Consider the following 115343-nt stretch of genomic DNA (forward strand, 5'->3'; position numbering starts at 1 on the left):
TTGCATGGCGACGTAGCTGGAGAAGGCGCGACCGCCTTCGTTCAGCGCCTTCATGGTCAGCAGCATGCGACGCACGTCCGGGTGCACGATGATCGGGTCGGCGGCCTTGTCCTGGGCCACTGGGCCGGTCGGCGCGCGGCTCTGGATGCGCTCGCGGGCGTATTCCACGGCGCTCTGGTAGGAACGCTCGCCAGTGGCCAGGCCCTGGATGCCAACACCCAGGCGCTCGTAGTTCATCATGGTGAACATGGCGGCCAGGCCCTTGTTCGGCGCATCGACGATCCAGCCGGTGGCGCCGTCGAAGTTCATCACGCAGGTGGCCGAGGCCTTGATGCCCATCTTGTGCTCGATGGAGCCACAGGACACGGCGTTGCGCCCGGCCAGGGAGCCATCGTCGTTGACCATCACCTTCGGCACCAGGAACAGCGAGATGCCCTTGGAGCCGGCCGGCGCGTCGGGCAGCTTGGCCAGCACCAGGTGGATGATGTTCTCGGTGAGGTCGTGCTCGCCGCCGGTGATGAAGATCTTGGTGCCGGAAATCTTGAAGCTGCCGTCGGCCTGCGGTTCGGCCTTGGTGCGGATCATGCCCAGGTCGGTGCCGGCGTGCGGTTCGGTCAGGCACATGGAGCCCGCCCAAGTGCCGGCGTACATGTTCGGCAGGAACTTGGCCTTGAGCTCTTCGCTGGCATGGTTGAGCAGCGACAGGCAGGCGCCGGCGGTGAGCATCGGGTACAGGCCGAAGGACAGGTTGGCCGAGTTGACCATTTCCTCGACCTGGGCGCCGATCACCTTGGGCATGCCCATGCCGCCGAATTCCGGCGCGCCGCCCACGCCCACCCAGCCACCTTCGGCGTAGGTGCGGTAGGCCTCGGGGAAGCCGGCCGGGGTCTTCACGCCCTCGGCGCTCCAGCTGCAGCCTTCTTCGTCGCCGCTGCGGTTCAGCGGGGCGATCACGCCCGCGGTGACCTTGCCGGCCTCTTCGAGAATCGCGCTGGCGGTCTCGGCGTCGACGGTCTCGGCCAGCGCCGGCAGTTCTGCCCAGAGCTTGGCAACCTCGAAGACCTCATTGAGGACGAATTGCATGTCACGCAGGGGAGCTTTGTAGTCAGCCATGGATAAATCCTCGAACGAAAACGACGGCTGATCAGCCAGCCAGCGGTATCAGAATAGGAGGTACGCGAAGGTACGCCGCCGGAGTTTACTCCAACAACTTTTCAGACTTTAAGCGTCATGTTGTGACCACACAGCAATATATTGGTCACGAAATGTAGCCATGACGAAAAGGCCCGCACGCGGCGGGCCTTCTCGTCTGGCGCGCGATTTACAGGGCGAACTGTTCGGCCGACAGGCGCATCAGTACGTCGGAACCGGCCTCCGCCGCCGCCAGGTGGGCCTGCGCGCGGGGCAGCAGGCGGCTGAAGTAGAACTCGGCGGTGGCCAGCTTCGCCTGGTAGTAGGCCGCCTCGCCGGCGCCCTCCTCCAGCTTCTGCTGGGCGACCAGCGCCATGCGCAGCCAGAAGTAGCCCAGGGTCACGTAGCCGGAGAACATCAGGTAATCCACCGAGGCGGCGCCGACTTCGTCCGGGTTCTTCATGGCGGCCATGCCGACCTTCTGGGTCAGCTCGCCCCACTGCTTGTTCAGTGCCGCGAGCTGGGCGACCTGCGCTTCCAACTGCGGATGCTCGGCGTGCTGCTGGCAGAGCTGGTGGACCAACTTGGTGAAGCCCATCAGCAGCTTGCCCTGGCTGCCGAGGACCTTGCGGCCCAGCAGGTCCAGCGCCTGGATGCCGTTGGTGCCCTCGTAGATCGGCGCGATGCGGCAGTCACGCACCAGCTGCTCCATGCCCCATTCGCGGATGAAGCCGTGGCCGCCGAACACCTGCATGCCGATGTTGGTGACCTCAAGGCCGGTCTCGGTCATGAAGGCCTTGCAGATCGGGGTGAGGAAGGCCAGCAGGTTGGCGGCGCGCTCGCGCTCCTCGGCGTCCTGGGAGAGGTGTTCGATGTCCAGCAGCTGCGCGGTGAAGTAGGCCAGCGCGCGGTTGCCTTCGTTGAACGCCTTCATGGTCAGCAGCATGCGGCGCACGTCCGGGTGGACGATGATCGGGTCGGCGGGTTTCTCAGGCGCCTTCGGACCGGTCAGCGAACGCATCTGCAGGCGGTCCTGGGCGTAGCGCACGGCGCCCTGGTAGCTGGTCTCGCCGAGGCAGAGGCCCTGCATGCCGGTGCCCAGGCGCGCGTGGTTCATCATGGTGAACATGCAGGCCAGCCCCTTGTTGGCCTCGCCGATGAGGAAGCCGCGGGCGCCATCGAAGTTCATCACGCAGGTGGCCGAAGCCTTGATGCCCATCTTGTGCTCGATGGAGCCGCAGGCCACGGCGTTGCGGGAGCCCACCTCGCCGTTCGCGTCGAGATTGAACTTGGGCACGATGAACAGCGAGATACCCCGGGTGCCGGCCGGCGCGTCGGGCAGCTTGGCCAGCACCAGGTGGATGATGTTCTCGCTCATGTCGTGCTCGCCGGCGGAGATGAAGATCTTGGTGCCGGTGATCGCGTAGCTGCCGTCGGCGTTGGGCACGGCGCGGGTCTTGATGATGCCCAGGTCCGTGCCGCAGTGCGGTTCGGTGAGGCACATGGTGCCGGTCCAGACGGCGCTGGTCATGCGCGGCAGGTAGGTGTTCTTCTGCTCCTCGCTGCCGTGGGCGTGGATGGCAGCCATGGCGCCTTTGGTCAGGCCGGGGTACATGCCCCAGGAGCAGTTGGACGCGCCGATCATCTCGCTGACCAGCAGGCCGAGGGACGGCGGCAGGCCCTGGCCGCCATATTCCGGATCGCTGGAAACGCCGTTCCAGCCAGCCTCGACGTACTGTGCGAAGGCTTCCTTGAAGCCCTTGGGCGTGGTCACCACGCCGTTGTCGAAGTGGCAGCCTTCCTCGTCGCCGGAGCGGTTCAGCGGGGCGATGACCTGCTCACAGAACTTCGCGCCTTCCTCGAGGATGGCGGCGAACATGTCCGGAGTGGCGTCGGTAGCGCCAAGGGCTTCGTAGCGGCCGGTGAAGTCGAAGACTTCGTCGGTGAGGAAGCGCACGTCGCGCAGGGGGGCCTTGTACTCGGGCATCGCGAATCTCCGTTCGGCTCAGGGCGCCAGAGTGGCGCGCAAACCTCGAACCTAAAGGTGCATGGCGGCCCGGACAATCACGCTGCACGCGCTGAATGCGCAGCCATAAGCAGCCATCAACTTGTGCGTACAGCGCCCCGGTGCGCCTGCCCGTGCACCGCCACGCGGTTGCGGCCGCCGCTCTTGGCCGAATACAGCGCCTGGTCGGCGCCCTTGATCACCTCTTCCGGGCTGCGCCGTTCGCCGTCGCGCTCGGCGACGCCGACGCTGATGGTCACCGAGACCGTCTGCGCTTCCCTGCCGCTGCGTCTGCTGCGGCCCTGGCGATCGTCCCTGGGCCGGTTGCCTCGATCGCGCAGCTGCATCGCGTAGCCCTCGATGGCTTGGCGCACCGCGTCCAGGTGCGGCAGACACTCTTCCACCGATTTGCCAGAGAACACCAGGGTGAACTCCTCGCCGCCGTAGCGGTACGCCTTGCCGCCCCCGCCGGTACGTCGCAACTGGCTGGCAACCATGCGCAGCACCTGGTCGCCGACGTCATGGCCGTGGCTGTCATTGAATTTCTTGAAGTGGTCCACGTCGACCATCGCCAGCACGTATTGCTGCCCTAGGCGTTCGAAGCGCTCGTTCAGCGCGCGGCGTCCGGGCAGGCCGGTGAGCTCGTCGCGAAAGGCCATCTGGTACGCCTCGTGGGCCACCGCGCCGGCCAGGTTGAGCATCACCAGGCTGGTCATCACGGTCAGCGCGTGGGGCAGGATGAACACCTTCGGCAGCATCCACAGCAGCCCCAGCAGGCCCACCAGTTGCGCGGCATGCAGCGGCCGCGGCTGGCGCAGGTAGGCGGCGAGCAGGGCGATGAAGGCGAGGATGAAGCCGAAGTAGGACAACTGCGCCAGGCTCATCCAACGCCCGTGCAGCGAAGGCCAGTAGACATCGCTGAGCAGCTCCGCCAGGCCCTGGGGGAAGCGTTGCGCCAGCGCCGTCGCGGTCGCGGCCACCGCCAGCAGCACGGCACTGCGGGCCAGCAGGTCCTGCAGCAGTTGCATGCGCTCCTGCCAGATACCGTACATCCCGTAGAGCAGCGGCAGCAGTACGCAGCACAGGTGGAACACCAGTGCCGCGTCCGGCCGCGTCGTATGGTTGGCGCGGTAGTAGTCGACCTGGGTATCGAGCAGGAAGTAGGCGATGTACACCACCCCCAGCATGAACAGTTGGCGCTGGCGGCCATAAACCATGCACAGGCCGCCACCGAGCAGCAGCAACAGGGTCGGCAGGACGTTGAACAGGGAGATGAAGAATTCGGACAGTTCGGCCAGGGAGCCGGCAGCGATGCCGGCCGGGATCAGCAGCAGGGGTATGAGGAAGTGGCTGAGCCGGTAGGGGGCCGTGGGTCGCACAGGGGGTTCCGAAGCGTTGGCGCCGGACTCGGGATCAGCGGACCGGCAAGTGGCGTAATGATGGCACTTTCCGGCGACATTTGCGTGATCACAGGCACGAAAAAGCCCGCCTTGCGGCGGGCTTCTTCCTGTTCAGCAGACGGACGGCAAAGCGTCCGCTGGCGATCAGTAACCGAGGGCGAAATCTTCCTCGGCCAGGTCCATCAGGTTGTTGGCGCCCGACAGCATGGAACCAACGTGCGCGCGGGTGCGCGGCAGGATGCGCTGGAAGTAGAAGCGCGCGGTCTTCAGCTTGGCCTGGTAGAAGGCCTCTTCGCTGGTACCGGCAGCCAGCTTCTCGGCAGCCAGGCGAGCCATGTCGGCCCAGAAGTAGGCCAGGGCTGCGTAACCGGAGTACATCAGGTAGTCCACCGAAGCGGCACCGACTTCCTCGCGGTCCTTCATGGCGGCCATGCCGACCTTCATGGTCAGTTCGCCCCACTCCTTGTTCAGCGCCGCCAGCGGGGCCACGAATTCCTTGACGGCTTCGTTGGCTTCGTTGGCTTGGCAGAACTTGTGCACGATCTTGGTGAAGCCCTTGAGCGCTTCGCCCTGGGTCATCAGGATCTTGCGACCCAGCAGGTCGAGGGCCTGAACGCCGGTGGTGCCTTCGTACAGCATGGAGATACGGCTGTCGCGGACGTTCTGTTCCATGCCGTGCTCGGCGATGAAGCCGTGGCCGCCATAGATCTGCACGCCGTGGTTGGCGGCCTCGAAGCCCACTTCGGTCATGAACGCCTTGGCGATCGGAGTGAGGAAGGCCAGCATCGCGTCAGCGGCTTTCTTCTCTTCTTCGTCCTGGCTGCGCTGCACGATGTCCACCTGCTTGGCGGCGAAGTACAGCATGGCGCGGTTGCCTTCGGCGAAGGCCTTGGCGGTCAGCAGCATGCGGCGCACGTCCGGATGCACGATGATCGGGTCGGCGGCTTTTTCCGGGGCTTTCGGGCCGGTCAGCGAACGCATCTGCAGACGCTCGCGAGCGTAGGCGATGCCACCCTGGAAACCGATCTCGGCGTGGGCCAGGCCTTGCAGCGCGGTACCCAGGCGAGCGGTGTTCATGAAGGTGAACATGCAGTTCAGGCCCTTGTTCGGCGGGCCGATCAGGAAGCCGGTAGCGGCGTCGAAGTTCATCACGCAGGTGGCGTTGCCGTGGATGCCCATCTTGTGCTCGATGGAGCCACAGGAAACGGCGTTGCGCTCGCCTACGCCGCCTTCGGCGTTGGGCAGGAACTTCGGCACGATGAACAGCGAGATGCCCTTGGTGCCCTGCGGGGCGTCGGGCAGGCGGGCCAGCACGATGTGGACGATGTTGTCGGCCATGTCGTGTTCGCCAGCGGAGATGAAGATCTTGGTGCCGGTGACCTTGTAGGTGCCGTCAGCCTGCGGCTCGGCCTTGGTGCGCAGCATGCCCAGGTCGGTGCCGCAATGCGGCTCGGTCAGGCACATGGTGCCGGTCCACTCGCCGGAAACCAGCTTGGTCAGGTAGGTGTGCTGCTGCTCCGGGGTGCCGTGGGCGTGCAGGGTGTTCATGGCGCCGTGGGACAGACCCGGGTACATGCCCCAGGACCAGTTGGCCTGGCCGACCATTTCGCTGATCGCCATGCCGAGGGATTCGGGCAAGCCCTGACCGCCGTGCTCGACGTCATGGGCCAGGCTCGGCCAGCCGCCTTCGACGAACTGCTGGTAGGCCTCCTTGAAGCCGGTCGGGGTCTTCACGCCTTCCGGGCTCCACTTGCAGCCTTCCAGGTCGCCAACGCGGTTCAGCGGAGCGATTACCTGTTCGCAGAACTTGGCACCCTCTTCGAGGATGGCATTGACCATATCCGGGGTGGCGTCTTGAGCGCCCGGCAGATTCTGGTAGTGCGCTTCGTAGCCCAGCAGCTCGTCGCGAACGAAACGGATATCACGCAAGGGGGCCTTGTAATCAGGCATAGCGATAAACCTCTACGAAGGGTTCTGGTTAATGGGCGACCGGTCGTTGCGGTCGCAGTGCGGGATCGTTCCCGGCCGCCCAGTCGGTGCGCGCACGCACCCCGACAATCAAACAGGCGTTTGAAACATACGTTTATGCCATACCCTTGTCAAGCATGCAGACCGACCGCCCGGTCACGCTCGCAGGGCTACCGCCGGTGCGCTTGCGCGCCGCCGTCCTGAGATTGATTAAAGCCCATGGCAGAGCGGCCGGCGCGTCGCGAGGACAGCCGGCGGGGCAGGAAGAAAATACGGGAGGGAAGTGAGCGTCAGGCGCGGATATCGATGAGGGTGCCGAGGGTTTCGTCGGCCGCCTGGATGACTTTGGCGCCCGCCTCGACCTCATGCTGGCCGCGGCGAAGGTCGACCAGGTGATCGGCCAGGGCGTCGCTTGCGCCGCTGCGGGCGCTGGCGATCCCGGCGCCGGCCTGGTCGACGCGCTGCTGGCCGCTCTGGACCGAGCTCAAGCCGGCGGCGAATGCATTACCGGAGATTTCCATCGGTGCGTCTCCCTGGACGAAAGCAGCCAATGGCCACCATTCAAGCAGAGTTCCGCCCGCCCGGCCAGGTGCTGTTACAGATCGAGGATGCTCAGGTCCAGGTGCGCGGCGACAGCCGAGGGCGTCGCCGGCGACAGCCGGGGCACGCGGCCGATGCAGGGTGCCGGCAGGCGTTCGGCCAGGGTCGCCAGGTTTTCCTCCAGGCGCGACGTATTGGGATCGACGATGTTCGCCACCCAGCCGGCCAACTGCAGGCCGTCGCGCTGGATCGCCTCGGCACTGAGTACCGCGTGGTTGATGCAGCCCAGGCGTACGCCGACCACCAGGATCACCGGCAGGTCGAGGGCGATCGCCAGGTCCGACAGGCTCTCCTCACCCGACAACGGCACCCGCCAGCCGCCCGCCCCTTCCACCACCGAGAAGTCGGCGCCCAGCTGCAACACCGAGCGCACGGCCGGGGCCAGCGTCTCGACCTGCAACTTCACGCCCTTCTCCCGCGCGGCGAGGTGCGGCGCGATGGCCGGCTGGAAGGCGAAGGGGTTCACCTGGTCATAGGCCAGCGGCAGGCTGCATTCGCCCAGCAGCGCCAAGGCGTCCTCGTTGCGCAAGCCCTCGGGCGTCCGCTCGCAACCGGAGGCCACCGGCTTGGCCGCCGCCGTGGACAACCCGGCCAACCGCGCCGCATGGAGCAGGCCGGCGGCGATGGTGGTCTTGCCGATTTCGGTGTCGGTGCCGGTGATGAAGTAGGCGTTGGGCATAGGTACCTCGGAAGCAGACCGTAGGAGCGGTTCTCATCCGCGATCAGCGTCGGATACGCCGGCCATTCGCGGACAGACTCCGCTCCTACTAAGAATAGATTTTGCGCAGGACGGCGTAGACCACCCGGTAGGTGGCCGGCAGTCCCTGGGGCTGGCGGAATTGTTCATAGGCGGCGATCAGCGCGCGCACCCGCTCGCGCCCGGTCAGGCCGTCGGGCCGGCCGGGATTGAGGTTGTGCGCGCCGAGCGCCTTGAGTTCATGGGTCAGGCTGCGCAGGTCGGGGAAGTGCAGGACGCGGTCCTCGGTGCGCAGCTCCAGCACCTCCAGCCCACTGTCGGTGCAATGCCGCTGGTAATCCTCGAAGGCGCGGAAGCGGTTCACATGGACGAAGCCATCCACTGCCTCCCAGGCGCTGCGCAGCTCGCCCAGGGTGCCGATGCACAGGCTGCTGAACGCCAGCACGCCGTTCGGGCGCAGTACCCGCCGTGCCTCGCTCAGCACCGACGGCAGGTCCGCACACCATTGCAGCGCCAGGCTGGAGAACAGCAGGTCGCACGCCCCGTCGCGCAGCGGCAGGTGCTCGGCGTCGCCACCGATGAAGTACTCCGCACCACCCAGCTCGCGGGCATGGCGCAGCATGCCTTCGGCGATGTCGACAGCCAGGCCCCGTGCCTGTGGATAACGCGCCGCCAGGGCGCGGGTGAAATAGCCGGTGCCGCTGCCCAGGTCGATCCAGCGCTCTGGCGCCAGCTCGCCCGGCAACTGCTGCAGGAGCTGCGAGCCGACCGCGCGTTGCAGGTCGGCCACCGCATCGTAGGTCTCTGCGGCGCGGGAGAAGGAAGCGGCGACCTGACGCTTGTCAGGCAGCGTGTTCGAACTGCTTTCAGGCATCGTCGCCCTCGTGGATGAATCTGAGGATGGCGCCGGCCACTTCGTCCGGCAGCTCCAACGGCAGCCCGTGGCTGGCGCCGGGCACCAGGCTGACCTCGACGTCCGGCAGCCATTCCAGCAGGGCGTCGGCGGCAGCGGCCGGCACCAGGGCGTCGTTGCCGGCGAACAGGTGTAGCTGCGGGCCGGGATAGCGGCCCAGGGCGGCACGGGTATCAAGCTGGCCGAGCAACTGCAGGCCGGCGGTCAGGCCGGCGGCATCCAATTGCGGCAGCGCCACCTGCAGTTGCCGCGCCAGGGTGCGCGGGTCACGGGCGCCCTGGCTGACCAGCAGGGTGAAGCGCTTGCGCACCAGCTGCGGCTCCAGCAGGAAGGCCTCGAAGAAGTCTTCGAACACTTCGATGGCCATCGCCTCGGGCCAGTCTTCGCGGCGGCGGAAACAGGGGTTGCTGGCCAGGGTGACCAGTCCACGGCAGGACTCGCCGCGCCGTGCCGCCAGCTCGGCGGCGAGCATGCCGCCCAGCGACCAGCCGGCGATCCAGGCGTCGTGGGGAACGTTGTCGTCCAGCTCGTCGAGCCAGACGCTGGGCTCGGCATCGGTCGGCAGCGGCTCGATCTGCACGTTCAGGTGCGGCGCCTGCTCCAGCAGCGCCTCGCGCAGCGGCTCCAGCGGCGCGCTGCCCAGGCCCCAGCCCGGCAGCAGGATCAGTTGGTCACGCATCGTCGCCCTCCTCGGCATCGATCTCTGCCAGAAGGCTAGACGACACCCGCTGCCAGCCATCGGCCAGCGCCACCAGCAGGCGGTCGACCTGGGCTTCGCTGTGCAGCGCGGACAACGTCACGCGCAGGCGAGCGGTGCCGGCCGGCACGGTCGGCGGACGGATGGCGCCGACCAGGATACCGTGCGCGCGCAGTTCCGCCGACAGGGCCATGGCCTGTCGGCTGCCGCCGATGAGGATCGGCTGGATCGGCGTCGGGCTGTCCATCAGGCGCAGGCCGATGGCCTGGGCGCCGGCGCGGAAGCGGGCGATCAGGGTGTTCAGGTGGTCACGGCGCCAGCTTTCGGCGCGCAGCAGCTCCAGGCTTTTCAGGGTGGCGCAGGCCACCGCCGGCGGCTGGCTGGTGGTGTAGATATAGGGGCGGGCGAACTGGATCAGCGTCTCGATCAGCTCCTCGCTGCCGGCGACGAAGGCGCCGGCGGTGCCGAAAGCCTTGCCGAGGGTGCCGACCAGCACCGGCACGTCCTCCATGCCCAGCCCGAAGTGCTCGACGATGCCGCCGCCGGTCGCTCCCAGCGGGCCGAAGCCGTGGGCGTCATCGACCATCATCCAGGCGTTCCTGCTCCGTGCCTCGGCACAGAGCGCCGGGAGGTCGGCCAGGTCGCCGTCCATGCTGAACACGCCATCGGTCACCACCAGGGTGTTGCCTTCGGCCTTGTCCAGGCGCGACGCGAGACTGGCGGCATCGTTGTGCAGGTAGCGCGTGAAGCGCGCACCGGACAGCAGCCCGGCATCCAGCAGCGAAGCGTGGTTGAGGCGGTCTTCCAGCACGCTGTCGCCCTTGCCCACCAGCGCGGTGACGGTGCCGAGGTTGGCCATGTAGCCGGTGGAAAACAGCAACGCGCGCGGACGGCCGGTGAACTCGGCCAGCGCCAGCTCCAGCTCGTGGTGCGGACCGCAGTGGCCGTTGACCAGGTGCGAAGCACCACCACCCACGCCCCAGCGCGCGGCGCCGGCACGCAGGGCGGCGATCACCTCGGGGTGATTGGCCAGGCCCAGGTAGTCGTTGGAACAGAAAGCCAGCATCGGCTGGCCGTCGATGACCACGTCCGGCCCCTGCGGGGTTTCCAGCAGTGGGCGGCGGCGGTAAAGGTCCTCCGCCTGGCGCTGGGCCAGGCGGGCGGCGAGATCGAAAGACATACGCAACCCCGAATCGGCGGCGGTCCTCCAGGTGGAGAACCTGCAGGAACGAACGCGCCCGCGATTCAGCGTGCGGAATTCGCGAGCTCGCTCCTACAAGAAAAGCAGATCAGGCCGAAGCCGCGTTGTAGAACATCTGCGAGTCGCGCTGCTCCACCAGCGCCTGCTCGATGGCGGCCTGGTGCACTTCGTCGGCGTGCTCTTCGCGTTCCTCGGGCTTGATGCCCAGGCGCGCGAACAGCTGCATGTCCTTCTCGGCCTGCGGGTTCTTGGTGGTCAGCAGCTTCTCGCCGTAGAAGATCGAGTTGGCGCCGGCCATGAATGCCAGGGCCTGCATCTGCTCGTTCATCTGCTCGCGGCCAGCGGACAGGCGCACGTGGGATTTCGGCATCAGGATGCGGGCAACGGCCAGGGTACGGATGAAGTCGAACGGATCGACGTCCTTCTCCTCCGCCAGCGGAGTGCCTTTCACCTTGACCAGCATGTTGATCGGCACCGACTCCGGGTGCTCGGGCAGGTTGGCCAGCTGGATCAGCAGGCCGGCGCGGTCGTCCACCGACTCGCCCATGCCCAGGATGCCGCCGGAGCAGATCTTCATCCCCGCCTCGCGCACGTACGCCAGGGTCTGCAGGCGCTCGCTGTAGGTGCGGGTGGTGATGATGTTGCCGTAGAACTCCGGCGAGGTATCGAGGTTATGGTTGTAGTAGTCCAGGCCGGCGTCGGCGAGGGCTTTAGTCTGTTCCTGGTCCAGGCGACCGAGGGTCATGCAGGTTTCCAGGCCGAGTTTCTTCACGCCCTTCACCATTTCCAGCACGTAGGGCATGTCCTTGGCCGACGGGTGCTTCCACGCCGCGCCCATGCAGAAGCGGGTGGAGCCGATGGCCTTGGCTTCCGCTGCGGCCTCCAGCACCTTCTGCACTTCCATCAGCTTTTCCTTGTCCAGGCCGGTGTTGTAGTGGCCGGACTGCGGGCAATATTTGCAGTCTTCCGGGCAGGCGCCGGTCTTGATCGACAGCAGGGTGGAAACCTGCACGCGGTTCGGGTCGAAGTGCGCGCGGTGCATGGTCTGCGCCTGGAACAGCAGGTCGTTGAACGGCTGTTCGAACAGGGCGCGGACTTCGGCAAGGGTCCAGTCGTGGCGGGTTACTTGGGCTGCGGTGGCACTCATGGGCAAAGTCCTTCGACGCTTGGGGGCGCCTCTTGTCTAAGGTGCCCCGGCGGCGCGCCACCGGGGAAATCAGGCTCAAGGCATCATATGTGGACCTGTGACGCTGTCAACCACTCTTGCGACACAGGTCGACAAGTGATCATTTAATGATCAAATCGATATTTCCTCTCCGTGCCCCGCTGAACCCGGAGGCCTACGGACCGATCCAACCCAACAGGACATTCAGGAGTCCCCCCCCAGATGGGAACAGAAGGATTCTTCGACAGCCTCGGCCAGATGGTCGGCAAGGCCATCCGCTTCATCGTCGATCTGCTGTCGGGCCTGCTCGGCGGCCTGTGGCGCGCCATGGACGACTTTTTCCACGGCCTGGCGCGGGCTGTCGGAATCGACGTCTCGATCTTCAGCTTCGTCCTGCTCTTCCTCGGCCTGCTGCTGCTCTACAGTGGCATCCGCGCCTTCCTGCGGCGCTCGATCTTCGGCGGGCTGATCTGGACGGTGCTGGGACTGCTGGTCCTGAGCTGGCTGATCCACTGATGGCCGCCACCCATGGAGGGGTGGAATGCGGTTCTCTCAATGGCGCCCCGTCTGGTGGCGCCCACGTGTGCAATGCCTGTTGTGCGGCGGGATGGCGGAGCAGGCCGGCCTGCCGCTCTGCCCCGGTTGCGACGACGACCTGCCCTGGCTCGCCGGGCACTGCGCGATCTGCGCCCTGCCGCTGCCAGCCGCCGGCCTCACCTGCGGACAATGCCTGCGCCGCGCCCCCGCCTTCCAGCGCGTCGAAACGCCCCTGCGCTACGGCTTCCCGGTCGACGCGCTGATCACCCGTTTCAAACACCAGGCCAACGCGCCCTTCGGCCGGTTGCTCGCGCAGTTGCTGGCGCGCCATCTGGTGCACGCCTTCGACGAGGGACTGCCACGTCCGGACCGCCTCGTGCCCGTACCGCTGTCGCGCCAACGCGAACGCCGACGCGGCTTCAACCAGGCCGCCCTGCTGGCCGGCTGGCTGACCGCACCACTGGGCCCGCCTGTGGATAACCGGCTGCTGCGGCGCATCCAGGACACCCCCGCGCAGCAGGGCCTGGACGCCGCCACGCGCAAACGCAACCTGCGCCATGCCTTCGCCCTGGCCGATGGCGCCAGAGTCGAAGGCTTGCACCTGGCGCTGGTGGACGACGTGCTGACCACCGGCGCCACCGCCCAGTTCATCGCCCGCGAACTGCGCAAGGCCGGCGCCCGTCGGGTCGATGTCTACTGCCTGGCGCGCACGCCGGCCCCGGAATAGACAACCGCTCGTCCACATTCCTGGCAACTTTCCCTTGCGTTTTGTCGGCAGGCGTCGGAGCCTCGCCGCATACCAATAAGCACTCGCGAAACCATGACCACCCTCAGCCTGCTGACCCAGCACGTCACCCGCCGCCCGCAACGCATCGCCCTGCTCGCGCAGATCGCCCAGCTCGGCTCGATCACCCACGCCGCCAAGGCGGCCGGCATGAGCTACAAGACCGCCTGGGACGCCATCGATGAACTGAACAACCTCTCCGACCGCCCGCTGGTGGAACGCAGCGTCGGCGGCAAGGGCGGCGGCGGCGCACGCCTGACCGCCGACGGCGAACGCCTGCTGGCGCTCTACCAGCGCCTGGAGGCCCTGCGCGAGCACATCGTCGAACATGTCGAACACCAGGCCGACCTGGAGCTGATCGGCCGTCTGATGATGCGCACCAGCGCCCGCAACCAGCTGCATGGGCGTATCTGCGCCATCGAACACGCCGGGCTCAACGACCTGGTGTGCATCGAGCTGCCCGGCGGCTCGCGCATTCAGGCGCGGGTCACCCGCGAAAGCACCGAGAAGCTGGAACTGCACGACGGCCAACCGGTGGTGGCACTGATGAAGGCCGGCTGGCTGTACGTCGACCTGCCGCACATTCCCTGCCCGGAAGGGCTGAACGCGCTGGAAGGACACATCGACGACATCCGCGATGCCGACGACGGCCCCAGCGAAGTGCGCATCCAGCTGCCCAGCGGGCAGATGCTCTGCGCCCTGACCGATCCCGAGCGCATCGAGATCCTGCGTCTCAAACCCGGCACCCAGGTCCGCGCGCAGTTCTCCCCCGCCCAGGTGATCCTCGGTACGCCGCTGTAGTTTCCCTGCCGTATATCAAGCCCCGCACCACCGCGCCGCGCTCCAATGACCGTCAGCGATTCCCGCCCCAAGGGGCGGGCCCTGCGGTTCAGCCACACCGGAGCCCCGCCATGCGCCGTCTGCCAAGCCTGCTCATCCTGCCCCTGCTGTTGTCCCTGCCCCTGCTCGGCCAGGCCGGCCCGGACGTGCTGCGCGTCGGCGCCAGCCAGGCGCTGATGCCGACCCTGGAGCCGCTGGTGGACCGCTACCAGATCGAGACCCGCAACAAGGTGCTGCTGATCGGTGGCGACGACGAGGCACTCGGCGAACAGGTGCACCAGGGCACGCCCTATGACCTGCTGTTCAGCGAACAACCCGCGCCGCTGACCCACCTGCACCACCAGGGCCACGGCGAGAAACCCCGTCCCGTTGGCTGCACTGCGCAGCCCATGCAGGAGCTGACCCTGGTGCGGGGCGAGCGACAGGCACTGGCCACGCACTTCCTCGACTACCTGAAACAACAGGACTGCAAGAGACACTGAGGCAAAGCGCTCGCGGGGGTACACTAGGCGGCCTGCACACTGCCTGGATCGTCGCCATGTCCCATCCCTTCTCCGACCTCACGCCCGACCTGGTTCTGGATGCAGTGGAAAGCATCGGTTTTCTCAGTGACGCCCGCGTGCTGGCGCTCAACAGCTACGAGAACCGCGTCTACCAGGTGGGCATCGAAGGCAGCGAACCGCTGATCGCCAAGTTCTACCGCCCGGGACGCTGGAGCACCGAGGCGATCCTCGAAGAACACGCCTATGCCACCGAACTCGCCGAGTGCGAAGTGCCGCTGGTGGCACCGCTGGTCCACGAGGGCAAGACCCTGTTCGAGCACGCGGGCTTTCGCTTCACGCTGTTCCCCCGCCGTGGCGGCCGCGCGCCGGAGCCCGGCAACCTCGACCAGCTCTATCGCCTGGGCCAGTTGCTCGGTCGCCTGCATGCGGTCGGCGCCAACCGCCCCTTCGAGCACCGCGAGGCGCTGACGGTGGATAACTTCGGCCACCAGTCCCTGGCGACCCTGCTGGAAGGCAACTTCATCCCCAAGAGCCTACTGCCGGCCTACGAGTCCGTGGCCCGCGACCTGCTGAAGAAGATCGACGAGCTGTACGCACGCGTGAGCTATACGCCGATCCGCATGCACGGCGACTGCCACCCCGGTAACCTGCTGTGCCGCGACGAGACCTTCCACGTCGTGGACCTCGACGACTGCCGCATGGGCCCCGCCGTGCAGGACCTGTGGATGATGCTCGCCGGCGAACGCCAGGAGCGCCTCGGGCAGCTCTCGGAACTGATCGACGGCTACCAGGAATTCCACGACTTCGACCCGCGCGAACTGCCGCTGATCGAAGGCCTGCGCGCCCTGCGCCTGATGCACTACAGCGCCTGGCTGGCACGCCGCTGGGACGACCCGGCGTTCCCGCCGAGCTTCCCCTGGTTCGGCAGCGAGCGCTACTGGGGTGACCAGGTGCTGGTGCTGCGCGAACAGTTGGCGGCGCTGGATGAGGAGCCGCTGCGGTTGTTCTGATTTTTGCCGGCCCGACGGCCGGATCGCGGACGGAGTCCACTCCGACGCAGAGATTAGACACGCGATGGCTTTTCGTAGGACCGAGGGGGACGCCTAGTCCTTGCTCGCGTACAGATTCCCCGGCAGCTACGTCGCCATGCGGTTCGCGAGCAAGCTCGCTCCTACACGCCGTAACGACAACGTTACGCGCATTCACTGCAGCCCGCGCATCGGTGCCCTTCCCGGCACAGACAAGCCACCACGCGCGCCCTAGAATTGTGCAGCCACTCATTAGCTGCCTAACCAAGGATGTTCCATGGCTACCGCCAATCCCCGCCGGGGCTATGCCCTGGGCCTGACTGCCTATGTCATCTGGGGACTCTTCCCGATCTACTTCAAGCTGCTCGAACGCATTCCCGCGCTGGAAATCATCACCCACCGCGCCATCTGGTCCGCGGTGTTCGGCGCCCTGCTCCTGCTGGTCTGGAAGCATCCAGGCTGGTGGCGCGAGCTGCGCGAGAATCCCAAGCGCATCGCCGTGCTCACCGCCAGCGGCCTGTTGATCGCCAGCAACTGGCTGGTCTACGTCTGGGCGGTGAACAACGGCCACATGATCGAGGCCAGCCTGGGCTACTACATCAACCCGCTGATCAACGTCCTGCTCGGCCTGGTGATCCTGCGCGAGCGGCTGCGCCCGCTGCAGTGGGTCGCCGTCGGCCTCGCCGCGCTGGGCGTGGCGCAGCAGTTGTGGCAACTGGGCAGCGTGCCCTGGGTATCGTTGGCGTTGGCGCTGACCTTCGGCTTCTACGGGCTGATCCGCAAGCAGGCGCCAGTCGCCGCGCTACCGGGACTGGTGGTGGAAACCTGGATCCTGCTGCCGCTGGCGATTGGTTACCTCGTGCTGTTTGCCGACGGCCCGAGCGTGCACGCGGATTTCTGGACTACCAAGGACGCCATCTGGCTGGCCGCCGCCGGTCCGATCACCCTGGTGCCGCTGGTCTGCTTCAACGCCGCCGCACGCCACCTGCCCTACGCCACCCTCGGCTTCCTGCAATACCTGGCGCCGACCCTGGTGCTGCTGCAGGCCATCTTCCTGTTCGGCGAGCATCTGGACAGCACCCGCCTGGTGTCCTTCGGCTGCATCTGGCTGGCGCTGGTGGTGTACAGCGTGGACATCTGGTATCGCCTGTCCCGCGGCAACTGATCAATCCTTGACCACATTGCTGAAAGCCCCGCCCTTCGGGGCTTTCAGCAAGCCACCACCAGACTATCCACAGCCCCATCCCGCGCCAACGGGGATAACCGCCTTGCTCAGGCCCTTATCCCCACTCCAATTCCTTCAGCGTCGGTCGGCGCATTCGTCGGCACAGCCTCCGATCATTTTTCGATCAAATCTCTGAAAGCTCTGTAATTACTGGGATACAGCCAGATTCCCAGTGTTTTTCCACAGGCTAATCCCCCTGCGCTGTGAATCTTCCGAGCAGCCTTTGCCAGCGCGTGGACAACTCCGCATAAGCCGCGTAAGCAAAGGCCTTCAGCCATCCATCAACGGGCTTTCCACAGACTCATCCAGAGGTTTTGTGCACAGCGACGGAACCGCGTGTCGTGCTCACCTGGCAGCACGGCGTGGCCGCAAATACCGCTCAGAAAACGAACAACCCCTTGCAGGCACCGCCGTTGCTCGCTTGTAGACAGTTATCAACAGAAAGCCCACGGAGCGATCCACGCGATCTGTGCACAGCGGCGATGCTGATCGTGGATAAGCGCTTAGGGGTAAGACCCAATGAAAATGGGCCCTCCGCGAATCCAATCACAGAGAGCCCACAGACTTACCCACAGATGAGACAAGGAAGGATGGCGGATCAATCCCCACTGTGGAAATTCATTTCCACCATCAGGTCGTCGGCCAGTTCCTCCAGGCGCGCCTGCAAGGTTTCCAGCGACAACGTCAGCGGCACCGCGAGCAACGCCTCGGCGTGGAACAGCGGCTCGCTGCTCATCGGCGCCGGCAGGACTTCGGTGGTCAGGCTCTCCAGGTTGACGCCATGTTCGCTGAGCAAACGCGTGATATCGCGGACGATGCCCGGACGATCGTTGCCGACCAGGTCCAGATGGATCGGCTTCCAGTTGCACGCCGGCTCAATGCCGCTTTCCGCCAGCAGCACGCGAATGCCGTGGGCCGACAAGCCCTGCAGGCCTTCAACCAGTTCGTCGTAGCCCTCGGCGGGAACCGCCACCCGCAGGATCCCGGCGAACTGCCCGGCCATGCGTGACATGCGGCTTTCCAGCCAGTTGCCGCCATGGGCGGCGATGCACTGGGCGATGCGCTCCACCAGGCCGGGCTGGTCCGGGGCGATGACCGTGAGAACGAGGTGATCCATGGTGCAGCCTCCATCAGGCGGAAAGATCCAGCCAGTAGGTGTAGAACTTCTCGTCGCGCTGGTAGCCGAGGCGCTCGTAGAGCGACTGGCCGGCGCGGTTGGTCTTGGCCGTTTCCAGCATCAGGCCGCAGGCGCCGGTGGCCTCCGCATGGGCGCGGCCGGCGTTCATCAGCGCTTCCCCATAACCGTCGCGGCGCGCGGCCGGGATCACGTAGAGGTCGCTGACCAGCCAGGCGGGCTGCAGCATCAGTGAGGCGAAGAACGGGTAGAGCTGGACGAAGCCCACGGCCAGACCGTCGATGCTGCGGGCGATGAACACGGTGGACTGGCTCTGCTCGATGCGCGCCTGGAGGAAGCCACGAATTGCCGCATGGGGCGCGGGTACTTCGTAGAAGTCGAGGTAGCCGGAGAACAGCGGCACCAGGTCGTCGAGATCGGCGGGGGTGGCAAGTGTCACGGACATGCGGGATTCTCCAGGGCGGAGAAAGCAGTATAGGCAGGGCACGCGGCGCTGGCTGCGACGGGGTGCCACAGGTACCGATTCAAACCATTCGTATACAGTTTGAAGATTTATCTGGAACAACCCATAAAAACTTTGCGAACATATTAAACGCTACGTGACTGAGATGCGTACTTTGGTCTAACCGCGACGCAAGCCCACTGATTTTTCCCATGGCATCATGTAGTATTCCGCGGCTCGGACTACAAGGCGTTTTGCCTGTGTCCAGAGCTGGTCCTGAGCAGAGTGAGGCAAGCAATGACTGAACGCGTTCAAGTCGGTGGCCTGCAGGTCGCCAAAGTCCTGTTCGACTTCGTAAACAACGAAGCCATTCCCGGCACCGGCGTCGACGCCGGCAAGTTCTGGGCAGGTGTGGAAGCCGTAATCAACGATCTGGCCCCCAAGAACAAAGCCCTGCTCGCCAAGCGCGACGACCTCCAGGCGAAGATCGACGGCTGGCATCAGGCCCGCGCCGGTCAGCCGCACGATGCGGTCGCCTACAAGGCCTTCCTGCAGGAAATCGGATACCTGCTGCCGGAAGCGGCTGACTTCCAGGCCAGCACCCAGAATGTCGACGAAGAAATCGCCCGCATGGCCGGCCCGCAGCTGGTGGTGCCGGTGATGAACGCGCGCTTCGCGCTGAACGCCTCGAACGCCCGCTGGGGCTCGCTGTACGACGCACTGTACGGCACCGATGCGATCAGCGAAGAGAACGGCGCCGAGAAGGGCAAGGGCTACAACAAGGTCCGTGGCGACAAGGTCATCGCCTTCGCCCGCGCCTTCCTCGACGAAGCCGCCGCGCTGGAATCGGGCTCCCACGTCGACGCCACCGCCTACACCGTGAAGAACGGCGCGCTGGTCGTGCCCCTGAAGAACGGTAGCGACACCGGCCTGAAGAACGCCGCCCAGTTCCTCGGCTTCCAGGGCGACGCCGCCAAGCCGCAAGCCGTGCTGCTCAAGCACAACGGCCTGCACTTCGAAATCCAGATCGACCCCACCAGCCCGATCGGCCAGACCGACGCCGCAGGCGTGAAAGACGTGCTGATGGAGTCCGCGCTGACCACCATCATGGACTGCGAAGACTCGGTCGCTGCCGTCGACGCCGACGACAAGGTCGTGGTCTACCGCAACTGGCTGGGCCTGATGAAAGGCGACCTGGCCGAGTCCGTGACCAAGGGCGGCAGCACCTTCACCCGCACCATGAACCCGGATCGCGTCTACACCAAGACCGACGGTACCGAGCTGACCCTGCACGGCCGTTCCCTGCTGTTCGTGCGCAACGTTGGCCACCTGATGACCAACCCGGCGATCCTCGACGCCCAGGGCAATGAAGTGCCCGAAGGCATCCAGGACGGCCTGTTCACCGGCCTGATCGCGCTGCACAACCTCAAGGGCAACACCACCCGCAAGAATAGCCGCACCGGCTCGATGTACGTGGTGAAGCCGAAGATGCACGGCCCGGAAGAAGTGGCCTTCGCCGCCGAGATCTTCAGCCGCGTCGAAGACGTGCTGGGCATGCCGCGCAACACCATGAAGGTCGGCATCATGGACGAAGAGCGCCGCACCACCATCAACCTGAAGTCCTGCATCAAGGCGGCCGCCGAGCGCGTGGTGTTCATCAACACCGGCTTCCTCGACCGCACCGGTGACGAGATCCACACCTCCATGGAAGCCGGCGCCATGGTGCGCAAGGGCGCCATGAAGACCGAAAAGTGGATCGGCGCCTACGAGAACAGCAACGTGGACATCGGCCTGGCCACCGGCCTGCAGGGCAAGGCACAGATCGGCAAGGGCATGTGGGCCATGCCGGACCTGATGGCTGCCATGCTCGAGCAGAAGATCGCTCACCCGCTGGCCGGCGCCAACACCGCCTGGGTTCCGTCGCCGACCGCCGCCACCCTGCACGCGCTGCACTACCACAAGGTCGACGTGTTCGCCCGCCAGGCCGAACTGGCCAAGCGCGCACCGGCCTCGGTGGACGACATCCTGACCCTGCCGCTGGCGCCGAACACCAACTGGAGCGCGGAAGAGATCAAGAACGAGCTGGACAACAATGCCCAGGGCATCCTCGGCTACGTAGTCCGCTGGATCGACCAGGGCGTCGGCTGCTCCAAGGTGCCGGACATCAACGACGTCGGCCTGATGGAAGACCGCGCCACCCTGCGCATTTCCAGCCAGCTGCTGGCCAACTGGCTGCGCCACGGCGTGGTCACCCAGGAGCAGGTACTGGAAAGCCTCAAGCGCATGGCTTCGGTGGTGGACCGCCAGAACGCCAACGACCCGCTGTACCGCCCGATGGCGCCGAACTTCGATGACAACGTGGCCTTCCAGGCTGCGCTGGAACTGGTCATCGAGGGCACCAAGCAGCCCAACGGCTACACCGAGCCGGTCCTGCACCGCCGCCGCCGCGAGTTCAAGGTCAAGAACGGTCTGTAAGAACTTCGCAGCGCGATGAAAGAACCGCCCTTCGGGGCGGTTTTTTTATGGTTTCTGAAAGGCGATCGAGGGGCGGCAGGAATCATCGCAGACGGAGTCCGCTCCTACGTCGAGTGCAAGCCTGAGTCGTTGGAGCGGACCTTGTCCGCGAATCCCTCAGGATGCGCCAATTTCGCGGAGAAGCTCCGCTCCTACGAGATCAAGAGCCCCTCACCCTCACCCTCCCCCGCAAGCGGGAGAGGGGACCGTTCGGTGCAGGATGAAACCACGACGTCAGCCGGCACGATCTGCCCCCTCTCCCTTTGGGAGAGGGCTGGGGTGAGGGCAAGCGTTGGCACAAATATCCCAGAAGAAGACAGTTGCTCCTACAAGAGCAAGGGGCATCAGAGAACCAACGGCACGAACTCGCAGGACACAGAACGCGATGTTCTCGTAGGAGCGGACTCCGTCCGCGATGCCCTTCGCCGCAGCACAGCCCCACACGTAACGTCTGTGCACAATTTTTGTGTACAAAATCCCCATTTCATACATTCATCGCACACCGAAAACCTGACCTATAAGTCAATGATAAATCTGGAAAAATAATTTCAGGACCGCTCCGGCAGCCATGAAGGCCGCACCAAATCAGGGCTCCCGCCTGATCATCCATCGAATCCAGCAAGGCATCGGGAAGCACTCGGCACGCACTGGCACGGATCTGGCTTTTGCACACAAACCCAAAAAGCCGTGCATACAAAATCCGAGTAGCCCATGACTTCCAGCCCCTCTCATCTGTCCGGCGTTTCCCCCATCCAACCTGTCGACAGCGCGGCCTCCACCAGCGGTGCCGCGCCAACCCTGAGCCCGCGCCTGTATAGCGCCGACCTCGCCCCGACCAAGGCCCAGGGCCGCAGCTGGGGGCGCTACAGCCTGTTCGCGCTGTGGACCAACGATGTGCACAACATCGCCAACTACTCCTTCGCCATCGGCCTCTTCGCCCTCGGCATGAGCGGCGCGCAGATCCTCGCCGCCTTCGCCCTCGGCGCGCTGGTGATCTACGGCCTGATGAACCTCTCCGGCTACATGGGCCAGAAGACCGGCCTGCCCTACCCGGTCATGTGCCGTATCAGCTTCGGCATTCATGGCGCACAGGTTCCGGCGCTGATCCGCGCGGTGATTGCCATCGCCTGGTTCGGCATCCAGACCTACCTGGCCTCGGTGGTCCTGCGCGTGCTGCTCACCGCCATCGCCCCGGACCTCAAGCCCTACGACCAGAACTCGATCCTCGGCCTCTCCACCCTGGGCTGGATTACCTTCCTCAGCATCTGGTGCGTGCAGCTGGCGATCTTCGCCTACGGCATGGAGATGGTGCGCCGCTACGAATCCTTCGCCGGCCCGATCATCCTGGTAGCCTTCGCCAGCCTCGCCGGCTGGATGTACTGGCGCAGCGGCCTGTCCATCTCCTGGTCCAGTGGCAACGCGCCGACCGGCCCGGCGATGTGGCTGAAGGTCTTCGGCGCCGCCGCGCTGTGGGTGTCGCTGTACGGCACCATGATCCTCAACTTCTGCGACTTCACCCGTAACTGCCCGGACCGCCGCACCATCAGCGTGGGCAACTTCTGGGGCCTGCCGGTGAACATGCTGGGCTTCGCGCTGATCGCCGTGGTGCTGGCCGGCGCGCAATTCAGCATCGACGGCAAGCTGGTGCAGGGACCGACCGAGATCGTCGCCGCCATCCCCAACACCGCCGGCCTGGTGCTGGCCTGCCTGGCCTTCCTGATCGTCACCGTGGCGGTGAACATCATGGCCAACTTCGTCGCCCCGGCCTACGTGCTCACCAACCTTGCGCCGAACCTGCTGAACTTCCGTCGCGCCGGCCTGCTCAGCGCCACCATCGCGGTGCTGATCCTGCCCTGGCACCTGTACAACAGCCCGGCGGTGATCGTGTATTTCCTCGGCGGCCTGGGCGCCCTGCTCGGCCCGCTGTACGGCATCATCGTCACCGACTACTACCTGGTGCGCCGTGGCCGGGTGAACCTGCCGGAGCTGTACAGCGAAAATCGCGAAGCCGCCTACCACTACCATGGCGGCGTCAACCTGCGCGCCGTGGCAGCGTTCATCCCGGCGGCGCTGATCGCCATCGTGCTGGCGCTGATGCCGGCGTTCGATGCGCTGTCGCAGTTCTCCTGGTTCTTCGGCGCCGGCCTCGGCGCGCTGATCCACTACGCCCTGGCCGATCGCAAGTGCGGCTATGCGGACGTATCCGGCGAACCCATCGCGGTGGATGCGGCGCATCACTGATCTGCCGATAAGACAAAGGCCGCCCGAGGGCGGCCTTTTTCATTCAGGGCGCCAGCAGGAAATCCAGCACCGCACCCTCGAACTCGCGGGGAAACTCGATGTTCGACAGGTGCACCGCCGGCAGTGTCAGCAGGCGCGCAGCAGGGATCGCTTCGGCGATCAGCTCGCTGTGGCTGGCGGCAGTGACGGTGTCGAACTGCCCGGCGATCACCAGCGTGGGCAGGCGAACCGTCCTCAGGGCGGCGCGCAGATCGGCGCCCTGCACGGCGCCAAAGGAGCCGGCCAGCCCGTGACGGTTGGTCGCCAGCAGCGTGGCGCGGAAGGGCTCCACTTCCGGCCGGCGCTGCTCCAGCCAGGCCGCCGGGAACCAGTTGGCCAGGAAGGTCGCAGCGGTGCCTTGCAGGTCCTCGGCTTCCAGCACCTCGGCGATGCGTGCATCCCACTGCTCTTGCGGCCCCAGCCAGGCCGAGGTGTTCGCCAGCACCAGCCGCTCGATGCGCTGCGGCGCATGCACGGCCAGCCACTGGCCGACGATTCCGCCGAGCGAGAGGCCAAGGAAATGCGCCCGCCGCACGCCGACCGCATCCAGCAACTCGATCACGTCCTCGCCCAACCGCGCCAGCGCATAAGGTCCCGGCGGCACGCTGGAAGCACCGTGGCCGCGTGCGTCGTAGCGCAGCACGCGGAAGTGCTCGGTCAATGCGGCGATCTGCCCATCCCACATGTGCAGGTCGGTGCCAATGGAGTTGGACAGCACCAGCAGCGGCAACTCGGCGGCGCCGTCCAGGCGGTAGGCGATGCGGGCGTTGTCGCGGGTAGTCAGGTAGTGCAGCGAGCTCATGGGAGCGTCTCCTCGAGTGAATGTGGAGACGAAGGTAGTTGCGGGGGGATTCCGAAGAAATTACAAAGATCTGAACAACTTTGTCAGGAAAGCTGACATGCACGATTTCACCCTGCACGACCTGCAATGTTTCGATGCAGTCGTCGAGTCCGGCGGCTTCCAGGCGGCGGCGCAACGATTGCACCGCTCGCACCCGGCGATCTTCGCCGCTGTTGCCCGGCTGGAGCGCCAATTGGGCTTCGAGCTGCTGGACCGCAGCGGCTATCGCGTCGGCCTGACCGCCGCCGGAGCGTCCTTCCACCGCCACGCCCAGGGCCTGCTCCGCGAGCTGGGCCAACTGCGCGACCACGCCGCCCACCTGGCGGCCGGCGAGGAAAGCGAACTGCGCGTGGTGCTCGGCGACTTCTGTCCACGCCCGACACTGCTGGAAAAGCTCGCGCGCTTCTTCGCCGAAGAACCGCAGACGCGCCTGCAACTGTATTTCGAGAGCGTCAGCGGCCCGCTGGAGCGGCTACTGGATGACGACGCCGACCTGATCCTGCACCGCGTGGACAAGGCCGACCCGCGTCTGGAATGGATAGACCTGGGCAACGTCGCTTTCGTCCCGGTGATCGCGCCGATGCTGCTCCCGGGGATGGAAAGCGTCACACCCGAGCACCTGCGCACGCTTACCCAGTGCGTCATGCGCGACAGCGCCCGGCACTCGCCGCCGGTGGACTACTTCACCCTCGATGGCGCGCCGCAATGCACGGTGCCGGACCAGGCGATGAAGAAGGAACTGGTGCTGCACGGCCTGGCCTGGGGTCACCTGCCGCGACACCTGATAGCGGAAGAGCTGGCCGCTGGGCGCCTGCGCAACCTCAGCGGTACGCAGTTGCCCGGCCGCCGCGAGGAGCTGGTCGCCGCGCGCCGCCGCGACCGCTCCCACGGGCCGGTGGCGCAGCGGCTCTGGCGCTTCCTGCAGCAAGCCTGATCAGCTGCGGCTCATCGGCCCACGCACCGGCTGCTCGCGCATGTGGCTGATAGCACTGACCGGCGCACCGGCGGCCAACAGCGCCTCGCGCTGCTGCAGGATCGGCGTGCGGGCGATTGCGCGCTCGAACTGGTTCAGCTTCTGGAACGCCGGCAGCGCAAAGGCCGCATCGAGCATCGCCGCTAGTTTCGGCCAGCGCTGGGCGTCCAGTTCATAACGGGCGAACTGTGCGTTGCGCATGAAGCAGGCGACGCTGATGTCGGCGATGGACAGCTCGCCGAACAGCCAGCCGCTGGCCGGCAACTGCGCCTCCAGGTAGTCGAACACCGCCGGCAGGTCCTGCTGGTAGGTCTTCTCCAGCATCGCCGCATCCGGCTCGCGGCCCCACACGCCACGGCCGATCACCAACTGGTCGAACAACTGCCAGATCACCACCTGGCCCATGCGGGCGTCGGCAAACTCCTCGATCCAGCGCGCGCGGGCACGCTGGGCGATGTCCGCCGGGTAGAGCGCGGGCTGTGGATAACGCTCCTCCAGGTACTGGCAGATCACCGAGGAATCGTTGAGCACCAGATCGCCGTCCACCAGCACCGGCACCTGGCGCAGCGGGCTCAGGCGCTCGAACTCGTCGTTGCCGTAGAAGGGCACGACGGAATCGACGCGGTAGTCCACGCCCTTGAGTTCGAGCATGACCAGCGCCTTGCGCACGTAGGGCGAGAGGTAGGAGCCAATGATCAGCAAGGGTTCGCGCATATCGGTTATCCGGTGGTTTGAAGTCGATCGATTGTAGAACGCCGTCGATCTTCCAGCGATTGGCCGATAAAAGCCGACGAGCGTGATTGCAGCGCTGGCGGCAACCTGCGATCATTTGCGAATAGTTCTCGTTACTAAATTAATTCCCGACTTGGGGCATGGGGAGCAAGGGGTGTCGGCCGTCCAGATTGTCAATGGCGAACGCGTGGGTGTGCTGTACCGCGATCATCGCGACTGGCTGACCGCCTGGCTCAACCGCAGCCTGGGCTGCGTGCAGCGTGCCGAAGACCTGAGCCAAGACACCTTCGTCCGCGTGCTCGGCCGCCGCGAGCTGCCGTCCCTGCGCGAACCCCGCGCCTTCCTGGTGACCATCGCCAAGGGCCTGCTGGTGGACCACTGGCGCCGCGTGGCGCTGGAACAGGCCTACCTGGAAGAGCTGCACCACCTGCCCGAGGCCGTGCAGCCTTCGGCGGAAGATCACTGCCTGATCCTTGCCGACCTGCGCGAGATCGACCGCCTGCTGGGCAGCCTGTCCACCCGTGCGCGCAGCGCCTTCCTGCTCAACCGCCTGGATGGCCTGGGCCACGCCGAGATCGCCGAACAACTCGGCGTCTCCCTACCGCGCGTGCGCCAGTACATCGCCCAGGGCCTGCGCCAGTGCTACATCGCGCTGTACGGAACGCCGACGTGAAGGGTCCGGTTTCCCTGCGCGTGCTCGACGAGGCCATCAGCTGGCAGTTGCGCCTGGGCTCCGGCGAGACCCGCCCCGATGACGAGGCGGCCTTCAGCCGCTGGCATGCCGAACACAGTGAGCACGCGCGGGCCTGGAGCCAACTGGGCATGCTCGACCGTAGCCTTGCAGGCGCCGCGCCCCTGGTTGCGCGCAACGCCCTGCTGCGCTCGCCGCGGGAGGCCCGGCAGAAGGTCCGCCGACTGGCGGGCACCGGCCTGTCGCTGCTGCTGGTCGGCGCGTTGGCGCTCGGCGTGGGCAATCGCTACCTGCCCGTGCAATACGCCTTCTCCGACCTGCTCACCGGCACCGGCCAGCAGCGCGAGCTGCGCCTGTCCGACAATACCCTGCTGCAACTGGGCAGCCGCACCGCCGTCGACGTGCACTTCGACGCCGAGCAGCGGCGCATCGTCCTGCTCAGCGGCGAGATCCTGGTGGAAACCGCCCACGGCGACAGCCGCCCCTTCATCGTCGAGACCCGCGACGGCCGCCTGCGCGCCCTTGGCACCCGCTTCCTGGTGGAGCGCGACGGCGGCGACGGCACCCTGCTCAGCGTCCTGCAATCGGCGGTTGCCGCGCGCCCCGGACAACTGGCGGAAGAAAAGGTCATCGCCCAGGGCCAGCACGTGCGCGTACGGCCCGACGGCCTCGGCCCGGTGGAGGCCAACAGCGCCACCGCCGACGCCTGGACCCACGGCATGCTGGTGGTGGACAACGTGCGCCTGGCCGACCTGGTCGAGCGCCTGTCGCGGGAAAGTCCGGGCTACCTGGGCATCGACCCGGCGGTGGCCGACCTGCGGATCACCGGCAGCTTCCCACTGCACGACATCGGCCTGGCCCTGAGCTCGCTGGAGCCGAGCCTCCCGGTGCGGATCGAGAAGCATGGTCCCTGGTGGTCGCGCGTGGCACCACGACGCTGAGGAGTGCTTCCGTAGGGCGTACAACCGTTCGCGGTTGTACGCCGATACACCGTGCCCTTCAGCAGCATCAAAGCCAAGCCCGAAGTTCCCTGACGCCGAGCCTCGCTGACGTACCACGGTGCGGTCTGCCGCGCTGGTCAAACGGCGGATAACGTCGAACGTTATCCGCCCTACGAAAAGCCACCCGGAACATCCCACGAAAAAATTTCACCCAGCCCTATCACTTTCCATTTCTCGCTCGGCAAGGAGGCATCGAGAACGTTTTCATTCAGGAGTCGTTGTCCATGCGCCGCCCGTTCGACCTTTCGCTCCGCCCCTGCCTGCTGGCCACCGCCATCCTGCTGGGCACCCCGGTTTTCGCCGCCGATGCCCAACGCGACTACCAACTGCCCGCCGGCCCGCTGTCCAGCACCCTCAACCGCATCGCCGCCGAGGGCGGCCTGAGCCTGAGCCTGGACCCGGCGCTGGCCCAGGGCCGCAACGCCCATGCGGTGCGAGGTCGCTTCGACACCGTCGGCGCGCTGCGTCAGGCGCTGCAAGGCACCGGATTGGAGCTGGTGGAAAGCGGCACGGGCAGCTACAGCCTGCGCCCGGCGCCGGACGACACCCTGTCGATGTCCGCCACCACCATCAGCGCCGCCCAGGAAGACCCGGACGGCCCGGCAGTCGGCTACGTCGCCACCCGCTCGCGCATCGGCACCAAGACCGATACGCCGATCCTGGAAACCGCCAAGTCGATCTCCGTGACGACCCGCGAGCAGATGCAGGACCGCGCGGTGCAGAACATCGACGACGCCGTGCGCTACATGCCCGGCACCGTCGCCAGCAGCTTCGGCAGCGATACCCGTTCCGACTGGCTGCTCGTGCGCGGCTTCCAGCCGACCCAGTTCCTCGACGGCCTGCCGATGGCCACCGGCATCTATGCCAACCCGAAGCTGGAAACCTGGGACCTGGAACGCGTCGCCATGCTGCGCGGCCCGGCCTCCTCGGTCTACGGCCAGACCCCGCCCGGCGGCCTGCTGGACATGAGCAGCCTGCGCCCGCAGGCCGAGCAGTCCAACACCGTCCAGCTGCAGGGTGGCAACTACAACCACAAGCAGATCAACTTCGACAGCACCGGCCCGCTGGATGACCAGGGCCGCCTGCTCTACCGCGTCAGCGGCGTGGCACGCGACAGCAACACGCCGATCGACCACATCCCGGACAAGCGCTACAACCTCGCGCCGAGCCTGACCTGGAACGCGGACGACGATACCAAGCTGACCTTCCTCAGCCAGTTCACCCGCGACGATACCGGCATCACCACCCAGTTCCTGCCGCTCAAGGGCACCAAGTACGACGCGCCCTTCGGCGACATCTCGCACCACAAGAACCTGGGCGACCCGGACTGGGAGAACTACGACCGCACCACCTACTGGCTGGGTTACAGCTTCGAGCACCGCCTGAACGACGTCTGGCAGTTCCGCCAGAACCTGCGCTACATGAAGAACGACCTGTCGTTCGACGCCCTGACCCCGGGCGGCTACCTGGAAACCGTCAGCGACGACGGCACCCTCAACCGCGTCAGCACCTCGGTGGACGAGGACGTCACCCAGTTCGTGGTGGACAACAACTTCCAGGCCGACTTCCAGACCGGTGAGCTCGCGCACACCGTGCTGCTGGGCCTGGACCACAACCGCAACAACACCAACTACCTGGCGATCTACGGCTACAACGTTCCGCCCACCAACGTGAACAACCCGATCTACGGCCAGCCCATCGTCCGTCCGCCGCGCTCCGATGCGTACTACGACTACAACCAGAAGACCTTCCAGACCGGCGCCTACGTGCAGGACCAGATCGCCCTCGACAACTGGCGCCTGACCCTTGGCGGCCGCCAGGACTGGGTACACACCGGCACCAAATTCCACAACAAGGGCGACGCGACCAGCACCGAGTCGGACAGCAAGTTCAGCGGCAACGCCGCGTTGAGCTACCTCTTCGACAATGGCGTGGCGCCGTACCTGTCCTATGCCGAGTCCTTCCAGCCGGCCAGCGGCGCCGACGTTTCCGCCACCGAGTCGTTCAAGCCCACCGAAGGCAAGCAGTGGGAACTGGGCGTGAAGTACCAGCCGCTGGGCAGCGACACCCTGCTGACCGCCGCCGTCTACGACCTGCGGCAGAAGAACGTGAGCGTGACCGAAAACGTCGGCGGCGTCGCCGTCACCAGCCAGACCGGCGAAGTGAAGGTCACCGGCCTTGAGCTGGAAGCCAACTCCAACCTGAGCGAAAACCTCAAGCTGATCGGCAGCTACAGCTACACCGACACCGAGGTGAAGAAAGGCATCTATGCCGGCAACCGCCTGCAGCGGGTGCCGCGCAACCAGGCCGCGCTGTGGGCCGACTACACCTGGCACGCCGGCACCCTCGACGGCTTCGGCGTCGGCTATGGCGTGCGCTACGTCGGCGACACCTACGGCGACCAGGCCAACACCTACGACGGCTACACGGGTTCCTACACCCTGTACGACGCCGCGGTGCACTACGACCTGGGCAAACTCTCCAGCGGCCTCGATGGCGCCTCGGTACAGGTCAACGCCACCAACCTGTTCAACAAGGACTACCTCTCCACCTGCGACGGCTACTACTGCTACTACGGCGACCAGCGCAAGGTCGTGGCGAGCCTGACCTACAAGTGGTGATGAGCGGGCGGACTCGATTGCCGGATAAATCCGGCGCGCGGTTCGCCCTTTCTCTTCAGGGAGAAGCCGGGGCGCGGAACCCTGGCTCTTGTAGGATGGCGTAGAGCGAAGCGAAACCCATCAATGCCGTGCATCTACATTGCTTTCTGGGTCCCCGCGTTCGCGGGGATGACGGAGGCGGAGTGCGTGCACAACTCCGTCACTCCCGCGAACGCGGGAGCCCAGAAGATAGTTGCTCCTACGCAATTTCCATCCCGCCGTGCTACCGGGCAACACTCAGCGGCGCACTTCCCCCCAGACCACGCTGGCATCGTCATGGATCTTCAGGCGCGGATGTTCCAGCGCCTGGCCATCGGCGGACTCCAGCGCGCGCAGCTCATCGATCAGCGCCTCCACTCCGCGCTCGGGCAGCACCGCGAACAGAGCCTCCAGATCGTAGCGGCGAAACTCCAGCAGACGGTCGAAGCCATCGGTCACCAGCATGAACGCCTTCAGCTGCGCGGGATCGAGCACCCGCCGCTGCACCTGCGCCAGCCAGCGATCGGTCGGGTCGAGCACCCAGTAGCCCTGCGCCGTGTTGGCCAGTGCCCGGTTGCGCCGTACCCACTCGCGGCTGGCCTGGAACAGCTGGGAGTGACTCCAGTCCGGATGCCTCTCGCGCAGCGCCAGCAGGCGCTCTACCGATTGCCGGTCCAGCTCCTCCAGCGGCGTATCGCCGAAGCTCTCCACGCGGCCATCGTCCCAGGCCAGGTGGATGCGGCTGTCGCACAGGTTGAGCAATTCCAGCGCGCCGTCATCCAGCACCCGCAGCAGGCTCAGACAGGCCGTGGGCAGGTCCAGATCCGGAGTGGCAGCGACACCCGCGCCACGCTGGAAGTCCTCGGCGATGCCCTGCTGCAAGGCCCGCAGCAACGCCTCGGTGGGCAACCCCGGCTGGTCCTCCAGCAGGCGCTGCAGGTGACCATTGGCGCACTGCGCCAGCCAGCGCGCATCGCTTTGCGCATCCACCAGCCCCGGCCCCAGGCTGGTGGCGCCGTCGAGCACCCAGGCGGCGTTCGCGGTGTAACCGATGGCATCGTCATTGACCGGCGAACCCTGGCGGCACGCCGCCCCCAGTAGTTGTATCGTTTTCACGCGCGTCACTCCTCCATATCGCCGAACGCTACGCTCGGCGTACAGTCTCAGCCAAATCCGGACCCGCCAAGGAGAGCCCCATGTCCACCACCCAGCGCGCCCTGCCCCTGCTACTCGCCGGCCTATTGCTGGCTGGCGGCGCCGACGCCGCCAGCGTGAAGTACTTCGACCTGCCCAAGGGCTCCGGCCCGCACGACGTCGCACCCACCGCGGACGGCAAGGTCTGGTACACCGCGCAGCATGCCCACGCGCTCGGCCGGCTCGACCCGCAGACCGGCGCCACCGAGCAGGTCGACCTGGGCAAGAACTCCGCGCCCCACGGAGTGGTCGCCGGCCCCGATGGCGATGCCTGGATCACCGACGGCGGGCTCAACGCCATTGTCCGCGTCGACAGCGAACGCCTGGGCGTGGAAGTCATACCGCTGCCAAAGGAGGCGGCCAAGGCCAACCTCAATACCGGTGTATTCGATGACGATGGCATTCTGTGGTTCACCGGCCAGAACGGATTCTACGGTCGCCTCGACCCTACGACCCGCGAACTCAAGGTCTGGTCGGCGCCCAAGGGCAAAGGGCCGTATGGCATCGCCGTGACGCCCGACGGCGAACTCTGGTACGCCTCGCTGGCCGGCGACTACATCGGCCACATCGACCCGGTCGGCGACAAGGTCACCCGCATCGACACGCCCAACGCCAACAGCGGCCCGCGCCGGCTGTGGTCCGACTCGGTCGGGCGACTGTGGATCAGCCAGTGGAGCGACGGCCAGCTGGCGCGCTTCGATCCGGACAACAACCAGTGGAAAACCTGGAAGCTGCCGGGCGATCATCCGCAGCCCTATGCCCTCTATGTCGACGCCATGGACCAGGTGTGGCTGAGCGACTTCGCCAGCAACGCCATCCTCCGCTTCGACCCGCAGAGCGAACGATTCACCACCTATCCGAGCGACCGCGAGCACGCCAACGTGCGCCAGTTGCTGGGCCGCCCGGGCGAAGTCTGGGGCGCCGAATCCGGCACCGACCGCCTGGTGGTCATCCACGAATGAACGCCGAGGAGAACCCATGAGCGTCCGTCCCATCCTGTTCCACGCCGCTGCCTCGCCCTTCGTGCGCAAGGTCATGGTCCTGCTGCACGAGACCGGCCAGCTCGACCAGGTCGAACTCTACGCCGCCGTACACACCCCCATCGCGCCGGACGCCGGCGTGCTGCGGGACAACCCCGCCGGCAAGATTCCCGCGCTGCGCCTGGCCGACGGCCAGGACCTGCACGACAGCCGGGTGATCTTCGAATACCTCGACCAGCAGCACAGCGGCGAGCCGCTGATCCCCCGCGAAGGCCCGGCCCGCTGGCGGCGCCTGACCTTGGCCTCGCTGGCCGACGCGGTGCTGGATGCCGCCGTGCTGATCCGCTACGAGACCGCCATGCGTCCGCCGGAAAAGCACTGGGACACCTGGCTCGACAACCAGCAGCTGAAGATCGTCCGCACCCTCGCCTACTTCGACGGCCCGGCCCACGCCGAACTGGCCGAGCACTTCGACGTCGCCGCCATCGGCGTGGCCTGCGCCCTGGGCTACCTGGACTTCCGCCAGCCGCACTGGGACTGGCGCGCCGAGTTCCCGCAGTTGGCCAAGTGGTTCGCCGAGGTCAGCCAGCGGCCGTCGCTGCAGGCCACCGTTCCGGCCTGATGCCCATTACGCAATGCCACCGGAGGAGCGAGCCGGCGAACTCCAGACCCGCCATCCGGCACCGCCCAGCCCCCTCTCCCTCTGGGAGAGGGTTGGGGTGAGGGGCAAGGCCCAGTGCCCAAAGTCACGAGCAACGCCGGTTCGACGCACCACCCGCCGCTGAAACCGCTCATCCCGCACCACTCGCGCACCCTTCACCTCCCAGAACAACCCGGCAATCCGTCGTGCCAGCCGTCCTCCGACATCGCGTTCCTCGCGCAGCCCACGCCAGGCACTCATGACTTCTTCCCCAGTCGGTAGATCGGCAGCGCCAGCAGCAAGCCTATCTGCGCAACGCCCATGCACATCTCCAGGAAGGAGCGCACATGGGGATTGTGCGCCGCATCCTCCACCCCGGTGAGCTGCTCCCACAGCCCGCCCGGCAACAGCACGGCCAGGTGAGCCAGCGGCTTGCCGCTGGCCATCAGCAGGGCGATCCAGTCGAAGCGACCCATCAACATCAACAGCGGCAGGCACAGTCCGCTGATCAGCAGGCCAGCGAACAGGCACAGGGAAAAACGCATCAGGTTCGGCATCTCGATTCTCCTCAGCGCTGCACGCGCACCTCGTCCAGGGAAAACTCCAGATCATCGCCGCGCACCGGCTTGCCGATGCCGTACCAGTCCAGCCGCCGGGTCAGCACCATCACGCCACCGAGCACGCCGAACAGCAGCAGCGAGCCCATCAGCAAGGCGTAGTCCTCGGCACTGAGCAGCGCATAGAGCATCCCGTAGAGCCCGGCGAGCCCGGCACTGAAGCCCGCGCCGCGCCACAGGCTGTGCAGCACGTGGCAGAGGTAGAAACCGATCAGGCCGACGCAGGCGCCGGCGGAAATCAGGTAGGCCAGCTCGAAGCCCAGGTGCTCGGACAGCGACAGCAACAGCAGGTAGAACAGCGCCAGCGCCATGCCCACCAGGGCGTACTGGATGGGGTGCACCGACAGGCGTTTGAGTACCTCGAAGAGGAAGAAGCCGGCGAAGGTGAGGACGATGAACAGCAGCGCGTACTTCACCGCTCGGTCGGTCTTCAGGTACTGGTCCACCGGGTCCACCAGTGCCACGCCGAAGCGGTGCTGGCCGAACTCGCTGCACACCGCCGGCGCGGCGCGTGCCAGGTCCGGGTCGTCGGCCGTCACCGCACGGGCGGCATCGGCCTGGGCTGGCGACGTGCAGGCTTTGAGCTGGTCCTCCAGGTTGGTGGCAAAGAAGCTGGTGCGCCAGCGCGCACTGAAGCCCTGGTCGCTGGTGCTGCGCTCGGTGGGCAGGAACTCGCCGCCGAAGCTCGGGTGCGGCCAGTCGGAAACCAGGTTGACCTGGCTGTCGCGGCCCACCGGGGTGATGTCCAGGCGACTACTGCCCAGCAGCGACAGCTCGAAGGCATAGTCGAAACGTTGCTCGCGGTCGCTGACCTTGAACGGCAGGACGGCATGCACGCCATTGCCGAGGAACTGGCTCTGGGTGCCGGGCTGGAAGTCGCGCAGTTCGCCTTCGACCTTCAGTTTCGGCGCATTCTCGATGCCGCGCACATCGCTGATGCCCACCGCCAGCAGGGGGGCGTCGAAGCGATAGCTGTCCAGGTCACTGCCGATGCCGTAGTTGGCCGGCAGCACGAAGCCGCCGCTGATCTTGCTGTCGGCGTGGTACAGGCGCGCCTCGTAGATGCCGCGATGGCGCACTTCGGTGCGCATCTGCCCGTCGAGCAGGAAGGTCTCCGGCAGGAAGAACAGGCGACCACGCTCCTCGCGCTCCTGCAGCACGCGCTGCTGGCTGGCCTTGTCGATGCGCCAGACCCGGACGATACGGGTGTAGGGCACGATCACCAGCGGCCCGGTGAGTTGCTGGCTGTAGCTGGCGCTGCGGGCGATGTCCTGCAGGACCTCGTCGCGATAGTTCTGACGCTCGTCGACCAGGCCGTCGATCATCAGCAGGGGGATCAGCAGGAGGACGATCAGCAAGGCAATGGCGCCGAGCTTGATGCCGAGTTGGCGATTCATGGGGAGGGCTCTCCGTGGGTGGCGATGGGGAGAGCCTGAGGGGCCGGCGTGGTGTTGCCGGGGAGCGAATGTGGAGACTGTGTGGGATTTGTGTGGAAGCTTCGGAGCTCCCGTAGGAGCGGACTCCGTCCGCGATTGGCCCAGCACCAGGTCTATCGCGGACAGAGTCCGCTCCTACAAGGGCGTTGAGCCTGCAGCGTAGGGCGTACAACCGTTCGCGGTTGTACGCCGTTACACCTCGCCTCGTCATCGGCTCCAGGATCAGCTTCGGAGCACCCTGGCACCGTGGTGAATCGGCGTATAACGCGGAGCGTTATACGCCCTACGTGGGGATCGACAGACTCGCCCGCACCCCGCCCTCGGCGTTTTCGACGCTCAGCTCACCGCCATGCAGCGCCGCCACCTCGGCCACGAAGTTGAGCCCGAGCCCGGTGCTCTTGCGCCCGCTGGAGGGACGCGGCAAGGAGTAGAAACGCTCGGTCAGGCGCGGCAGGGCGAAGTCGGGAATCGCCTCGCCCTGGTTGAACAGCTTGACGCGCCAGCCGTCACCTTCCGGCTGCGCGTCGAAACGGATGGCGCCGCCCGGCGGGGTGAAATCCAGCGCATTGTCCAGCAGGTTGCCCAGCGCCTGGCGCAACAGGAAACGCTCGCCCAGCACACTCGCCTCAGGCGGAATATCGTTCGCCAGCTGCACAGCCTGAACCCGCGCGAGGCGCTCGGCGATCAAGTCATCGGCCAGCTCGTGCAGGGCCACCGGCACCCGTTCTTCCAGGCCCTGGCGCTGTTCTACCTGGGCCAGGTTCAGCAGGCGCTCGATCAACTGCTGCAAGCGCTCGCTTTCCCCGGCGATGTTGCCGACGAAGCGCGCCCGCTGCTCGGCCGACATCTCGCCTTCGAGCAACTCCGCCGCGCCACGGATCGCCGCCAGCGGGCTCTTCAACTCATGGGTCAGGGTGTGCACGTAGCGCTCGACGTAGGCCTTGCCTTCCAGCTGCACACGCATGCGCTCCACCGCGTCGGCCAATTGCGCCATCTCGCCGCCCCGGTAGTGCGGCAGCTCCGCGCGCTGTCCTTCGCTGACCGCCTGGGCGTAGCGGGTCAGGCGCTCCAGCGAGCGGCTGAGCCACCAGGACAGCAGCGCGCCGACCAGCAGGCCGAGGACGATCAGGCCGGCGCCGAGCCAGGCGAGGCGGCGCTGCGAGCGGTCGATGTAGGGTTGCAGGGTGCGGTTGGGCTTGGAGACCGAGACCACGCCGATGATCTTCTCGCCATCGCGGATCGGCGCGGCGACGTACATCACCGAGGACTCCGGATCGTCCGCCGATTCGCGGCTGGAGCGAGCCCCGTACTGCCCGCGCAGGGTCAGGTAGACGTCGTTCCAGCGCGAGTAGTCCTGGCCGACGGCCTGGCCGAGGGAATCCAGCAGGACGATGCCGCGCGCATCGGTGACGTAGATGCGGTGGTTCACCGCCGTCTTGTTCACTCCCCAGATGTCCGCCTGCGGGCTGCGTGCGCCATAGGCGCGGAGCATCTCGGGCAGCCGGCTCTGGTCGAGGGTGCCGTTCTTCACGTCGGCCTGGAGCACCTCGGCCAGCAGGTTGGCGGTATCCACCAGGGTCTCTTCGCTGGACTGGCGCACGCCGGGGCGGATCTCGTCCATCACCGTGCGCAGGACGAACCAGCCGGTCAGCCCGACGAACAGGAAGTAGACCAGGAAGATCCGCAGCGACAGGCGCATCAGCTCTTGTCCGGCGCGTAGCTGTAGCCCAGGCCGCGATGGGTCTGGATAGGCTCGGCGGTGGCGGCGACCTGGCGCAGCTTGGCGCGCAGGCTCTTGATGTGGCTGTCGACGTTGCGCTCGTAGCCGGCGTCGGCGGCCACGCCGAGCGCGTCGAGCAACTGCTCGCGGCTGAACACCCGCTCCGGGCGCGCCAGCAGGGTCTGCAGCAGGCGGAATTCATGGCGGGTCAGCGCCAGCGCATGGCCGTAGTAGCGGATCAGCACCCGCTCCTCGTCCACCTCGAACGGACCGTTATCGCCAGCGGCGATGGCGGGCGCCTCGCGCGGCGCGGTGCGCTTGAGAATGGCCTTCACCCGCGCGGCGACTTCGCGCGGGCTGAACGGTTTGACCACATAGTCGTCGGCGCCGATCTCCAGCCCCACCACCCGGTCGATCTCGGCGTCGCGGGCGGTGAGGAAGATCACCGGCACCTCGGAGAAGCGCCGCAACCGCTTGCAGGCTTCGAAGCCGCTGATGTCGGGCAGGCCAACGTCGAGGATGACCAGGTCGAAGGCCTCGCGCTGCAGCCGCTCCAGCGCCGCGCCGGCCAGGTTCAGCCAGGTGGTCTCGAAGCCCTCGGCCTGCAGCGCGTAGAGCAGCGTATCGGCGATGGCGGCTTCATCTTCGACGATGAGGATGTGCGGCATAAGGTTCCGGCTCCGTGGAAACTGCCGGCACGGTGCCGCAAGCCCGGCACCGCGTCAATCGGGGCCTCAGCCGCCGGAGCAGTTCGGTTTGCCGGCGGTGAAGCGCTCGCCGGGATCGACCGCGACGTGGAATTTGCGCAGGCCCTTGGTGCCCATCAGGAAGGGGTAGTTGAAGTGGCTGCGGTCGGTGAGGTTGACCTCGATGGTGCGCTGGTCGCCGCCCAGGCACACCGGCAGCTCGATCACCGGGCGCTGGCTCAGGCCGGGGTTGCTGTCGTCCTCTTCGTCCTCGGCGGCGCCTTCGGCGCGGTTCTTGATCTTGGAGATGCGCAGCAGCTTGTGCTCGTACACCGAGTCGCCGCCATCCTTGGTGGCCAGCTTGAAGCGCACCCACTCCTCGCCGTCGCGCTGGAACATCTGGATGTCCTTGGCCGACAGCGACGAGGTGTACGCGCCGGTGTCCATCTTTGCCTGCAGCGTCTGGTTGAGCTCGGGCAGGCTGACCCATTCGTAGCGGCCGTAGAGCTTGGGTTGGGCGGCCAGCACCAGGCTGGGCAATGCGAGCAGGGAAAGCAGGACGAGGGCGCGTTTCACGCAGAATCTCCGGGGTGGGGCATGTGCGCATAGGACTAGCACGACGGCCCTTGGTTCGCCACACCCTCCCCGCTTGGGCCGCGGGAATTGTCTGCGTATCATGGCCGCGCCACCGTCGCACAAGGAATCGGATCTCCATGCGGGCACTCTCAACGCGAGCACGGGCCATGCAGGCATTGACCGGCGTTATCGCCAGCCTCCTGTTGCTGCTCAACACCCTGATCCTGATCGGCCCGATGCTGCTGATCGCCCTGCTCAAGCTGGTCCTCCCCGGTCAGACGGCCAAGGACGCCTGCTCACGCGGGGTGATGTGGGTCGCCGAGACCTGGGCGGAAATCGACAAGGCCATCTTCGCCCTGATGACCCCGACCCGTTGGGACATTCGCGGCGGCGACAACCTGCGCGGCGACACCTCGTATCTCGTGATCAGCAACCACCAGTCCTGGGTCGATATCCCGGCGCTGGTGCAGGCGTTCAACCGCAAGACGCCCTACTTCAAGTTCTTCCTGAAAAAGGAACTGATCTGGGTGCCCTTCCTCGGCCTGGCCTTCTGGGCGCTCGACTACCCCTTCATGAAGCGCTACAGCAAAGCCTTCCTGGAGAAGCACCCGGAACTCAAGGGCAAGGACCTGGAGATCACCAGGGCCGCCTGCGAGAAGTTCAAACGCATGCCGGTAACCGTGGTGAACTACCTCGAAGGCACCCGCTTCACTCCGGCCAAGCAGGCCCAGCAGCAGTCGCCCTACCAGCATCTGCTGCGCCCCAAGGCTGGCGGCGTGGCCTTCGTGCTGGCGGCCCTCGGCGAGCAGCTGGACACCCTGCTGGACGTCACCCTGGTCTACCCGAAAGGCCCGCGCCCGGGCTTCTGGGACCTGCTGTGCGGGCGGGTGCCACGGGTGATCGTGGATATCCAGGCGCGCGAGATCGACCCTGCGCTGTGGCAGGGCGATTACGAGAATGATCCGGAGTTCCGCCAGTACGTGCAGGCCTGGGTATCACGCCTGTGGGATGAGAAGGACGCGCGTATCGAGGTGCTGCGCCGGGAGTTCTGAACCCAGGGCGACGGGTTATACCCCGCGCCCGGCAACCGGTGTAGCCGGTCGCACCGGCGAGGCCGGAGAGATTGGAGAGCTCGGCGAGATCGGAGTCCCCCAGAGGCCGCCGAGCGTGCCGAGCAACGTGCTGCTCAGCCCTTGCTCGGTGAAGTAGTCGAGGATCACCCCGGCGAAGCGGCCGATCATCGACTGGTCCATGCCCAGCACGCCGAAGATCTGGTCGACGTCCTGCAGGTTGTTGATCCCGCCGAGCAGCGCCGCGGCTCCGCCCAGGCCACCCAGCATACCGCCCAGATCGCCCATGGAACCGCTGCCGGCAAGTTGCTGCATATTCGGCATGGCTTTCTGCAACTGGGTGCTGTCGTTTTCCTTCAGGGTATTGAGCGCCAATCCCAGCAAGGCGCCGGTGCCACCGATGGCCTGCTGTTCGCTGACGCCCAGTTGATGGGTCAGGTTGGTCAACAGGGCGTTGGCCGTCTGCGCGGACGCTTCAGCCGCAGGCGCCGGGTCGGCGGTCTCGGTGAAGGTGGCGGCGAACACGGGGGATACGGCCAGCCAGGCGGCGGCCAGGACAACGGCGGATTTGGCGAACATCGACGGCTCCGGAGAGGATGCCAGGCCCCGAACAGGGACCGGGTCGTCGATATGACAAAGCGGGCCGCCGGCGGTTCCGCGCCGTCCGACGGCCAGTGACTCAGAGCCTGCTCACGACCTCGCGAGCTAGAGCAGAACAAGGCAAAAACAGGCGAGGACGCGGAGTTTACGTGTTGTAAATGAGCAGTCCTCGCCTGTTTTTAACGCAGTTATGCCGACGCGCAGCAGGTCGTGAGCCGGCTCTCAGGCGCCTGCGCCCCAGAGCCCACTCAGGCTGCTCAACAGCTGGCTGTTCACGCCCTGCTTGCCGAAGTAGTCCAGCAGCACACCGGCGAACTTGCCGGTCATGCTCTGGTCCATGCCCAGCGCGCCGAACGCCTTGTTCACATCACCCAGGCTGCCGACATTGCCCAGCAGACCGCTGGACGCGCTGTTGCCAAGCTGGCCACCCAGGCCGCTCAGCGCGTTGGCGCCGGACAGCTTGTCGAGACCAGGAACGGCCTTGAGCAGCTGCGAGTAGTCGCCGCCGCTGAGCTTGTTCTTCGCCAGGCCCAGCAGTGCACCGGTACCGCCCACGGCCTGTTCTTCGTTGACCCCGAGCTGGCCGGTCAGGGCACTGAGCAGGCCGCTGGCCTGCGGCGTGGTGGCGACCTGCGCGGTGCCGCCACCGGTGGCGCCGGACACTGCCTTGGCGGCGTCGCCGAGGTTGAAGGCGAATGCGGAAGATGTCGCCAGCAGGGCGGCAAGGGCGAGGGTGGCACTGGGTTTGACGGACATCGCTGTCTCCTCTGGGAATTCCGGCAAGCGACCGGACGCCATATCGACCGGTCGGCAGTGACATCGTTCCGCCATGTCCGGCGCCTGAGGTAAAACCCGGCAGTCCATCACAACGGCGGAAAAAGATGACCGATAAAGGTCTAGCACAGGCATTTCCAATGCACGCCGGGAGTCCCGCCAAAGGGTGGCCGGGGAGCCTGCGCGAAGCATCACAGCGGGCGGGCAAAGCACTGCACCACATTCGATTTTCCCCGTCGATGCCGAACATTCCCTAAGCTAGAGCCATCCCTGGCCGACGGATCGATCATGAGCGAACCCTTCACCCTGACGCCCCGCGTCGCGCGCCTGCTGCCGTGGCTGGTGGCCATCGCCTTCTTCATGCAGGCCCTGGACGGCACCATCCTCAACACCGCGCTGCCGAGCATGGCCCGCTCGCTCAACGAGGACCCGCTGCGCATGCAGGGCGTGGTGATCGCCTACCTGCTCACGGTGGCGCTGCTGATCCCGTCCTCCGGGTGGATATCCGATCGTTTCGGCACGCGCCGGGTATTCCTCTTCGCGATCTTCCTGTTCAGCCTCGGTTCACTGCTTTGCGCGCTGTCGCCGACCCTCGGCATCCTGGTCGGCGCCCGCGTGGTGCAGGGTATCGGCGGGGCGCTGATGATGCCGGTGGGGCGCCTGGTGATACTGCGGGTCTACCCGCGCAGCGAGCTGGTGCGGATTCTCAGCTTCGTCACCATCCCCGGCCTGCTCGGCCCGCTGGCCGGCCCGACCATGGGCGGCTGGCTGGTGGAATACGCCAGCTGGCACTGGATCTTCCTGATCAACCTGCCGGTGGGCCTGGTCGGCTTCATCGTTGCCCTGCGCCTGATGCCGGACCTGCGCGGAGTGCGCGCAACCCGCTTCGACTCGATCGGATTCCTGCTGTTCGGCGGCGCCATGGTGCTGATCACCATCGCCCTGGAAGGCCTGGGCGAACTGCACATGCCCCACGTTCGCGTGGTCCTGCTGCTGGTGGGCGGCCTGGTTCTGCTGGCGGCCTACTGGCTGCGCGCACTGAAGATCGAGGCGCCGCTGTTCCCGCCGGCGCTGTTCCAGACCCGGACCTTCGCCGTGGGCGTGCTGGGCAACCTGTTCGCGCGCCTGGGCAGCGGTTCCCTGCCCTTCCTCACACCACTGCTGTTGCAGGTCGGCCTGGGCTTCTCGCCGGCCAAGGCGGGCATGACGATGATCCCGATGGCGCTGGCGGCGATGGTGATCAAGTCGCTGGCCAAACCGCTGCTGGAACTCTTCGGCTACCGCAGGCTGCTGGTGGGCAACACGCTGCTGCTGGGCGCGATGATCGCCAGCCTCGGGCTGGTGGATCAGGACACGTCCTACGCGCTACTGCTGGCGCAACTGGCAGTGCTAGGCGGGATCAACTCGCTGCAGTTCACCGCGATGAACACCCTGACCCTGATCGACCTGCGCGACGACAACGCCAGCGCCGGCAACAGCCTGCTGTCGGTGGTGATGCAGTTGTCCATCGGCTTGGGCGTGGCCTGCGCGGCGGCGCTGCTGGGGGGCTTCAATGGCGATCTGGAAAGTGCGCAGGGCGACGTGCTCTCAGCCTTCCACGCGACCTACCTGAGCGTCGGCCTGCTGTCGATGCTGGCGGCGGCGATCTTCTTCCAGCTCAATAGCGAGGACGGCCGCACCACGCCGCGCCGGGTCGATCCGGAGAACGACGTCAGCGAGCACTGATCAGGGCTTGCAGCTGGGCGCCAGGGTCTGGGTCCTGGAGGAGTCCACCGAGCCCATGTGTTCCAGGCTGCGGCGGCCGAGCAGCACCTGGAACTCCTGGGCCTGCCGGTCGCGCAGGGAGAACTGCTCGCGGTAGACCTTGTTGCCCAGGCACACGTCCATCAGCACCACCGGGCTGCGCTCGACGCCGTTGGCCGAGTGAAACTTCAGTACGCGCTCGATCTTGCGCTCGAAGGGCAGGCGCAATTCCTTGCCGGTGGTGGGGTCGGTGACCATCACGTCGTACTGCACCCAACGCTCGTTGTTCTTCTTGATCCGGGTGATGTTGCGCGCGTCCATCGTCGACGTCTGCGCGCCGGTATCCAGCCGGGCCTTGAGCGCGGCCTCCTCGGGCATCAGCTTGATCGTCTCGGCCCACCCCCAGGTGCTGGGCTGGGAAGGCTGAGCCGGCTCGTCGGCGGCAACGGCGCAGGTGCCAGTGAGTGTGAACAGACCAAGGGCCAGCAGGCGGAGGACGGGCGACGGCATGAATAACAACTCCGGAAGGGACAACGGCAGCATTAGGCAATAAAAAACCCCGGATGTTTCCACCCGGGGTTTTTTGGCTGACGCCAGGGGATCTTAGTTGATCACCTGAACGCGCTCGGCCTGCATGCCTTTCTGGCCCTGCACGACTTCGAAGCTGACCTTCTGGCCTTCGGCCAGGGTCTTGAAGCCGTTACCTTCGATAGCGCGGAAGTGAACGAATACGTCCGGGCCGCTTTCCGGGGTAATGAAGCCGTAGCCTTTGGTCTCGTTGAACCACTTGACGGTGCCGTTCTGACGATTCGACATGGTGTTCTCCTTGGAACGAATTGGAAATTAGCCACGCGAGTGGCCAGGAACTGAGTTGCAAGGAGTTACAAGGAGTCGAGCAGGACGGGGTGGAATAACCGACCGCATCAGGTCACGATCGACGGCGACCCATGCAAACACAGTTCAGGCACTCTACGATAAAAATCTGCGGAAAGCGAATCTGTATAAAAAACCATATGCGCCCGGTCGCGCGTTTTCTGACGAGTGGCCGCAAAGCCTTGCACCGCCGGTATCCCGGCCCGCTGGAGGCCGCCCTCCTGCTACACTGCGCGGCCATATGGATTCACCCGGGCCTCACTCGTGACCACCTCCGCATTCTCCAGCCTTTCCCTGTCGGCCGACCTGCTGGCCAACCTCGATTCCCTCGGCTATCGCGAGATGACTCCGATCCAGGCCGCCGCCTTGCCTGCGATCCTCAAGGGCCGCGACCTGATCGCCCAGGCCAAGACCGGCAGCGGCAAGACCGCCGCCTTCGGCATCGGCCTGCTCAGCCCGCTGAATCCGCGCTATTTCGGCTGCCAGGCGCTGGTGCTGTGCCCGACCCGCGAACTGGCCGACCAGGTGGCCAAGGAAATCCGCCGCCTGGCCCGCGCCGCCGACAACATCAAGGTGCTGACCCTCTGCGGCGGCGTGCCCTTCGGCCCACAGATCGGCTCGCTGGAGCACGGCGCCCACGTGGTGGTCGGCACCCCGGGGCGAATTCAGGAGCACCTGCGCCGCGAGACCCTGAAGCTTGACGGCCTCAACACCCTGGTGCTCGACGAAGCCGACCGCATGCTCGACATGGGCTTCTACGACAGCATCGCCGACATCATCGGCCAGCTGCCGGCGCGCCGGCAGACCCTGCTTTTCTCCGCCACCTACCCCGAGGGCATCGGCCAACTGGCGGCGAAGTTCCTGAAGAATCCCGAGCGCGTGGAAGTGGAAGCGCTGCACGACGACAGTCAGATCGAACAACACTTCTACGAGATCGATCCGAAGCAGCGCCTCGATGCCGTCGTACGCCTGCTTCAGCATTTCCGCCCGCAGTCCTGCGTCGCCTTCTGTCATACCCGCCAGCAGTGCATGGAAGTGGTGGAGCAGCTCAATGCCCGCAAGATTTCCGCCCTGGCCCTGCACGGCGACCTGGAGCAGCGGGAGCGCGACCAGGTGCTGACCATGTTCGCCAACCGCAGCTGCAGCGTGCTGGTGGCCACCGACGTGGCCGCCCGCGGGCTGGACATCGCCGCGCTGGAAGCGGTGATCAACGTCGAACTGTCGCGCGATGCACAAGTCCACGTGCACCGCATCGGCCGCAGCGGCCGCGCCGGCGAGAAGGGCCTGGCGCTGTCGCTGGTGACCCCGGCCGAGGCCAGCCGCGCACAGGCCATCGAAGACCTCCAGGGCGCGCCGCTGAACTGGGAGCGCATCGACTTCCTCAAGGCCAACGACGCCCCGCTGCTGCCGCCGATGACCACCCTGGCCATCGCTGGCGGGCGCAAGGACAAGCTGCGTCCCGGCGACATCCTCGGCGCGCTGACCGGCGATGCGGGGCTCAAGGGCACCCAGGTGGGCAAGATCGCCATCTTCGATTTCCAGGCCTTTGTCGCCGTGGAACGCGACGTCGCCAAGCTGGCGCTGAAGCACTTCAACGAAGGCAAGATCAAGGGCCGCTCGTTCAAGGCGCGTATTCTCTGACGTCACCGCTCAGATCGTAGGAGCGGACTGCGTCCGCGATTGCCCCGCATCGCGCCGGAGAACATCGCGGACAAACTCCGCTCCTACGCTCCCGTCATACAAGCTGTCGCGCTCGCGATAGCCGCTTCGGAGACGATCCGCTAGTCTGGGCGGCAGACACCCGGAAGTCCCCGATTCGATGCTCTCCTCCCCTCTGCTCCAGTCCCTGCGGCGCCTCTGGGCGCTGGACAAGTTCGCCTACAGCCTGCGGGTGTTCGTCGCCCTCAGCGGGGTCATGCTCGCGTGCTGGCTGCAGGGTCGGCCGGAGCTGGTAATCCCGCTGTTCCTCGGCGTCATCGCCAGCGCCCTGGCGGAAACCGACGATCATTGGCTGGGCCGCCTGCAGGCGCTGCTGGTGACCCTGGCGTGCTTCAGCATCGCCTCGCTGGCGGTGGAGTTGCTGTTCCCCTACCCGCTCGTCTTCGTCGCGGGCCTTGCGCTCTCGACCTTCGCGATGACCCTGCTCGGTGCGCTGGGCGAACGCTATGCGGCCATCGCCTCCGCCACGTTGATCCTGTCGATCTACACCATGATCGGGGTCGACCAGCGCGGCGGCATCCCCAGCGACTTCTGGCGCGAGCCGGCGCTGCTGGTGATCGGCGCCGGCTGGTATGGACTGCTCTCGGTGCTGTGGAACGCGCTGTTCGCCAACCAGCCGGTGCAACAGAGCCTGGCCCGGTTGTTCTTCGAGCTGGGCGAATACCTGAAGATCAAGTCGAGCCTGCTCGAACCGCTGCGCCAGCTCGACGTGGAGGCCAAGCGCCTGGCCCTGGCGCGGCAGAACGGCCGCGTGGTGGTGGCGCTCAACCAGGCCAAGGAAACCATCCTCGCGCGGCTGTCCCACGGCCGGCCGAGCCCGAAAATCAGCCGCTACCTGAAGCTCTATTTCATCGCCCAGGACGTTCACGAGCGCGCCAGTTCCTCGCACTACCCGTACAACCAGCTGGCCGAAGCCTTCTTCCACAGCGACGTGCTGTTCCGCTGCCAGCGCCTGCTCAACCAGCAGGGCAAGGCCTGCAAGGCGCTGGCGAAGGCCATCCAGCTGCGCCAGCCGTTCGACTACAACGACAGCGAACTGGCCCTGGCCGACCTCAACGCCTCGCTCGACTACCTGCGCCAGCAGGGCAACCCCGCCTGGCGCGGGCTGCTGCGCTCCCTCGGCGCGCTGGCGGCCAACCTCACCACGCTGGACCAGAAACTCAGCGGCGCGAGCAACCCGGATGCACTGGACGACGAGCAGGACAGCACCCTGCTGGACCGCTCGCCGCACTCGCTGAAAGAGGCGCTGGAACGCCTCCGCCTGCAGATCTCGCCGACCTCGCTGCTGTTCCGCCACGCGCTGCGCCTGTCGCTGGCGCTGGCGGCCGGCTATGGCGTACTGCACCTGATCCACCCGACCCAGGGCTACTGGATCATGCTCACCACCGTGTTCGTCTGCCAGCCCAACTACGGCGCCACGCGCATCCGCCTGGTGCAGCGGATTTTCGGCACGCTGATAGGGCTGGTGGCCGGCTGGGCGCTGATCGACCTGTTCCCCAACCCGCTGATCCAGTCGCTGCTGGCGGTGATCGCCGGGGTCGCCTTCTTCGCCAGCCGCAGCACGCGCTACACCCTGGCCACGGCGGCGATCACCCTGCTGGTGCTGTTCTGCTTCAACCAGGTGGGCGACGGCTACGGACTGATCCTGCCGCGCCTGTTCGATACCCTGCTCGGCGCGCTGATCGCCGGCGCCGCGGTGCTCCTGGTGCTGCCCGACTGGCACGGCCGCAGCCTGCACCGTCTGGTCGGTGGCACCCTCGCGTGCAACAGCCGCTACCTGCGCGAGATCATGCAGCAGTACGCCAACGGCAAGCGCGACGACCTGGCCTACCGCACCGCCCGGCGCAACGCGCACAACGCCGACGCGACGCTCTCCACCACGCTGTCGAACATGCTGCTGGAGCCCGGTCACTTCCGGAAGGATGCGGAAATCGGCTTCCGTTTCCTGGTGCTCTCCCACACCCTGCTCAGCTACCTCTCGGCCCTCGGCGCGCACCGCGACCGCCTGCCTCCGGCGCCGAGCGACAGCCTGATCGGCGAGGCCGCCGAACGCCTCACCGCCAGTCTCGACGACATCGCCATGCGCCTCACCGAGCGGCGGCCGGTGGCGATCTACAGCGACGAGGAAGACACGCTGGCCAAGCGCCTGGAGGAGCTGCCCGAGGAAGAGGACGACGCGCATCGCCTGGTGCAGACCCAGCTGGCGCTGATCTGTCGCCAGCTCACGCCGTTGCGCACGCTGGCGGCGCACCTGCTGAAGAAGGACATCGGCGCGGAGCAGGCCGAAACGGCCTGAGCACGCGTCCTTCCCTGTAGGAGCGAGCTTGCTCGCGAACGGATTCGCAGCTGACCTACAACCCATGCTCCCGCATCAACGCGTCATAACTGCCGTCTGCACGCATCGCACGGATCGCCTCGTTGAACGCCGCCACGATCTGCGCGTGCTTCGGATTGTGCAGGCTGACCAGGATATGCAGCCCCTTTTCCGCCAGCGGCACCGGCAGGAACTCCAGCTGGTCCCTGATCGCCAGCAGCTCTCCGGCGAACTGATGGCGGGCGGTGATCTCGTCCTCCAGCGTCAGGTCCACCCGCCCGGCCTGCAACATCAGCGCGGCGTTGGCGAAACTGAGTACCGGCACCCGTTGCAACTGCGGATCGCGGTCGAACTCGGGGGAATAGCTGTAACCCCGCACCACGGCGATCCGGTACGGATAAAGGTCGGCAAGGCGAGCGAAGGTGATTGGCGAGCCACGGTGCTTGATCAGGAGCACACGGTTGGTCAGGTAAGGTTCGGAATATTCGCCGAAGGTCTCCCGGTCCGCGCTGTACCAGGCATCGACCACCAGGTCGTACTCGCCGCCGCGCACACCGTACAGCACACGCGGCCAGGGCACTTCGACGTACTCGCTGGCGTAGCCGGCGCGCTGCAAGGCCGCACGCACCAGGTGCACCGCGACGCCGCCGCCCGGCAGGCGAATGTCGGCGTAGGGCGGCCAACGGTCCGCCGCCATGCGCAGCACTTCATCGGCACGCGGTGCGACACTGACCAGACACAACAGCAACAACAGTAGGCGCAGCGGCATCGGCGCACTCATTCAGGGGAAGAATCAGGCAAGACTAGCCGCTCCTCTGCCAACGCGATGAGACCAGGGCCGCATCGCCACGCACCGCACGATCGATCAGGCCCGTGGCCCTCCCTCGGGGCATCCGGCATGAGCGCGACCGCGCGTGAGATTTCGACTCTGCATGTCGGCTATCCGGCAGGCTTTGCCTTCACTCAGGCTTGGTCGACTTGCTGCTGGGCTCCAGCAAACCCTTGAGCAACTCGATGGGCATGGGGAAAACGATGGTGGAGTTCTTGTCGCCGGCAATCGAGCCCAGCGTCTGCATGTAACGCAACTGCATGGCGCCGGACTGGCGACTGAGCATCTCGGCGGCCTGCATCAGCTTCTCGGACGCCTGCAACTCGCCCTCGGCATGGATGACCTTGGCCCGCCGCTCCCGCTCCGCCTCGGCCTGGCGGGCGATGGCGCGGATCATCGACTCGTTGAGGTCGACGTGCTTGATCTCGACGTTGGCGACCTTGATGCCCCAGGCGTCGGTCTGCGCATCGAGGACCTTCTGGATGTCCATGTTGAGCCGCTCGCGCTCAGCCAGCATCTCGTCCAGCTCGTGCTTGCCCAGCACCGCGCGCAGGGTGGTCTGCGCCAGCTGGCTGGTGGCGGCGAGGAAGTTCTCCACCTGGATGATCGCCTTCTGCGGGTCGAGCACGCGGAAGTACACCACCGCGTTGACCTTCACCGAGACGTTATCGCGGGAGATCACGTCCTGCGGTGGCACGTCGAGCACCACCGTGCGCAGGTCGACCCGGACCATCTGCTGCACTACCGGAATCACCAGCACCAGCCCCGGTCCCTTCACCTTCCAGAAGCGGCCCAACTGGAACACCACCCCGCGCTCGTATTCACGCAGGATCCGCAACGCGCTGAGCACCAGGAACAGCAGCAGGATCAGCGCCACCAAGAGTCCGAAGGGAAAGCCCATTACACACCTCCTGAATCGTCGTTGGCCGCCACTTCGAGGCTCAGGCCATTGCGCGCCATTACCCGTACCCGCTGGCCACTGTGCAGCGGCCGGTCGGCGCGGACCTGCCACTGCTCGCCCTGCAGCAGCACCCAGCCGGCGCAGGGATCGTCATCGGCCACCCACTGGATGGTTGCCAGGCTCCCCACCAGGCCCGCCGGGCCGCTGACCACGGCGCGACGCCGGGCCTTGATCGCAACGCCGAGGACGCCGGCGATGAACAGCGCGCTGACGGTCGCCAACGCGACCACCAGCCCCAGGGGAACGCCGTAGCCGGGCGCATCGGTGTCGACCAGGATCAGCGCCCCGACCACGAAGGCGGCGATGCCGCCCAGCCCGAGGGCACCGAAGCTGGGCATGAAGGCTTCGCCGACCATGAAGGCCAGGCCGAGCAGGATCAGTGCCGCCCCGGCATAGCTCACCGGCAGCATCTGCAACGCATACAGCCCCAGCAGCAGGCAGATCGCCCCCAGCACGCCGGGCAGCGTCATGCCGGGGTTGGCGAACTCGAAGATCAGCCCATAGATGCCGATCATCATCAGGATCAGCGCCACACTGGGATCGGTGATCACCGCCAGCAGTTTGGTGCGCCAGTCCGCATCACGCTGCACCAGCGCCGCGCCGGCCACCTGCAGGCGCATGTCGCGGCCTTCGACGCTGACGCTTCGGCCGTCGATCAGCGTCAGCAGCATGGGAATGTCCGGCGCCACCACATCCACCACTTTCTGCTTCAGCGCCTCGTCCGCCGCCAGGCTGACCGCCTCGCGCACCGCGCGTTCGGCCCACTCCGCGTTGCGCCCGCGCAATTGCGCCAGGCCGCGGATGTAGGCCGCGGCATCGTTGATCTGCTTGCGTTCGAGGGTGCTGCTGTTGCTGTCGGGCTTGTCGGCGGGCTTGTCCTGCGAGCGCTCGGGACTGGGCATGCCGATCTCGATCGGCGTCGCTGCGCCCAGGTTGGTGCCCGGCGCCATCGCCGCGATGTGGCAGGCATAGAGAATGTAGGTTCCGGCGCTGGCAGCCCGCGCGCCGCCGGGGGCGACGTAGCCGGCCACCGGTACCGGGCTGACCAGGATCGCCTTGACGATGCTGCGCATCGCGCTGTCCAGCCCGCCGGGGGTATCCATGCGCAGCACCACCAGCGCCGCACCCTCATCGGCGGCCCGGGCGATGCCCCGCACCACGTAGTCGGCGGTCGCCGGCCCAATGGCGCCGTTCACACTCAACACCACAGCCGTTGGAGCCGCCAGCGCCCCGCCTGCGCCAAGCAGCAGGAAACAGGCGAGTCGACGGAGCAGCCTCAACATGGCGCCTCCCGGCCGCAGCCGGCGGGCGCCGTGGCGAGTGAATGAATGGACGGCGCCCTTCTCTAAGCATAGTCCCCCGGCCCCGACGCCCCGCCGGAAACGAAAAACCCCGCCGAAGCGGGGTTTCTCGTGAGCCGTTGCGAATCAGCCGTTGAAGACGTCTTCGACGGACTTCAGCGGGTAGTGCTTCGGATACGGCAGGGTCGCCACGCCGGTCTCGATGGCAGCCTTGGCCACGGCGTCGGAAACGACGGTGATCAGGCGCTTGTCCATCGGCTTCGGAATGATGTACTCGCGGCCGAACTCCAGGGCGCTCACGCCGTAGGCGTCGCACACGTCCTTGGGTACCGGCTGCTTGGCCAGGTCACGCAGGGCCAGGGCGGCGGCGATCTTCATCTCTTCGTTGATGCGGGTGGCGCGTACGTCCAGGGCACCGCGGAAGATGAAGGGGAAGCCCAGCACGTTGTTCACCTGGTTCGGGTAATCCGAACGGCCGGTGGCCATGATCACGTCATTGCGGGTGGCGTGGGCCAGTTCCGGCTTGATTTCCGGGTCCGGGTTGGAGCAGGCGAAGACGATCGGGTTCGGCGCCATGCGCTTGAGGTCTTCGGCGCTCAGCAGGTTGGCGCCGGACAGGCCAACGAACACGTCGGCGCCTTCCAGGGCGTCGGACAGGGTGCGCTTGTCGGTCTCGGTGGCGAACACGGCCTTGTACTGGTTCAGGTCGTTGCGGCCAGCGTGGATCACGCCCTGGCGGTCGATCATGTAGATGTTCTCGACCTTGCCGCCCATGCTCACCAGCAGCTTCATGCAGGAGATGGCGGCGGCGCCGGCGCCCAGGCAGACGATCTTCGCGGACTCCAGCTTCTTGCCGGCGATTTCCAGGGCGTTGAGCATGCCGGCGGCGGTCACGATGGCGGTGCCGTGCTGGTCATCGTGGAACACCGGGATGTCGCACTGTTCGATCAGCGCGCGCTCGATCTCGAAGCACTCAGGTGCCTTGATGTCTTCCAGGTTGATGCCGCCGAAGGTGATGGAGATGCGCTTGACGGTATCGATGAAGGCCTGCGGGCTTTCGGCATCGACTTCGATGTCGAACACGTCGACACCGGCGAAGCGCTTGAACAGCACGCCTTTACCTTCCATGACCGGCTTGGAGGCCAGCGGGCCGAGGTTGCCCAGGCCGAGAATGGCGGTGCCGTCGGAAATGACTGCGACCAGGTTGCCCTTGCCGGTGTACTTGAAGGCCAGTTCCGGATCACGCGCGATTTCGCGTACCGGCTCGGCGACGCCCGGGCTGTACGCCAGCGACAGGTCGCGGGCGGTGGCGGTCGGCTTGGTCAGCTCGACGCTCAGTTTACCGGGGCGGGGTTGGGCGTGATATTCGAGGGCAGCGGTCTTGAGATCAGACATTTGGGCACTTCCGCTTTTGTTACTTGTTGGACAGACGGGGGTCCGAGCATACGCAGAAAGCCCGCACCTGCCAAGGTAGCCCAAGCCCCTGCTGTCAAGACCTCTAGCGTACGACCTTCAGCCAATCTCCAGATTTTGGCTGGCCGATTGGATACAAGTCATTCAATAAGCGTATACGATTTATCGAGTCAGACTCCAGACCCGGCCCCGCTTTCGCAAACTCCTCGACAGTCTGCCCGGATTTGACCTGAACGACGGCGATCCGGCGCGGCTGCGCCAGCTTCTTCTCGTCCGCACGCAGCGGCCGGAAGCTGCGGATCACCTGCAGGAACTGGTCATCCACGCTCTCCAGGGAGGCGCGGCCTTTGACCGCACCCACGAACAGGTAGGCGCGGTCCTTCTGGTAGATCACCGCAACGCGGCGCGCGGGCGAGCCGGGCACCACGCCTGTGGCGACGTCCAGGCCGGCCTGCTGGAAGCTCTCCTCGCCCGCCAGGCGGCCGCCCGAGCCCTTGCGCAGGAACTCCACCGGCGTCAGCTGGCCATCGCGCTGCACCAGCTTCATGCCGATATAGGCCTGCTGGTCGGCGGTGAAGCCCACCAGGGCGGTCGGCTGGTTGAGGATGCCCCAGCCCGCCGGGTAGGTGAGGGTGAAGTCCAGCTCCGAGTGGTAGAAGCTTTGCCCGCGACGGACGCCACTGGCGGCGGAGTCGCCGAACGGCATGCCGTCGATGGCCTTCAGGTAGCGCTCGGCGCCGACCTCGTGCTGGCTGTTGCCGGCCAGGGCCTGGGCGGGACCGATCACCTGCTTGAGGCGCTGGTCGTTGTCCGGGTGGGTGTCGAACAGTCCGTGGTAGCCCACCGGCTGGGTCGCCTGGCCCTTGCGCCGGGCCTCGTCGCGGGCGAAGTCTTCCTGGTTCTTCAGCACCCGCACCACCTGGATCATCGCGGTGGGGTCGTAGCCAGCGCGGGCCAGGTACTTGGCGCCCAGGCCGTCGGCTTCCAGCTCCATGTCGCGGCCGTATCCGCGAACGAAGGCTGTGCCCAGTACGTTGGTGAGGTCGGCCGCAGCGCCCACGCCGGTGCCAATGGCCACGGCCTGCCCGAGGATGTTCCAGGCGCTGGACTGGCTCTGCTGGCGCACGCTGTGGCGGGCGGTGACGTGGCCGACTTCGTGGCCGAGCACTGCCGCCAGTTCCGCTTCCGACCCCAGGTAGGCCATCAGGCCACGATGGATGTAGATGTAGCCGCCGGGCAGGGCGAAGGCGTTGATGTCCGGCGTGTCGATGACGGTGAAGTGGTATTGCAGGTTGGGCCGGTCACCAGCGCGGGCGACCCGTTCGCCGACCTGCTGCACATAGGCCTGCAGCTTCTCGTCCTCGTAGCGCGGGTACTGCTTGAGGATTTCCTGGCTGTACTTCTGCCCCAGGCTGAGCTCTTCCTGCTCGCTCATCATCACGAAGTCGGACTTGCCGGTGGCCGGGTTCACGGCGCAACCGCCCAGGACGCTCATCAGCGCCAGCAGGGCAAGGATTCCGAACGAGCGTACGTTCATGGCAATACCTCCATCATCGCCTGGTCGGTCAAAGGCAGCATCCAGCGTGCCTGTCCGGGTTTGATTGTGCCGCGCTCGGACCGGTCGATCACCCAGCCGCGCGCTTCCACCTGCCGACCTCGCAGGGTTGCATTGTCGAAGTTCCTCAGCAGTCGCGGATCGATGCGCAGCACCAGCGGGCCATCGAGATCGATCCACAGGCCACCGCCATTACGTTGCACCTGTTCGACGCGGCCGCGAACCACGGCAAAGCCACTTTCGTGAAGTTGTTGCGCGGTTTGAACCGGCGCACGCTTCCATAGCCCCAACCCGGCGCTGCGAGCTTCGCGCTCGGCGGCCTGCTGGCAGGCGGTGAGATCGGTGTTCGGCGCAATAGCTACAAGGTAGCCCAGGCCCTCGGCGAGCAGGCGGGATTCGAGGTTGTTGCCGCGCGAATCGTAGGCATGGGCCAGGGTGCGGCCGTACTTGTCCGTGCCCTGCCGGCCGGCGACCAGGCCGACCTCGCCGTCGTTGGCCGCCACCAGCTCCTGCAGCCGGCGCTGCGCGGCGACGGCGAAGGGCTCTTCCGAGCGGCCGCGGTGGGCCAGCTCCGGGGCGTTCACGCCGATCAGGCGCACGCTGCGGCCATCGGCGAGCTTCAGGGTGTCACCGTCCACCACCCTCGCCACGCGCACCGTCTCGGGCGATTCAGGATTCGGGCAGGCAGCCGCGCTCAGGTCGGTTACAAAACAGACGGCCATAAAAAAGGCGCCCACAAGGGACGCCTTTTTCGAGATACCGTGAAAAACCATCGAGGGCCTTTCCCGGAAATCGATCTTACTTCTTGCCACCGAACATGGCGAAACGCTGGTTGAAGCGATCGATACGGCCGCCGGTGTCGACGACTTTCTGCTTACCGGTGTAGAACGGGTGGCACTCGGAGCAGACGTCCAGGTGGATGCTCTTGCACAGGGTCGAACGGGTCTTGATCACGTTGCCGCAGCTGCAGGTAGCTTCGATTTCTTCGTACGCGGGATGGATTTCCGGTTTCATGATGTCTTCTCTCTGGTTGGTGTGCCGCCACCCAGTCTCTGTCAGAAGCCGAGCCACGGTCTTCGAGGACCGCAGGCGGGATCTTTACCGGGCACCGCACAAATTAAGGGCGAGGATCATACCAGAGCTGTTTTTCCACGCAAGTCAAGCCTCGACCGATGGTCGCCGGGTGCTAAGATCGCCGCTCCCCGCCGCCCGGAATCGCACCGCGTGCCCTCACCCTCCATTCTACGCCTCGCCCTGCCCTCGCCGCTGCGCCGCCTGTTCGACTACCTGCCACCGCGCGGGGTCGACGTGGCACGTCTGCAGCCAGGCGTGCGCCTGCGCGTGCCGTTCGGCCGCCGCGAGCTGGTCGGCGTACTGATGGACAAGGTGGAAAGCTCCGACGTCCCGGCGGAAAAGCTGCGCCCGGCCCTGGCCGTGCTCGACCGCGAGCCGCCGATGCCGGCGCACCTGCTGGAGCTGTGCCGCTGGACGGCGCAGTACTACCAGCACAGCCTGGGCGACACCCTCTCCTGGGCGCTGCCCAACCTGCTGCGCCAGGGCGACCCCGCCGAGGCGCGCCAGCAGCGCTTCTGGCACGCCGAACCGGGCGCCCGCGAGGACGACCCGCGCCTGGCCCGCGCGCCGCGCCAGCGCGAGACGCTGAAGATTCTCAAGCAGCACCCCCACGGCGTCGCCCACGAACTGCTCAGCCAGCTGCAGATCAACAAGGACAGCCTCGACCTGCTGCAGGAAAAGGGGCTGGTCTCGCTGGAGGTGCGCATCCATAGCGTACCGCCGCACCACGGCCCCTGGCTGGCGCAGGCGGAACTGCCGCTGAACGCCGAACAGCGCGCCGCCTTCGAGTCCGTGCGCGCCGGTTTCGGCAGCTTCCACAGTTTCCTCCTGGCCGGCGTCACCGGCAGCGGCAAGACCGAGGTCTACCTGCAGCTCATCCGCGAGACCCTGGAGGCCGGCAAGCAGGCGCTGGTGCTGATCCCCGAGATCAACCTCGGCCCGCAGACCCTGAGCCGCTTCGAGCGCCGCTTCAACGCGCGCATCGCCCTGCTGCACTCCGCTCTGACCGACCGCGAGCGCCTCGACGCCTGGCTGGCGGCACGAGATGGCGAAGCAGACATCGTCATCGGCACCCGCTCGGCGCTGTTCACCCCATTGAAGAATCCGGGGCTGATCATCATCGACGAGGAGCACGACGCTTCCTATAAACAGCAGGAAGGCCTGCGCTACCACGCCCGCGACCTGGCCATGGTGCGCGCGCGCCTGGAGAACGTGCCGATCCTGCTGGGCTCCGCCACCCCCGCGCTGGAAAGCCTGCACAACGCCCAGAGCGGCCGCTACGGCCTGCTGCGCCTGACCCAGCGCGCCGGCGGCGCGCACCAGCCGAAGTTCCAGCGCCTGGACGTGAAGAGCCTGCCGCTGGACTCGGGCATTTCCATGCCGCTGCAGCGTTCGATCAAGGAAACCCTGGCCGCCGGCCAGCAGGTCCTGGTCTACCTGAACCGCCGTGGTTTCGCCCCGACCCTGCTGTGCCACGACTGCGGCTGGATCAGCCAGTGCCCGCGCTGCGATGCGCGGATGACCGTGCACCAGGGCAGCGGCGAACTGCGCTGCCACCACTGCGACCACCGCGAACGGCCGCCGCGCAATTGCCCGAAATGCGGCACGGTGGACCTGCGCCCGGTCGGCGCCGGCACCGAGCGCGCCGAGGAGCGCCTGCGCATCCTCTTCCCGGATTACCCGGTGCTGCGCATCGACCGCGACAGCACCTCGCGCAAGCACGCCATGCGCGACCTGTTCGCCACCATCAACAAAGGCGAGCCGTGCATCCTGGTGGGCACCCAGATGCTCGCCAAGGGACACCATTTTCCCCGCGTCACCCTGGTGGCGATCCTCGACGCCGACGGCGGGCTGTTCTCCGCCGACTTCCGCGCCAGCGAGCGCATGGCCCAACAGATCGTCCAGGTCGCCGGCCGCGCCGGGCGGGCCGAAGAACCAGGCCGCGTGCTGATCCAGACCCACCTGGCCGACCACCCGCTGCTGGTGCAGCTCACCGAGCAGGGCTACTTCGCCTTCGCCGACCAGGCCCTGTCCGAGCGCCGCGCCGCCGGCCTGCCGCCCTTCGCGCACCTGGCGCTGCTGCGCGCCGAGGCGCACAAGCCCGGGCAGGCAGAAGCCTTCCTCGACGAAGCCTGCGCCGAGGCGGAGCGCCTGCAGGCCGCGCTGGGCAGCGACGTGGAACTCCTTGGCCCGGTGCCGGCGCCCATGGAACGCCGCGCCGGCCGTTTCCGCGCCCAGCTGCTGCTGATGAGCAGCGCCCGCGCGCCACTGCATCGTCTGCTCACACCCTGGCTGCAGACGCTCGAAGGCATGCCCGGCGGGCGCCAGGTGCGCTGGTCGCTGGACGTGGACCCGATCGATCTGTTCTGACCATTCACCCGGACGATTCCTTCCGAGGAAACCGCCCGGCCTTGCGCATCCGTCCTACATTGACTTCCATCAGCCGCGACGGACGGCACAGCGGCGAGACTGAACTCGGAGCGCTCCGCGGTTGGCAAGCCATGCCCGGCCACGGATAATGCGCGGTTCTGAGCCCGATAACCGGTCGCGCGCGCCGGATGCACGCGAGCACGGAGAAAACCATGAAAGACACGATTCGCCACCTGATCCAGCAAGCCCTTGTCAGCCTCACCGAAGACGGCACCCTGCCGGCCGGCCTGACGCCCGACATCCAGGTGGAGAACACCAAGGACCGAACCCACGGTGACTTCGCCAGCAACATCGCCATGATGCTGGCCAAGCCCGCCGGCATGAAGCCGCGCGACCTGGCCACCAAGCTGGTCGAGGCGCTGCCGCAGAGCCCGGAAGTGGCCAAGGTCGAGATTGCCGGCCCCGGCTTCCTGAACTTCTTCCAGGACCAGGCCTGGCTCGCCGCCAGCCTCGACAAGGCTCTGGCCGACGGCCACATCGGCGTGCGCAAGGCAGGTACCGCGCAACGCGTGGTGGTGGACCTGTCCTCGCCGAACCTGGCCAAGGAGATGCACGTCGGCCACCTGCGCTCGACCATCATCGGCGACGCCGTCAGCCGCGTGCTGGAGTTCCTCGGCGACACCGTGATCCGCCAGAACCACGTGGGCGACTGGGGCACCCAGTTCGGCATGCTGCTGGCCTACCTGGAGGAGCAACCGGTGGACGCCCAGGCTGAACTGCACGACCTGGAAGTCTTCTACCGCGCCGCCAAGAAGCGCTTCGACGAGTCCCCGGAATTCGCCGACCGCGCTCGTGAACTGGTGGTGAAGCTGCAGGCCAACGATCCCAAGTGCATCGCCCTGTGGACCCGCTTCAACGACATCTCCCTCTCGCACTGCCAGAAGGTCTACGACCTGCTGGGCGTGAAGCTGACCATGGCCGACGTGAAGGGCGAGAGCGCCTACAACGACGACCTCGCGCAGGTCGTAGCCGACCTCACCGCCAAGGGCCTGCTGGTTGAGAGCGACGGCGCCCTGTGCGTGTTCCTCGACGAGTTCAAGAACGCCGAAGGCGAACCGCTGCCGGTGATCGTGCAGAAGGCTGGCGGCGGCTACCTCTACGCTACCACTGACCTCGCCGCCATGCGCTACCGCCACAAGGTGCTGCACGCTGACCGCGTGCTGTACTTCGTCGACCAGCGCCAGGCCCTGCACTTCCAGCAGGTGTTCGAAGTCGCCCGCCGCGCCGGTTTCGTCCCGGCCAGCATGGAACTGGAGCACATGGGCTTCGGCACCATGAACGGCGCCGACGGCAAGCCGTTCAAGACCCGCGACGGCGGCACCGTGAAGCTGATCGACCTGCTGATCGAAGCCGAGGAGCGCGCCTACACCCTGGTGAAGGGCAAGAACCCCGACTTCAGCGAGCAGGACCTACGCCAGATCGCTCATGCCGTTGGCATCGGTGCGGTGAAGTACGCCGACCTGTCCAAGCACCGTACCAGCGACTACAGCTTCAACTTCGACCTGATGCTGAGCTTCGAGGGCAACACCGCGCCGTACCTGCTGTATGCGTACACCCGCGTGGCGAGCATCTTCCGCAAGCTGGGCAAGGGCTATGACGAAGTAGGCGGCAAGATTGTCCTCCAGCAGCCCCAGGAAATCGCCCTGGCCGCGCAGCTGGCGCAGTTCACCGACCTGCTCAACAACGTCGCCGTGAAGGGTGTTCCGCACATCCTCTGCGCCTACCTGTACGAGCTGGCCGGCCTGTTCTCCAGCTTCTACGAGCACTGCCCGATCCTCGCAGCCGAAGACCCGGCACAACAGGAAAGCCGCCTGCGCCTTGCCGCGCTGACCGGCCGAACCCTCAAGCAGGGCCTGGAGCTGCTGGGCCTGGAAACCCTGGAGCGCATGTAAGTACCCATGGCGAAGAAGAAACCCGCTCCCAAGCGCGGCGCCAGCCGCTACCAGGCCCCGGCCAAGAAGAGTTCGGTCCCCGGCTGGGTCTGGCTGGTCGCCGGCCTGGCCATCGGCGGCTTCATCATGTTCCTGATGAAGCTGGAGCCGGGTCGCAACGACGTCAAACGCGAGAAGCCCGAGGCGCCCAAGACCGTGGTCGGCTCCAACAAACCGTCCGGCACCGTGCAGCAGCAACAGCCGGCCGCGCCGACCGGGGTGAAGCCCAAGTACGACTTCTACACCCTGCTGCCGGGCTCGGAAGTCGCGGTGCCGCCCGAGGCCGTGCCACCGCCGGCCAAGCCTGCGCAATCGCAGCAGCCGCCGACCGTGGTCGCCACCAAGGAAGAAGCCGAGAAGATCGACACCCAGCGCGCGCTGACGGCCCTGAGCGGCCAGACCCCGCCGCCGCCCGCGGTGGTCAAGCCGGCCGCTCCTGCGGCGACTCCGGCTACCGCTGCCGCCGCCAACCCGGTGGCGACGGCGCAGAAGCAGGCGCCAGCGCAAACCCCGGCGACGCCGACCGCACCGGCCAAGCCCACGCCGCCGCCGGCGGTGGCCGCCGCCCAGTACTACCTGCAGGCCGGCTCGTTCCGTAAGCAGTCCGACGCCGACCACCTGCGCGCGCAGATCATCATGATGGGCCAGAACGCCCGCGTGGAATCCGGCACCGTGCGCGACGAAACCTGGTACCGGGTGATGGTCGGCCCCTACGGCGACCGCGCCAAGGCCTCGGCCGCGCAGAAGCAACTGGCCGGCAACGGCTTCAGCAATCTGCTGTTACAGCAGCGCCAGACCCGCTGACAGCAAGGCCCGCGCCGACAGGCGGCGTGCGAAAAGCACGATCGTCGGTCGGCGCAGGACTTGAACCCCGCCTTTGTAGTCCCCATCTGACTCTGCATTCGGGCACATCGCCCCGCAGTGTGGAGTAAGACCCTTGACCACCATCGTATCTGTCCGCCGTAACGGCAAAGTCGTCATGGGCGGCGACGGCCAGGTTTCCCTGGGCAACACCGTGATGAAAGGCAACGCGAAGAAAGTTCGCCGCCTGTACCACGGTGAAGTGCTGGCCGGCTTCGCCGGCGCCACCGCCGATGCCTTCACCCTCTTCGAACGCTTCGAGCAACAGCTTGAAAAACACCAGGGCCACCTGGTGCGCGCCGCCGTCGAACTGGCCAAGGACTGGCGTACCGACCGCTCCCTGAGCCGACTGGAAGCCATGCTCGCCGTGGCCAACAAGGACGCCTCCCTGATCATCACCGGCAACGGCGACGTGGTCGAACCCGAGCATGGCCTGATCGCCATGGGCTCGGGCGGCGGCTTCGCCCAGGCGGCGGCCATGGCCCTGCTGCAGAAGGCCGGCGACGACATGAGCGCCCGCGAGATCGCCGAGACCGCGCTGAACATCGCCGGCTCCATCTGCGTGTTCACCAACCAGAACCTGACCATCGAGGAGCTCGACAGCGCCATCTGAGGCGTTGTCGTTCCGGAGTAACGCATCAAATGTCCATGACTCCCCGCGAGATCGTCCACGAACTCAACCGTCACATCATCGGCCAGGAAGACGCCAAGCGCGCCGTGGCCATCGCCCTGCGCAACCGCTGGCGGCGCATGCAGCTGCCCGCCGAGCTGCGCGCCGAGGTGACGCCGAAAAACATCCTGATGATCGGCCCGACCGGCGTCGGCAAGACCGAAATCGCCCGTCGCCTGGCCAAGCTGGCCAACGCCCCCTTCATCAAGGTGGAAGCGACCAAGTTCACCGAGGTCGGCTACGTCGGCCGTGACGTCGAGTCGATCATCCGCGACCTGGCCGATGCCGCGATCAAGATGCTTCGCGAGCAGGAAGTGCAGAAGGTGAAGTACCGCGCCGAAGACGCCGCCGAAGAGCGCATCCTCGACGCCCTGCTGCCGCCGGCGCGCACCGGTGGCTTCGGCGACGAGCCGCCGCGCGAGGACTCCAACACCCGCCAGCTGTTCCGCAAGCGCCTGCGCGAAGGCCAGCTGGACGACAAGGAAATCGACATCGAGGTGGCCGACATGCCCTCGGGCGTGGAAATCATGGCCCCGCCCGGCATGGAAGAGATGACCAACCAGTTGCAGAACCTGTTCTCCAACATGGGCAAGGGCAAGCGCAAGACCCGCAAGCTGAAGGTCGCCGAGGCCATGAAGCTGATCCGCGACGAGGAAGCCCAGCGCCTGGTCAATGAAGAAGACCTCAAGGCCCGCGCCCTGGAAGCGGTGGAGCAGAACGGCATCGTCTTCATCGACGAGATCGACAAGATCGCCAAGCGCGGCAACGTGGGCGGCGCCGACGTGTCTCGCGAGGGTGTACAGCGCGACCTGCTGCCGCTGATCGAGGGCTGCACGGTGAACACCAAGCTGGGCATGGTGAAGACCGACCACATCCTGTTCATCGCCTCGGGCGCCTTCCACCTGTCCAAGCCCAGCGACCTGGTGCCGGAACTGCAGGGCCGCCTGCCGATCCGCGTCGAGCTGAAAGCCCTGACCCCGAGCGACTTCGAGCGCATCCTCAAGGAGCCGCACGCCTCGCTGACCGAGCAGTACACCGCGCTGCTCAACACCGAGGGCCTGGGCATCGAGTTCGCCACCGACGGCATCAAGCGCCTGGCGGAGATCGCCTACCAGGTCAACGAGAAGACCGAGAACATCGGTGCCCGTCGCCTGCACACCCTGCTCGAGCGCCTGCTGGAGGAGGTGTCCTTCGATGCCGCGGACCTGGCCAGCGAGCACAGCGACAAGCCGATCGTGATCGACGCGGCCTACGTCAACGGCCACCTGGGCGAACTGGCCCAGGACGAAGACCTGTCCCGCTACATCCTGTAAGCGATCCGCATCGCTGCGACGGGGCGCCTCAGGGCGCCCCGCTCGTTTGCGCCGGCGCTACAATGGCCACACGCACGTATCAGGAGCCGTCCATGCGCATTCCCACCGCCATCAAGCTGCACAAGGCCTCGAAGAAGCTGTCGCTGACCTATGGGGAGCAGTCCTATGACCTCTCCGCCGAGTTCCTGCGCGTGCACTCCCCTTCGGCGGAGGTGCAGGGCCATGGCAATCCGGTGCTGCAGGTCGGCAAGCTCAATGTCGGCCTTTCCGGGCTTGAGCCGGCCGGGCAGTACGCGCTGAAGCTGACCTTCGACGACGGCCACGACAGCGGCCTGTTCACCTGGGACTACCTCTACGAACTGTGCACCCGCCAGGACGAGATGTGGGCGGACTACCTGGCGCAGCTGGAGAAGGCCGGGAAGTCGCGCGACCCGTCGGAGTCGGTGGTCAAGCTGATGCTCTGACGGCTTTCCCTGCAGGGACGCCCCATGGCCGCGATCGCGGACAAGGTCTGCTCCTGCGAGAGCCTGACCGGGAGCGTAGGGCGTATAACGTTTGACGTTATACGCCGTTTAACCTTGGTTTCCGGCCGCACAGGCTTCGACCAGGACACCTGTCATCAAGCGCTTCGAACTCAACCACTGCGCCAACTGACGATCCTGGTGCATCGGCGTACAACCGCGAACGGTTGTACGCCCTACGAATGCGCAGACAGTCGCTCCTGGACGCAAACCATCCCTAGAAGAAATTCGAAACTTCCCTCCCGCCCTACCCTCCGCACAAACCTTCGTCGGGCAATCACCTTGGGGCACGCCATTTGCAACATTCGCCGTGCAGACTGGCTCCCGCGTGGTTGCCGTGGACGAGTTTGGAAGATACCCCCGCTCTAGGGCGCGTTTTCTAACTTTTCCCGACATACTCCTAGGAGAAGGCCCACGCTGCACCAGCTTGCGCGGTGAAGGAAACTCGGGTAACCAAGACAGTGCAATGCACCGCACTTGAGGTTCCTGACTTCCAGTGACGCCGCCAAGTGATGAACCGCGTGGAGAACTCTCCACGTTCCGCCAATCCGAGCAGTACTTGGCCGCGTCACTCCAGTTGAGCCTCGCCAGTATTCGTCTCAGGACAATGGAGCGTCGCCGATGACCCAGAAGAAGAACAACGATCTGCCTCAGCAAGCCGCGGAAAACACGCTCAACCTCAATCCGGTGATCGGGATTCGTGGCAAGGACCTGCTCACGTCTGCCCGCATGGTGCTGCTGCAAGCAATCAAGCAGCCCTTCCACAGCGCCAAGCACGTGACCCATTTCGGCCTGGAACTGAAGAACGTGCTGCTGGGCAAATCCGAACTCAAGCCGGCCGACGACGATCGCCGCTTCAACGATCCGGCCTGGAGCCAGAACCCGCTCTACCGCCGCTACCTGCAGACCTACCTGGCCTGGCGCAAGGAACTGCATTCGTGGATCGGCGATAGCGACCTGTCCCCGCAGGACGTCAGCCGCGGCCAGTTCGTCATCAACCTGATGACCGAGGCCATGGCGCCGACCAATACGCTGTCCAACCCGGCGGCGGTCAAGCGTTTCTTCGAGACCGGCGGCAAGAGCCTGCTCGACGGCCTCACCCATCTGGCCAAGGACCTGGTGAACAACGGCGGCATGCCCAGCCAGGTGAACATGGCGGCCTTCGAGGTCGGCAAGAACCTGGCCCTGACCGAAGGCGCGGTAGTGTTCCGCAACGACGTGCTGGAGCTGATCCAGTACAAGCCGATCACCGAGAGCGTGCACGAGCGTCCGCTGCTGGTGGTGCCGCCGCAGATCAACAAGTTCTACGTCTTCGACCTGTCGCCGGAGAAGAGCCTGGCGCGCTTCTGCCTGCGCAACAGCGTGCAGACCTTCATCGTCAGCTGGCGCAACCCGACCAAGGCGCAGCGCGAATGGGGCCTGACCACCTACATCGAGGCCCTCAAGGAAGCCATCGACGTAGTCCTGGCCATCACCGGCAGCAAGGACCTGAACATGCTCGGCGCCTGCTCCGGCGGCATCACCACCGTGACGCTGCTGGGTCACTACGCCGCGCTGGGCGAGAACAAGGTGCACGCCTTCACCCAGATGGTCAGCGTGCTCGACTTCGAGATGAACACCCAGATCGCCCTGTTCGCCGACGAGAAGACCCTGGAGACCGCCAAGCGCCGCTCCTACCAGTCCGGCGTGCTGGAGGGCAAGGACATGGCCAAGGTGTTCGCCTGGATGCGCCCCAACGACCTGATCTGGAACTACTGGGTCAACAACTACCTGCTGGGCAACGAGCCGCCGGCCTTCGACATCCTGTTCTGGAACAACGACACCACCCGCCTGCCGGCCGCGCTGCACGGTGAACTGGTGGAGATGTTCAAGACCAACCCGCTGACCCGTTCCGGCGCGCTGGAAGTGGCCGGCACGCCGATCGACCTCAAGCAGGTCACCTGCGATTTCTACTGCGTGGCCGGCCTGTCCGACCACATCACGCCCTGGGAAGCCTGCTACCGCTCCGCGCGGCTGCTGGGCGGGAAATGTGAATTCATCCTGTCCAACAGCGGGCACATCCAGAGCATCCTCAACCCGCCGGGCAACCCCAAGGCGCGCTTCATGACCGGGCCGGAGCTTTCCGCCGATCCGAAGACCTGGCAGGAAAACGCCAGCAAGCACGCCGACTCCTGGTGGCTGCACTGGCAGAACTGGCTGGCCGAGCGCTCGGGCAAGACCCGCAAGGCGCCTACCGCGCTGGGCAGCAAGGCCCACCCGGCCGCCGAAGCCGCCCCCGGAACCTACGTACACGAACGATGAAAACAGAACTTCTCCCGCAAGCCGGCGCCGTGGACGACGCCCAGACCCCAGAATCGCCGCACGCCGTGGAAGTGGCCGTGCCGGCGAGCCGGCGCGTGCGCGGCAAGCGCAGCGGCGAGGAGATCCTGCCGAGCAAGGCGCCGGCGGCACAGCCCTTCGAGTTCCGCACCATCGAACTCGACGGGCAGACCATCCGCACCGCCGTGCGGCCGGGCAAGGAGCACATGACGCCGCTGCTGATCTTCAACGGCATCGGCGCCAACCTGGAACTGGTCTTCCCCTTCGTCGCCGCGCTGGACCCGGACCTGGAGGTGATTGCCTTCGACGTCCCCGGCGTCGGTGGCTCGTCCACGCCCAACACGCCGTATCGCTTCCCCGGGCTGGCCAAGCTGGCCGCGCGGATGCTCGACTACCTGGACTACGGCCAGGTGACGGCCATCGGCGTGTCCTGGGGTGGCGCGCTGGCGCAGCAGTTCGCCCATGACTACCCGGAGCGCTGCAAGAAGCTGATCCTCGCTGCCACCGCCGCCGGCGCGGTGATGGTGCCGGGCAAGCCCAAGGTGCTCTGGCGCATGGCCAGCCCGCGCCGCTACATCCAGCCGTCCTACGGCGTGCACATCGCCCCGGATATCTATGGCGGCGCCTTCCGCCGCGACCCCAAGCTGGCCCTGGCCTTCGCCAGCAAGGCGCGCTCCTCGGGCAAGATGGGCTACTACTGGCAGCTCTTCGCGGGCCTTGGCTGGACCAGCATCCACTGGCTGCACAAGATCCGCCAGCCGACACTGGTCCTGGCCGGCGACGACGATCCGATCATCCCGCTGATCAACATGCGTCTGATCGCCTGGCGCATCCCCAACGCCGAGTTGCACGTGATCGACGACGGCCACCTGTTCCTGGTGACCCGTGCCGAAACCGTGGCGCCGATCATCATGAAGTTCCTCCAGGAAGAACGACAGCGTGCGGTCATCCACCCGCGGCCATTCACGCCAAAGGCCGGTTGAATATCACAGCTTCGTAATAGTTCGAGGCCATCCTGCCTTGACCATTCGCTTTGCAGTTACTAACAACAAACAGGCGTGTTCGCGGGTATCGACACGTAGCGCCTGATTCGGGACAGCAGATCCCGACCGCCTCAAAAGGTGGCCGAACTGCTGCCCGGCTGCTGATGCACTGCCCTGTTTTCGGGCAGTTTTTTCTCTCGCGTCGATACCCGTACATCCCTCGAACCGGCGGCAGCCGCCTGCGATGGGGTCTTCCCGACTCCGGTACAGGCCTTGCTTTGCCATTGTCAGGTTGGCCCCCTACGGAGTGCTGTTCATGCGAGAGAAAGCCGAGCCAGGTAGCGTCCCCGTTCCCACCGAGTACATGAATGCACAGAGCGCCATCGTCGGCCTGCGTGGCAAGGACCTGCTGTCCACCCTGCGCATGCTTGCCGTGCAGGGGGTCCGCCAGCCGGTGCACTCGGCGCGGCACCTGGCGGCGTTCGGCAAGCAGATGGGCCGGGTGCTGATCGGCGACTCTCCGCTGCAGCCCAATCCGCAGGACGCACGCTTCCAGGACCCGTCCTGGCGCCTCAACCCGATCTACCGGCGCACCGTGCAGGCCTACCTGGCCTGGCAGAAGCAGCTGCTGGCCTGGATCGACGAGAGCAACCTCGACGGCGACGACCGCGCCCGCGCGCGCTTCCTGCTGTCGATCCTGTCCGATGCCGCCTCGCCGTCGAACACCCTGCTCAACCCGCTGGCGGTGAAGGAGCTGTTCAACACCGGCGGCCAGAGCCTGCTCAAGGGCGCGCAGCACCTGCTCGACGACCTGATGCACAACGGCGGCATGCCCAGCCAGGTCAACCGCAGCGCCTTCGAGATCGGCCAGAACCTGGCCACCACTTCCGGCGCCGTGGTTTTCCGCAACGAGGTGCTGGAGCTGATCCAGTACAAGCCGATGGGCGAGCACCTGCACGCCAAGCCGCTGCTGATCGTGCCGCCGCAAATCAACAAGTTCTACATCTTCGACCTGAGCGCGGAGAAGAGCTTCGTCCAGTACGCCCTGAAGAACAATCTGCAGGTGTTCATGGTGAGCTGGCGCAACCCCGACGCGCGCCACCGCGAGTGGGGCTTGTCGACCTACGTCAACGCGCTGGACGAAGCCATCGAAGTCTGCCGCTCGGTCAGCGGCAGCCGCAGCGTCAACCTGATGGGCGCCTGCTCCGGCGGCCTGACCATCGCCGCGCTGCAGGGCCACCTGCAGGCGCGCCGGCAACTGCGCAAGATCGCCAGCGCCACCTACCTGGTGAGCCTGCTCGACAGCCAGGTGGAAACCCCCGCCGCGCTGTTCGCCGACGAGCAGACCCTGGAAAGCAGCAAGCGCCGCTCCTACCAGCACGGCGTGCTGGACGGCCGCGACATGGCCAAGGTGTTCGCCTGGATGCGCCCCAACGACCTGATCTGGAACTACTGGGTCAACAACTACCTGCTGGGCAAGGAGCCGCCGGCCTTCGACATCCTCTACTGGAACAACGACAACACCCGACTTCCGGCCGCGCTGCACGGCGACTTCCTTGACTTCTTCAAGCACAACCCACTGGCCCGGCCGGGGGCGATGGAGGTCAACGGCACCGCCATCGATATGAAGAAGGTCGCGGTGGACAACTTCCACGTCGCCGGCATCACCGACCACATCACGCCCTGGGACGCGGTCTACCGCTCGGCCCTGCTGCTGGGCGGCGAGAGCCGCTTCATCCTCTCCAACAGCGGGCACATCCAGAGCATCCTCAACCCGCCGGGCAATCCCAAGGCCTGCTACTTCGACAACGGCAAGCTCAGCTCCGACCCGCGCGCCTGGTACTACGACACCCAGCGCCACGAAGGCAGCTGGTGGCCGCTGTGGCTGGAGTGGATACAGGAGCGTTCCGGTGAGCGCCGCGCGGTGAGCTTCGAGCTGGGCAACGCCGAGTACCCGGCGAAAGAGGCCGCGCCGGGCACCTATGTGCACGTGCGCTGAAGCCCCCCACTCACCCGTAGGAGCGCGCTTGTTCGCGAACCAGCCCCGCAGCGGAGCTCATCGCGAGCAAGCTCGCTCCTACGAAAAGCCCAACGCCATGCGGAAGTTTGAAATCGGCCGATTGGCAGCCACCCACCCCTGACGCTATCGTCGGCCCCACTGCGGCCAGAACCAGAACACGGATGAAAACGCGCGACCGGATCCTCGAGTGTGCTCTGCTGCTGTTCAACGAGCGGGGCGAACCCAATGTCTCCACCCTGGAGATCGCCACCGAGCTGGGCATCAGCCCCGGCAACCTCTACTACCACTTCCACGGCAAGGAACCGCTGGTGCTGGCGCTGTTCGAGCGCTTCCAGGACGAGCTCGCGCCGCTGCTCGATCCGCCGGAGGACGTCCGCCTGGGCGCCGAGGACTACTGGCTGTTCCTGCACCTGATCGTCGAGCGGCTGGCGCACTACCGTTTCCTTTTCCAGGACCTCTCCAACCTCGCCGGCCGCCTGCCCAAGCTCGCACGCGGCATGCGCAACTGGCTCAACGGCCTCAAGCGCACCCTGGCGGCCCTGCTGGCGCAACTCAAGGCCCGTAGCGAGCTGGACAGCGATACCGAATCCCTCGGCCAACTGGTCGAGCAGATCACCCTGACCCTGCTGTTCTCCCTCGACTACCAGCGCATCCTCGGCCACCCGGGCGACGTGCGCCATGTGGTCTACCAGGTGATGATGCTGGTCGCGCCGCACCTGCGGGAAGACTCGCGGCTGATCGCCGAACGCCTGGCCGAGCGCTACCTGGAACGCTGAAATGAAAACGCCCGGCACGAGGCCGGGCGTGGTACGGCAGCAGGCTTATCAGGCCTGGGTCGGCGGCGTCACCGGCGCGGCGGCGGGCGTCACGGCCGGGGCAGCGGCGGGAGCCGCCGGTGCCGGAGTGACGGCCGGAGTCGCCGGCTTGGCAGCGGCGGGCTTGGGCGCAGCGGCTTTCTTCACCGCCGGCTTCTTCGCGGCAGCCGGTTTCGCAGCGGCAGGCTTCGCCGCAGCGGGCTTGGCAGCAGCCTTGGCGGCCGGTTTTGCAGCGGGCTTGGCCGCCGGCTTCGCAGCCGGTTTGGCGGCAGCCTTGGCAGCAGGCTTCGCGGCAGCTTTTACAGCGGGCTTGGCGGCCGGCTTCGCCGCAGCCTTGGCAGCGGGTTTGGCTGCCGCGGTCTTCGCAGCGGGTTTCGCGGCCGGCTTGGCTGCGGCTTTCGCGGCGGGTTTGGCGGCGGGTTTCGCTGCAGCCTTGGCAGCCGGTTTCGCGGCCGGCTTGACGCTGACGCCGGTGAGCTTCTCGATCTGCTTGGTGAGGCTCTCGACCTTGCTGTGCAGGTCCTTCACCTCACGGCTGCTCGGCACGCCCAGGCGAGAGATCGCGCTGTTCAGGCGCTTGTCGAACGCCTCCTCCAGCTCGCCCCACTTGTCGATCGCCTTGCCCTTGACCGCTTCGACCTTGGACTTGGCGGAACGCGCGGAAGACTTCACCGCACCCACGGACTTGTCGACTTCGGTCTTGGCCTGCTTCTCAGCCCGCTCGCCGTCCTTGACCAGGGTCTCGAACAACTTGCTGCCGTCCTTGCTGACCTTCGAGTAGGCCCCCAAGCCGGCCAGCCAGATCTGCCGCGAGTACTTCTCGATCTCGCCGATCCAACCGGACTCTTTATCGGTAGTTTTTTTGCCAGCCATCCTGCTCTCCTTATTGAGTTCTCGCGACACGCTCGAGCGCTTCGCTCAGCGAATCCAGCTTAGCAGAGAGCGCCGCCACATCACGCCTGGAGGGAATTCCGATGCGATTGAGAGCGGAGGCGACACGGGCGTCGAACGCCTCTTCGATCCTGTCCAGGTTGAGCTTGGCCTTCACGCTGTGCAGGCGGCCCTTGACGTTGTCGTTGGCGGCGTCGATCTGGGTGGTGACCAGCTCGCGACCCTTCTTCTCCACGGACTCGCCGGACTTGACCAGCTCCTTGAAGTACTCGCTGCCTTCCTGGCCGACCTTGGCGTAGGTGCCCAGGCCCGCGAGCCAGATCTGCCGCGCGTAGTGCTTGGCATCGGAGTAGAGGGAGGATTCCAGTTCTACGACTTTCTTCTTGCTGACAGCCTTGGCCATGGTGGCACCTCACAGGATTCAGATTCGATGATGTCGAATAGCTGCCCGCGAAAGGCGGGACTGTGGGCCAAGGTATCGGGGAAAATTAGAAAACACATACCAGCGTTCGCTGGACCGCCGGCGCCGTCCGGATAACGGCATGGCCCCGCCGGGAACGGGGCCGACTTCGAATCAGGCCAGCGCCTTGTCCAGCGCGCGCTCGATCTCACCCTTGAGCAGGCCGCTCATGGCCGAGAGCATCAGGCCCAGCTTCACGTCCACCGCGATCCTGTCCTCGCCCACCTCGATGCGCCCATCCACGCCGCTGCGCTTGATCACCAGGGTGTCGCCCTGCCACTCGCTGCTCACGCCGTGCTCGCGATTGAGCTTGTCGGCAAGCTTTTCCGCCTTGGCGCGGGCGGCTTCGCGGCCGAGGGAGTGGGGACGTTCGACGTGGATACGGGACATGCTGGAACTCCGTGACTGACTGACCTTGCGATCATACGCGCCGCGCCGTATCGCCGCACCCCGAGGCCACGGTGACCGGGGCGGCGTTTTCTCTGCTTCCTGTTAGAATGCCCGCCACTGACTTCCAGGGTAGAAACGCCATGAGCGAACCGCGCAAGCCCCAAGCCGGCCAGGACGGCGCCGATTCCACCACGCACTTCGGCTACAAGACCGTGCGCGAGAGCGAGAAGGCCGAGAAGGTCGCCGAGGTCTTCCACTCGGTGGCGGCCAAGTACGACCTGATGAACGACCTGATGTCCGGCGGCGTCCACCGTCTGTGGAAGCGCTTCACCATCGAGCTGTCGGGCGTGCGCGCCGGCAACCGGGTGCTGGACATCGCTGGCGGCACCGGTGACCTGACCCGCCAGTTCTCCCGCCTGGTCGGCCCGACCGGCGAAGTGGTGCTGGCCGACATCAACGCCTCGATGCTCAAGGTCGGCCGCGACAAGCTGCTCGACAGCGGCGTCGCCGGCAACGTCAGCTTCGTCCAGGCCGATGCCGAGAAGCTGCCCTTCCCGGACAACTACTTCGACGCGGTGACCATCGCCTTCGGCCTGCGCAACGTCACCCACAAGGACGCGGCCATCCGCTCCATGCTGCGGGTGCTCAAGCCGGGCGGCCGCCTGCTGGTGCTGGAATTCTCCAAGCCCACCAGCGGCCTGCTGTCCAAGGCCTACGACGCCTACTCCTTCACCCTCCTGCCGCTGATGGGCAAGCTGGTCACCAACGACTCGGAAAGCTACCGCTACCTCGCCGAGTCGATCCGCATGCACCCGGACCAGGAAACCCTGAAGTCGATGATGGTGGAGGCCGGCTTCGACCGCGTCACCTACCACAACATGACCGGCGGTATCGTCGCCCTGCACCGCGGCATCAAGCCCTGATGACCCTGCTGACCCAGGCCGTGCTGGCCAGCGCCGAAGCCACCCTGAACCGCGTCCTGCGGCTGGACGGCGTGGCGCTGCAGCGCCTGGGCCGGCTGGCCGGCGAAGTGCTGGAAGTGGACTGCCAGGCGCCCGCGCTGCGGCTGTTCATCCTCCCCGATGCCGACGGCCTGCACCTGGCCGCGCACCACGAAGCCGAAGTCGACTGCACCCTGCGCGCGCCAGCCGGCAGCCTGCTGCAGCTGGCCCTGGCGCGGGACAAGACCCGCGTCCTGCACAGCCCGGAAGTGGAGATGGACGGCGACAGCGCCATGTTGCTGGAGCTGGCCAACATCCTCCAGAGCCTGGAGCTGGACTGGGAGTACGAAGTCTCCCGCTGGCTCGGCCCGGTGCCCGCGCACCTGCTCGGCGCGCGCCTGCGCGGCGGCATGGCCTGGGCCGGCGACAGCCTGGAAAGCCTGCGCCTGAGCCTGGCGGACTATCTGGCCGAAGAAAGCCGCACCCTGGTCGGCCAGCATGAAGCCGAAGCCCGCTTCGAAGAGCTCGACCAGTTGAAGATCGCCCTCGACCGCCTCGACGCGCGGATCACCCGCCTGACCCAGAAGACCAAGCCCGACGCATGAAGCTGCTCGCCTTCCGCCGCCTGCTGCGCATCCAGCGCGTGGCGATCCGCTACCGACTCGACGACATGGTCCTCGAACTGCCCTTCGTGCCCTGGTGGCTGCGGCTGGTCGGCGGCCTGCTGCCGTGGCGCTGGCTGCCACGCAAACCCTTGCAGCTCACGCGCGGCGAGCGTCTGCGCCTGACCCTGGAAGACCTCGGGCCGATCTTCATCAAGTTCGGCCAGATCCTCTCCACCCGCCGCGACCTGCTGCCGGACGACATCGCCAACGAACTGGCGCGCCTGCAGGACAAGGTCCCGCCCTTCCCGCCCGAGCTCGCCGTAGCGCGCATCGAGGAGCAGCTGGGGGCGAAGATCGAGCAGGTGTTCTCGCGCTTCGAGCGCGAACCGCTGGCTTCGGCCTCGGTGGCGCAGGTCCACGCCGCGCAGCTCAAGAGCGGCGAGGAAGTGGTGGTGAAGGTGATCCGCCCGAACCTGGAGCCGGTGATCCGCTCCGACATCGCCTGGCTGCACATCCTCGCCCGCACTGCCGAACGCATCTCCGCCGACGCCCGCCGCCTGCACCCGGCGGAAGTGGTCAGCGACTACGAGAAGACCATCTACGACGAGCTCGACCTGCTGCGCGAGGCCGCCAACGCCTCGCAGCTGCGACGCAACTTCGACGGCTCGCCGCTGCTCTACGTGCCACAGGTGTACTGGGACTGGTGCCGCCCCAAGGTGCTGGTGATGGAGCGCATCTACGGCATCCCGGTGACCGACCTGGACACCCTGCGCGACCAGCGCACCGACTTCAAGGCGCTGGCCGAGCGCGGCGTGGAGATCTTCTTCACCCAGGTGTTCCGCGACAGCTTCTTCCACGCCGACATGCACCCGGGCAACATCTTCGTCAGCACCCGCGCGCCCTGGAGCCCGCAGTACATCGCGGTGGACTGCGGCATCGTCGGCAGCCTCACCGACGAGGACCAGGACTACCTGGCGCGCAACCTGATCGCCTTCTTCAAGCGCGACTACCGCAAGGTCGCCCAGCTGCACATCGACTCAGGCTGGGTGCCGGCCGAGACCAAGGTCAACGACTTCGAAGCGGCGATCCGCACCGTGTGCGAGCCGATCTTCGAGAAGCCGCTCAAGGACATCTCCTTCGGCCAGGTTCTGCTGCGCCTGTTCCAGACCGCGCGCCGCTTCAACATGGAAGTGCAACCGCAACTGGTGCTGCTGCAGAAGACCCTGCTGAACATCGAGGGCCTGGGTCGCCAGCTCTACCCGGAGCTGGACCTGTGGACCACCGCCCAGCCCTTCCTCGAACGCTGGATGCGCGACCGTATCAGCCCCGGCACCCTGCTGCGCAATGCCCAGCAGCACTTCGAGCAGCTGCCGCACCTGGCGCAGATGACCCGCGACACCCTCGAACGGCTGTCCCGCGAGCCGCAGAACGAAACCCGCGACGGCAACGGCCAGGCCGGCATGGCCAGCGCCTGGCCGGCACGACTGATTGGCGCGGTGCTGGTCGCCGGCGCCGCCGAAACGGGCCTGGCCACCCACAGCCTCGCGGCCTGGCCGGCCTGGGCGATGCTGGCCGGTGGTCTATATCTGATCCTGCGCCGATAGCCAGTCGCCGCCCCGGCTGGCACACTTAAGCGTTGTAGACAGTGGCTCCGGGCACCTCGCGTGCCCGCCGTACGGAACCCGAGATGAAAGACTGGCTGGACGAAATCAAGTGGAATGCCGATGGACTGGTGCCGGCGATCGCCCAGGACCATCGCACCGGTCGCGTGCTGATGATGGCCTGGATGAACCGCGAGGCTCTGGCCCTGACCGCTGCCGAAAACCGCGCCATCTACTGGTCGCGCTCGCGCGGCAAGCTCTGGCGCAAGGGCGAGGACTCCGGGCACGTGCAGAAGCTGCACGAACTGCGCCTGGACTGCGACGCCGACGTGGTGATCCTGATGGTCGAGCAACTGGGCGGCATCGCCTGCCACACCGGCCGCGAAAGCTGCTTCTACCGGGTGTTCGAGAACGGCGCCTGGCAGACCGTCGACCCGGTGCTCAAGGACCCGGATGCCATCTACTCCCACGCAGGTACAGGAAAACCCCATGAGCACTGATACCCTCGCCCGTCTGGCGGAAGTCCTCGAAGCGCGCAAGAATGCCGCACCGGACAGCTCCTACGTGGCCAGCCTGTATCACAAGGGCCTGAACAAGATCCTGGAGAAAGTCGGCGAGGAATCGGTGGAAACCATCATCGCCGCCAAGGACGCTGCCGTAAGCGGCGACTGCACGGACCTGATCTACGAAACGGCCGACCTCTGGTTCCACTCCCTGGTGATGCTCGCCGCCCTCGGCCAGCACCCGCAGGCGGTACTGGACGAGCTGGACCGCCGCTTCGGTCTTTCCGGGCACGACGAGAAAGCGGCACGCCAGCCGTCGGCCTGAACCCGAATTCATAGCGAGATTGCGAGGAAAACAAGATGGGCATCTTTGACTGGAAACACTGGGTCGTCATCCTGATCGTCGTTGTCCTGGTCTTCGGCACCAAGCGCCTGAAGAACCTCGGCTCGGACGTCGGCGAAGCCATCAAGGGCTTCAAGAAGGCGATGAACACCGAGGAAGACGAGAAGAAGGACGCGCCCGCCGCTCCCGCCCAGCCGCTGAACCAGCCGCACACCATCGACGCCACGGCGCAGAAGGTCGAAGAGCCGGCTCGCAAGGACTGATGGGATAAACCATGTTCGGTATCAGCTTCAGCGAACTGCTGCTGGTGGGCCTGGTCGCCCTGCTGGTGCTCGGTCCCGAGCGCCTGCCGGGTGCCGCGCGCACCGCCGGCCTGTGGATCGGCCGGCTCAAGCGCAGCTTCAACGCCATCAAGACGGAAGTGGAGCGGGAGCTTGGCGCGGATGAAATTCGCCGCCAGCTGCACAACGAGCACATCCTGCAGATGGAACAGGAAGCCAAGAAGCTGATGGCGCCGCTGACCGACCTGCAAGAACAGGCCCGGGAAACCTTCAACCCGCAGCAGCCGCCGGCCCAGTCCGAAGGCCAGGGCACGCCCGTCGAGCCGCCCGCGGCGCCGACCTTCGCGCCCAATAGCCGCCTGAACAGCTTGCCGGGCGCGGGCATCGTTCCGCCGGCCACCCCGGAAGAGGCGTCTGCTGTGCCGCAAGCACCGGAAGCCAGCCAACCGACTGCCGCGAGCCAGCCGCCCGCTTCGTCCGAGACGCCGCGTAACCCATGAGCGCCGAAAAACCCGACCAGCCCGAAAACGACCAGGAAATGCCCCTGGTCTCGCACCTGACCGAGCTGCGCACGCGCCTGTTGCGCTGCGTGATCGCGATCTTCGTGATCTTCATCGGCCTGCTGTACTTCTCGCAGAAGATCTACGCCCTGGCCTCCGAGCCGCTGCGGCGCTTCCTGCCCGAAGGCGCGACCATGATCGCCATCGACCCGGCGTCGGCCTTCCTCGCGCCGCTCAAGCTGACCATGATCGTCGCCGTGCTGATCGCCATGCCGGTGATCCTCGGCCAGGTCTGGGGCTTCATCGCGCCGGGCCTGTACAAGCACGAGAAGCGCGTCGCCCTGCCGCTGCTGGCCTCCAGCATCGTGCTGTTCTACGCCGGCATGGCCTTCGCCTACTTCCTGGTGTTCCCGTTGATGTTCCACTTCTTCCTCGGCCAGGCCCCGGAAGGGGTGACGCCGATGACCGACATCAACAGCTATCTCGACTTCCTCACCCTGCTGTTCGCCTTCGGCGTGGCCTTCGAGATTCCCGTAGCCACCGTGCTGCTGGTGTGGATCGGCGTGGTCGACGTGGCCTACCTGAAGAAGATCCGCCCCTACGTGATCATCGGCTGCTTCGTCGTCGGCATGATCCTCACCCCGCCGGACCCGATGTCGCAGACCCTGCTGGCAGTGCCGATGTGGATGCTGTTCGAGGCCGGCGTGCTGTTCAGCCACCTGATCCGCAAGCGCGGGCCGGAAACCGAAGAAGGCCAGTCCAAGGGCGACCAGCCGCCGGCCACCCGTCCGTGAACCTGCTGCTGCTCGACGACGCCGACTTCGTCGCGGCGGACCGCGTGATCCTGCGCGACCGCCGCCTGACCCACATGCAGGAAGTCCATCGCGCCGAAAGCGGCGACCGCATGCGCGTCGGCCGCCTCGGCGGGTTGATGGGCGAAGGCCGCCTGCTGCGCCTGGAAGCCAACGAGGCCGAGCTGCAGGTCAGCTTCGACCAGGCACCGCCGGCCAAGCTGCCGCTCACCCTGCTGCTCGCCCTGCCCCGCCCGAAGATGCTCCGCCGCGTGCTGCAGACCGTCGCCGCGATGGGCGTGCCGCGCCTGGTGCTGCTCAACAGCTACCGGGTGGAAAAGAGCTTCTGGCAGACCCCCTTCCTCGAACCCGAGGCCGTGCGCGAGCAATTGATCCTCGGCCTCGAGCAGGCCCGCGACACGGTGCTGCCGGAAGTGATCATCGAGAAGCGCTTCAAGCCCTTCGTCGAGGACCGCCTGCCCGCCCTTGCCGCCGACAGCCTCGGCCTGATCGGCCATCCCGGCCCCTGGCCCGAGTGCCCGCGCGCCCTCGCCGAGCCGGTCACCCTGGCCATCGGCCCCGAGGGCGGCTGGATTCCCTACGAAGTGGAAAAACTCCGCGAAGCCGGGCTCAACCCGGTCCAGCTCGGCGAGCGCATCCTGCGTGTCGAAACCGCGGTCACCGCGCTCCTGGCACGCCTGTTCTAGGTAAAACGGGCTACAGGCCAGGAACCACGCGGTTTTCCGCGTGAACCTTCAGTCAGAAAAGCACCGCGAAACACTTCAGTTCCAGCCATGGGCGCCGATACCCGCAGTACCGGTCGTTCCCACTCTGCGCGTCTCCCGCTCAGCCATGCGCACCGGCCCCGTTCATCGCTGGAGCCCCACCACCATGTTCCGCTGGTTCAACAACCTCAGTGTCCGACTCAAACTCGCCGCCGGCTTCGGCCTGGTGCTGCTGCTCACCCTGCTGATCGCCCTCACCGGCTGGATCAACCTGAGCAACGTGATCAACCGGGGTGACAAGCTCGGCGAGATTTCCGAGTTGGTGGCCGGCGCCAAGGACCTGCGCATCGCGCGCCTGAAGTTCCAGTCCACCCGCGCGCCGGAAGACGCCAAGCTGGTGGTCGACGCCCTGGACCAGCTGGAACAGCGCCACAAGGCTATCTACGACAAGTTCAGCGAAGCACAGGACCGCCGCAAGCTGGACCAGCAACATGAGCTGGTGACGGAGTATCGCCGGCTGTATGACGAACTGCTGAAGTCCTTCGCCGCCCGTGACGCCGCCAAGCAGAACCTGATCCGCAACGCCGCGCTGATCACCGGCGGCCTGGAGAAGGCCGAGCAGAAACTGGTCGCCAGCAGCAGCCTCGAAAGTCCGCGGCAGTTGCAGGCGCTGGCCAGCCTGGGCCGCCAGGTGATGGCGGCGCGCTTCCAGGTACTCGCCTATACCAGCGTCGATAACCCCGCGCTGGAGAAGACCGCCGTCGACGGACTCCAGCAGGCCACCCAGGCCGTACAGGCGGGCATGCAGAATGCCCCCGCCGACCTGGCCTCCGACTACCAGAGCGCCCTCGACGCACTGGCCGCCTATCGCGCCGCGCTCGACACCTACCGCACCGAGGTCAACGCCAGCCAGGCTGCCCGCGACCGCATGCGCGACGGCGGCGTGCAGATCGAGAAGATCAGCAATGAACTCACCGTCAGCGAAACCGCCAAGCGCGACGCCGGCGTTGCCCAGGCGAAGACCCTGCTGGGCCTCGCCGCCCTGATCGCCCTGGTGCTCGGCCTGATCGCCGCCTGGACCATCACCGGGCAGATCGTCAATCCGCTGCGCGAGGTGCTGGGCCACGCCGAGCGCATCGCCGACGGCGATCTCTCCCGTGACATCCACACCAGCCGCGCCGACGAACTGGGCCAGCTGCAGAAGAGCATGCAGCGCATGAACCTGTCCCTGCGCGAGCTGATCGGCCGCATCCACGACGGCGTGACGCAGATCGCCAGCGCCGCCGAGGAGCTGTCCGCGGTCACCGAGCAGACCAGCGCCGGGGTGAACAACCAGAAGAGCGAAACCGACCAGGTCGCCACCGCCATGAACGAGATGGCCGCCACCGTGCAGGAAGTCGCGCGCAACGCCGAGGAGGCCTCCGAGGCCGCCTCCGCCGCCGACCGTCAGGCCCGCGACGGCGAAGGTGCGGTGAACGAGGCCGTCGGCCAGATGGACCGTCTCGCCAGCGAGGTCGACCGCTCCAACGAGTCGGTGCTCAAGCTCAAGCGCGAAAGCGAGAAGATCGGCAGCGTGCTGGACGTGATCAAGGCGGTGGCCGAGCAGACCAACCTGCTGGCCCTCAACGCCGCCATCGAGGCCGCCCGCGCCGGCGACGCCGGCCGTGGTTTCGCCGTGGTGGCCGACGAGGTGCGCGCCCTGGCGCAACGCACCCAGTCCTCCACCGAGGAGATCGAGGAACTGATCGCCGGCCTGCAGAGCGGCACCCAGCAGGCCGTGCAGATGATGGAGACCAGCCGCGAGCTGACCGTCAGCACCGTCGACCTGACCCGCCGCGCCGGCGAGCGCCTGGGCGCGATCACCCGCACCGTGTCGACCATCCAGTCGATGAACCAGCAGATCGCCGCCGCCTCCGAGCAGCAGAGCGCCGTGGCCGAGGAGATCAACCGCAGCGTGATGAACGTTCGCGACATCTCCGAGCAGACCGCCGCCGCCAGCGAGGAAACCGCCGCCTCCAGCATGGAGCTGGCGCGCCTGGGCAATGAACTGCAGGTACTGGTCAGCCACTTCCGCGTCTGATCGCCAGTGCGATGAATAAGGCCCGTGCAATGCGGGCCTTTTTTATGCCGCAGTTTTCCGGGATATCGGCTCTGGGGCCTCCCCCTCACCCCAGCCCTGGCTGCGCGCCCCGCTCCTCAGGGAGAGGGAGCCGTCCCTGCCGGCTGAAGTCGAAGTTTCACCCTCCACCATACGGTCCCCTCTCCCCTTGGGAGAGGGTTAGGGTAAGGGCAATCCCCGGCACAGATTCGACCTGTAGGACCGAGGGGCGCCCCGCCGCGAAACCCGTTCGCGAGCAATCTCGCCCAAGCCAGAGCGCATCGTGACTATTTCCAGCCTTTAGTTTCCGAAAACACCGCCGATACCCTCTGACGCACACAGATGCGTCCCGAAAAAATCCGCCTCACCCGCTCCTTCCCGATCCTCACTGCCCCGGGCCGTCGATCCCGTGGCGAAGCCTTTCTGGAGCTTTCGACATGTACGATTGGTTAGTAGTCCAGCTGGGACGTCTGAACGTCAGCCTCAAGCTGGTGGTGGGATTCGGCATCCTTCTGTTCCTCACGCTGCTGGTCCTGCTCGGCGGCCTGCGCAGCCTGGACAATCAGGCCCGGCGCGGCGAGCAACTGGCGACCATCACCGAGCTGGGCGACCTCAGCCAGCAAGCCAACCTCGCCCGTCTGCAATTCGAACTGGGTGGCGACCGTGCCCAGGCCGAACGGGTCGAGCAGCACAGCACGAAGATGCTGACGCTGATCGAGCAGCGCCTGAGCGGCAGCGACATCGATGCAGCCAGACTGAACGCCGTACGCCAGGCCGTGGCCGACTACCGAGAGGCCTTCAACGGCCTGACCGGCGCAGGAGGCAGCACCTCGCAGCAAGCGCGCCAGGGCCTGGACACCGCCAGCCAGGCGATGCTCGGCGCCAGCACCCGCCTGTACAACGACACCCTGCAACGCAACGCGGCGGAAACCGCCGCCGCCAAGACCCGGCTGATCCTCATTGCCGTGCTGGCCCTGGCCTTCGGCCTGCTCTCCGGCTGGGCCATCAACCGGCAGATCGTCCGCCCGCTGCACGAGGCACTGGAGCTGGCCGAGTACATTGCCGAAGGCGACCTGTCGCGGGGCCTGGCGCGCGACCTGAACGTGCAACGCCCGGACGAACTGGGGCAGCTGCAGCGCGTCATGCTGCGCATGCGTGAGAACCTGGCCCGACTGATCGGCCAGCTCGGCGGCAGCGTCGGCCAACTGGCCACGGCCGCCGACGAACTCTCGGCGGTCACCGAGCAGACCCGCGCCGGGGTCAATGCCCAGCGCGTGGAGACCGAGCAGGTGGCCAGCGCCATCCACGAGATGGCCGCCACCGTGCAGGAAGTCGCGCGCAATGCCGAGCAGGCCTCCGCCGCCGCCCAGCAGGCCGATCAGCAGGCCCGCCAGGGCGATCAGGTGGTGCAGGATGCGGTGGCGCAGATCGACCGTCTGGCCAGCGAGGTGGAACGCTCCGCCGAGGCCATGGAGTCGCTGCGCAAGGAGAGCGAGAAGATCGGCAGCGTGCTGGACGTGATCAAGTCGGTGGCCGAGCAGACCAACCTGCTGGCGCTCAACGCCGCCATCGAGGCCGCCCGCGCCGGCGAGGCCGGGCGTGGTTTCGCCGTGGTGGCCGACGAGGTGCGCGGCCTGGCGCAGCGCACCCAGCAGTCCACCGAGGAGATCGAGGGCATGATCGCCGGCCTGCAGCGCGGCGCCCAGGATGCGGCGCAGCGCATGGACGGCAGCCGTCGCCTGACCGGAAGCTCGGTGGAGCTGACCCGCCGCGCCGGCGAGGCGCTGGCCGTGATCGCCCGCACCGTGGCGGATATCCAGGGTATGAACCTGCAGATCGCTTCCGCCGCCGAACAACAGAGCAGCGTGGCCGAGGAGATCAACCGCAGCGTGGTGCAGGTGCGCGAGATCGCCGACCAGTCCGCCGCCGCCAGCGAGCAGACCGCCAGCTCCAGCAGCGAACTGGCGCGCCTGGGCAACGAGCTGCAAGTGCAGGTGGGCCGCTTCCGCCTGTGATCCCCCAACCGGTCGGTGCGCCCGCGCCGACCGGCAATGGCAGGACAGTTGTCATGCGCATGGCGTAGCATCAGTTACTCGCGACTTTGGGAGAGTGACCATGCGACCGCTGACCATCGACCTCGACGAACTGGCCTTCGCGCTCGATACCCAGGGTATCGATCACTACCTGGACCTCTTCAGCGGCCAGGTGCTGCTGATCCCCGAAGACGACCCCGATCCCGAGCTGGCCGAATTGCTGCACCGCGAGCCGGAGCGCCTGCTGCCCATCGAGCCGCTGAGCAGCGGCCAGTCGCTGGACCTGATGCGCGACTTCCTGCGCGAAGTACCCGAGCCCCACGCCTATTCCGCCCTGGCCAACGCCATCGAGGGGCGCAAGCCGTTCAAGGCGTTCCGCCATGTGCTGATGGGTTATCCCGAGCTGCTGCAGGCCTGGTATGCCTACCAGGCCGAGCGCCTGCGCGAGTGCGCGCTGGATTGGCTGGCGGATAACCATATCCAGCCGGCGACGCGCAGCGCGATGCTCTAGTCCAACGGGTTCGCGAGCAAGCTCGCTCTTACAGGGTTCGGCACGCGCGCTCTTCGTAGGAGCGAGCTTGCTCGCGAACCAAACTCCGACGCAACGAAGTAGGGCGCATAACGCCTAAGGTGTTATCCGCCATTGTGGCGGATAACCCGTTACGGGTTATGCGCCCTACACCCGCCATAGCCGCACAAACAAAAACGCCGCCCCGAAGGGCGGCGTTGTCGTTTCCGATCAGAACAATCGGCCTGCCGGCGCTTCGTTGGAGATCGGCTTGGCTTGTGCCGCCGTGGCCTGCCAACCGCCGCCGAGGGCCTTGTACAGGTTCACCTCGCTGGTCAGCTGGTTCAGACGGTCGCTGATCAGCTGCTGCTGGGCGCTGAACAGCGAGCGCTGCGCATCGAGCAGGGTCAGGTAGTTGTCCACCCCGGTGCGGTAGCGCTTGTCGGCCAGGCGATAGTACTGGGAGCTGGCTTCCACCAACGCACGCTGCGCCTGCAACTGCTCGCCGAAGGTGCCGCGGGCGGCGAGGCCGTCGGCGACTTCGGAGAAGGCCGTCTGGATGGCTTTCTCATACTGCGCCACGTTGATGTCCTTCTGCACCTTGGCCAGGTCCAGGCTCGCGCGCAGGCTGCCGGCGTTGAAGATCGGCAGGCTGATGGACGGCTGGAACAGCCAGCTGCCGGAGCCGGCGTCGAACAGGCCGGAGAGGTCCGGGCTGAGGCTGCCGGCGTTGGCGGTCAGGCTGATGCGCGGGAAGAACGCCGCGCGCGCCGCGCCGATATTGGCGTTGGCGGCCTTGAGCTGGTGCTCGGCCTGGATGATGTCCGGACGGCGTTGCAGCAGGTCCGACGGCAGGCCCGCCGGCACGGTGGCCAGCAGGTCGTCGGACAGCTCGCGGCCCTTGGGCAGGTCGGCCGGCAGGCCGGAGCCCAGCAGCAGCACCAGGGCGTTCTGGTCCTGGGCGACCAGGCGCGTGTACTGCATCGAGATCGCGCGGGCGCGCTCCACCGAGGTCTGCGACTGGCTCAGGTCCAGCGCCGAGGCGGCGCCGACCTCGTAGCTGCGCTTGGTCAGGTCGTAGCTCTTCTGGTAGGTGGCCAGGGTGTTGCGGGCCAGTTCCAGCTGGGCCTGATCGGCGCGCAGCGTCAGGTAGGCGTTGGCGACGTTGGCCACCAGACTGGTCTGGGTGCTGCGGCGCGCTTCCTCGCTGGCGAAGTACTGCTCCAGCGCCTGGTCGCGCAGGGCGCGCAGGCGGCCGAACAGGTCGATCTCCCAGGCGGTGACGCCCAGGGTCGCGCCGTACTGGCTATTGATGGTCGAGCTGCCGGTCTGCGACAGACTGCCCGGCACGTGCTGGCGCGAGCCGCTGACGCCAGCGTCCACCGCCGGGAACAGGTCCGCCCGCTGGATGCGGTACTGCGCCCGGTAGGCTTCGATGTTCAGCGCGGCGACGCGCAGGTCACGGTTGTTTTCCAGCGACACTTCGATCAGTCGCTGCAGTTGCGGGTCCTTGAAGAACTCGCGCCAGCCGATGTCGGCGCCGGCGTTGGCCGGCTTCGCTGCATCGTAGGCTTCGCCCTGCGGATAGGCCGCGGCCACGGGCGCCTCGGGGCGCTCGTAGTCGGGGATCAGCGAGCAGCCGGAAAGCACGGATGCCGCGATCGCGAGGGAGAGGAAGGACTTTCTCATATCAATGCCCCTTCTCGGTGGTTTCCTGTTCCTTGGACGCGGCGTCCTTGAACAGGGTACTCACCACCACGTAGAACAATGGCACCCAGAAGATGGCGAGGACGGTCGCAGTGACCATGCCGCCGATCACGCCGGTACCAATCGCGTGCTGGCTGCCGGAGCCGGCGCCGGAGGAAATCGCCAGCGGCACCACGCCAAGGATGAACGCCAGGGAGGTCATGACGATCGGACGCAGACGCATCCGGCACGCCTCGATGGCCGCCTCGACGATGCGCTTGCCCTCGCGCTCATGCAGTTCCTTGGCGAACTCCACGATGAGGATCGCGTTCTTCGCCGACAGGCCGATGGTGGTCAACAGGCCCACCTGGAAGAACACGTCGTTGGACAGGCCGCGCATGGAGGTCGCCAGCAGTGCACCGATGACGCCCAGCGGCACCACCAGCATCACCGAGAACGGAATCGACCAACTCTCGTACAGCGCCGCCAGGCACAGGAACACCACGATCAGCGACAGGGCGTAAAGCGCCGGGGCCTGGGAGCCGGACAGCCGTTCCTCGTAGGACAGGCCGGTCCAGGCATAACCAACGCCCTTGGGCAGTTGCTGGACGATCTCCTCGACCGCCGCCATGGCCTCGCCGGTACTGCGGCCCGGCGCCGGTTCACCGAGGACTTCCATGGCCGGCACGCCGTTGTAGCGCGCAAGCTTCGGCGAGCCGTAGCTCCACTCGCCGGTGGCGAAGGCGCTGAACGGCACCATCTCGCCCTTGTCGTTGCGCACGTACCACTTGTCCAGGTCTTCCGGGCTCATCCGCGCATTCGGTCGACCCTGCAGGTAGACCTTCTTCACCCGGCCACGGTCGATGAAGTCGTTGACGTAGTTCGAGCCCCAGGCGATGGACAGGGTGCTGTTGATGTCGGCGAGCGACAGGCCCAGCGCGCTGGCCTTCTCGTCATCGATCAGCAGCTTGTACTGCGGCTCGTCGTTCAGGCCGTTGGGACGCACGCGCTGCAGCGCCGGATGCTTGGCCGCAAGGCCAAGGAACTGGTTGCGCGCTTGCATCAGCACGTCGTGGCCAACGCCCGCCTGGTCCTGGAGGAAGATGTCGAAGCCCACGGCGTTACCCAGTTCGAGTACCGCCGGCGGGGCGAAGGCGAACACCATCGCATCCTTGAAGCTGAAGAAGTGCTTCTGGGCACGCTGGGCCAGGGCGAAGACGTTGTTCTCCGCCCCCGGACGCTCTTCCCAGGGCTTGAGCATGATGAAGGCCATGCCCGAGCTCTGGCCGCGGCCGGCGAAGTTGAAGCCGGTCACGGTGAACACCGAGGCCACCGAGCTGCTCTCCTTGTCCAGCAGGTACTCGCGCATGGAGTCCACCACCACCTGGGTGCGCTCGGCGGACGAGCCGGCCGGGGTCTGCACCTGGGCGAACAGCACGCCCTGGTCCTCGTCAGGAAGGAACGCGGTGGGGATGCGGGTGAACAGGTAGACCATGCCGCCGAGGATCAGCACATACATCAGCAGGTACGGCATGCGGTGGGTCAGGATCGACTTCACGCCACGCTCGTAGCCGTGGGTGGTGGACAGGAACATGCGGTTGAACCAACCGAAGAAGCCCCGCTTGTGCTCGCCGTGGTCGCCCTTCTCGATGGGCTTGAGCATGGTGGCGCAGAGCGCCGGGGTCAGGATCAGCGCCACCAGCACCGACAGGGCCATGGCCGAAACGATGGTGATGGAGAACTGCCGGTAGATCACCCCGGTGGAGCCGCCGAAGAACGCCATCGGCAGGAACACTGCCGAGAGCACCAGGGCGATACCGACCAGCGCGCCCTGAATCTGGCCCATGGACTTGCGCGCCGCTTCCCTGGGCGACAGGCCTTCCTCGGCCATCACCCGCTCGACGTTCTCCACCACGACGATGGCGTCGTCCACCAACAGGCCGATTGCCAGCACCATGCCGAACATGGTCAAGGTGTTGATCGAGAAGCCGAAGGCGGCGAGCACGCCGAAGGTGCCCAGCAGCACCACGGGCACGGCGATCGTCGGGATCAGCGTGGCGCGGAAGTTCTGCAGGAACAGGTACATCACCAGGAACACCAGCAGGATCGCTTCGCCCAGGGTCTTGACCACCTCATGGATGGAGGCAGAGACCACCGGGGTGGTGTCGTACGGGTAGACGATCTGCATGCCCTGCGGGAAGAACGGCTGCAGGCTGCTCAGGGTGGAACGGATCGCCTTGGCGGTATCCAGCGCGTTGGCGCCGGTGGCCAGCTTGATGGCGATACCCGAGGCCGGCTTGCCGTTGAACTGCGCGTTGATGCTGTAGTCCTGGCCGCCCAGGGCCACGTCGGCAACGTCCTTCAGGCGAACCTGGGAGCCATCGGCGTTGACCTTGAGGAGGATCTCCTTGAACTGCTCGGCGCTCTGCAGGCGGGTCTTGCCGATGATGGTGGCGTTGAGCTGCTGGCCCTTGACGGCGGGCAGGCCGCCCAGCTGGCCGGAGGAAATCTGCACGTTCTGCGCCTGGATCGCCACGCGAACGTCGGACGGGGTCATCTGGAAGCTGTTGAGCTTGGCCGGGTCCAGCCAGATGCGCATGGCGTACTGCGAACCGAACACCTGGAAGTCGCCCACACCGGCGGTCCGCGACAGCGGGTCCTGGATGTTGGAGACGATGTAGTTCGACAGGTCTTCCCGGGTCATGCCGCCGTCGGTGGAGACGACGCCGACCACCATCAGGAAGTTCTTCACCGCCTTGGTCACGCGGATGCCCTGCTGCTGCACTTCCTGCGGCAGGAGCGGCGTGGCCAGCTGCAGCTTGTTCTGCACCTGGACCTGGGCGATGTCCGGGCTGGTGCCCTGGTCGAAGGTCACGGTGATGGTCATGCTGCCGTCGGAGTTGGACTCCGAGGAGATGTAGCGCAGATGGTCGAGACCGTTCATCTGCTGCTCGATCACCTGGACCACGGTGTCCTGCACCGTTTCGGCGGAAGCGCCGGGGTAGGCGACCTGGATGGCGATGGCTGGCGGCGCGATGGCCGGATACTGGTTCACCGGCAGCTTGAGGATCGACAGGCCGCCCGCCAGCATGATCACCAGGGCGATCACCCAGGCGAAAATGGGCCGGTCAATGAAAAACTTCGACATTACGAATCCCCTTGATTAACCCTGCTTGGCCGGCTGTGCGGCGGCGGGTTTGTCGGCGGCACCGGCGGTGGGCGCCACGTTCTTCGCGGGTACGGCCTTGGCCTGGGCGCCCGGCTGGACGTATTGCAGGCCTTCGGTGATCAGGCGGTCGCCCGGCTTCAGGCCTTCGCTGACCAGCCAGTAGGCGCCCACGGTGCGCTCGGCCTTGAGGGTGCGCTGCTCGACCTTGTCGCCTTCGCCCAGCACCAACGCGGTGGCCTGGCCACGGAAGTCGCGGGTCACGCCCTGCTGCGGAGCGAGGATGGCCTGCTTCTTCACGCCCTCCTGCAACTGCGCGTGGACGAACATGCCCGGCAGCAGCTCCTTGTTCGGGTTGGGGAAGATGGCGCGCACGGTGACCGAGCCGGTGCCCTGGTCGACCGACACTTCGGAGAACTCCAGCTTGCCTTCCAGCGGGTACTCCGAGCCGTCTTCCAGGTACAGCTTGACCTTGGCGGCGTTGTCGCCGGCCTTCTCCAGCTGCCCGGCGGCCAGCTCGCGGCGCAGGCGGATCAGCGCGGTGGTGGGCTGGGTCACGTCGACGTAGATCGGGTCCAGTTGCTGCACGGTGGCCATCGCGTTGGCCTGGCCGTTCTGCACCAGCGCGCCCTCGGTGACCGAGGAACGGCCGATACGGCCGGAAATCGGCGAGTAGACCTTGGTGTAGCGCACGTTGATCTTGGCGTTGTCCACCGTGGCCTTGGCCTGCAGGTAGGCGGCCTGGGCATCGGCGTACTGCTGCTTGCTCACCGCCTCGTCCTTCACCAGCTCCTTGTAGCGCTCGGCCTGCTGCTGGGTGGAGACCAGGTTGGCCTCGGCGCTCTGCAGGGTGGCTTCATAGGTGGCCGGGTCGATCTGGTACAGCTGCTGGCCTTCCTTGACGTCGCTGCCTTCCTTGAACAGGCGCTTGAGGATGATGCCGTTCACCTGCGGGCGAACCTCAGCAATGCGATACGCAGTGGTGCGGCCAGGCAACTCGGTGCTCAGGGTCACCTCCTGCGACTGCAGGGTCACCACCCCGACTTCGGGGATCGGCTTCTCCTGCGGAGCCTGGCTCTTGTCACAGCCGGCAAGGGTGGCCATGGCGACGAGCAGGGCCGGGACCAGGGCGCGCATGGCTGGCTTTCGTTGCATATCGTTGTCCTCGTGAGCGAAGCATCCGGGTTGGCTGTGGGCTTGCCGGTCCGGAAAAGCTGGCAAAAATACTTACATTCAGTCCTGTCTGTAAACGTCCGAAAGCCCTGAGGGAAAACTACTGAAACGATTTAGCCGATTGCCGAATTCGCAGTAGGTTTCCCGCAAGGCGCAGGACGTGCAGCACAAAGTTGATAACATCAACTAAAATAAGAAAAATGGTTGATCCAATCAACCGACTTTACATTCCGTTTACCGTGACCGCGCCGATGACCCACACCGTGAATCCCGAGCTGCCGCAGGCCCTGATGAAGGTCTTCGACCACATGCGCGAAGGCATCCAGGACAAGTTGTGCGCCGAGGGTATCGATCTCGCACCGCCGGACATCCGCCTGCTCGAACTGATCGGCGCCGATGCCGGCCAGAGCCTGCAGAGCCTGGGCCGCAAGCTGTGCCGCGACAAGGCGCTGGTCACCCGCAAGATTCGCGAGATGGAGGAGCTCGGACTGGTCCGCCGGGAGCGTAATCCCGAGGATCAACGCAGTTTCCAGCTCTTTCTCACGGAGGCCGGCTGGACCATCGAAGCACGCACCCAGGCCATCCTCGCACAGACCCATGACGATCTGTTCGCGCCGCTCGACGATGCCCAGCAACAGATGCTCACCCGTCTGCTCCAGCAGTGCCTGACCGGCCGCGCGGAGTAGGAACCTGTTTACGATCTGCTGCGCGTCGGCCGTAGGGCGTTGAAAAGCGCCCTCAGATGCTCATTTACAGCACGGAAACTCCGCTCTTCGGGCGCTTCTCGCCTACTACGGCTCTAGCTCGCGAGATCGCAAACAGGCTCCAGGGCCCACAAACGAAAACGCCGGCATTCGCCGGCGTTTTCGTAGTTACGCGTCTTACTGACGCACCCCTTCGACCGACAGGGTCAGCTCCACTTCCTGGGAAGCCGGGCCGAGGTCGCGCTGAATGTTGAAGTCCTTCAGCTTGAGGGTGGTGGTGCCGATGAAGCCGGCACGGTAGCCGCCCCACGGGTCGTCGCCCTGGCCAACCAGCTCGGCCTTCAGGGTAACCGGCTTGGTCACGCCGTTCAGGGTCAGGTTGCCGGTGATCTCGGCGGTCTTGCCCTCGGCCTTCACGCCAGTGGACTCGAAGGTCGCGGTCGGGTTCTTGCCGACGTTGAGGAAGTCCGGGCTGCGCAGGTGCTTGTCACGCTCAGCGTGGTTGGTGTTCACGCTGTTGGTGTTGATGGTGACCTTGACCTTGTCGGCGGACGGGTTCTTCTCGTCGAAGGTGAAGGCACCGTCGAAGTCGTCGAAGCGGCCGTACAGCCAGCTGTAGCCCAGGTGCTTGATGCGGAACTCGATGAAGGCGTGCTGGCCTTCCTTGTCGATCTTGTAGTCCGCGGCCATGGCCTGGCCGGCGGAGAGCAGCGCAGTGCCCAGAGCCAGCGCGGCAAAGGTCTTCTTCAGCATTCAACAATCTCCCTGTGGGTGAGGTTTTTACTTCGCGGCGCGGCCGAGCATGCGCGTCAGCGTGGCGTCGCGATCGATGAAATGGTGTTTGAGGGCCGCCAGGGCATGCAGCACGGCCATCACCACCAGCGCCCAGGCCAGGTACAGGTGGATGGCGCCCGCGACGTCGGCCTGGTCGGGCAGCCCGCTCAGGGTGGCGGGCACGTCGAACCAGCCGAACACGCTGATCGGCTTACCTTCGGCGGTGGAGATCAGGTAGCCGGCGATCATTACGGCGAACAGCAGGCCATACAAGGCGAGATGGCCCAGCTTGGTCGCCAGCCGGGTCTTCTGGTCGTGGCTGGCCGGGGCCGGCGGCGGCGGGCTGACGAAGCGCCAGAGCACGCGTACGAGCAGCGCGATGAGCAGCAGGATGCCGATGCCTTTGTGGATTTCCGGAGCGCGGTGGTACCAGCTGTCGTAGTAGTCCAGCTCGCGCATCCACAGGCCCAGGCCGAACAGGCCGAAGACCACCAGCGCACTGCCCCAGTGCAGGAACAGGCTGACCAGTCCGTAGCGGGAGGGGGAATTACGCCATTGCATCGATCTGCATCCTTGAAAAACGGAGGTCAAAGACTAGCGGCAAATCCATCGAATAAAAGCGGAAAATCCTGCTTTGAAACATCGACATACAAGATAGATCGCCAGTGAAAAGGGGCTTACCGGCGCCCTAAAACAACAATGCCGGCTTTCGCCGGCATTGTGTGTAGGACGCGTCTGATCAGAACGGCAGCCAGGACATGATGCCCTTCTTCTCGCTCTTGGCATCGCCCGGCGTGCTGCTCGATGCCGGAGCGGCAGACTTGGTTTCCAGCGCCAGGGTCTTGCCCGACTGCAGGTCGCGCACCTGGCCCGCGGCGCGCTTGCCGCTGCGCAGGGCGCCTTCGATGGTGCCCGGGTAGAGCGCATCGGTGTGCTCGCCGGCAAACACCACACGGCCCACCGGACGCTCCCAGACGCGCCAGAAGTTGGAGACGTCGCCCGGACCGTAGGTCACGTAGGAGCCTGCGGTACCGGTGTCGGTGCTGTAGCGACGCATCTCGTAGCCGGAATAGGCGCCACGCATCTTCGGGTAGTACTTGTTCATGCGGATCAGCACCTGCTCCAGCAGCTGGCGATCGCCGAAGGCCTGCATCACACGGGCGTTGTCGCCGGAGAGGTTGATCAGCACGTTGGCGCCACCCTTGGTCGCGGGCTCGACCCAGATCATGCCCAGGCCCTGGTCGCTGTAGATCTCGCCGGACAGGCGCGTCTTGTCGTCCCACACCGGGCGCTTGAACTTCATCAGGATCTGGTCACGCCACGCGTAAGGCATGCCGGTCACCGAAGCCTGCTGCTGCGCGGTCAGACCCGGGGTCATCGGGATCTTGGCGACGGCGGCCAGCGGCACGGTCACCACCACGTAATCGGCGCTGTAGCCGGTGGCGCCGACCTTGACGCTCACGCCATCCTTTTCCTGGGTGATCCCGGTGACCTTGGCGTTGGTCTTGATGGTCTTGATCTGCTTGGCGAAGGCCTCGGCCAGCACCTGGCTGCCGCCGGGCAGGCGCGAGGCGCGCATGTCGCGGTCATCGACGTTGCGGTACACCCGGCCCTGCTGGGCAAGGAACAGCAGCGACAGACGCGAAGGCTCCTCGTAGCGCGAGCGGATACGCTGGTTGACCAGCAGGCGCGCGGTCGGCGAAAGGTTCAGCTTGTCCAGCCAGCGGGCCGCGGTGAGCGCGTCCAGGGCCTGGGTGGTCTTGGTCGCCAGCGGGTTGAGCGGATCGTCGATGGATGCCGAGAGGTCGTCCAGGGATTTTTCGAAGCGCTCGAGATCGGCGGCGACGGCCGGCATCTTCTGCTTGAGGTCGGCGCTGCTGTAATAAACGCCGTCGATCAGATAGCTCGGGGTACGGACGAAGTCCGGCGCCGGCACCGAATTCACCTTCAGGGTGTCCAGGTAGCCATTGAGGGTCGGCTGGACCTTCTTGTTGCCGATCCACTCGCTGGTGGCCAGGCCCGAACGGCCGCCCACCTGCGGCTTGGCTTCCAGCAGGGTGACCTGCCAGCCCGCCTGCTGCAGCTCGTAGGCCGAGGACAGACCGGCAAGACCGCCGCCGATCACGATAGCCGTCGGTTGTTTATCCTTGCCCAGCGCCAGCGCGCTGAACGCCCCCAGAGCGACCAGCGCAGCCGCGCGCAGCCATCCCATTTTCATCGACCAGATCCCCAGAAAAGTGCAAAGGCGCGAAGCATACGTGAGCGCCCGAAAGCCGAATAGCTGTCTTGGTCGGCGAGCTACGGTATGTGTCGTAGGACGTGTCCTTGTTCATCTCAGGTGCATTGAATAGGCTTGCCCGACCCGAGCGAGTCGACAGTAGGACTCGCCGCCATTTTTGAGGAGCAGCCCATGAGCCTGAATGCCGAGTGGATGCAGCGTGATCTCCAGGTGCTGTGGCACCCCTGCACCCAGATGAAAGACCACGAACGCCTGCCGGTGATCCCGATCCGCCGCGGCGAGGGCATCTGGCTGGAGGATTTCGAAGGCAAGCGCTACCTGGATGCGGTCAGCTCCTGGTGGGTCAACGTCTTCGGCCACGCCAACCCGCGTATCAACCAGCGCATCAAGGACCAGGTGGACCAGCTGGAACACGTGATTCTCGCCGGCTTCAGCCACCAGCCGGTGATCGAGCTGTCCGAGCGTCTGCTGCGCCTGGCCCCGGCCGGCCTGTCCCGGGTGTTCTATGCCGACAGCGGCTCGGCCGGCATCGAAGTGGCGCTGAAGATGAGCTACCACTACTGGCACAACCTCGGCCAGCCGGAGAAGAAGCGCTTCATCACCCTGACCAACAGCTACCACGGCGAAACCGTGGCGGCGATGTCGGTGGGCGACGTGGCGCTGTTCACCGAGACCTACAAGTCGCTGCTGATGGACACCATCAAGGTGCCGACGCCCGACTGCTACCTGCGCCCGGAAGGCGTGAGCTGGGAAGAACACTCGCGGACGATGTTCGCGGCGATGGAGCAGGCGCTGGAGCAGCACCATAAAGAGGTGGCGGCGGTGATCGTCGAGCCGCTGGTACAGGGCGCCGGCGGCATGCGCATGTACCACCCGGTCTACCTCAAGCTGCTGCGCGAAGCGTGCGACCGCTATGGCGTGCACCTGATCCACGACGAGATCGCCGTGGGCTTCGGCCGTACCGGCACGATGTTCGCCTGCGAGCAGGCCGGCATCACCCCGGACTTCCTGGTGCTGTCCAAGGCGCTGACCGGCGGCTACCTGGCGATGAGCGCCGTGCTCACCACCGAGAACGTCTACCAGGCCTTCTACGACGACTACGCCACCCTGCGCGCCTTCCTCCATTCGCACACCTACACCGGCAACCCGCTGGCCTGCGCCGCCGCCCTGGCGACCCTGGACATCTTCGAGCAGGACAACGTCATCGAGGCCAACAAGGCACTGGCGGCGAAGATGGCCAGCGCCACCGCGCACCTGGCCGACCACCCGCACGTCTCGGAAATCCGCCAGACCGGCATGATCCTCGCCATCGAGATGGTCCAGGACAAGGCAACGAAAACCGCCTACCCCTGGCAGGAGCGCCGCGGCCTGAAGGTCTTCCAGCAGGGCCTGGAGCGCGGCGCGCTACTGCGGCCGCTGGGCAGCGTGGTGTATTTCCTGCCGCCGTACATCATCACCCCCGAGCAGATCGACTTCCTCGCCGAAGTCGCCAGCGAAGGCATCGACATCGCCACCCGCGACAACGTCAGTGTGGCGGTCAGCGAACGCTTCCCCGATCACCGCGATCCGGGTTGATCGGCTACAAGCGGCAGGCCGAAAGCTTTAAGCTTGCCGCTTTCCCCCTTCTGCCCCGATATCGCCATGCGCCTCTCCCGCTTCTTCATCGACGCCCCGCTCTCCCTCGGCCAGCACGAGCTGCCCGAAGCCCAGGCCCACTACATCGGCCGCGTGCTGCGCCATGCGGTAGGCGACGCCGTGCAGCTGTTCGACGGCTCAGGCCGTGAATACCTGGGCGAACTGATCGAAGTCGGCAAGAAGACCGTGCGCGTGGAGTTGCGTGAAGCGTTCGACGGCCAGCCCGAATCGCCGCTACACGTGCACCTAGGCCAGGGCCTGTCCCGTGGCGAGCGCATGGACTGGGCGATCCAGAAGGCCACCGAACTGGGCGCCAGCGAGATCACCCCGATCGTCAGCGAACGCTGCGAAGTACGCCTGAAGGACGAACGCGCCGACAAGCGCATGGCCCATTGGCGCCAGGTGGCGATCAGCGCCTGCGAACAGTGCGGCCGCTCGGTGCTGCCGGTGCTCAATGCGCCGGTCACCCTCGCCGAATGGCTGGAGAACTGCGAGGCGCAGCTCAAGCTGGTGCTGCACCCGGTGGCCGAACCGCTGACCAGCCATGACAAGCCCGCAAGTCTCGCCTTCCTGATTGGGCCGGAGGGTGGGTTGAGCGATGCCGAGGTCGAACAAGCGAAAGGCGCTGGCTTCCATGCCGCCCGCCTTGGCCCGCGCGTGTTGCGGACCGAGACCGCACCGGTGGTGGCGCTGAGTGTGGCGCAGCAATTGTGGGGCGATTTCTAGAGCCTCTGCGCTTGAAGAGCCCCTCACCCTGACCCTGGCTGCGCGCCCCGCTCCAAAGGGAGAGGGGACCGTCCTCAGCAGGATGAAACCTCACCCTCAGCCGGCACATTCGGCTCCCTCTCCCTCTGGGAGAGGGCTGGGGTGAGGGTAAACCGACGGCGCCGATGTTGGGCTTGCTCGCGAACAGCCTCGGCACTGGGCCCCGGCGATTCAGATCCCCCGCAACGCCAACCCCGCCAGCACCAGCAGAACCAAACCGCACAGCGCATGGCTCACCCGATGCCAACGCGGCGAAGCATTGCGCCGCAACCAGTCCACCAGTGCCGCGCAGAAGAAGCAGCAGAGCACCGAGGCGGTCATGAACCCAGCGAAGAACACCAGCGAATCCCGTAGCGTCGGCACGCCATCCACCAGGCCGGCCATTGCGCCGCCCAGCGCGCCCCAGTAGACGATGTTCTTGGGGTTCGACAGCGACAGCATGGCCCCGGAGGCGAAGGCGCCAGCGTTATGCTCGCCAGCCTCGCCCTCCTCCACCTCGCCAACGCGACGGGCGTCAGCCAGGCTCTGCACGCCCAGCCAGGCCAGGTAGGCGGCGCTGGCGAGCGTCAGCGGCAGGCGCAGGGTCTCGTGGCCAAGCAGCAGCGCCAGGCCGGTCAACCCGATCAGCGCCCACACCGCATCGCCGATCAGCGAGCCGAACTGCACCAGCAGCGCCGGGCGGAAACCTCCCTTCAGGCCACGGCGCAGGGTTTCGGCCAGCACGGCGCCGGGCGACAGGCAGAAGACGATGCCGAACAGCAGCGCGGCAAAGAACAGGGTCAGCATGGGTCAGTTCTCGAACAGGATGGCGATGGGCCGATTCTCCACGGGAAGACGCCGTCGCACTTGAACCGGATTGCGCTGTTCAGCGCAGCGCGCGCTGGAAACTGCCCGGCGACACACCATAGGCCGCGCGGAAATGCCGGTTGAGGTGGCTCTGGTCGGCGAAGCCCAGCGCGTGGGCCACGTCGCTCGCCGCAAGCCCGCCGCGCAGCAACCCCTGGGCACGCCGGGTGCGCAGCTGCATCGCCCATTGCCGCGGGCTGAGGCCGACCTGTTTCTGAAAGCTGCGCAGCAGGTGGAACTTGGATAACCCCGCAAAGGCGGCCATTTCATCCAGGCTCGGCTGGCGCGCCAGGTCGGCGGCCAGCCAGTCCTGCAACTGGACGATCCGCCCGCCGCTTTCGACGCCGTCCTGCGGCAGGCGCACGCCCATAGCCCGGGCGATCTCGGCCAACAGCAGCGTCAACCGCTCCTCGCCACGCTGGCAGACAAATTCGTCATCGCCCAGCACGCGCTCAACGGCGTCGGCCATGGCGCCGGCAAGGGCGGGAAGCCGCTCCGTGGAACGCTCGAACTCCAGGCGCTGCAGGCCGAGCATCGAGGCCAACTGATCGGGCGCGACATAGAGGCTGACGAAGCGCCAAGGTTGGCCGTCGGCGACGCCACCGCCCTGGATCTGGCCAGGGTTGTAGCTGGTGATGGCGCCAGGGCCGGCAGCGAAGGTGCGGCCGTCCAGCCACACGCGCTCCTCGCCGCGCAGGTTGGCGCTGATGACGAATTCGTCGTGGCTGTGGCGTTCGAACGAATGGCCGCCGAGGGTGGCGCTGGCCACCTCGAAGCCGGGCTCGTCACCCAGCTGCGCGAGGCACAGGCCGCTCATGCCGGCGTCAGATCAGGCCGGAATCGGCCAGCAACTGTTCCAGCGCGACCAGGTCGGGAATACGCGCCTGCTCGTCGCCCAGATTCACCGCATCCAGCTCCAGCCGCTCCAGCGGCACGTTGGCGCGCTGCAGGTCGGCGCCGACTTTCAGCGAGCGCGGAATGCCCTGCACCAGCAAGGCGAGGAACTTGACGTTGGCCCGCCCGCCGAGGGCGTTGAGCACGAGCACCCGGGCACCGGCGCTGACTTGCGTCTGGCCGCCGGAGGCCGCCTCGAAGGACAGCAGCGGCAGGCGCAGGTCGCGCCAGGCCACCTGGCCCAGGTACCAGGACGGCAGGCCGTCCACCGGGTGCGGCGCGCGGTAGGTGATCAGCTCGGCCACCGCCACGTTGGGCAGCAGCAGGTTGCGGTCGGCCAGCGGCACCAGCAGGCCGGTCAGGCTCGCCGGCGCGCTGTTGGCCGCCACGGCGGGCTGGCCACCTTCCTTGACCACGGAAAGATCACTCATCGCACCACTCCACCATTCACGTTACTTCGGCCACGCACTGCGCGGCCAGATGGTTGACCAGCGCCGCCGCGAGCTCGCGAGGGTCGCCCGACAGCGTGCTGTAGGCGCCTTCGCGCAGGCTGTCGGGCATGCTCGAACAGGCACAGCTGTCGGCACGCTGGGTCCAGATTTCCGCGCCCTGCCGGCGCACGTAGGCCGCCGCCGCACTGCCGTCGCTGCACATGCCGCTGAAGACGATCACGCCACAGCGATCGCCGTACTGCTGTGCCAGGTTGAGCATCATCTGGTCGATGGACGGGCTGTAGGGCTCCGGCCAGGCACGATCGAGGACGCGCATCCGCGCTTCATCGTCGAACCCCAGCTCCTGGCTGATCGGCACCACCACCACTTCGCCGCAGCGCACCGGATCGCCGTCGCGCACGGTGTTCACATGCCACTGGCTGTGACGCCCAACCGCCTGCGGCAGATTGGCCTCGAACGCCGGATCGATGTGCTGGGCATAGAGGAAACCGACCGGCAAGGCGCCGGGCAGTGCGTCGAGGAAGGCCTTCACCGCCGCCGGGCCGCCCAGCGACGCCGCCAGCAGCCAGACCTGCGCGGCCGGCTCGCCGGCTTTCAAGGGCGATGCGGCAAGGTCGTCAGGCAGCGCCACGCGGCTGGGCCGCTGCGCATCGTCGAGCAGCGCGGCGAGGCTGCGGCCGACGCCGGCGCTGGGGTCGCCCACCAGCTTGCGCAGCTTGGAGACCAGGCGCCGTTCCCAGCGCGGGTAATGTTCGGAATGCCGTTCCGGCGCGTGGCCCTCGCCGAACAGCACAGGTATCCGCGACTGTTCCAGCAGGTTGTCCACCAGGGGCGAGTCCTCCTGCTGCGCCAGGTCCACCAGCCACAGGTCGGTCTCGCAGGCGTCCAGCTGCTCGCCGTCCAGGCGTGCCGGGTCGGCGTTGAGCACCACCTGGTAGCCGTGGCCGGCCAATGCCTGCGCCAGCACGTGGCGTTGCAGCGAGGTGTCGGCGATGACTGCGATGCGCGGCGTGCTCTGCTCAGACATGGGACTTCACCAGGCTCAGGATGCTCTCCAGCAGTTCGGATTCCTGGTACGGCTTGCCCAGGTACTGATTGACGCCGATGGCCAGCGCACGGTCGCGGTGCTTCTCGCCGGTACGGGAGGTAATCATGATGATCGGCAGGTCCTTCAGCTGTTCATCGTGGCGCACCAGGGTGGCCACCTCGAAGCCGTCCATGCGCGGCATCTCGATGTCCAGCAGCATGATGTCGGGCTTGTGTTCCTGCAGCTGGGCAATGGCGTCCACCCCGTCCTTGGCGGTGAGCACGTTCATGCCGTTGCGCTCCAGCAAGCGGCTGGTGACCTTGCGCACGGTGACCGAGTCGTCCACCACCATGACCAGGGTCGGGCGCTGGTGCTCGACTTCCGCCGTGGCGGGCCCTGCCAGCTGGCGACGCGGCTGTGCCTGCAGCGCGTGGGCATGGCGCACGCGGATGGTGGCCAGCAGGTCGAGAATCACCACCACGCGGCCATCACCGAGGATGGTCGCGCCGGAGATGCCGCTGACCCCGGCGAACTGCGCGCCAAGGCTCTTCACCACGATTTCGCGGGAGCCCGCCAGGGCATCGACCTGCACCGCCACGGCGTGGTCCGCCGAGCGCACCAGGATCACCGGCAGCGGCAGCGACTGGCCCACCAGCTTCGGGTGCTGGCCGTTGTTGAGCAGGTCGCCCAGGTACTTCAGCTCGTAGTCCTGGCCGGCGTATTCGAAGCGCGGCGCGGCGGCGCCCTCGGCGGCGGCCTGCTCGTAGAGCGCCTCCAGCTCGTAGGGGGAAACCCGCACGATGCCTTCGATGGTGTTCAGCGGCAGGGCGTACAGGTCTTCACCGGAGAGCACCATCAGCGCGCGGTTCACCGACACGGTGAACGGCAGGCGGATGTTGAAGTGCGTGCCCTCGCCCAGCGTCGAGTGGATGCTGATGGAGCCGCCCAGCTGCTTCACTTCGGAGGCGGCGACGTCCATGCCGACGCCACGGCCGGAAATCTGCGTGATCTTCTCGGCGGTACTGAAGCCGGCCTCGAGGATGAACTGCAGCACCTCATGGTCGGTCAGGTCGCTGTCTTCGGTCATCAGGCCGCGTTCGATGGCCTTGCGCCGCACCGCGTCGAGGCGAATGCCGCCGCCGTCGTCGCCCAGGGTCAGGAGGATGTCGCCACCCTCGCGGCCCAGGGTCAGGCGGATGGTGCCGACCTCCGGCTTGCCGGCCACGCGGCGCGCCTCACCGGACTCGATGCCGTGGTCCACCGCGTTGCGCAGCATGTGTTCCAGCGGCGCGACGATGCGTTCGAGCACCGTCCGGTCCATTTCGCCTTCGGCGTTGCTGACCACGAACTCAACCTGCTTGCCCAGCTCGTTCGCCACCTGGCGGACGATCCGGCGCAGGCGCGGCACCAGGCGGTCGAAGGGCACCATGCGGGTGCGCATCAGGCCTTCCTGCAGCTCGGTGTTGACCCGCGCCTGTTGCAGCAGCAGGGTCTCGGCGTCGCGGTTCTTCGCTGCCAGGGTTTCCTTCAAGTCGAACAAGTCGGACGCGGACTCGAACAGTGCACGCGAGAGCTGCTGCAACTGCGAGTAGCGGTCCATTTCAAGCGGGTCGAAGTCTTCGTAGCCGGCGCGCTCGGCGTCGGCCTGGTGGCGCGAAAGGATCTGCGCCTGGGTTTCGGTATCCAGACGGCGCAGCTGGTCGCGTACACGCTCGATGGTGGCATCCATTTCCGTCAGGGTCGAACCGACGTCGCTCACCTGTTGCTCGACGCGGCCGCGGAAGATGGAGGTCTCACCGGCGAGGTTGACCAGGCCTTCCAGCAGTTGCGCGGGGACTTTCACCAGCTCCTGCGGCGCACGGCGGGCGGCCGCCTCCAGGGCAGCCTCCTGGGCGCGGCGCACGAACGGCAGCACCACCGGCGCTTCGACGCGCTGCGGCGCGGTGGCGGCCATGATGGCTTCGGGCAATACGCTGGGCAGGGACGGCGGGGTCGGCGCCTCGTACTGCAAGGGCGCCGGCTCGGGAGCGGCCACCTCGGTTTCGCCCAGGTGCTGGCGCAACTGGTCGACTTCGGCCTGCAACCCTTCGAAACCGGACTGCACGTCCAGCAGCAGGCTGTCCGGCCAGGGAGCGCCCTGCAGCTGGGCCTCGGACAAATGCTGTTCGAGGTCGTGGGCCAGGTCGCCCAAACCGCTCTGGCCGGCCAGTCGCGCGCCGCCCTTGAGGGTGTGGAGGATGCGCAGCAGCTCGTCCAGCGCACCGTTCTCGCGCTCGCCGTCCCAGCGGCCCAGGGCCTGTTCCATGCCATCGAGGAGGTCGTCGGCCTCTTCGAGGAAGATATCGAGGATGTCCGCTTCCGGCCCTTCCGCCAGGCTCGACTCGGCGCTCAGCGCCTGCAGGCTGACGCTGCTGGGGATGCTCAGTTGCTCGTCGGGGCTTGCGCGAAATCGGCGGATCGCCTCGATCAACGAGTCGCCCTCCGGAACCTGGCGGCGCCTCTGGACGGCCTCGAGCATCTCGGCGAGACGGTCGTGGCAACGCTGCAGCAGTTCGAAGAGCGTGGGGCTGGCGCGCAGGCGTCCGCCGCACAGGCCTTCGTAGAGGAATTCCAGTTCGTGGGCGAGGTCGCCGATGGGGCGGATCTCGGCCATCCGCGCGCCGCCCTTGAGGGTGTGCAGATCGCGCTGCAAGGCCTCCAGTTCGACGCTGTTGTCGACGTTTTCCATCCAGCGCTGCAAGGCGCCGGAGGAGCTTTCGAGGATGTCGAAGCCTTCCTCGAGGAAGATTTCCACCAGCTCCTGGTCGTGCTCGTCATCCAGCTCGTAGCCAGCGGCGACAGGCTCGGGCGCGCGCTCCTGCGGTGCCTCGACGGTTTCCGATTCGGCCTTGTCGAGGAAGGACGGCAGGTCGAGGTCCGGCAGTGCCGCCGTGCTCTCCTCGGCGGCTTCGGCTGCAAGCTCAGGCTCGGCGGGCAGCTCCAGTTCGATCTCCTGCGCGACCAACGCCTCTTCCACTTCGGCGTCAACTTCAAGCGGGGCCTGGGCCAGCGAGGCGCTCAGTCCGGCGGAGGGGTTCTGCCGAAAGGTGCGTATGGTCTGCACCAGATCGGCCGGATCGGTCAGCGCCTGGCCGGCCTGCAACTGGTCGAGCTGGGTCGCCAGGCGGTCGTGGCAGGTGCGCAACAGGTCGCCCAGGGGTGGGCTGTGCTGGAAGCGATGGTCCAGCAGCCCTTCGTAGAGCGACTCAAGCTCGTGGGACAGGTCACCGATCTCGCGGATCTCGGCCATGCGCGCGCCACCCTTGAGGGTGTGCAGGTCGCGCTGCAGGGTCGACAGGGCCGCCAGGGCCTCCGGCGACTTCAGCCACTGCTCCAGCGCCTGGCCGGCGTTGTCCAGGATATCCACCGCCTCTTCGAGGAAGATCGCGACCATTTCCTCGTCCAGCGCCTGCGGCGGATGCTGCGGCGCGGCGTGCGGGCGTGGCTCGGCGGCGGTGACGACTTCGTCGTCATCGGCATGCTGGGCCTGCTCGGCGCTGTCGTTGCGCGGCGGCCAGGCCAGGCCGTCCGGGAGGTCATCTTCGGATACCGGGCGGGTATCGAGCAGGAACTCTTCATCCTCGGCCGGGAAGTCGTCGGCGGTCAGGCTCTCCAGGTCGACGAAGTCCTGTTCCGGCTCGGTCGGCTCGGCCGCCGAGTCCAGCAAGCGGTGCAGCGCTTCGACCTGTTCCGGGCGGGCGCTGACCTGCAGCGCCGCAGCCACCTGGTCCATCATGCCGATCAGTGCTTCGTGGGCTTCCTCGGCGGCACTGAAGAAGGCATCGCCGACGTCCAGGCGACCCTGCTGCACCGCGCCATAGGCCGCCAGCAGCGCATCCGCCAGCTCGGCCATCTGCGGCAGCTCGGCCATCTGCGCACCGCGGCTGAGGGTTTCCAGCTCGTCGTGCAGGGCGCCCAGTTCCTGGCGCTCCTGCGGGTGCTCGCGCCAGCGCCGCAACAGGTCTTCGGCGTCGAGCAGGATGTCCATGCCTTCGGCGAGGAACACGCCGATCAGGTGCGGATCGCTGCCGCCGCTCTCGCCGCGGCGCTTGGCCTCGGCGGCCTCCAGGCGCTCCTGGTGAACCTGGGCGATGCGCGCCAGCAGTTCCGCGCTGCCGTCGATGGGTGCCAGCGGGCGGCCTTGCAGCAGCTGGTCCAGGCCGACTCGGAACAGGCGTTCGGCACCGTGCAGCAGTTCGGCTTCCCGCAGGTCGATCTGCAGCAGGTTGGTCTTGAACTCTTTCATCAGCCGCTCGAGCGGCGTGGCGATTTCGGCGATCGGCAGGATGCCGGCCATGTGCGCGCTGCCCTTGAGGGTATGCAGGGCGCGCTGCAGGTCGTCGGTCACCGGCTGCGGCAGCTGCTGCGCGCAATCGGCGAGGAAGCCGACCAGGGTTTCCAGATGGGTTTCCGCCTCATTGCGGAAGATTTCCAGCAACTGCGGATCGAGGCTTTCGCCTTCGACTTCGACGCTGCTCGGCACGACGGGGGCGCTTGCCTCCTCGACGCAGGCCCCAGCGGCGGCTTCCGGCTGTGGCTGTCCACCTCCGGGCGGAGGCACCGGCTGCCCCTTGGCCAGCGCGTGCGCGGTGGCGGCCAGGCGATCGACATCATCACGCTGGCGCTGGGCGTTGGCGGCGAATTCCCCGACCAGTTCCGGCATCAGCGCAACCACGTCCTGCACCACCTGCTGCACGGCGGGGGTCGTGGAGATGCTGCGGTCGAGCACGCGGTTGAGCAGGTTTTCGATCGACCAGGCCAGCTCGCCGATCACCAGCGCGCGGACCATGCGACCACTGCCCTTGAGGGTGTGGAAGGCGCGGCGGATCTCGGTCAGCGCATCGCGCTCGTCGGCGTTCGCCAGCCAGGCGGGCAGGTGCTCGCCAATGGTCTCCAGCACCTCGCCGGCTTCTTCGATGAAGACCTCGCGCAGCTCGTCGTCCATCGGCTCTTCGTCGGCCGGCGGCGGCAGCAGGCTGGGCGGCACATCCTGCGCAGGCGGATTGATGGCCTGGGTGGGAGCGGCCATCACCTCGGCGAGGGACAGGGGTTTTGCGATCGTTTCGGCGACCGGCTCCACCACGGGCGGCGGGCTCGGCAGCTCGACCTCCGGCAGGTCGAGGTCGGCGATATCCAGTTCGCTCCAGTCTTCCACCGGCGCGAGAGGCTCGTCGGCGCCGTCGGCCGCCAGGGCTTCCAGTTCCAGCGGCGCATCCAGGCTGAAGTCGATGCCTTCGGCCACGGCGGGCGTCGCGGGCAGCTCGCCGAGGGTCCAGTTGTCGTCGCTGACCAGCAGCTGTTCGGCGGCGGGCAGCTCGACATCCCAGCTCAGCTCGTCCGCCGAGGCAATCGGCGTAGCCGGTGCCGGCTCGATGGGGGCAGGAAGTTCGTCCAGCGCCAGCGGAGCATCCAGGCTGAAGTCGACGCCTTCGGCCAGGGCGGGCGTCTCGGACAGCTCGCCAAGGGTCCAGTTGTCATCGCTCACCAGCGGCTGCTCGGTGGCGGGCAGTTCGGCATCCCAGCTCAGTTCGTTCGCCGGGGCGGCGGAGGCTGTCGGAACCGACTCCAGGGTGCCCGGGAGTTCGTCCAGGGTCAGCGGTGCATCCAGGCTGAGGTCGACGCCTTCGGCCAGGGCGGGTGTCTCGGGCAGTTCGCCAAGGGTCCAGTTGTCGTCGCTGACCAGCGGCTGCTCGGCAGCGGGCAGCTCGACGACGTCCCAGCTCAGCTCGTCTGCAGAGGCGGTCGGGGTCGGCTCGGTAGCACCCGGGAGTTCATCCAGGATCAGCGGTGCGTCCAGGCTGAGGTCAACGCCTTCGGCCAGGGCGGGCGTCCCGGACAGCTCGCCAAGGGTCCAGTTGTCGTCGCTCACCAGCGGCTGTTCGGCGGCGGACAGTTCGACGACGTCCCAGCTCGGCTCGTCCGCTGAGGCAATCGGCGCGGCCGGGAGTTCGTCCAGAGCCAGCGGCGCATCCAGGCTGAGGTCGACGCCTTCGGCCAGGGCGGGCGTCTCGGACAGCTCGCCAAGGGTCCAGTTGTCGTCGCTGACCAGCGGCTGTTCGGCGGCGGGCAGTTCGGCGACGTCCCAGCCTAGCTCGTCCGCGCTCAGAGCGGGTACAGCAGGAGCCGGTTCGACGGAGTCGCTGGTTTCGTCCAGCACCGGCGCTGCCGCTGGCGCGGCCAGTGTGTCGCTCAGCTCGGGCTGGGTCGGCAGTTCGTCGGGCTCGGTGCTCAGGTCGAGCGCTTCCCAGAGGTGATCCTCCGAGGCCACGGGCTCGACGATGTTGTCCAGCTCCCAAGCCGGCTCGCCCGGCTCCGGGGCCTGGGCGTCCAGCGCCTCGGGCTCCGGCAGGACATCCAGCGTGACGGCAACGGGCTCGACCGCCGGCTCATCCAGCAGGCCGCGTCCCCAGTCCAGTGCAGCAGGCGGCTCCTGGCTGACCATCGGAGCAGCGTCGGGCTCATCTGGCGACCAGGCGCCGAGATCGGCCACCGGCTCGGCATCGAGTTGCGGCAACTCGAACACCGGCGCATCCGCCTGGGGCTCGCCGAGATCCGGCTCGTCCGCCAGGGCCAGGGCGCTGAAATCGTCCACCGGGGCGGCGGGAAGTTTCTCTGCCGGCTCATCCAGCGCGGCCAGCGGGGCGCTCGGCGCCTCCTGCTGCGCCTCGACGGCGAGGTCGGCGGCCAGAGCCGCGCTGGCGAGCACGTCGATTTCATCCAGCGGATTGTCCAGCGGCGCCGGAGCCGGAGGCTCGACGGCATCGAGGATCGACGGACGCGGCTTGAGGGAGTAGCCCAGGCTTTCCAGGCTTTCCTCGGCCACGTCGAGAATCAGGTCACCCTGGGTGCCCTGGTCCTCGGACAGGCGCTCCAGGTAGTACTCGACGCTGGTCATGGCGTCGGCGAGGGTGTCGAGACTGTGCCAGTCCGGCACGGCCTGGCGCACCAGCAGTTGTTCCTGGATATAGCGATTGCAGGATTCCAGCAGTTTCGCCGCACGCTCCTGGGAGATCATCGCCAGACCGCCGCGCACCTGCGTCAGCAGCTCCGGCACGCGGGCCAGGTGCTGGTGGTTCCATTGCGAGGCGATGAACTCGATGATCGCGTCCTTGGCCAGTTCCAGGCCATTGCGCGCTTCCTTGATCACCACCTGGTGGATCTGCTCGACGTCGGTGGTCGGCAGGCGGCTTTCCTCGCTGCCCGGCTGCTCGCTCGGGCCGACCATGCCGGCCAGGGTCGCTTCGACATAGAGCAGCGCGCCGGCCACGTCCATCAGTGTCGCATCGTCCGGCTTGCGCTGGCCGCGCGCCAGGGCGCCGACCACTTCGATCTGGTCGAGGATGACCTTGCGCGGCTGGCCGAAGCCCAGCACCGCGAGGGTGTCGGCGATCTGCTTGAGCGGCGCCAGCAGGCTTTCCAGTTCGCCCACCACGCTGCGGTCGCTGCGCACGAAGAGGTCGAGGCTGTCCTTGACCCGCACCAGCTCCTCGCACAGCGCGCCCACCACCGAGCGCATGGCGTCGCGGTCAGGACCGGCCAGACGGGCACGTTCCTCGTCGACCACCGCCGCTCCGGGCAAGGCGTCGTCCAGGCGGTACTCGTCCTTCACCGCGCGCACGCGCGGCGACTGGTCGGAGGCCTTGGCCACGTAGAACAGCAGGTTCTTGATCAGCTCGTCCGGCGCCGGCTGGTTCATCGCGTCGGCGCCCTGGTCGACCAGGCGCTTGAACTCGCGGTCCACCTGGCGCAGCAGGTTGCGCATGGAGGTGCCGTTGGCGATGCTGCCATTGGCCAGGCCTTCGACGATCGCCGAGGCGATCACCCACAGGCGACCCAGCGGCGCATCCTTGCACACCGACTCCAGGCGGGCGAAGACGCGCGCCATGTAGCCCAGGTTGGTCGGCAGGTCCTGGTTGCGGATGACGCCCACCAGGGCGACCTGCAGCATCTGCCGCAGCTTGCGCAGCAGCGCCGTGAACTCGGCGGTGCGCAGGCGCGCCAGGGCATCGCTCGAGAGCGCGGCGGCAGTGCGGGACAGATCGGGGGAGAACAGGCTGGTTTCCGACAGCAGCTTCTCGCCACGGGCGGTGCGCAGGTCGTTGAGCAGCGGCAGCACGACCATCGGCAGGTCGCGGCGGGCGCTCTGGATGCGGTCCAGGTACACCGGCAGCTGCAGGATCGCCTGCATCAGCACTTCCAGGGCCTCGCCCTGGCTGGTGACGCGCTGGTCGATCAACGCCTGGGTCAGGTGCTCCATTTCTTCGGCGAGCAGTGCCGCGCCGTAGAACTCCACCATCTGCAGGGTGCCCCGCACCTGGTGGATATAGGCCAGGCAAAAGCCCATCCGCGTCGGGTCCTGGGGATTCTCGACGTAGGATTCGAGCGCCTGCCGCGCCTGCTTGAGCGTTTCGGCAATCTCGCCTTTTACCCATTCCAGGGCGACATAATCGTGCCGATCACCCATAGCCACTCCACTCATGTGTCTGTGTCATCCCTTCCGGGTAAAGGCCAGAACGTGCTCGTCGGCGACCGGTTCGAGGGCCGGATGGTGCCAATCCACCACCTCGCCGACGCCGACCACCAACAGTCCCCCAGGCGCCAGCCGTTCGGCCAGGCGATTGAGGATTTCCCGCCGCCGCCAGCGGCGGAAGTAGATCAGCAGGTTCTGGCAAAAGATCACATCCATGCCGGACATTGGCGCCTGGGCCAGTTCCAGCACATTCAGCCGGGCGCAGCAGACGCGCTCGACCAGACTCGGTACCACCTGATAACGCCCGTCGTCCCGCACGCTGAAGAAGCGCTCGGTCAACGCGGGGTCGAACTCATCCAGCTTGCGTGCCGCGTACACCGCCTCGCGCGCCCGGCTCAGGGCGTTGAGGCTGATGTCGGTCCCGGTCACGCCGAACAACGGCGCGCGCCCGGCGGCCTCCAGGACCCGCGTGGCGACCATGGCGAGGGAGTATGGCTCCTCGCCGCTGGAACAGCCCACGCTCCACAAGGCCAGCGGCCGGCTCCGGCCGGCCTCTTCGAGTCGCTGGCGCAGGTAGCGCTCGAGCAGCTCGAAGGAGGGCTTGTGGCGAAAGAAACGGGTTTCCTGAACGGTGAGACGGTCCAGCAGGTTCGACCATTCCACGGCGCCGCGCGGGCCGTCGGTGACCTGCCGGTAGTAGCTGCCGTAGTCGCTGATGCCCAGTTCGCGCATGCGGGCGCCCAGGCTGGTCTGCAGGAAGGCACGGCGCTGTTCGCTGACGACAACGCCGGTACGGTCTTCCAACAGTGCCTGCCAGTCGCGGAATTCCGCGGCCGACATGTCGGCCAACGGCTGCAACGACCAGACGCCACTTGCCTGCATGTCGCGCCCCTCGCTCAAGACAATCGTGCGCTACCGCCTGGGCAGCGCACCTCCCCTGCTCAGGCCTGTTCCGCGAGGTCCGGCAGTTTGAAGCCGGATACGGAATTACGCATTTCACTCGCCATCTTCGCCAGGTTACCGATGCTGCGAGCAGTAGCGGTGGTACCGGCGGAGGTCTGCGAGGTGATCTCCTGGATCACGTTCATGGTGTTGGAAATGTGGCCGGCGGAGGACGCCTGCTGACGGGCGGCGTTGGAAATGTTCTGGATCAGCGCCGCCAGGGTCTTGGATACCTTCTCGATCTCTTCCAGGGCCACACCGGCGTCCTGCGCCAGGCGGGCACCGCGCACCACCTCGGAGGTGGTCTGTTCCATCGAGATCACCGCTTCGTTGGTGTCGGTCTGAATGGTCTTCACCAGCGCTTCGATCTGCTTGGTCGCCGCGGAGGAACGTTCCGCCAGGCGCTGTACTTCGTCCGCTACCACCGCGAAGCCGCGGCCCGCGTCGCCCGCCATGGACGCCTGGATCGCGGCGTTCAGGGCGAGGATGTTGGTCTGGTCGGCAATGTCGTTGATCAGGCTGACGATGTCACCGATCTCCTGGGACGACTCACCCAGGCGCTTGATTCGCTTGGAGGTGTCCTGGATCTGCTCGCGGATGTTGTCCATGCCGGTGATGGTGTTGTGCACCACTTCGTTGCCCTTGTTGGCAATGGCTACGGAACGTTCCGCTACCGCCGAGGACTCGGAGGCGTTCGCCGATACCTGGTCAATGGACACGGCCATTTCGTTGATCGCGGCGGAGGCGCCGGCGATTTCCTGGGCCTGGTGCTCGGAAGCCTCGGCCAGGTGCATCGCGGTGGCCTGGGTTTCCTGGGCGGCGGCGGCCACCTGCACGGCGGTCAGGTTGATGGTTTCCACCAGCTCGCGGAGCTGGTCGATGGAGTAGTTGATGGAGTCCGCGATCGCACCGGTGAAGTCCTCGGTCACGGTCGCGGCTACCGTCAGGTCACCGTCGGCGAGATCGGCGATTTCGTCGAGCAGTCGCAGAATCGCCGCCTGGTTTCGATCGTTCTTCTCGGCGGTCTCGGCCAGTCGCCGGTTGGTCTCGCGCACCATCACCAGGCCGATGAGGATGATCGCACCCAGGGCGATCACACCCAGCATGGCGCTGGCGACCTGGTTGAAGACGCGGCCCTCGGCCAGGTTTTCGAAGCCGCTGGCCAGGGTGGAAGCCTTGTCCAGCAGGACCTGCGAGCCACCGAAGATGGTGTTGGCCGCTTCACGGACCTGGAACAGTTCCGGCGAGGTCTCGAGGATCTCGTCCACGGAGCCGGAGACGAATTCGAAGAGTTCGGAAATCTCGTTGAGGCGGTCGACGGCCTCGGCGTTGGTCACCTTGGAGATGCTCATCGCCGCGTTGCCTTCCTTCATGCCCTTGAGCACGCGGCCGAACAGGCTGGCGTCACGGCCGAAGCTGTCGGCGGCCTGGACGGAGTTCTCGTCACCGGCGAGCACCTTGTTCACCGAGCCGAGGATACGTTCGGCCAGCAGCGACTGGCGCTGGGCTACCGCAACCTGGTCGGCCGGGGCGCCGTTTTCCAACAGGATGTCGACGACCTCTTCGTACTCCACCTGCAGCTGCGGGATGGTTTCGGCGAGGGTCGCGGCCACCTGGTGCAGCGACAGTACGGTCTGCTCGCTGGCCAGAATGGAGTCGGTATTCTTGCGCAGGGTGTCCCAGTCCTTCTGCACTTCCGCCATCTGCGGTTGTACGGCAGCGGGGCTGGGCGGCAGGCCGGTGGTCTCGTCACCCTTGACCAGGACGTTCCAGCGCTTCTCGAAGTCGTTGCGCGCTTCTTTCAGCAGCTTGAACGCCTCGGCCTTGCCCGCCGCCGCTTCGGTGGCGTTCTTGGCGATACGCTGGGACAGCACGCGCAGTTCGCCGGCATGGCCGATGTACTGTTTGTCGTGGTCCGCCTGGGTGTTGAGGTAAGCGAAGTTGGCGAACAGCAAGACGATCGCCACGACCAGGACTACGAAGAGTCCGAGGATCAGCGAGCTGCTACGCGTGCCCGAAAAGAGACTGCCTGCCTTGATTTTTTTCATATACGGCCCCCGCCTGGACCCCCACGCTTACGGTTTCCATGTCACAACAAGGACTGGCGAACCAGCCCAACCGGTCAAAATCTAGCTGGCGACATCGAGAAACGCCGGGTGTTGCGCCAGCGCGTGCGGGCTGAACACCAACCAGGGCTGTTCTCGATTGAAGACGCCATGAACAAAGGGTTGCAGGACCGCTTCGAGGGGCGGCAGTTGCTCGCTGAAGGTTTCCACCGGGAAGTGCTGCATGCCGAACACCTCATCGACGATGAGGCCGGCGAAGACTTCCTGATGCTCTACCACCAGCACGCGCCGCTGTTTGCGCAGAGGCGACAGCTCCGCGCCGAGGAAGCCGCACAGGTCCATGATCGGCAACAGGCGGCCGCGCACGTTGGCGACCCCCTTCACCCAGTCACGGACACCCGGCAGCAATGTATAGCGCGGCTCGTGAAGAACCTCGCCGACCTCCCCCATGGGTGCCACGAACAGGCGCCCGGCCATGCGAAAGCCAATCCCGTTCCAGCTCTGCGCCACTTCGCGCTGCGCAGGCAAGCCCGCGGCCAGCAGACGACAGCGCTGATCGATCTGGACGAGAACCTCGAAAGGACTCTGGACTTCCGCCATGCCGGCCCTGGCCTTCTTTAATAATTATGTTCTTGAAGACTTCAGCGCATGCGGACCGGCTTCAGCCGGCCAGCACCGCATTGATGGTCTTGAGCAGCGTTTCTTCGTCCACCGGCTTGGTCAGGTAGTCGCGCGCGCCCTGGCGCTTGCCCCAGACCTTGTCGGTCTCCTGGTCCTTGGTGGTAACGATGATCACCGGAATCGCGCTGGTTTCCGGGTCCTTGGACAGTTGACGGGTCGCCTGGAAGCCGTTCAGGCCGGGCATGACGATGTCCATCAGGACCACGTCCGGCTTCTCCTGGCGGGCCAGAGCCACGCCGTCGGCGCCGTTCTCGGCCTTGAGTACCTGATGCGAATGCTTTTCCAGCATTGCGGTCAGCTTGTACATCTCGGTCGGCGAGTCATCAACAATCAGAATTCGAGCCATTGTGGTCCCCATACGGAAAAGGCGTCACCGGCGGCTGGGCCGGACTTCAGGAAGCGTGCTCCACCGGGGTAAAGTCAGGCACATGGGTCTTGATCGCGCCGAGCAGTTCTTCCTTGCTGAAGGGCTTGGTGAGGTACTGGTCGGAACCGACGATGCGACCCTTGGCCTTGTCGAACAGGCCGTCCTTGGAGGACAGCATGATCACCGGCGTGGATTTGAAGGCACTGTTGTTCTTGATCAGGGCGCAGGTCTGATAGCCATCCAGGCGGGGCATCATGATATCGACGAAGATGATGCTGGGATGGGTATCGGCAATCTTGGCCAGAGCGTCGAAGCCGTCGATGGCCGTAATGACATCGCAGCCGACTTTCTTCAGCAGGGTTTCAGCGGTGCGACGAATCGTCTTGGAGTCGTCGATCACCATCACTTTCAAACCGTCGGAATGCTGTTCCATGTTCGCCCTTACCGTCTCGGTGAGTCGTTTTTCCACTTTTTATATCAGTGCGCGAGCGCCCTGCCACCGTCGGGCTGCGACCCAATCGTGGGAACCTTTTACCACAATCGTCAGAATCTTTACCACGCCCAGCAAATTCAGGCCATAAGACCCGGAACGCGCAGGCTTTTTCCTTGACCGAGCGCACATCCAGCGCCACCCTGAGCATCCTTTTTCAGCCTTTTCGACGGCGTTCTTCACCGCCCTCGTCAGTCCCCAGGAGGACATCCCATGAGCGTACGCCTCGGGATCGTGATGGACCCCATCGCGCAGATCAATTTCAAGAAGGACAGCTCGCTGGCCATGCTCCTGGCAGCCCAGGCCCGTGGCTGGGAACTGTTCTACATGGAACAGCAGGATCTTTACCAAAAGGAGAACGTGGCCCGTGGCCGCATGCGTCCCCTGAAGGTCTTCTACGATCCGGCCCACTGGTTCGAGCTGGACGCGGAAATCGACCAGCCGTTGTCGGAGCTGGATGTGATCCTGATGCGCAAGGACCCGCCCTTCGATAACGAATTCGTCTACTCCACCTACCTCCTGGAACAGGCCGAGACCGCCGGCACCCTGGTGGTGAACCGCCCGCAGAGCCTGCGCGACTGCAACGAGAAGTACTTTGCCACCCTCTTCCCGCAGTGCTCGCCGCCCACGGTGGTGAGCCGCCGGTCCGATATTCTGCGCGAGTTCGCCGCCGAGCATCGTGACATCATTCTCAAACCCCTGGACGGGATGGGCGGTTCGATGATCTTCCGCCACCGCGAAGGCGACCCGAACCTCTCGGTGATCCTCGAGACCCTGACCCTGCATGGCAAGCAGCAGGTGATGGCGCAGCGCTACATCCCGGCCATCAAGGACGGCGACAAGCGCATCCTGATGATCGACGGCGAGCCGGTGGAATACTGCCTGGCACGCATCCCGGCGCAGGGCGAGACCCGTGGCAACCTGGCCGCCGGCGGCCGTGGCGTGGCCCAGCCGCTGTCCGAGCGCGACCGCTGGATCGCAGCGCAAGTCGGCCCGGAGTTGCGCAAGCGCGGCCTGCTATTCGTCGGCCTGGACGTGATCGGCGAGAACCTCACCGAGATCAACGTCACCAGCCCGACCTGCATCCGCGAGATAGACGCGGCCTACGACACCCGTATCGGTGAGAGGCTGATGGCAGTCATCGACGAAAAGCTCAAGGCGCGCAGTGCGTCATAGACTTTTATAAGCCTCGTGGGCAGACTTTCGCCCACTTTGGCCTAGTGACCCGCAATGAACGCTGCAACCCATTCCGACTTTCCCGTGTCCTCCGGCGTACGTCCGGCGGACCGGCTGGGTTTCACCCTGTTCGTTGCGGCCATCGTGCACGTGGCCATTCTGCTCGGCGTCGGCTTCACCATGCCGATGCCCAGCATGCTGAGCAAAACCCTGGAAATCACCCTCGCCAGCTTCAAGAGCGATAAGGCGCCCGAGAAGGCCGACTACCTCGCCCAGATGCACCAGCAGGGCAGCGGCACCCTGGAACACAAGGCGATCCCCAAGACCACCGAGCAGGCGCCCTTCCAGGACACCGAGGTGAAGAAGGTCGCGCCGCCCGCCACGCCGAAGCAGGCCAAGAGCCCGGAAGCGCCCAAGACCGCGATCAGCACCCGCAGCCCGCGCCCGGACAAGGTCCAGGCCAAGCCGGAGACACCCAAGGCGGAGAACGTCGCCAAGCCCGCGCCGCAGTTCGACTCCAGCCAGTTGTCCGCGCAGATTTCCAGCCTTGAAGCCGACCTCGCCCGCGAGCAGCAGGCCTACGCCAAGCGCCCGCGCATCCACCGCCTGAGCGCCGCCTCGACCATGCGCGACAAAGGCGCCTGGTACAAGGAAGAGTGGCGCAAGAAGATCGAGCGCATCGGCAACCTCAACTACCCCGACGAGGCCCGCCGCCAGCGCATCTATGGCAGCCTGCGCCTGCTGGTTTCGATCAACCGCGACGGCTCCCTCTATGAAGTGCAGGTGCTGGAATCCTCCGGCCAGCCGACGCTTGACCAGGCCGCCCAGCGCATCGTGCGACTGGCCGCGCCCTTCGCGCCCTTCTCCGGCGATCTGAACGACATCGACCGCCTGGAAATCATCCGCACCTGGCGCTTCGAGCGCGGCGACCGCCTGTCCAGCCAGTGACCCGGTCGTGCCTGCGGCACGCAGTGGCGTTTTCAAGGCTTGTCCCTTTGGTCCGCAGGGCTGAAACTAGCTGGCATGAAAAGCACAGCCGCAAGCTCTCTCAAGCACCACTTCCTGATCGCCATGCCGCACATGGCGGACCCCAACTTTGCCCAGACCGTCACCTATATCGTCGAACACAACGAGCAGGGTGCCATGGGCCTGATCATCAACCGCCCCAGCGGCCTGAGCCTGTCCGACGTGCTCGAACAGCTGCGCCCGGACGAACTGCCGCCGGCGCGCTGCCAGGGCATGGTCATCTACAACGGCGGCCCGGTGCAGACCGACCGAGGCTTCGTCCTGCACCCGGCCGGACGCAGCTACCAGGCCACCCTGGAACTGGGCGAACTGTCGCTGTCCACCTCCCAGGATGTGCTGTTCGCCATCGCCGATGGCAGCGGCCCGGCGCAGCACCTGATCACCCTCGGCTACGCGGGCTGGGATGCCGGCCAGCTGGAAGCGGAACTCACCGACAACTCATGGCTGACCTGCCCCGCCGACCCTGCAGTGCTCTTCGAGGTGCCGGCCGAGCAACGCCTGTCCGCCGCCGCCGAGCGCCTGGGGATCAACCTCAGCCTGCTCACCGCCCAGGCCGGGCACGCCTGATGTCGAGCAAACCCCTGCGCCTGCTCCTGGGCTTCGACTACGGCACCAAACAGATCGGCGTCGCCGTCGGCCAGGCCATCACCGGCCAGGCCCGCGAACTCTGCGTACTCAAGGCGCAGAACGGCGTACCGGACTGGAACCGCGTGGAAGCCCTGATCAAGGAGTGGCAGCCCGACGCCATCGTCGTCGGCCTGCCGCTGAACATGGACGGCACTCCCAGCGACATGAGCGAGCGCGCCGAGAAATTCGCCCGCCGCCTGCATGGCCGCTACAACCTGCCGGTACACACCCACGACGAACGCCTGACCACCTACGCCGCCAAGGGCGAACGCCTGGCCCAGGGCCAGCGCGACGGCTACCGCGAGCGCCCGGTGGACGCCCTGGCCGCCGCCCTGCTGCTGGAGGGCTGGCTGGCCGAAAACGCCCCCGCCTGACCTGCGACCTGACCTGCAAAAAAGCCCCCTTGATCCATGACAGCCCCAAGGGGGGCAAAGCCGCTAAGCTTGCCGGACCAGCCCTTCCCGGAACGGTCCGCCCCGATGGCCGCCCGTGCCGGGTGGCTTCGCCAACCGAACCGGAGACGTCATGACCCTGCCCAGCCCCGCCGAACTCCTCCCCCGCATGGCCACCGACCTGCGCAACTACCTGGCGCAGCGCGGGATCGACTCGCCGCGCTTCGTCGGCATCCACACCGGCGGCATCTGGGTCGCCCAGGCATTGCTCAAGGAACTGGGCAGCGACGAGATCCTCGGCATCCTCGACGTGTCCTTCTACCGCGACGATTTCACCCGCAGCGGCCTGCACCCGCAGGTCCGTCCGTCGGAGCTGCCGTTCGAGATCGACGGCCAGCACCTGGTCCTGGTGGACGACGTGCTGATGAGCGGCCGGACCATCCGCGCCGCGCTCAACGAGCTGTTCGACTACGGCCGCCCGGCCAGCGTGACCCTGGTCTGCCTGGTGGACCTGAACAAGCGCGAACTGCCGATTCGTCCGGATGTCGTCGGCGAAACCCTGTCATTGGCACCCAATGAGCGGGTAAAATTGCGCGGTCCCGCACCACTTGTCCTCGAGCGCACGCTTCTCAGCACCGCGCTGTAACCCCGCGCGCCCGGACATCCACCACCTACCTTCAGGGCCTGCCACATGCCGACCGACGCCAAGCGCCCGCTGCAGCTCAACGACCTGGGCCAGCTGCGCCACTTCCTCTCGCTCGACGGGTTGTCCCGCGAACTGCTGACTGAAATCCTCGATACCGCCGACTCCTTCCTCGAAGTCGGCGCCCGCGCGGTGAAGAAAGTCCCGCTGCTGCGCGGCAAGACCGTGTGCAACGTGTTCTTCGAGAACTCCACGCGCACCCGCACCACCTTCGAACTGGCCGCCCAGCGCCTGTCCGCCGACGTCATCTCGCTGAACGTGTCGACTTCCTCGACCAGCAAGGGCGAGACGCTCACCGACACCCTGCGCAACCTCGAGGCCATGGCCGCCGACATGTTCGTCGTGCGCCACAGCGACTCGGGTGCCGCGCACTTCATCGCCGAGCACGTCAGCCCCAACGTCGCCGTGATCAACGGCGGCGACGGCCGCCACGGCCACCCGACCCAGGGCATGCTCGACATGCTCACCATCCGCCGCCACAAGGGCAGCTTCGAGAACCTCTCGGTGGCCATCGTCGGCGACATCCTGCACTCGCGGGTGGCGCGCTCCGACATGCTGGCGCTGAAAACCCTGGGCTGCCCGGACATCCGCGTCGTCGCCCCGCGCACCCTGCTGCCGGTGGGCCTGGAAGAGCAGTACGGCGTGAAGGTCTACACCGACGCCAACGAAGGCCTGAAGGACGTCGACGTGGTGATCATGCTGCGCCTGCAGCGCGAGCGCATGGCCGGCGGCCTGCTGCCCAGCGAAGGCGAGTTCTTCAAGCTCTACGGCCTGACCCAGAAGCGCCTGAAGCTGGCCAAGCCCGACGCCATCGTCATGCACCCCGGCCCGATCAACCGCGGCGTGGAGATCGACTCCGCCGTGGCTGACGGCGAACAGTCGGTGATCCTCAACCAGGTCACCTACGGCATCGCCATCCGCATGGCCGTGCTGTCCATGGCCATGAGCGGCCAGAACGCCCAACGCCAGCTGGAACAGGAGGACGCGCAATGACCGTCAGTATTCGTGGCGCCCACCTGATCGACCCGGCCAGCGGCCTGGACAAGGTCTGCGACCTGCACATCGAGGCCGGCAAGATCATTGCCATTGGCGATGCGCCCGAAGGCTTCCACGCCGCCCAGGAAATCGACGCCGCCGGCCTCATCGCCGCACCCGGCCTGGTGGACCTGAGCGTCGCCCTGCGCGAGCCGGGCTACAGCCGCAAGGGCAACATCGAGAGCGAAACCCGCGCCGCCGCTGCCGGTGGCGTCACCAGCCTGTGCTTCCCGCCGCACACCAAGCCGGTGCTGGACACCTCGGCGGTGGCCGAACTGATCCTCGACCGCGCCCGCGAAGCCGGCAACGCCAAGGTCTTCCCCATCGGTGCGCTCACCAAGGGCCTGGGCGGCGAGCAGCTGTCCGAACTGGTCGCCCTGCGCGACGCCGGCTGCGTGGCCTTCACCAACGGCCTGGCGCCGATGGCGAGCAACCGCGTGCTGCTGCGCTCGCTGGAATACGCGGCGACCTTCGACCTCACCGTGGTCTTCACCTCCCAGGACCACGACCTGGCCGAAGGCGGCCTCGCCCACGAAGGCCCGACCGCCAGCTTCCGTGGCCTGGCCGGCATCCCGGAGACCGCCGAGACCGTAGCCCTGGCCCGCAACCTGCTGCTGGTGGAGCAGTCCGGCGTACGCGCGCACTTCAGCCAGCTGACCAGTGCCCGTGGCGTCGAGATGATCGCCCAGGCCCAGGCCCGTGGCCTGCCGGTCACCGCCGACGTGGCGCTGTACCAGCTGATCCTCACCGACGAGGCGCTGGCGGACTTCTCCAGCCTCTACCACGTGCAACCGCCGCTGCGCTCGCGCAAGGACCGCGACGCCCTGCGCGAAGCGGTGAAGAGCGGCGTGATCCAGGCCATCGCCAGCCACCACCAGCCCCATGAGCCGGACGCGAAGAACGCCCCGTTCGCCGCCACCGACCCGGGAATCAGCAGCGTCGAGCTGCTGCTGCCGCTGGCCATGACCCTGGTGCAGGACGGCCTGCTCGACCTGCCGACCCTGCTCGCGCGCCTGTCCAGTGGCCCGGCCGCCGCGCTGCGCCTGCCGGCCGGCAAGCTGGCCGTGGGCGCCGCCGCCGACGTGGTGCTGTTCGAAGCCGACGGCCAGACCCTGGCGGGCGAAACCTGGCACTCCCGTGGCCAGAACTGCCCGTTCCTCGGCCACTGCCTGCCGGGCGTGGTGCGCTGCACCCTGGTGGACGGGCACATCGTCCACGCGGTCTGACGCCCTACCCGCCCATGAAAAAGCCCGCCGATTGGCGGGCTTTTTCATGGGGGAATCACCGTCTGCTCCGGAACGCCTCCGAACGTAGGGCGTATAACCGTTCGCGGTTATACGCCGATACACCTCGCCTAATCATCGGCGCCAAGGTCAAGCTCGAAGCACGCTGAAACCCAGGCTAATCGGCGTATAACG

Annotated in this window: 100 protein-coding genes and 1 pseudogene; 51 read left to right on the plus strand and 50 right to left on the minus strand. The window is 66.5% G+C overall.

What is annotated here, in order from left to right:
- The 10 genes from ACNFBT_RS05460 to bioB all read right to left on the minus strand — a co-directional run.
- The coding region (locus ACNFBT_RS05460; protein WP_416747219.1) for an acyl-CoA dehydrogenase family protein at positions 1-1113 on the minus strand (1113 nt) is incomplete at its 3' end.
- A 208-nt stretch (positions 1114-1321) separates the two neighbouring features.
- Entirely contained in the window at positions 1322-3118 is a 1797-nt protein-coding gene (locus ACNFBT_RS05465) for an acyl-CoA dehydrogenase C-terminal domain-containing protein (protein ID WP_416747221.1), read from the minus strand.
- Positions 3119-3234: 116 nt separating this feature from the next.
- A complete protein-coding gene (locus ACNFBT_RS05470; RefSeq protein ID WP_416747223.1) occupies positions 3235-4515 on the minus strand; it encodes a diguanylate cyclase in 1281 nt (426 codons plus the stop codon).
- 165 nt (positions 4516-4680) lie between these two features.
- A complete protein-coding gene (locus tag ACNFBT_RS05475; protein WP_416747225.1) occupies positions 4681-6486 on the minus strand; it encodes a phenylacyl-CoA dehydrogenase in 1806 nt (601 codons plus the stop codon).
- Between the two features lie 308 nt (positions 6487-6794).
- Entirely contained in the window at positions 6795-7025 is a 231-nt protein-coding gene (locus tag ACNFBT_RS05480) for a hypothetical protein (RefSeq protein WP_343578170.1), read from the minus strand.
- Between the two features lie 74 nt (positions 7026-7099).
- Positions 7100-7783, minus strand: a complete 684-nt coding sequence (gene bioD, locus ACNFBT_RS05485; RefSeq protein ID WP_416747228.1) for a dethiobiotin synthase — start codon at positions 7781-7783, stop codon at positions 7100-7102.
- An 88-nt stretch (positions 7784-7871) separates the two neighbouring features.
- On the minus strand, positions 7872-8675 hold the full coding sequence (bioC, locus tag ACNFBT_RS05490) for a malonyl-ACP O-methyltransferase BioC (protein ID WP_416747230.1): 804 nt from the start codon (positions 8673-8675) through the stop codon (positions 7872-7874).
- Complete coding sequence (locus ACNFBT_RS05495; protein ID WP_416747232.1) at positions 8668-9393, minus strand: alpha/beta fold hydrolase; 726 nt, start codon at positions 9391-9393, stop codon at positions 8668-8670. The genes bioC and ACNFBT_RS05495 overlap by 8 nt, the downstream gene beginning before the upstream one ends.
- Complete coding sequence (bioF, locus tag ACNFBT_RS05500; protein WP_416747234.1) at positions 9386-10591, minus strand: 8-amino-7-oxononanoate synthase; 1206 nt, start codon at positions 10589-10591, stop codon at positions 9386-9388. Before bioF ends, ACNFBT_RS05495 begins: the two co-directional genes overlap by 8 nt.
- Before the next feature lie 109 nt (positions 10592-10700).
- On the minus strand, positions 10701-11759 hold the full coding sequence (gene bioB, locus ACNFBT_RS05505) for a biotin synthase BioB (RefSeq protein WP_416747236.1): 1059 nt from the start codon (positions 11757-11759) through the stop codon (positions 10701-10703).
- Between the two features lie 240 nt (positions 11760-11999).
- Between bioB and ACNFBT_RS05510 the strand changes: the two genes are divergently transcribed.
- The 6 genes from ACNFBT_RS05510 (at position 12000) to rarD (ending at position 16634) form a co-directional block, all read left to right on the plus strand.
- The gene (locus tag ACNFBT_RS05510) at positions 12000-12293 is read left to right on the plus strand and encodes a hypothetical protein (RefSeq protein ID WP_207888142.1); all 294 of its coding nucleotides are present in this window, start codon (positions 12000-12002) and stop codon (positions 12291-12293) included.
- A gap of 25 nt (positions 12294-12318) precedes the next feature.
- Positions 12319-13041: a ComF family protein gene (locus ACNFBT_RS05515; RefSeq protein WP_416747238.1), complete on the plus strand. Its 723-nt coding sequence runs from the start codon at positions 12319-12321 to the stop codon at positions 13039-13041.
- A 93-nt stretch (positions 13042-13134) separates the two neighbouring features.
- Positions 13135-13899 (plus strand): TOBE domain-containing protein, encoded by a 765-nt coding sequence (locus ACNFBT_RS05520; RefSeq protein ID WP_416747240.1) that lies wholly within the window; start codon positions 13135-13137, stop codon positions 13897-13899.
- A 110-nt stretch (positions 13900-14009) separates the two neighbouring features.
- On the plus strand, positions 14010-14420 hold the full coding sequence (locus ACNFBT_RS05525) for a substrate-binding domain-containing protein (protein ID WP_416747242.1): 411 nt from the start codon (positions 14010-14012) through the stop codon (positions 14418-14420).
- A 56-nt stretch (positions 14421-14476) separates the two neighbouring features.
- Entirely contained in the window at positions 14477-15451 is a 975-nt protein-coding gene (locus ACNFBT_RS05530) for a serine/threonine protein kinase (protein ID WP_416747244.1), read from the plus strand.
- A 295-nt stretch (positions 15452-15746) separates the two neighbouring features.
- Positions 15747-16634, plus strand: a complete 888-nt coding sequence (gene rarD / locus ACNFBT_RS05535) for an EamA family transporter RarD (protein ID WP_416747246.1) — start codon at positions 15747-15749, stop codon at positions 16632-16634.
- 658 nt (positions 16635-17292) lie between these two features.
- Here rarD and ACNFBT_RS05540 read toward each other — a convergent pair.
- Both ACNFBT_RS05540 and ACNFBT_RS05545 read right to left on the minus strand, forming a co-directional pair.
- Entirely contained in the window at positions 17293-17811 is a 519-nt protein-coding gene (locus ACNFBT_RS05540; RefSeq protein WP_416747248.1) for a glycine cleavage system protein R, read from the minus strand.
- 13 nt (positions 17812-17824) lie between these two features.
- Complete coding sequence (locus ACNFBT_RS05545) at positions 17825-18274, minus strand: GNAT family N-acetyltransferase (RefSeq protein ID WP_416747250.1); 450 nt, start codon at positions 18272-18274, stop codon at positions 17825-17827.
- A gap of 294 nt (positions 18275-18568) precedes the next feature.
- Between ACNFBT_RS05545 and ACNFBT_RS05550 the strand changes: the two genes are divergently transcribed.
- Entirely contained in the window at positions 18569-20746 is a 2178-nt protein-coding gene (locus tag ACNFBT_RS05550) for a malate synthase G (protein ID WP_416747252.1), read from the plus strand.
- Positions 20747-21496: 750 nt separating this feature from the next.
- On the plus strand, positions 21497-23026 hold the full coding sequence (locus ACNFBT_RS05555; RefSeq protein ID WP_416747254.1) for an NCS1 family nucleobase:cation symporter-1: 1530 nt from the start codon (positions 21497-21499) through the stop codon (positions 23024-23026).
- Between the two features lie 43 nt (positions 23027-23069).
- On the opposite strand, the gene pcaD is transcribed toward ACNFBT_RS05555, so the two are convergent.
- On the minus strand, positions 23070-23867 hold the full coding sequence (gene pcaD, locus ACNFBT_RS05560; protein WP_416747256.1) for a 3-oxoadipate enol-lactonase: 798 nt from the start codon (positions 23865-23867) through the stop codon (positions 23070-23072).
- 97 nt (positions 23868-23964) lie between these two features.
- Here pcaD and ACNFBT_RS05565 point away from each other — a divergent pair, with 97 nt between their 5' ends.
- The gene (locus ACNFBT_RS05565) at positions 23965-24840 is read left to right on the plus strand and encodes a LysR family transcriptional regulator (RefSeq protein ID WP_416747257.1); all 876 of its coding nucleotides are present in this window, start codon (positions 23965-23967) and stop codon (positions 24838-24840) included.
- On the opposite strand, the gene ACNFBT_RS05570 is transcribed toward ACNFBT_RS05565, so the two are convergent.
- Complete coding sequence (locus tag ACNFBT_RS05570; RefSeq protein WP_416747259.1) at positions 24841-25593, minus strand: glutathione S-transferase family protein; 753 nt, start codon at positions 25591-25593, stop codon at positions 24841-24843.
- Between the two features lie 172 nt (positions 25594-25765).
- Here ACNFBT_RS05570 and ACNFBT_RS05575 point away from each other — a divergent pair, with 172 nt between their 5' ends.
- The 3 genes from ACNFBT_RS05575 (at position 25766) to ACNFBT_RS05585 (ending at position 29924) form a co-directional block, all read left to right on the plus strand.
- A complete protein-coding gene (locus tag ACNFBT_RS05575) occupies positions 25766-26284 on the plus strand; it encodes an RNA polymerase sigma factor (protein ID WP_416747261.1) in 519 nt (172 codons plus the stop codon).
- Positions 26281-27243 (plus strand): FecR domain-containing protein, encoded by a 963-nt coding sequence (locus ACNFBT_RS05580; protein ID WP_416747263.1) that lies wholly within the window; start codon positions 26281-26283, stop codon positions 27241-27243. The genes ACNFBT_RS05575 and ACNFBT_RS05580 overlap by 4 nt, the downstream gene beginning before the upstream one ends.
- A gap of 284 nt (positions 27244-27527) precedes the next feature.
- Positions 27528-29924: a TonB-dependent siderophore receptor gene (locus ACNFBT_RS05585; RefSeq protein WP_416747265.1), complete on the plus strand. Its 2397-nt coding sequence runs from the start codon at positions 27528-27530 to the stop codon at positions 29922-29924.
- 276 nt (positions 29925-30200) lie between these two features.
- Here ACNFBT_RS05585 and ACNFBT_RS05590 read toward each other — a convergent pair whose 3' ends face one another.
- Complete coding sequence (locus ACNFBT_RS05590) at positions 30201-31058, minus strand: protein phosphatase 2C domain-containing protein (protein ID WP_416747267.1); 858 nt, start codon at positions 31056-31058, stop codon at positions 30201-30203.
- Positions 31059-31138: 80 nt separating this feature from the next.
- Between ACNFBT_RS05590 and ACNFBT_RS05595 the strand changes: the two genes are divergently transcribed.
- Together ACNFBT_RS05595 and ACNFBT_RS05600 are read left to right on the plus strand one after the other, a co-directional pair.
- The gene (locus ACNFBT_RS05595; RefSeq protein WP_416747269.1) at positions 31139-32098 is read left to right on the plus strand and encodes a lyase; all 960 of its coding nucleotides are present in this window, start codon (positions 31139-31141) and stop codon (positions 32096-32098) included.
- Positions 32099-32114: 16 nt separating this feature from the next.
- Positions 32115-32738: a glutathione S-transferase family protein gene (locus tag ACNFBT_RS05600; RefSeq protein WP_416747271.1), complete on the plus strand. Its 624-nt coding sequence runs from the start codon at positions 32115-32117 to the stop codon at positions 32736-32738.
- A 275-nt stretch (positions 32739-33013) separates the two neighbouring features.
- On the opposite strand, the gene ACNFBT_RS05605 is transcribed toward ACNFBT_RS05600, so the two are convergent.
- The 5 genes from ACNFBT_RS05605 to ACNFBT_RS05625 form a co-directional block, all read right to left on the minus strand.
- Positions 33014-33313, minus strand: a complete 300-nt coding sequence (locus tag ACNFBT_RS05605) for a hypothetical protein (RefSeq protein WP_416747273.1) — start codon at positions 33311-33313, stop codon at positions 33014-33016.
- An 11-nt stretch (positions 33314-33324) separates the two neighbouring features.
- Entirely contained in the window at positions 33325-34770 is a 1446-nt protein-coding gene (creD, locus tag ACNFBT_RS05610; RefSeq protein WP_416747275.1) for a cell envelope integrity protein CreD, read from the minus strand.
- A gap of 322 nt (positions 34771-35092) precedes the next feature.
- Positions 35093-36508, minus strand: a complete 1416-nt coding sequence (gene creC, locus ACNFBT_RS05615; protein ID WP_416747277.1) for a two-component system sensor histidine kinase CreC — start codon at positions 36506-36508, stop codon at positions 35093-35095.
- A complete protein-coding gene (gene creB, locus ACNFBT_RS05620) occupies positions 36508-37197 on the minus strand; it encodes a two-component system response regulator CreB (protein WP_416747279.1) in 690 nt (229 codons plus the stop codon). Before creB ends, creC begins: the two co-directional genes overlap by 1 nt.
- A 66-nt stretch (positions 37198-37263) precedes the next feature.
- The gene (locus ACNFBT_RS05625) at positions 37264-37791 is read right to left on the minus strand and encodes an ATP-dependent zinc protease (protein WP_416747281.1); all 528 of its coding nucleotides are present in this window, start codon (positions 37789-37791) and stop codon (positions 37264-37266) included.
- Positions 37792-37958: 167 nt separating this feature from the next.
- Here ACNFBT_RS05625 and ACNFBT_RS05630 point away from each other — a divergent pair, with 167 nt between their 5' ends.
- Positions 37959-38843, plus strand: coding sequence for an acyltransferase (locus ACNFBT_RS05630; RefSeq protein WP_416747283.1), 885 nt, complete (start codon positions 37959-37961; stop codon positions 38841-38843).
- Between the two features lie 15 nt (positions 38844-38858).
- Here ACNFBT_RS05630 and ACNFBT_RS05635 read toward each other — a convergent pair whose 3' ends face one another.
- Entirely contained in the window at positions 38859-39440 is a 582-nt protein-coding gene (locus tag ACNFBT_RS05635; protein WP_416747285.1) for a DUF2780 domain-containing protein, read from the minus strand.
- Positions 39441-39683: 243 nt separating this feature from the next.
- The gene (locus ACNFBT_RS05640; protein ID WP_416747287.1) at positions 39684-40217 is read right to left on the minus strand and encodes a DUF2780 domain-containing protein; all 534 of its coding nucleotides are present in this window, start codon (positions 40215-40217) and stop codon (positions 39684-39686) included.
- A gap of 306 nt (positions 40218-40523) precedes the next feature.
- On the opposite strand from ACNFBT_RS05640, the gene mdtD reads away from it, so the two are divergent.
- Positions 40524-41960, plus strand: coding sequence for a multidrug transporter subunit MdtD (gene mdtD, locus ACNFBT_RS05645; RefSeq protein ID WP_416747289.1), 1437 nt, complete (start codon positions 40524-40526; stop codon positions 41958-41960).
- On the opposite strand, the gene ACNFBT_RS05650 is transcribed toward mdtD, so the two are convergent.
- Entirely contained in the window at positions 41961-42488 is a 528-nt protein-coding gene (locus tag ACNFBT_RS05650; protein WP_416747291.1) for an ATP-dependent zinc protease, read from the minus strand. It abuts the gene before it with no gap.
- 93 nt (positions 42489-42581) lie between these two features.
- Positions 42582-42794, minus strand: a complete 213-nt coding sequence (locus ACNFBT_RS05655) for a cold-shock protein (RefSeq protein ID WP_015475193.1) — start codon at positions 42792-42794, stop codon at positions 42582-42584.
- Positions 42795-43115: 321 nt separating this feature from the next.
- On the opposite strand from ACNFBT_RS05655, the gene dbpA reads away from it, so the two are divergent.
- Entirely contained in the window at positions 43116-44492 is a 1377-nt protein-coding gene (dbpA, locus tag ACNFBT_RS05660) for an ATP-dependent RNA helicase DbpA (RefSeq protein WP_416747293.1), read from the plus strand.
- A gap of 178 nt (positions 44493-44670) precedes the next feature.
- The gene (gene yccS / locus ACNFBT_RS05665; protein WP_416747295.1) at positions 44671-46866 is read left to right on the plus strand and encodes a YccS family putative transporter; all 2196 of its coding nucleotides are present in this window, start codon (positions 44671-44673) and stop codon (positions 46864-46866) included.
- 55 nt (positions 46867-46921) lie between these two features.
- Here yccS and ACNFBT_RS05670 read toward each other — a convergent pair whose 3' ends face one another.
- The 7 genes from ACNFBT_RS05670 to rpmE all read right to left on the minus strand — a co-directional run bounded on the left by ACNFBT_RS05670 (position 46922) and on the right by rpmE (position 53957).
- Positions 46922-47653, minus strand: coding sequence for a substrate-binding periplasmic protein (locus ACNFBT_RS05670; protein WP_416747297.1), 732 nt, complete (start codon positions 47651-47653; stop codon positions 46922-46924).
- 190 nt (positions 47654-47843) lie between these two features.
- Positions 47844-48614: a slipin family protein gene (locus ACNFBT_RS05675; RefSeq protein WP_416747299.1), complete on the minus strand. Its 771-nt coding sequence runs from the start codon at positions 48612-48614 to the stop codon at positions 47844-47846.
- Positions 48614-49957 (minus strand): NfeD family protein, encoded by a 1344-nt coding sequence (locus ACNFBT_RS05680; protein WP_416747301.1) that lies wholly within the window; start codon positions 49955-49957, stop codon positions 48614-48616. Before ACNFBT_RS05680 ends, ACNFBT_RS05675 begins: the two co-directional genes overlap by 1 nt.
- A 144-nt stretch (positions 49958-50101) precedes the next feature.
- The gene (locus tag ACNFBT_RS05685; protein WP_416747303.1) at positions 50102-51370 is read right to left on the minus strand and encodes a malic enzyme-like NAD(P)-binding protein; all 1269 of its coding nucleotides are present in this window, start codon (positions 51368-51370) and stop codon (positions 50102-50104) included.
- A 103-nt stretch (positions 51371-51473) separates the two neighbouring features.
- Positions 51474-52883: a M48 family metalloprotease gene (locus ACNFBT_RS05690; protein WP_416748285.1), complete on the minus strand. Its 1410-nt coding sequence runs from the start codon at positions 52881-52883 to the stop codon at positions 51474-51476.
- A gap of 38 nt (positions 52884-52921) precedes the next feature.
- Positions 52922-53716 (minus strand): thermonuclease family protein, encoded by a 795-nt coding sequence (locus ACNFBT_RS05695; RefSeq protein WP_416747305.1) that lies wholly within the window; start codon positions 53714-53716, stop codon positions 52922-52924.
- 25 nt (positions 53717-53741) lie between these two features.
- The gene (rpmE, locus tag ACNFBT_RS05700; RefSeq protein WP_090264577.1) at positions 53742-53957 is read right to left on the minus strand and encodes a 50S ribosomal protein L31; all 216 of its coding nucleotides are present in this window, start codon (positions 53955-53957) and stop codon (positions 53742-53744) included.
- Positions 53958-54167: 210 nt separating this feature from the next.
- On the opposite strand from rpmE, the gene ACNFBT_RS05705 reads away from it, so the two are divergent.
- From ACNFBT_RS05705 to ACNFBT_RS05750, 10 genes are all read left to right on the plus strand, one after another.
- Positions 54168-56387 (plus strand): primosomal protein N', encoded by a 2220-nt coding sequence (locus ACNFBT_RS05705; RefSeq protein ID WP_416747307.1) that lies wholly within the window; start codon positions 54168-54170, stop codon positions 56385-56387.
- 212 nt (positions 56388-56599) lie between these two features.
- Positions 56600-58339, plus strand: a complete 1740-nt coding sequence (gene argS / locus ACNFBT_RS05710; protein WP_416747309.1) for an arginine--tRNA ligase — start codon at positions 56600-56602, stop codon at positions 58337-58339.
- A 6-nt stretch (positions 58340-58345) separates the two neighbouring features.
- A complete protein-coding gene (locus ACNFBT_RS05715) occupies positions 58346-59182 on the plus strand; it encodes an SPOR domain-containing protein (protein ID WP_416747311.1) in 837 nt (278 codons plus the stop codon).
- A gap of 133 nt (positions 59183-59315) precedes the next feature.
- The gene (gene hslV, locus ACNFBT_RS05720; protein ID WP_416747313.1) at positions 59316-59852 is read left to right on the plus strand and encodes an ATP-dependent protease subunit HslV; all 537 of its coding nucleotides are present in this window, start codon (positions 59316-59318) and stop codon (positions 59850-59852) included.
- A gap of 29 nt (positions 59853-59881) precedes the next feature.
- Positions 59882-61222, plus strand: coding sequence for an ATP-dependent protease ATPase subunit HslU (gene hslU / locus ACNFBT_RS05725; RefSeq protein WP_416747315.1), 1341 nt, complete (start codon positions 59882-59884; stop codon positions 61220-61222).
- Between the two features lie 92 nt (positions 61223-61314).
- A complete protein-coding gene (locus tag ACNFBT_RS05730) occupies positions 61315-61686 on the plus strand; it encodes a DUF971 domain-containing protein (RefSeq protein WP_275609837.1) in 372 nt (123 codons plus the stop codon).
- A gap of 678 nt (positions 61687-62364) precedes the next feature.
- Positions 62365-64044 carry a class II poly(R)-hydroxyalkanoic acid synthase gene (phaC, locus tag ACNFBT_RS05735; protein WP_416747317.1) on the plus strand — a complete coding sequence of 560 codons (1680 nt, stop codon included), beginning with the start codon at positions 62365-62367 and terminating at the stop codon, positions 64042-64044.
- Positions 64041-65045, plus strand: a complete 1005-nt coding sequence (phaZ, locus tag ACNFBT_RS05740) for a poly(3-hydroxyalkanoate) depolymerase (RefSeq protein ID WP_416747319.1) — start codon at positions 64041-64043, stop codon at positions 65043-65045. The genes phaC (ACNFBT_RS05735) and phaZ overlap by 4 nt, the downstream gene beginning before the upstream one ends.
- Before the next feature lie 316 nt (positions 65046-65361).
- Positions 65362-67044: a class II poly(R)-hydroxyalkanoic acid synthase gene (gene phaC / locus ACNFBT_RS05745; RefSeq protein ID WP_416747321.1), complete on the plus strand. Its 1683-nt coding sequence runs from the start codon at positions 65362-65364 to the stop codon at positions 67042-67044.
- A gap of 182 nt (positions 67045-67226) precedes the next feature.
- A complete protein-coding gene (locus ACNFBT_RS05750) occupies positions 67227-67841 on the plus strand; it encodes a TetR/AcrR family transcriptional regulator (RefSeq protein WP_416747323.1) in 615 nt (204 codons plus the stop codon).
- 48 nt (positions 67842-67889) lie between these two features.
- Here ACNFBT_RS05750 and ACNFBT_RS05755 read toward each other — a convergent pair whose 3' ends face one another.
- From ACNFBT_RS05755 to ACNFBT_RS05765, 3 genes are all read right to left on the minus strand, one after another.
- Complete coding sequence (locus ACNFBT_RS05755; protein ID WP_416747325.1) at positions 67890-68753, minus strand: phasin family protein; 864 nt, start codon at positions 68751-68753, stop codon at positions 67890-67892.
- Between the two features lie 10 nt (positions 68754-68763).
- Positions 68764-69174 carry a phasin family protein gene (locus tag ACNFBT_RS05760; protein ID WP_416747327.1) on the minus strand — a complete coding sequence of 137 codons (411 nt, stop codon included), beginning with the start codon at positions 69172-69174 and terminating at the stop codon, positions 68764-68766.
- Between the two features lie 171 nt (positions 69175-69345).
- Complete coding sequence (locus tag ACNFBT_RS05765) at positions 69346-69621, minus strand: polyhydroxyalkanoic acid system family protein (RefSeq protein WP_152219573.1); 276 nt, start codon at positions 69619-69621, stop codon at positions 69346-69348.
- A gap of 140 nt (positions 69622-69761) precedes the next feature.
- On the opposite strand from ACNFBT_RS05765, the gene ubiE reads away from it, so the two are divergent.
- The 13 genes and pseudogenes from ubiE to ACNFBT_RS05830 all read left to right on the plus strand — a co-directional run bounded on the left by ubiE (position 69762) and on the right by ACNFBT_RS05830 (position 80553).
- Positions 69762-70544: a bifunctional demethylmenaquinone methyltransferase/2-methoxy-6-polyprenyl-1,4-benzoquinol methylase UbiE gene (ubiE, locus tag ACNFBT_RS05770; protein ID WP_416747329.1), complete on the plus strand. Its 783-nt coding sequence runs from the start codon at positions 69762-69764 to the stop codon at positions 70542-70544.
- Complete coding sequence (locus tag ACNFBT_RS05775; RefSeq protein WP_416748287.1) at positions 70541-71167, plus strand: ubiquinone biosynthesis accessory factor UbiJ; 627 nt, start codon at positions 70541-70543, stop codon at positions 71165-71167. Before ubiE ends, ACNFBT_RS05775 begins: the two co-directional genes overlap by 4 nt.
- Complete coding sequence (gene ubiB, locus ACNFBT_RS05780) at positions 71164-72771, plus strand: ubiquinone biosynthesis regulatory protein kinase UbiB (RefSeq protein ID WP_416747331.1); 1608 nt, start codon at positions 71164-71166, stop codon at positions 72769-72771. The genes ACNFBT_RS05775 and ubiB overlap by 4 nt, the downstream gene beginning before the upstream one ends.
- Positions 72772-72854: 83 nt before the next feature.
- A complete protein-coding gene (gene hisI, locus ACNFBT_RS05785; RefSeq protein WP_259758855.1) occupies positions 72855-73268 on the plus strand; it encodes a phosphoribosyl-AMP cyclohydrolase in 414 nt (137 codons plus the stop codon).
- Positions 73258-73596, plus strand: coding sequence for a phosphoribosyl-ATP diphosphatase (locus tag ACNFBT_RS05790; RefSeq protein ID WP_416747333.1), 339 nt, complete (start codon positions 73258-73260; stop codon positions 73594-73596). Before hisI ends, ACNFBT_RS05790 begins: the two co-directional genes overlap by 11 nt.
- A 35-nt stretch (positions 73597-73631) precedes the next feature.
- Positions 73632-73877 carry a twin-arginine translocase TatA/TatE family subunit gene (locus ACNFBT_RS05795; RefSeq protein ID WP_416747335.1) on the plus strand — a complete coding sequence of 82 codons (246 nt, stop codon included), beginning with the start codon at positions 73632-73634 and terminating at the stop codon, positions 73875-73877.
- Positions 73878-73888: 11 nt separating this feature from the next.
- On the plus strand, positions 73889-74395 hold the full coding sequence (gene tatB / locus ACNFBT_RS05800) for a Sec-independent protein translocase protein TatB (RefSeq protein WP_416747337.1): 507 nt from the start codon (positions 73889-73891) through the stop codon (positions 74393-74395).
- Positions 74392-75189 carry a twin-arginine translocase subunit TatC gene (tatC, locus tag ACNFBT_RS05805; RefSeq protein ID WP_416747339.1) on the plus strand — a complete coding sequence of 266 codons (798 nt, stop codon included), beginning with the start codon at positions 74392-74394 and terminating at the stop codon, positions 75187-75189. The genes tatB and tatC overlap by 4 nt, the downstream gene beginning before the upstream one ends.
- A complete protein-coding gene (locus tag ACNFBT_RS05810; RefSeq protein ID WP_416747340.1) occupies positions 75186-75893 on the plus strand; it encodes a 16S rRNA (uracil(1498)-N(3))-methyltransferase in 708 nt (235 codons plus the stop codon). Before tatC ends, ACNFBT_RS05810 begins: the two co-directional genes overlap by 4 nt.
- A gap of 184 nt (positions 75894-76077) precedes the next feature.
- Positions 76078-77070 (plus strand): annotated as a pseudogene (locus ACNFBT_RS05815) (methyl-accepting chemotaxis protein); the annotation flags it as partial.
- Positions 77071-77286: 216 nt separating this feature from the next.
- Positions 77287-77991, plus strand: coding sequence for a methyl-accepting chemotaxis protein (locus ACNFBT_RS05820; RefSeq protein WP_416748289.1), 705 nt, complete (start codon positions 77287-77289; stop codon positions 77989-77991).
- 455 nt (positions 77992-78446) lie between these two features.
- Entirely contained in the window at positions 78447-80024 is a 1578-nt protein-coding gene (locus tag ACNFBT_RS05825) for a methyl-accepting chemotaxis protein (RefSeq protein WP_416747341.1), read from the plus strand.
- A 100-nt stretch (positions 80025-80124) separates the two neighbouring features.
- Positions 80125-80553, plus strand: coding sequence for a UPF0158 family protein (locus tag ACNFBT_RS05830; protein ID WP_416747343.1), 429 nt, complete (start codon positions 80125-80127; stop codon positions 80551-80553).
- Between the two features lie 228 nt (positions 80554-80781).
- Here the strand turns inward: ACNFBT_RS05830 and ACNFBT_RS05835 are convergent, their stop codons facing one another.
- The 3 genes from ACNFBT_RS05835 to mexA are packed head-to-tail and all read right to left on the minus strand — an operon-like array spanning position 80782 to position 86557.
- Positions 80782-82239, minus strand: coding sequence for an AdeC/AdeK/OprM family multidrug efflux complex outer membrane factor (locus ACNFBT_RS05835; RefSeq protein ID WP_416747345.1), 1458 nt, complete (start codon positions 82237-82239; stop codon positions 80782-80784).
- Between the two features lies 1 nt (position 82240).
- Positions 82241-85384, minus strand: coding sequence for an efflux RND transporter permease subunit (locus ACNFBT_RS05840; RefSeq protein ID WP_416747347.1), 3144 nt, complete (start codon positions 85382-85384; stop codon positions 82241-82243).
- 15 nt (positions 85385-85399) lie between these two features.
- Entirely contained in the window at positions 85400-86557 is a 1158-nt protein-coding gene (mexA, locus tag ACNFBT_RS05845; RefSeq protein WP_416747349.1) for a multidrug efflux RND transporter periplasmic adaptor subunit MexA, read from the minus strand.
- 269 nt (positions 86558-86826) lie between these two features.
- Between mexA and ACNFBT_RS05850 the strand changes: the two genes are divergently transcribed.
- Positions 86827-87261 (plus strand): MarR family winged helix-turn-helix transcriptional regulator, encoded by a 435-nt coding sequence (locus ACNFBT_RS05850; protein WP_416747351.1) that lies wholly within the window; start codon positions 86827-86829, stop codon positions 87259-87261.
- Between the two features lie 195 nt (positions 87262-87456).
- Here the strand turns inward: ACNFBT_RS05850 and ACNFBT_RS05855 are convergent, their stop codons facing one another.
- From ACNFBT_RS05855 to ACNFBT_RS05865, 3 genes are all read right to left on the minus strand, one after another.
- The gene (locus tag ACNFBT_RS05855) at positions 87457-88032 is read right to left on the minus strand and encodes a YceI family protein (RefSeq protein ID WP_416747353.1); all 576 of its coding nucleotides are present in this window, start codon (positions 88030-88032) and stop codon (positions 87457-87459) included.
- Between the two features lie 27 nt (positions 88033-88059).
- A complete protein-coding gene (locus ACNFBT_RS05860) occupies positions 88060-88614 on the minus strand; it encodes a cytochrome b (protein WP_416747356.1) in 555 nt (184 codons plus the stop codon).
- A 178-nt stretch (positions 88615-88792) separates the two neighbouring features.
- Positions 88793-90271, minus strand: a complete 1479-nt coding sequence (locus ACNFBT_RS05865; protein ID WP_416747358.1) for a flavin monoamine oxidase family protein — start codon at positions 90269-90271, stop codon at positions 88793-88795.
- A 192-nt stretch (positions 90272-90463) separates the two neighbouring features.
- Between ACNFBT_RS05865 and ACNFBT_RS05870 the strand changes: the two genes are divergently transcribed.
- Together ACNFBT_RS05870 and ACNFBT_RS05875 are read left to right on the plus strand one after the other, a co-directional pair.
- The gene (locus tag ACNFBT_RS05870) at positions 90464-91867 is read left to right on the plus strand and encodes an adenosylmethionine--8-amino-7-oxononanoate transaminase (RefSeq protein WP_416747360.1); all 1404 of its coding nucleotides are present in this window, start codon (positions 90464-90466) and stop codon (positions 91865-91867) included.
- A 66-nt stretch (positions 91868-91933) separates the two neighbouring features.
- Entirely contained in the window at positions 91934-92653 is a 720-nt protein-coding gene (locus ACNFBT_RS05875) for a 16S rRNA (uracil(1498)-N(3))-methyltransferase (RefSeq protein WP_416747362.1), read from the plus strand.
- 210 nt (positions 92654-92863) lie between these two features.
- On the opposite strand, the gene ACNFBT_RS05880 is transcribed toward ACNFBT_RS05875, so the two are convergent.
- The 10 genes from ACNFBT_RS05880 to pilG form a co-directional block, all read right to left on the minus strand.
- The gene (locus ACNFBT_RS05880) at positions 92864-93478 is read right to left on the minus strand and encodes a LysE family transporter (RefSeq protein ID WP_416747364.1); all 615 of its coding nucleotides are present in this window, start codon (positions 93476-93478) and stop codon (positions 92864-92866) included.
- 79 nt (positions 93479-93557) lie between these two features.
- Positions 93558-94355, minus strand: coding sequence for a helix-turn-helix domain-containing protein (locus ACNFBT_RS05885; RefSeq protein ID WP_416747366.1), 798 nt, complete (start codon positions 94353-94355; stop codon positions 93558-93560).
- A gap of 7 nt (positions 94356-94362) precedes the next feature.
- Positions 94363-94863 (minus strand): chemotaxis protein CheW, encoded by a 501-nt coding sequence (locus tag ACNFBT_RS05890; protein WP_416747368.1) that lies wholly within the window; start codon positions 94861-94863, stop codon positions 94363-94365.
- A 16-nt stretch (positions 94864-94879) separates the two neighbouring features.
- Positions 94880-95911 (minus strand): chemotaxis protein CheB, encoded by a 1032-nt coding sequence (locus tag ACNFBT_RS05895; RefSeq protein WP_416747370.1) that lies wholly within the window; start codon positions 95909-95911, stop codon positions 94880-94882.
- Positions 95904-104414, minus strand: a complete 8511-nt coding sequence (locus ACNFBT_RS05900; protein WP_416747372.1) for an Hpt domain-containing protein — start codon at positions 104412-104414, stop codon at positions 95904-95906. Before ACNFBT_RS05900 ends, ACNFBT_RS05895 begins: the two co-directional genes overlap by 8 nt.
- Before the next feature lie 24 nt (positions 104415-104438).
- Positions 104439-105302 carry a CheR family methyltransferase gene (locus ACNFBT_RS05905; RefSeq protein ID WP_416747374.1) on the minus strand — a complete coding sequence of 288 codons (864 nt, stop codon included), beginning with the start codon at positions 105300-105302 and terminating at the stop codon, positions 104439-104441.
- 59 nt (positions 105303-105361) lie between these two features.
- Positions 105362-107410 carry a methyl-accepting chemotaxis protein gene (locus ACNFBT_RS05910; RefSeq protein ID WP_416747376.1) on the minus strand — a complete coding sequence of 683 codons (2049 nt, stop codon included), beginning with the start codon at positions 107408-107410 and terminating at the stop codon, positions 105362-105364.
- Between the two features lie 81 nt (positions 107411-107491).
- Positions 107492-108028 carry a chemotaxis protein CheW gene (locus ACNFBT_RS05915; protein ID WP_416747378.1) on the minus strand — a complete coding sequence of 179 codons (537 nt, stop codon included), beginning with the start codon at positions 108026-108028 and terminating at the stop codon, positions 107492-107494.
- Between the two features lie 61 nt (positions 108029-108089).
- Positions 108090-108455 (minus strand): twitching motility response regulator PilH, encoded by a 366-nt coding sequence (gene pilH, locus ACNFBT_RS05920; RefSeq protein ID WP_009615257.1) that lies wholly within the window; start codon positions 108453-108455, stop codon positions 108090-108092.
- 46 nt (positions 108456-108501) lie between these two features.
- The gene (gene pilG, locus ACNFBT_RS05925) at positions 108502-108909 is read right to left on the minus strand and encodes a twitching motility response regulator PilG (protein WP_015475142.1); all 408 of its coding nucleotides are present in this window, start codon (positions 108907-108909) and stop codon (positions 108502-108504) included.
- A gap of 270 nt (positions 108910-109179) precedes the next feature.
- Between pilG and gshB the strand changes: the two genes are divergently transcribed.
- From gshB to ACNFBT_RS05960, 7 genes are all read left to right on the plus strand, one after another.
- On the plus strand, positions 109180-110142 hold the full coding sequence (gene gshB / locus ACNFBT_RS05930) for a glutathione synthase (protein ID WP_416747382.1): 963 nt from the start codon (positions 109180-109182) through the stop codon (positions 110140-110142).
- 54 nt (positions 110143-110196) lie between these two features.
- A complete protein-coding gene (locus tag ACNFBT_RS05935) occupies positions 110197-111090 on the plus strand; it encodes a TonB family protein (RefSeq protein WP_416747384.1) in 894 nt (297 codons plus the stop codon).
- 75 nt (positions 111091-111165) lie between these two features.
- Complete coding sequence (locus ACNFBT_RS05940) at positions 111166-111735, plus strand: YqgE/AlgH family protein (protein WP_416747386.1); 570 nt, start codon at positions 111166-111168, stop codon at positions 111733-111735.
- Positions 111732-112169 (plus strand): Holliday junction resolvase RuvX, encoded by a 438-nt coding sequence (gene ruvX, locus ACNFBT_RS05945; RefSeq protein WP_088416421.1) that lies wholly within the window; start codon positions 111732-111734, stop codon positions 112167-112169. The genes ACNFBT_RS05940 and ruvX overlap by 4 nt, the downstream gene beginning before the upstream one ends.
- Before the next feature lie 151 nt (positions 112170-112320).
- On the plus strand, positions 112321-112833 hold the full coding sequence (gene pyrR, locus ACNFBT_RS05950) for a bifunctional pyr operon transcriptional regulator/uracil phosphoribosyltransferase PyrR (RefSeq protein ID WP_207887068.1): 513 nt from the start codon (positions 112321-112323) through the stop codon (positions 112831-112833).
- A 45-nt stretch (positions 112834-112878) separates the two neighbouring features.
- A complete protein-coding gene (locus tag ACNFBT_RS05955) occupies positions 112879-113883 on the plus strand; it encodes an aspartate carbamoyltransferase catalytic subunit (protein WP_416747388.1) in 1005 nt (334 codons plus the stop codon).
- Positions 113880-115151, plus strand: a complete 1272-nt coding sequence (locus tag ACNFBT_RS05960) for a dihydroorotase (protein WP_416747390.1) — start codon at positions 113880-113882, stop codon at positions 115149-115151. Before ACNFBT_RS05955 ends, ACNFBT_RS05960 begins: the two co-directional genes overlap by 4 nt.
- Positions 115152-115343: the final 192 nt, after the last annotated feature.

The sequence above is a fragment of the Pseudomonas sp. NY15181 genome (genome assembly GCF_048068055.1).
Classification (GTDB): domain Bacteria; phylum Pseudomonadota; class Gammaproteobacteria; order Pseudomonadales; family Pseudomonadaceae; genus Pseudomonas.

Bases quoted from the DNA above. Each gene is read 5' to 3' on its own strand.
- ACNFBT_RS05685 (WP_416747303.1), bottom strand. From the start codon at position 51,370: ATGTCTGATCTCAAGACCGCTGCCCTCGAATATCACGCCCAACCCCGC.
- ACNFBT_RS05750 (WP_416747323.1), top strand. From the start codon at position 67,227: ATGAAAACGCGCGACCGGATCCTCGAGTGTGCTCTGCTGCTGTTCAAC.
- ACNFBT_RS05520 (WP_416747240.1), top strand. From the start codon at position 13,135: ATGACCACCCTCAGCCTGCTGACCCAGCACGTCACCCGCCGCCCGCAA.
- pilH (WP_009615257.1), bottom strand. From the start codon at position 108,455: ATGGCTCGAATTCTGATTGTTGATGACTCGCCGACCGAGATGTACAAG.
- ACNFBT_RS05865 (WP_416747358.1), bottom strand. From the start codon at position 90,271: ATGAAAATGGGATGGCTGCGCGCGGCTGCGCTGGTCGCTCTGGGGGCG.
- ubiE (WP_416747329.1), top strand. From the start codon at position 69,762: ATGAGCGAACCGCGCAAGCCCCAAGCCGGCCAGGACGGCGCCGATTCC.
- creD (WP_416747275.1), bottom strand. From the start codon at position 34,770: ATGAATCGCCAACTCGGCATCAAGCTCGGCGCCATTGCCTTGCTGATC.
- ACNFBT_RS05795 (WP_416747335.1), top strand. From the start codon at position 73,632: ATGGGCATCTTTGACTGGAAACACTGGGTCGTCATCCTGATCGTCGTT.
- mdtD (WP_416747289.1), top strand. From the start codon at position 40,524: ATGAGCGAACCCTTCACCCTGACGCCCCGCGTCGCGCGCCTGCTGCCG.
- ACNFBT_RS05900 (WP_416747372.1), bottom strand. From the start codon at position 104,414: ATGGGTGATCGGCACGATTATGTCGCCCTGGAATGGGTAAAAGGCGAG.
- ACNFBT_RS05960 (WP_416747390.1), top strand. From the start codon at position 113,880: ATGACCGTCAGTATTCGTGGCGCCCACCTGATCGACCCGGCCAGCGGC.
- ACNFBT_RS05655 (WP_015475193.1), bottom strand. From the start codon at position 42,794: ATGTCGAATCGTCAGAACGGCACCGTCAAGTGGTTCAACGAGACCAAA.
- ACNFBT_RS05790 (WP_416747333.1), top strand. From the start codon at position 73,258: ATGAGCACTGATACCCTCGCCCGTCTGGCGGAAGTCCTCGAAGCGCGC.
- ACNFBT_RS05595 (WP_416747269.1), top strand. From the start codon at position 31,139: ATGTCCACCACCCAGCGCGCCCTGCCCCTGCTACTCGCCGGCCTATTG.
- ACNFBT_RS05585 (WP_416747265.1), top strand. From the start codon at position 27,528: ATGCGCCGCCCGTTCGACCTTTCGCTCCGCCCCTGCCTGCTGGCCACC.
- ACNFBT_RS05855 (WP_416747353.1), bottom strand. From the start codon at position 88,032: ATGCTGAAGAAGACCTTTGCCGCGCTGGCTCTGGGCACTGCGCTGCTC.
- ACNFBT_RS05605 (WP_416747273.1), bottom strand. From the start codon at position 33,313: ATGCCGAACCTGATGCGTTTTTCCCTGTGCCTGTTCGCTGGCCTGCTG.
- rpmE (WP_090264577.1), bottom strand. From the start codon at position 53,957: ATGAAACCGGAAATCCATCCCGCGTACGAAGAAATCGAAGCTACCTGC.
- pcaD (WP_416747256.1), bottom strand. From the start codon at position 23,867: ATGAGCTCGCTGCACTACCTGACTACCCGCGACAACGCCCGCATCGCC.
- ACNFBT_RS05850 (WP_416747351.1), top strand. From the start codon at position 86,827: ATGACCCACACCGTGAATCCCGAGCTGCCGCAGGCCCTGATGAAGGTC.
- ACNFBT_RS05835 (WP_416747345.1), bottom strand. From the start codon at position 82,239: ATGAGAAAGTCCTTCCTCTCCCTCGCGATCGCGGCATCCGTGCTTTCC.
- ACNFBT_RS05895 (WP_416747370.1), bottom strand. From the start codon at position 95,911: ATGTCTGAGCAGAGCACGCCGCGCATCGCAGTCATCGCCGACACCTCG.
- bioD (WP_416747228.1), bottom strand. From the start codon at position 7,783: ATGCCCAACGCCTACTTCATCACCGGCACCGACACCGAAATCGGCAAG.
- ACNFBT_RS05475 (WP_416747225.1), bottom strand. From the start codon at position 6,486: ATGCCTGATTACAAGGCCCCCTTGCGTGATATCCGTTTCGTTCGCGAC.
- ACNFBT_RS05495 (WP_416747232.1), bottom strand. From the start codon at position 9,393: ATGCGTGACCAACTGATCCTGCTGCCGGGCTGGGGCCTGGGCAGCGCG.
- ACNFBT_RS05870 (WP_416747360.1), top strand. From the start codon at position 90,464: ATGAGCCTGAATGCCGAGTGGATGCAGCGTGATCTCCAGGTGCTGTGG.
- ACNFBT_RS05650 (WP_416747291.1), bottom strand. From the start codon at position 42,488: ATGCCGTCGCCCGTCCTCCGCCTGCTGGCCCTTGGTCTGTTCACACTC.
- ACNFBT_RS05530 (WP_416747244.1), top strand. From the start codon at position 14,477: ATGTCCCATCCCTTCTCCGACCTCACGCCCGACCTGGTTCTGGATGCA.
- ACNFBT_RS05820 (WP_416748289.1), top strand. From the start codon at position 77,287: ATGGCCGCCACCGTGCAGGAAGTCGCGCGCAACGCCGAGGAGGCCTCC.
- tatC (WP_416747339.1), top strand. From the start codon at position 74,392: ATGAGCGCCGAAAAACCCGACCAGCCCGAAAACGACCAGGAAATGCCC.
- ACNFBT_RS05915 (WP_416747378.1), bottom strand. From the start codon at position 108,028: ATGGCGGAAGTCCAGAGTCCTTTCGAGGTTCTCGTCCAGATCGATCAG.
- ACNFBT_RS05630 (WP_416747283.1), top strand. From the start codon at position 37,959: ATGCAGGCATTGACCGGCGTTATCGCCAGCCTCCTGTTGCTGCTCAAC.
- ACNFBT_RS05875 (WP_416747362.1), top strand. From the start codon at position 91,934: ATGCGCCTCTCCCGCTTCTTCATCGACGCCCCGCTCTCCCTCGGCCAG.
- ACNFBT_RS05955 (WP_416747388.1), top strand. From the start codon at position 112,879: ATGCCGACCGACGCCAAGCGCCCGCTGCAGCTCAACGACCTGGGCCAG.
- rarD (WP_416747246.1), top strand. From the start codon at position 15,747: ATGGCTACCGCCAATCCCCGCCGGGGCTATGCCCTGGGCCTGACTGCC.
- ACNFBT_RS05880 (WP_416747364.1), bottom strand. From the start codon at position 93,478: ATGCTGACCCTGTTCTTTGCCGCGCTGCTGTTCGGCATCGTCTTCTGC.
- ACNFBT_RS05690 (WP_416748285.1), bottom strand. From the start codon at position 52,883: ATGAGCGTCCTGGGCGGTTGCGCCGTGAACCCGGCCACCGGCAAGTCC.
- pilG (WP_015475142.1), bottom strand. From the start codon at position 108,909: ATGGAACAGCATTCCGACGGTTTGAAAGTGATGGTGATCGACGACTCC.
- ACNFBT_RS05465 (WP_416747221.1), bottom strand. From the start codon at position 3,118: ATGCCCGAGTACAAGGCCCCCCTGCGCGACGTGCGCTTCCTCACCGAC.
- bioB (WP_416747236.1), bottom strand. From the start codon at position 11,759: ATGAGTGCCACCGCAGCCCAAGTAACCCGCCACGACTGGACCCTTGCC.
- ACNFBT_RS05675 (WP_416747299.1), bottom strand. From the start codon at position 48,614: ATGGGCTTTCCCTTCGGACTCTTGGTGGCGCTGATCCTGCTGCTGTTC.
- hslU (WP_416747315.1), top strand. From the start codon at position 59,882: ATGTCCATGACTCCCCGCGAGATCGTCCACGAACTCAACCGTCACATC.
- ACNFBT_RS05885 (WP_416747366.1), bottom strand. From the start codon at position 94,355: ATGAGCGGCCTGTGCCTCGCGCAGCTGGGTGACGAGCCCGGCTTCGAG.
- ACNFBT_RS05680 (WP_416747301.1), bottom strand. From the start codon at position 49,957: ATGTTGAGGCTGCTCCGTCGACTCGCCTGTTTCCTGCTGCTTGGCGCA.
- yccS (WP_416747295.1), top strand. From the start codon at position 44,671: ATGCTCTCCTCCCCTCTGCTCCAGTCCCTGCGGCGCCTCTGGGCGCTG.
- hisI (WP_259758855.1), top strand. From the start codon at position 72,855: ATGAAAGACTGGCTGGACGAAATCAAGTGGAATGCCGATGGACTGGTG.
- argS (WP_416747309.1), top strand. From the start codon at position 56,600: ATGAAAGACACGATTCGCCACCTGATCCAGCAAGCCCTTGTCAGCCTC.
- ACNFBT_RS05640 (WP_416747287.1), bottom strand. From the start codon at position 40,217: ATGTCCGTCAAACCCAGTGCCACCCTCGCCCTTGCCGCCCTGCTGGCG.
- ACNFBT_RS05570 (WP_416747259.1), bottom strand. From the start codon at position 25,593: ATGCGCGAACCCTTGCTGATCATTGGCTCCTACCTCTCGCCCTACGTG.
- ACNFBT_RS05635 (WP_416747285.1), bottom strand. From the start codon at position 39,440: ATGTTCGCCAAATCCGCCGTTGTCCTGGCCGCCGCCTGGCTGGCCGTA.
- ACNFBT_RS05515 (WP_416747238.1), top strand. From the start codon at position 12,319: ATGCGGTTCTCTCAATGGCGCCCCGTCTGGTGGCGCCCACGTGTGCAA.
- ubiB (WP_416747331.1), top strand. From the start codon at position 71,164: ATGAAGCTGCTCGCCTTCCGCCGCCTGCTGCGCATCCAGCGCGTGGCG.
- tatB (WP_416747337.1), top strand. From the start codon at position 73,889: ATGTTCGGTATCAGCTTCAGCGAACTGCTGCTGGTGGGCCTGGTCGCC.
- ACNFBT_RS05830 (WP_416747343.1), top strand. From the start codon at position 80,125: ATGCGACCGCTGACCATCGACCTCGACGAACTGGCCTTCGCGCTCGAT.
- ACNFBT_RS05905 (WP_416747374.1), bottom strand. From the start codon at position 105,302: ATGCAGGCAAGTGGCGTCTGGTCGTTGCAGCCGTTGGCCGACATGTCG.
- ACNFBT_RS05860 (WP_416747356.1), bottom strand. From the start codon at position 88,614: ATGCAATGGCGTAATTCCCCCTCCCGCTACGGACTGGTCAGCCTGTTC.
- ACNFBT_RS05890 (WP_416747368.1), bottom strand. From the start codon at position 94,863: ATGAGTGATCTTTCCGTGGTCAAGGAAGGTGGCCAGCCCGCCGTGGCG.
- phaZ (WP_416747319.1), top strand. From the start codon at position 64,041: ATGAAAACAGAACTTCTCCCGCAAGCCGGCGCCGTGGACGACGCCCAG.
- ACNFBT_RS05540 (WP_416747248.1), bottom strand. From the start codon at position 17,811: ATGGATCACCTCGTTCTCACGGTCATCGCCCCGGACCAGCCCGGCCTG.
- mexA (WP_416747349.1), bottom strand. From the start codon at position 86,557: ATGCAACGAAAGCCAGCCATGCGCGCCCTGGTCCCGGCCCTGCTCGTC.
- creB (WP_416747279.1), bottom strand. From the start codon at position 37,197: ATGCCGCACATCCTCATCGTCGAAGATGAAGCCGCCATCGCCGATACG.
- ACNFBT_RS05480 (WP_343578170.1), bottom strand. From the start codon at position 7,025: ATGGAAATCTCCGGTAATGCATTCGCCGCCGGCTTGAGCTCGGTCCAG.
- ACNFBT_RS05565 (WP_416747257.1), top strand. From the start codon at position 23,965: ATGCACGATTTCACCCTGCACGACCTGCAATGTTTCGATGCAGTCGTC.
- ACNFBT_RS05555 (WP_416747254.1), top strand. From the start codon at position 21,497: ATGACTTCCAGCCCCTCTCATCTGTCCGGCGTTTCCCCCATCCAACCT.
- ACNFBT_RS05730 (WP_275609837.1), top strand. From the start codon at position 61,315: ATGCGCATTCCCACCGCCATCAAGCTGCACAAGGCCTCGAAGAAGCTG.
- gshB (WP_416747382.1), top strand. From the start codon at position 109,180: ATGAGCGTACGCCTCGGGATCGTGATGGACCCCATCGCGCAGATCAAT.
- ACNFBT_RS05825 (WP_416747341.1), top strand. From the start codon at position 78,447: ATGTACGATTGGTTAGTAGTCCAGCTGGGACGTCTGAACGTCAGCCTC.
- ACNFBT_RS05910 (WP_416747376.1), bottom strand. From the start codon at position 107,410: ATGAAAAAAATCAAGGCAGGCAGTCTCTTTTCGGGCACGCGTAGCAGC.
- ACNFBT_RS05695 (WP_416747305.1), bottom strand. From the start codon at position 53,716: ATGGTTTTTCACGGTATCTCGAAAAAGGCGTCCCTTGTGGGCGCCTTT.
- creC (WP_416747277.1), bottom strand. From the start codon at position 36,508: ATGCGCCTGTCGCTGCGGATCTTCCTGGTCTACTTCCTGTTCGTCGGG.
- ACNFBT_RS05935 (WP_416747384.1), top strand. From the start codon at position 110,197: ATGAACGCTGCAACCCATTCCGACTTTCCCGTGTCCTCCGGCGTACGT.
- bioC (WP_416747230.1), bottom strand. From the start codon at position 8,675: ATGCCTGAAAGCAGTTCGAACACGCTGCCTGACAAGCGTCAGGTCGCC.
- phaC (WP_416747321.1), top strand. From the start codon at position 65,362: ATGCGAGAGAAAGCCGAGCCAGGTAGCGTCCCCGTTCCCACCGAGTAC.
- phaC (WP_416747317.1), top strand. From the start codon at position 62,365: ATGACCCAGAAGAAGAACAACGATCTGCCTCAGCAAGCCGCGGAAAAC.
- ACNFBT_RS05765 (WP_152219573.1), bottom strand. From the start codon at position 69,621: ATGTCCCGTATCCACGTCGAACGTCCCCACTCCCTCGGCCGCGAAGCC.
- ACNFBT_RS05545 (WP_416747250.1), bottom strand. From the start codon at position 18,274: ATGTCCGTGACACTTGCCACCCCCGCCGATCTCGACGACCTGGTGCCG.
- ACNFBT_RS05755 (WP_416747325.1), bottom strand. From the start codon at position 68,753: ATGGCTGGCAAAAAAACTACCGATAAAGAGTCCGGTTGGATCGGCGAG.
- ACNFBT_RS05600 (WP_416747271.1), top strand. From the start codon at position 32,115: ATGAGCGTCCGTCCCATCCTGTTCCACGCCGCTGCCTCGCCCTTCGTG.
- ACNFBT_RS05840 (WP_416747347.1), bottom strand. From the start codon at position 85,384: ATGTCGAAGTTTTTCATTGACCGGCCCATTTTCGCCTGGGTGATCGCC.
- bioF (WP_416747234.1), bottom strand. From the start codon at position 10,591: ATGTCTTTCGATCTCGCCGCCCGCCTGGCCCAGCGCCAGGCGGAGGAC.
- ACNFBT_RS05510 (WP_207888142.1), top strand. From the start codon at position 12,000: ATGGGAACAGAAGGATTCTTCGACAGCCTCGGCCAGATGGTCGGCAAG.
- pyrR (WP_207887068.1), top strand. From the start codon at position 112,321: ATGACCCTGCCCAGCCCCGCCGAACTCCTCCCCCGCATGGCCACCGAC.
- ACNFBT_RS05715 (WP_416747311.1), top strand. From the start codon at position 58,346: ATGGCGAAGAAGAAACCCGCTCCCAAGCGCGGCGCCAGCCGCTACCAG.
- ACNFBT_RS05760 (WP_416747327.1), bottom strand. From the start codon at position 69,174: ATGGCCAAGGCTGTCAGCAAGAAGAAAGTCGTAGAACTGGAATCCTCC.
- ACNFBT_RS05550 (WP_416747252.1), top strand. From the start codon at position 18,569: ATGACTGAACGCGTTCAAGTCGGTGGCCTGCAGGTCGCCAAAGTCCTG.
- ACNFBT_RS05670 (WP_416747297.1), bottom strand. From the start codon at position 47,653: ATGCCGCTGCGCCTACTGTTGTTGCTGTTGTGTCTGGTCAGTGTCGCA.
- ACNFBT_RS05525 (WP_416747242.1), top strand. From the start codon at position 14,010: ATGCGCCGTCTGCCAAGCCTGCTCATCCTGCCCCTGCTGTTGTCCCTG.
- ACNFBT_RS05940 (WP_416747386.1), top strand. From the start codon at position 111,166: ATGAAAAGCACAGCCGCAAGCTCTCTCAAGCACCACTTCCTGATCGCC.